Source organism: Vreelandella neptunia, from assembly GCF_022489065.1.
Lineage (GTDB): Bacteria > Pseudomonadota > Gammaproteobacteria > Pseudomonadales > Halomonadaceae > Vreelandella > Vreelandella neptunia_A.
The window spans coordinates 1-113,298 of sequence record NZ_JAKVTW010000005.1 but is presented as its reverse complement, the minus strand read 5'-3'; the positions used below and the strand labels follow the sequence as shown (position 1 = coordinate 113,298).

General features: G+C 54.9%; 112 protein-coding genes (1 of these 112 only partly in view). 58 read left to right on the top strand and 54 right to left on the bottom strand.

Annotated features, from left to right (window positions below):
* Both MLE19_RS09545 and MLE19_RS09540 read left to right on the top strand, forming a co-directional pair.
* On the top strand, positions 1–125 hold the 3' end of the coding sequence (locus MLE19_RS09545) for a DMT family transporter (RefSeq protein ID WP_240717948.1). Its footprint begins 304 nt before the window's first position; only the last 125 of its 429 coding nucleotides appear in the window; the start codon falls outside the window, past its left edge; it ends in the stop codon at positions 123–125.
* Positions 126–151: 26 nt separating this feature from the next.
* Positions 152–628 carry a DMT family transporter gene (locus MLE19_RS09540; protein WP_240717947.1) on the top strand — a complete coding sequence of 159 codons (477 nt, stop codon included), beginning with the start codon at positions 152–154 and terminating at the stop codon, positions 626–628.
* On the opposite strand, the gene MLE19_RS09535 is transcribed toward MLE19_RS09540, so the two are convergent.
* Both MLE19_RS09535 and MLE19_RS09530 read right to left on the bottom strand, forming a co-directional pair.
* Complete coding sequence (locus tag MLE19_RS09535) at positions 564–1,544, bottom strand: diguanylate cyclase (protein WP_240717946.1); 981 nt, start codon at positions 1,542–1,544, stop codon at positions 564–566. The two genes, MLE19_RS09540 and MLE19_RS09535, sit on opposite strands and share 65 nt — an antisense overlap.
* Positions 1,510–1,821, bottom strand: coding sequence for a hypothetical protein (locus MLE19_RS09530; protein ID WP_240717945.1), 312 nt, complete (start codon positions 1,819–1,821; stop codon positions 1,510–1,512). The genes MLE19_RS09535 and MLE19_RS09530 overlap by 35 nt, the downstream gene beginning before the upstream one ends.
* 195 nt (positions 1,822–2,016) lie before the next feature.
* On the opposite strand from MLE19_RS09530, the gene MLE19_RS09525 reads away from it, so the two are divergent.
* On the top strand, positions 2,017–2,301 hold the full coding sequence (locus tag MLE19_RS09525) for a YrhK family protein (RefSeq protein WP_240717944.1): 285 nt from the start codon (positions 2,017–2,019) through the stop codon (positions 2,299–2,301).
* A 46-nt stretch (positions 2,302–2,347) separates the two neighbouring features.
* Here the strand turns inward: MLE19_RS09525 and MLE19_RS09520 are convergent, their stop codons facing one another.
* The 3 genes from MLE19_RS09520 to MLE19_RS09510 all read right to left on the bottom strand — a co-directional run bounded on the left by MLE19_RS09520 (position 2,348) and on the right by MLE19_RS09510 (position 4,103).
* On the bottom strand, positions 2,348–2,614 hold the full coding sequence (locus MLE19_RS09520) for a DksA/TraR family C4-type zinc finger protein (RefSeq protein WP_240717943.1): 267 nt from the start codon (positions 2,612–2,614) through the stop codon (positions 2,348–2,350).
* Positions 2,615–2,713: 99 nt separating this feature from the next.
* A complete protein-coding gene (locus tag MLE19_RS09515; RefSeq protein WP_240717942.1) occupies positions 2,714–3,289 on the bottom strand; it encodes a YgjV family protein in 576 nt (191 codons plus the stop codon).
* Positions 3,290–3,350: 61 nt separating this feature from the next.
* A complete protein-coding gene (locus MLE19_RS09510; protein WP_240717941.1) occupies positions 3,351–4,103 on the bottom strand; it encodes a DeoR/GlpR family DNA-binding transcription regulator in 753 nt (250 codons plus the stop codon).
* A gap of 134 nt (positions 4,104–4,237) precedes the next feature.
* Between MLE19_RS09510 and MLE19_RS09505 the strand changes: the two genes are divergently transcribed.
* The 5 genes from MLE19_RS09505 to MLE19_RS09485 are packed head-to-tail and all read left to right on the top strand — an operon-like array spanning position 4,238 to position 9,558.
* Entirely contained in the window at positions 4,238–5,242 is a 1,005-nt protein-coding gene (locus MLE19_RS09505; RefSeq protein WP_240717940.1) for an ABC transporter substrate-binding protein, read from the top strand.
* Between the two features lie 2 nt (positions 5,243–5,244).
* Positions 5,245–6,957, top strand: coding sequence for an ABC transporter permease (locus tag MLE19_RS09500; RefSeq protein WP_240717939.1), 1,713 nt, complete (start codon positions 5,245–5,247; stop codon positions 6,955–6,957).
* On the top strand, positions 6,945–8,036 hold the full coding sequence (locus MLE19_RS09495; RefSeq protein ID WP_240717938.1) for an ABC transporter ATP-binding protein: 1,092 nt from the start codon (positions 6,945–6,947) through the stop codon (positions 8,034–8,036). The genes MLE19_RS09500 and MLE19_RS09495 overlap by 13 nt, the downstream gene beginning before the upstream one ends.
* Positions 8,033–9,124 (top strand): MBL fold metallo-hydrolase, encoded by a 1,092-nt coding sequence (locus tag MLE19_RS09490; RefSeq protein ID WP_240717937.1) that lies wholly within the window; start codon positions 8,033–8,035, stop codon positions 9,122–9,124. Before MLE19_RS09495 ends, MLE19_RS09490 begins: the two co-directional genes overlap by 4 nt.
* Positions 9,112–9,558 (top strand): HAD family acid phosphatase, encoded by a 447-nt coding sequence (locus MLE19_RS09485; RefSeq protein WP_240717936.1) that lies wholly within the window; start codon positions 9,112–9,114, stop codon positions 9,556–9,558. The genes MLE19_RS09490 and MLE19_RS09485 overlap by 13 nt, the downstream gene beginning before the upstream one ends.
* An 11-nt stretch (positions 9,559–9,569) precedes the next feature.
* Here the strand turns inward: MLE19_RS09485 and MLE19_RS09480 are convergent, their stop codons facing one another.
* The 4 genes from MLE19_RS09480 to MLE19_RS09465 form a co-directional block, all read right to left on the bottom strand.
* Positions 9,570–11,645, bottom strand: a complete 2,076-nt coding sequence (locus MLE19_RS09480) for a cache domain-containing protein (RefSeq protein WP_240717935.1) — start codon at positions 11,643–11,645, stop codon at positions 9,570–9,572.
* Positions 11,646–11,866: 221 nt separating this feature from the next.
* Positions 11,867–13,036 carry an MFS transporter gene (locus MLE19_RS09475; protein WP_240717934.1) on the bottom strand — a complete coding sequence of 390 codons (1,170 nt, stop codon included), beginning with the start codon at positions 13,034–13,036 and terminating at the stop codon, positions 11,867–11,869.
* Complete coding sequence (locus tag MLE19_RS09470; protein ID WP_240717933.1) at positions 13,027–14,031, bottom strand: GlxA family transcriptional regulator; 1,005 nt, start codon at positions 14,029–14,031, stop codon at positions 13,027–13,029. Before MLE19_RS09470 ends, MLE19_RS09475 begins: the two co-directional genes overlap by 10 nt.
* Positions 14,032–14,140: 109 nt before the next feature.
* Complete coding sequence (locus tag MLE19_RS09465) at positions 14,141–14,824, bottom strand: GntR family transcriptional regulator (RefSeq protein WP_240717932.1); 684 nt, start codon at positions 14,822–14,824, stop codon at positions 14,141–14,143.
* A gap of 157 nt (positions 14,825–14,981) precedes the next feature.
* Between MLE19_RS09465 and dctP the strand changes: the two genes are divergently transcribed.
* From dctP to MLE19_RS09410, 11 genes are all read left to right on the top strand, one after another.
* A complete protein-coding gene (gene dctP / locus MLE19_RS09460; protein WP_240717931.1) occupies positions 14,982–15,977 on the top strand; it encodes a TRAP transporter substrate-binding protein DctP in 996 nt (331 codons plus the stop codon).
* Positions 15,978–16,054: 77 nt separating this feature from the next.
* Complete coding sequence (locus MLE19_RS09455) at positions 16,055–16,576, top strand: TRAP transporter small permease subunit (RefSeq protein ID WP_240717930.1); 522 nt, start codon at positions 16,055–16,057, stop codon at positions 16,574–16,576.
* A 2-nt stretch (positions 16,577–16,578) separates the two neighbouring features.
* Positions 16,579–17,913, top strand: coding sequence for a TRAP transporter large permease (locus MLE19_RS09450; protein ID WP_240717929.1), 1,335 nt, complete (start codon positions 16,579–16,581; stop codon positions 17,911–17,913).
* 11 nt (positions 17,914–17,924) lie between these two features.
* Positions 17,925–19,292, top strand: a complete 1,368-nt coding sequence (locus MLE19_RS09445) for a malonyl-CoA decarboxylase (protein WP_240717928.1) — start codon at positions 17,925–17,927, stop codon at positions 19,290–19,292.
* Positions 19,289–20,824 carry a malonate--CoA ligase gene (locus MLE19_RS09440; protein WP_240717927.1) on the top strand — a complete coding sequence of 512 codons (1,536 nt, stop codon included), beginning with the start codon at positions 19,289–19,291 and terminating at the stop codon, positions 20,822–20,824. The genes MLE19_RS09445 and MLE19_RS09440 overlap by 4 nt, the downstream gene beginning before the upstream one ends.
* Before the next feature lie 145 nt (positions 20,825–20,969).
* The gene (locus MLE19_RS09435) at positions 20,970–21,428 is read left to right on the top strand and encodes a DUF2170 family protein (protein ID WP_240717926.1); all 459 of its coding nucleotides are present in this window, start codon (positions 20,970–20,972) and stop codon (positions 21,426–21,428) included.
* An 83-nt stretch (positions 21,429–21,511) separates the two neighbouring features.
* Entirely contained in the window at positions 21,512–22,207 is a 696-nt protein-coding gene (locus MLE19_RS09430) for a PspA/IM30 family protein (RefSeq protein ID WP_240717925.1), read from the top strand.
* 36 nt (positions 22,208–22,243) lie between these two features.
* Entirely contained in the window at positions 22,244–22,966 is a 723-nt protein-coding gene (locus MLE19_RS09425; RefSeq protein WP_240717924.1) for a DUF2491 family protein, read from the top strand.
* Between the two features lie 55 nt (positions 22,967–23,021).
* On the top strand, positions 23,022–23,435 hold the full coding sequence (locus MLE19_RS09420; protein WP_240717923.1) for a DUF350 domain-containing protein: 414 nt from the start codon (positions 23,022–23,024) through the stop codon (positions 23,433–23,435).
* A gap of 28 nt (positions 23,436–23,463) precedes the next feature.
* Positions 23,464–24,072 (top strand): DUF1190 domain-containing protein, encoded by a 609-nt coding sequence (locus tag MLE19_RS09415; RefSeq protein ID WP_008959361.1) that lies wholly within the window; start codon positions 23,464–23,466, stop codon positions 24,070–24,072.
* Positions 24,073–24,090: 18 nt separating this feature from the next.
* Entirely contained in the window at positions 24,091–25,257 is a 1,167-nt protein-coding gene (locus MLE19_RS09410; RefSeq protein WP_240717922.1) for a glutathionylspermidine synthase family protein, read from the top strand.
* 11 nt (positions 25,258–25,268) lie between these two features.
* Here MLE19_RS09410 and glp (MLE19_RS09405) read toward each other — a convergent pair whose 3' ends face one another.
* The 11 genes from glp (MLE19_RS09405) to MLE19_RS09355 all read right to left on the bottom strand — a co-directional run bounded on the left by glp (MLE19_RS09405) (position 25,269) and on the right by MLE19_RS09355 (position 36,031).
* On the bottom strand, positions 25,269–26,474 hold the full coding sequence (gene glp / locus MLE19_RS09405) for a gephyrin-like molybdotransferase Glp (protein WP_240717921.1): 1,206 nt from the start codon (positions 26,472–26,474) through the stop codon (positions 25,269–25,271).
* On the bottom strand, positions 26,467–26,988 hold the full coding sequence (gene moaB / locus MLE19_RS09400; RefSeq protein ID WP_240717920.1) for a molybdenum cofactor biosynthesis protein B: 522 nt from the start codon (positions 26,986–26,988) through the stop codon (positions 26,467–26,469). Before moaB ends, glp (MLE19_RS09405) begins: the two co-directional genes overlap by 8 nt.
* A gap of 5 nt (positions 26,989–26,993) precedes the next feature.
* Positions 26,994–27,326: a DUF1244 domain-containing protein gene (locus tag MLE19_RS09395; RefSeq protein ID WP_176303973.1), complete on the bottom strand. Its 333-nt coding sequence runs from the start codon at positions 27,324–27,326 to the stop codon at positions 26,994–26,996.
* A gap of 104 nt (positions 27,327–27,430) precedes the next feature.
* On the bottom strand, positions 27,431–28,531 hold the full coding sequence (locus tag MLE19_RS09390; protein WP_240717919.1) for a formate dehydrogenase subunit gamma: 1,101 nt from the start codon (positions 28,529–28,531) through the stop codon (positions 27,431–27,433).
* Positions 28,532–28,542: 11 nt separating this feature from the next.
* The gene (fdh3B, locus tag MLE19_RS09385; RefSeq protein ID WP_240717918.1) at positions 28,543–29,157 is read right to left on the bottom strand and encodes a formate dehydrogenase FDH3 subunit beta; all 615 of its coding nucleotides are present in this window, start codon (positions 29,155–29,157) and stop codon (positions 28,543–28,545) included.
* A 63-nt stretch (positions 29,158–29,220) separates the two neighbouring features.
* The gene (locus tag MLE19_RS09380) at positions 29,221–32,073 is read right to left on the bottom strand and encodes a molybdopterin-dependent oxidoreductase (protein WP_240717917.1); all 2,853 of its coding nucleotides are present in this window, start codon (positions 32,071–32,073) and stop codon (positions 29,221–29,223) included.
* Positions 32,074–32,097: 24 nt separating this feature from the next.
* Positions 32,098–32,298, bottom strand: coding sequence for a twin-arginine translocation signal domain-containing protein (locus MLE19_RS09375; protein ID WP_240717916.1), 201 nt, complete (start codon positions 32,296–32,298; stop codon positions 32,098–32,100).
* Between the two features lie 56 nt (positions 32,299–32,354).
* A complete protein-coding gene (locus MLE19_RS09370) occupies positions 32,355–32,984 on the bottom strand; it encodes a TorD/DmsD family molecular chaperone (RefSeq protein WP_240717915.1) in 630 nt (209 codons plus the stop codon).
* Between the two features lie 4 nt (positions 32,985–32,988).
* Positions 32,989–34,716: a 4Fe-4S dicluster domain-containing protein gene (locus MLE19_RS09365; protein ID WP_240717914.1), complete on the bottom strand. Its 1,728-nt coding sequence runs from the start codon at positions 34,714–34,716 to the stop codon at positions 32,989–32,991.
* Positions 34,717–34,946: 230 nt separating this feature from the next.
* Entirely contained in the window at positions 34,947–35,594 is a 648-nt protein-coding gene (locus MLE19_RS09360; protein WP_240717913.1) for a DUF3306 domain-containing protein, read from the bottom strand.
* A complete protein-coding gene (locus MLE19_RS09355; protein ID WP_240717912.1) occupies positions 35,591–36,031 on the bottom strand; it encodes a DUF3305 domain-containing protein in 441 nt (146 codons plus the stop codon). Before MLE19_RS09355 ends, MLE19_RS09360 begins: the two co-directional genes overlap by 4 nt.
* A 147-nt stretch (positions 36,032–36,178) precedes the next feature.
* Here MLE19_RS09355 and MLE19_RS09350 point away from each other — a divergent pair, with 147 nt between their 5' ends.
* The 5 genes from MLE19_RS09350 to MLE19_RS09330 are packed head-to-tail and all read left to right on the top strand — an operon-like array spanning position 36,179 to position 40,993.
* Positions 36,179–37,036 carry a formate dehydrogenase accessory sulfurtransferase FdhD gene (locus MLE19_RS09350; RefSeq protein WP_240717911.1) on the top strand — a complete coding sequence of 286 codons (858 nt, stop codon included), beginning with the start codon at positions 36,179–36,181 and terminating at the stop codon, positions 37,034–37,036.
* A complete protein-coding gene (gene mobA, locus MLE19_RS09345; RefSeq protein ID WP_240717910.1) occupies positions 37,033–37,659 on the top strand; it encodes a molybdenum cofactor guanylyltransferase MobA in 627 nt (208 codons plus the stop codon). Before MLE19_RS09350 ends, mobA begins: the two co-directional genes overlap by 4 nt.
* The gene (gene glp, locus MLE19_RS09340) at positions 37,656–38,927 is read left to right on the top strand and encodes a gephyrin-like molybdotransferase Glp (RefSeq protein WP_240717909.1); all 1,272 of its coding nucleotides are present in this window, start codon (positions 37,656–37,658) and stop codon (positions 38,925–38,927) included. The genes mobA and glp (MLE19_RS09340) overlap by 4 nt, the downstream gene beginning before the upstream one ends.
* On the top strand, positions 38,924–39,958 hold the full coding sequence (moaA, locus tag MLE19_RS09335) for a GTP 3',8-cyclase MoaA (RefSeq protein WP_425356805.1): 1,035 nt from the start codon (positions 38,924–38,926) through the stop codon (positions 39,956–39,958). Before glp (MLE19_RS09340) ends, moaA begins: the two co-directional genes overlap by 4 nt.
* Before the next feature lie 3 nt (positions 39,959–39,961).
* Complete coding sequence (locus tag MLE19_RS09330) at positions 39,962–40,993, top strand: CobW family GTP-binding protein (protein WP_276322403.1); 1,032 nt, start codon at positions 39,962–39,964, stop codon at positions 40,991–40,993.
* On the opposite strand, the gene MLE19_RS09325 is transcribed toward MLE19_RS09330, so the two are convergent.
* Positions 40,990–43,695, bottom strand: coding sequence for a bifunctional diguanylate cyclase/phosphodiesterase (locus MLE19_RS09325; protein WP_240717907.1), 2,706 nt, complete (start codon positions 43,693–43,695; stop codon positions 40,990–40,992). The two genes, MLE19_RS09330 and MLE19_RS09325, sit on opposite strands and share 4 nt — an antisense overlap.
* 203 nt (positions 43,696–43,898) lie before the next feature.
* Here MLE19_RS09325 and MLE19_RS09320 point away from each other — a divergent pair, with 203 nt between their 5' ends.
* Positions 43,899–44,801: a LysR family transcriptional regulator gene (locus tag MLE19_RS09320; protein WP_240717906.1), complete on the top strand. Its 903-nt coding sequence runs from the start codon at positions 43,899–43,901 to the stop codon at positions 44,799–44,801.
* 45 nt (positions 44,802–44,846) lie between these two features.
* Here the strand turns inward: MLE19_RS09320 and MLE19_RS09315 are convergent, their stop codons facing one another.
* The gene (locus MLE19_RS09315; RefSeq protein ID WP_240717905.1) at positions 44,847–46,364 is read right to left on the bottom strand and encodes an NCS1 family nucleobase:cation symporter-1; all 1,518 of its coding nucleotides are present in this window, start codon (positions 46,362–46,364) and stop codon (positions 44,847–44,849) included.
* Positions 46,365–46,925: 561 nt separating this feature from the next.
* On the opposite strand from MLE19_RS09315, the gene MLE19_RS09310 reads away from it, so the two are divergent.
* The 5 genes from MLE19_RS09310 to MLE19_RS09290 all read left to right on the top strand — a co-directional run bounded on the left by MLE19_RS09310 (position 46,926) and on the right by MLE19_RS09290 (position 53,060).
* On the top strand, positions 46,926–47,792 hold the full coding sequence (locus tag MLE19_RS09310; RefSeq protein WP_240717904.1) for a nitrilase-related carbon-nitrogen hydrolase: 867 nt from the start codon (positions 46,926–46,928) through the stop codon (positions 47,790–47,792).
* A 31-nt stretch (positions 47,793–47,823) separates the two neighbouring features.
* Entirely contained in the window at positions 47,824–49,263 is a 1,440-nt protein-coding gene (gene hydA, locus MLE19_RS09305; RefSeq protein ID WP_240717903.1) for a dihydropyrimidinase, read from the top strand.
* A gap of 48 nt (positions 49,264–49,311) precedes the next feature.
* Entirely contained in the window at positions 49,312–50,691 is a 1,380-nt protein-coding gene (locus MLE19_RS09300; protein ID WP_240717902.1) for an NAD(P)-dependent oxidoreductase, read from the top strand.
* Positions 50,688–52,022 carry an NAD-dependent dihydropyrimidine dehydrogenase subunit PreA gene (gene preA / locus MLE19_RS09295; RefSeq protein ID WP_240717901.1) on the top strand — a complete coding sequence of 445 codons (1,335 nt, stop codon included), beginning with the start codon at positions 50,688–50,690 and terminating at the stop codon, positions 52,020–52,022. The genes MLE19_RS09300 and preA overlap by 4 nt, the downstream gene beginning before the upstream one ends.
* 156 nt (positions 52,023–52,178) lie before the next feature.
* The gene (locus MLE19_RS09290; RefSeq protein ID WP_240717900.1) at positions 52,179–53,060 is read left to right on the top strand and encodes an ABC transporter substrate-binding protein; all 882 of its coding nucleotides are present in this window, start codon (positions 52,179–52,181) and stop codon (positions 53,058–53,060) included.
* Between the two features lie 8 nt (positions 53,061–53,068).
* Here MLE19_RS09290 and MLE19_RS09285 read toward each other — a convergent pair whose 3' ends face one another.
* Positions 53,069–56,113 (bottom strand): efflux RND transporter permease subunit, encoded by a 3,045-nt coding sequence (locus MLE19_RS09285; RefSeq protein WP_240717899.1) that lies wholly within the window; start codon positions 56,111–56,113, stop codon positions 53,069–53,071.
* 1 nt (position 56,114) lies between these two features.
* On the bottom strand, positions 56,115–57,212 hold the full coding sequence (locus MLE19_RS09280; RefSeq protein ID WP_240717898.1) for an efflux RND transporter periplasmic adaptor subunit: 1,098 nt from the start codon (positions 57,210–57,212) through the stop codon (positions 56,115–56,117).
* Between the two features lie 195 nt (positions 57,213–57,407).
* Here MLE19_RS09280 and MLE19_RS09275 point away from each other — a divergent pair, with 195 nt between their 5' ends.
* Entirely contained in the window at positions 57,408–58,031 is a 624-nt protein-coding gene (locus MLE19_RS09275; RefSeq protein WP_240717897.1) for a TetR family transcriptional regulator, read from the top strand.
* Here MLE19_RS09275 and MLE19_RS23030 read toward each other — a convergent pair.
* From MLE19_RS23030 to MLE19_RS09250, 5 genes are all read right to left on the bottom strand, one after another.
* Positions 58,028–59,353: a methyl-accepting chemotaxis protein gene (locus tag MLE19_RS23030; RefSeq protein WP_340163101.1), complete on the bottom strand. Its 1,326-nt coding sequence runs from the start codon at positions 59,351–59,353 to the stop codon at positions 58,028–58,030. The genes MLE19_RS09275 and MLE19_RS23030 overlap by 4 nt on opposite strands.
* 23 nt (positions 59,354–59,376) lie before the next feature.
* Positions 59,377–59,709 (bottom strand): Tar ligand binding domain-containing protein, encoded by a 333-nt coding sequence (locus MLE19_RS23140; protein WP_240717896.1) that lies wholly within the window; start codon positions 59,707–59,709, stop codon positions 59,377–59,379.
* 312 nt (positions 59,710–60,021) lie between these two features.
* On the bottom strand, positions 60,022–60,921 hold the full coding sequence (locus tag MLE19_RS09260; protein ID WP_240717895.1) for an amino acid ABC transporter substrate-binding protein: 900 nt from the start codon (positions 60,919–60,921) through the stop codon (positions 60,022–60,024).
* A gap of 12 nt (positions 60,922–60,933) precedes the next feature.
* Positions 60,934–61,719, bottom strand: coding sequence for an amino acid ABC transporter substrate-binding protein (locus tag MLE19_RS09255; protein ID WP_240717894.1), 786 nt, complete (start codon positions 61,717–61,719; stop codon positions 60,934–60,936).
* Between the two features lie 4 nt (positions 61,720–61,723).
* Positions 61,724–63,172 carry a GGDEF domain-containing protein gene (locus tag MLE19_RS09250; protein WP_240717893.1) on the bottom strand — a complete coding sequence of 483 codons (1,449 nt, stop codon included), beginning with the start codon at positions 63,170–63,172 and terminating at the stop codon, positions 61,724–61,726.
* Positions 63,173–63,426: 254 nt separating this feature from the next.
* On the opposite strand from MLE19_RS09250, the gene codB reads away from it, so the two are divergent.
* From codB to MLE19_RS09235, 3 genes are all read left to right on the top strand, one after another.
* Entirely contained in the window at positions 63,427–64,692 is a 1,266-nt protein-coding gene (gene codB / locus MLE19_RS09245; RefSeq protein WP_240717892.1) for a cytosine permease, read from the top strand.
* Between the two features lie 16 nt (positions 64,693–64,708).
* A complete protein-coding gene (gene codA / locus MLE19_RS09240; protein WP_240717891.1) occupies positions 64,709–65,962 on the top strand; it encodes a cytosine deaminase in 1,254 nt (417 codons plus the stop codon).
* A 63-nt stretch (positions 65,963–66,025) separates the two neighbouring features.
* Complete coding sequence (locus MLE19_RS09235; RefSeq protein WP_240717890.1) at positions 66,026–66,502, top strand: YbaK/EbsC family protein; 477 nt, start codon at positions 66,026–66,028, stop codon at positions 66,500–66,502.
* Between the two features lie 22 nt (positions 66,503–66,524).
* Here the strand turns inward: MLE19_RS09235 and MLE19_RS09230 are convergent, their stop codons facing one another.
* Positions 66,525–66,974 carry a GNAT family N-acetyltransferase gene (locus MLE19_RS09230; RefSeq protein WP_240717889.1) on the bottom strand — a complete coding sequence of 150 codons (450 nt, stop codon included), beginning with the start codon at positions 66,972–66,974 and terminating at the stop codon, positions 66,525–66,527.
* A gap of 162 nt (positions 66,975–67,136) precedes the next feature.
* Between MLE19_RS09230 and pcsA the strand changes: the two genes are divergently transcribed.
* Both pcsA and MLE19_RS09220 read left to right on the top strand, forming a co-directional pair.
* Positions 67,137–67,862 carry a phosphatidylcholine synthase gene (pcsA, locus tag MLE19_RS09225; RefSeq protein WP_425356804.1) on the top strand — a complete coding sequence of 242 codons (726 nt, stop codon included), beginning with the start codon at positions 67,137–67,139 and terminating at the stop codon, positions 67,860–67,862.
* Between the two features lie 14 nt (positions 67,863–67,876).
* Positions 67,877–68,479, top strand: a complete 603-nt coding sequence (locus MLE19_RS09220; RefSeq protein WP_240717887.1) for a DNA-3-methyladenine glycosylase I — start codon at positions 67,877–67,879, stop codon at positions 68,477–68,479.
* 402 nt (positions 68,480–68,881) lie between these two features.
* Here MLE19_RS09220 and MLE19_RS09215 read toward each other — a convergent pair whose 3' ends face one another.
* Together MLE19_RS09215 and MLE19_RS09210 are read right to left on the bottom strand one after the other, a co-directional pair.
* Entirely contained in the window at positions 68,882–69,499 is a 618-nt protein-coding gene (locus MLE19_RS09215; RefSeq protein ID WP_240717886.1) for a class I SAM-dependent methyltransferase, read from the bottom strand.
* Between the two features lie 47 nt (positions 69,500–69,546).
* On the bottom strand, positions 69,547–70,989 hold the full coding sequence (locus tag MLE19_RS09210; protein ID WP_240717885.1) for a PLP-dependent aminotransferase family protein: 1,443 nt from the start codon (positions 70,987–70,989) through the stop codon (positions 69,547–69,549).
* A 163-nt stretch (positions 70,990–71,152) separates the two neighbouring features.
* Here MLE19_RS09210 and MLE19_RS09205 point away from each other — a divergent pair, with 163 nt between their 5' ends.
* Together MLE19_RS09205 and MLE19_RS09200 are read left to right on the top strand one after the other, a co-directional pair.
* A complete protein-coding gene (locus MLE19_RS09205; RefSeq protein WP_240717884.1) occupies positions 71,153–71,365 on the top strand; it encodes a DUF1127 domain-containing protein in 213 nt (70 codons plus the stop codon).
* On the top strand, positions 71,352–72,224 hold the full coding sequence (locus MLE19_RS09200; protein WP_240717883.1) for a PhzF family phenazine biosynthesis protein: 873 nt from the start codon (positions 71,352–71,354) through the stop codon (positions 72,222–72,224). Before MLE19_RS09205 ends, MLE19_RS09200 begins: the two co-directional genes overlap by 14 nt.
* Before the next feature lie 63 nt (positions 72,225–72,287).
* Here the strand turns inward: MLE19_RS09200 and MLE19_RS09195 are convergent, their stop codons facing one another.
* The gene (locus MLE19_RS09195) at positions 72,288–73,340 is read right to left on the bottom strand and encodes a class I fructose-bisphosphate aldolase (RefSeq protein ID WP_240717882.1); all 1,053 of its coding nucleotides are present in this window, start codon (positions 73,338–73,340) and stop codon (positions 72,288–72,290) included.
* A gap of 272 nt (positions 73,341–73,612) precedes the next feature.
* Here MLE19_RS09195 and MLE19_RS09190 point away from each other — a divergent pair, with 272 nt between their 5' ends.
* From MLE19_RS09190 to MLE19_RS09175, 4 genes are read left to right on the top strand one after another with little or no spacing between them, the layout of a single operon-like run.
* Positions 73,613–74,671, top strand: a complete 1,059-nt coding sequence (locus MLE19_RS09190; RefSeq protein ID WP_240717881.1) for a FecCD family ABC transporter permease — start codon at positions 73,613–73,615, stop codon at positions 74,669–74,671.
* Positions 74,668–75,459, top strand: a complete 792-nt coding sequence (locus MLE19_RS09185) for an ABC transporter ATP-binding protein (protein ID WP_240717880.1) — start codon at positions 74,668–74,670, stop codon at positions 75,457–75,459. The genes MLE19_RS09190 and MLE19_RS09185 overlap by 4 nt, the downstream gene beginning before the upstream one ends.
* Positions 75,460–75,474: 15 nt before the next feature.
* The gene (locus MLE19_RS09180) at positions 75,475–76,605 is read left to right on the top strand and encodes an ABC transporter substrate-binding protein (RefSeq protein ID WP_240717879.1); all 1,131 of its coding nucleotides are present in this window, start codon (positions 75,475–75,477) and stop codon (positions 76,603–76,605) included.
* Positions 76,606–76,652: 47 nt separating this feature from the next.
* The gene (locus tag MLE19_RS09175; RefSeq protein WP_240717878.1) at positions 76,653–78,773 is read left to right on the top strand and encodes a TonB-dependent siderophore receptor; all 2,121 of its coding nucleotides are present in this window, start codon (positions 76,653–76,655) and stop codon (positions 78,771–78,773) included.
* Here the strand turns inward: MLE19_RS09175 and MLE19_RS09170 are convergent.
* Complete coding sequence (locus tag MLE19_RS09170) at positions 78,745–79,719, bottom strand: LysR family transcriptional regulator (protein WP_240717877.1); 975 nt, start codon at positions 79,717–79,719, stop codon at positions 78,745–78,747. The genes MLE19_RS09175 and MLE19_RS09170 overlap by 29 nt on opposite strands.
* A gap of 158 nt (positions 79,720–79,877) precedes the next feature.
* Between MLE19_RS09170 and MLE19_RS09165 the strand changes: the two genes are divergently transcribed.
* Genes MLE19_RS09165 through speB form a run of 7 tightly spaced genes read left to right on the top strand, consistent with a single transcriptional unit; the run spans position 79,878 to position 86,008 of the window.
* Positions 79,878–80,705, top strand: coding sequence for a transporter substrate-binding domain-containing protein (locus tag MLE19_RS09165; RefSeq protein ID WP_240717876.1), 828 nt, complete (start codon positions 79,878–79,880; stop codon positions 80,703–80,705).
* A gap of 49 nt (positions 80,706–80,754) precedes the next feature.
* Positions 80,755–81,411 (top strand): amino acid ABC transporter permease, encoded by a 657-nt coding sequence (locus tag MLE19_RS09160; RefSeq protein ID WP_240717875.1) that lies wholly within the window; start codon positions 80,755–80,757, stop codon positions 81,409–81,411.
* 13 nt (positions 81,412–81,424) lie between these two features.
* Positions 81,425–82,075: an amino acid ABC transporter permease gene (locus tag MLE19_RS09155; protein WP_240717874.1), complete on the top strand. Its 651-nt coding sequence runs from the start codon at positions 81,425–81,427 to the stop codon at positions 82,073–82,075.
* A gap of 31 nt (positions 82,076–82,106) precedes the next feature.
* A complete protein-coding gene (locus MLE19_RS09150; RefSeq protein WP_276322402.1) occupies positions 82,107–82,925 on the top strand; it encodes an amino acid ABC transporter ATP-binding protein in 819 nt (272 codons plus the stop codon).
* Positions 82,926–82,980: 55 nt separating this feature from the next.
* Positions 82,981–83,700, top strand: coding sequence for a DUF1989 domain-containing protein (locus tag MLE19_RS09145; RefSeq protein WP_240717873.1), 720 nt, complete (start codon positions 82,981–82,983; stop codon positions 83,698–83,700).
* 21 nt (positions 83,701–83,721) lie between these two features.
* A complete protein-coding gene (locus tag MLE19_RS09140; protein WP_240717872.1) occupies positions 83,722–85,011 on the top strand; it encodes a M20 family metallo-hydrolase in 1,290 nt (429 codons plus the stop codon).
* A gap of 10 nt (positions 85,012–85,021) precedes the next feature.
* Complete coding sequence (gene speB / locus MLE19_RS09135) at positions 85,022–86,008, top strand: agmatinase (RefSeq protein WP_240717871.1); 987 nt, start codon at positions 85,022–85,024, stop codon at positions 86,006–86,008.
* Between the two features lie 62 nt (positions 86,009–86,070).
* Here the strand turns inward: speB and MLE19_RS09130 are convergent, their stop codons facing one another.
* The 6 genes from MLE19_RS09130 to MLE19_RS09105 all read right to left on the bottom strand — a co-directional run bounded on the left by MLE19_RS09130 (position 86,071) and on the right by MLE19_RS09105 (position 92,016).
* Positions 86,071–86,736: a histidine phosphatase family protein gene (locus MLE19_RS09130; RefSeq protein ID WP_240717870.1), complete on the bottom strand. Its 666-nt coding sequence runs from the start codon at positions 86,734–86,736 to the stop codon at positions 86,071–86,073.
* 135 nt (positions 86,737–86,871) lie between these two features.
* Positions 86,872–87,756 (bottom strand): nucleotidyl transferase AbiEii/AbiGii toxin family protein, encoded by an 885-nt coding sequence (locus MLE19_RS09125; RefSeq protein WP_240717869.1) that lies wholly within the window; start codon positions 87,754–87,756, stop codon positions 86,872–86,874.
* Positions 87,757–87,790: 34 nt separating this feature from the next.
* The gene (gene abiEi / locus MLE19_RS09120; RefSeq protein ID WP_240717868.1) at positions 87,791–88,330 is read right to left on the bottom strand and encodes a type IV toxin-antitoxin system AbiEi family antitoxin; all 540 of its coding nucleotides are present in this window, start codon (positions 88,328–88,330) and stop codon (positions 87,791–87,793) included.
* 71 nt (positions 88,331–88,401) lie between these two features.
* Entirely contained in the window at positions 88,402–89,022 is a 621-nt protein-coding gene (locus MLE19_RS09115; protein WP_240717867.1) for a TetR/AcrR family transcriptional regulator, read from the bottom strand.
* A 94-nt stretch (positions 89,023–89,116) separates the two neighbouring features.
* Complete coding sequence (locus tag MLE19_RS09110) at positions 89,117–90,613, bottom strand: CoA-acylating methylmalonate-semialdehyde dehydrogenase (protein WP_240717866.1); 1,497 nt, start codon at positions 90,611–90,613, stop codon at positions 89,117–89,119.
* Between the two features lie 29 nt (positions 90,614–90,642).
* Positions 90,643–92,016, bottom strand: coding sequence for an aspartate aminotransferase family protein (locus MLE19_RS09105; RefSeq protein WP_240717865.1), 1,374 nt, complete (start codon positions 92,014–92,016; stop codon positions 90,643–90,645).
* A 194-nt stretch (positions 92,017–92,210) separates the two neighbouring features.
* On the opposite strand from MLE19_RS09105, the gene MLE19_RS09100 reads away from it, so the two are divergent.
* Positions 92,211–93,479, top strand: a complete 1,269-nt coding sequence (locus MLE19_RS09100; RefSeq protein ID WP_240717864.1) for a Zn-dependent hydrolase — start codon at positions 92,211–92,213, stop codon at positions 93,477–93,479.
* 27 nt (positions 93,480–93,506) lie between these two features.
* Here the strand turns inward: MLE19_RS09100 and MLE19_RS09095 are convergent, their stop codons facing one another.
* From MLE19_RS09095 to frdA, 7 genes are read right to left on the bottom strand one after another with little or no spacing between them, the layout of a single operon-like run.
* A complete protein-coding gene (locus MLE19_RS09095; protein ID WP_240717863.1) occupies positions 93,507–94,904 on the bottom strand; it encodes an AMP-binding protein in 1,398 nt (465 codons plus the stop codon).
* The gene (menC, locus tag MLE19_RS09090; protein WP_240717862.1) at positions 94,901–95,851 is read right to left on the bottom strand and encodes an o-succinylbenzoate synthase; all 951 of its coding nucleotides are present in this window, start codon (positions 95,849–95,851) and stop codon (positions 94,901–94,903) included. The genes MLE19_RS09095 and menC overlap by 4 nt, the downstream gene beginning before the upstream one ends.
* Positions 95,851–96,711, bottom strand: a complete 861-nt coding sequence (gene menB, locus MLE19_RS09085; protein WP_240717861.1) for a 1,4-dihydroxy-2-naphthoyl-CoA synthase — start codon at positions 96,709–96,711, stop codon at positions 95,851–95,853. Before menB ends, menC begins: the two co-directional genes overlap by 1 nt.
* A 46-nt stretch (positions 96,712–96,757) precedes the next feature.
* Entirely contained in the window at positions 96,758–97,168 is a 411-nt protein-coding gene (frdD, locus tag MLE19_RS09080) for a fumarate reductase subunit FrdD (RefSeq protein ID WP_240717860.1), read from the bottom strand.
* 2 nt (positions 97,169–97,170) lie between these two features.
* Positions 97,171–97,566, bottom strand: coding sequence for a fumarate reductase subunit C (locus MLE19_RS09075; RefSeq protein WP_240717859.1), 396 nt, complete (start codon positions 97,564–97,566; stop codon positions 97,171–97,173).
* 13 nt (positions 97,567–97,579) lie between these two features.
* Positions 97,580–98,392 carry a succinate dehydrogenase/fumarate reductase iron-sulfur subunit gene (locus MLE19_RS09070; RefSeq protein ID WP_240717858.1) on the bottom strand — a complete coding sequence of 271 codons (813 nt, stop codon included), beginning with the start codon at positions 98,390–98,392 and terminating at the stop codon, positions 97,580–97,582.
* On the bottom strand, positions 98,389–100,176 hold the full coding sequence (frdA, locus tag MLE19_RS09065) for a fumarate reductase (quinol) flavoprotein subunit (protein WP_240717857.1): 1,788 nt from the start codon (positions 100,174–100,176) through the stop codon (positions 98,389–98,391). Before frdA ends, MLE19_RS09070 begins: the two co-directional genes overlap by 4 nt.
* A 298-nt stretch (positions 100,177–100,474) precedes the next feature.
* On the opposite strand from frdA, the gene MLE19_RS09060 reads away from it, so the two are divergent.
* On the top strand, positions 100,475–101,992 hold the full coding sequence (locus MLE19_RS09060) for an anion permease (protein WP_240717856.1): 1,518 nt from the start codon (positions 100,475–100,477) through the stop codon (positions 101,990–101,992).
* Between the two features lie 8 nt (positions 101,993–102,000).
* Here MLE19_RS09060 and menH read toward each other — a convergent pair whose 3' ends face one another.
* The 3 genes from menH to MLE19_RS09045 are packed head-to-tail and all read right to left on the bottom strand — an operon-like array spanning position 102,001 to position 105,819.
* Positions 102,001–102,762: a 2-succinyl-6-hydroxy-2,4-cyclohexadiene-1-carboxylate synthase gene (gene menH, locus MLE19_RS09055; protein WP_240717855.1), complete on the bottom strand. Its 762-nt coding sequence runs from the start codon at positions 102,760–102,762 to the stop codon at positions 102,001–102,003.
* Complete coding sequence (menD, locus tag MLE19_RS09050; protein ID WP_240717854.1) at positions 102,752–104,488, bottom strand: 2-succinyl-5-enolpyruvyl-6-hydroxy-3-cyclohexene-1-carboxylic-acid synthase; 1,737 nt, start codon at positions 104,486–104,488, stop codon at positions 102,752–102,754. Before menD ends, menH begins: the two co-directional genes overlap by 11 nt.
* 5 nt (positions 104,489–104,493) lie before the next feature.
* The gene (locus tag MLE19_RS09045; protein WP_240717853.1) at positions 104,494–105,819 is read right to left on the bottom strand and encodes an isochorismate synthase; all 1,326 of its coding nucleotides are present in this window, start codon (positions 105,817–105,819) and stop codon (positions 104,494–104,496) included.
* Positions 105,820–106,050: 231 nt separating this feature from the next.
* Here MLE19_RS09045 and MLE19_RS09040 point away from each other — a divergent pair, with 231 nt between their 5' ends.
* The 3 genes from MLE19_RS09040 (at position 106,051) to MLE19_RS09030 (ending at position 108,346) form a co-directional block, all read left to right on the top strand.
* A complete protein-coding gene (locus MLE19_RS09040) occupies positions 106,051–106,977 on the top strand; it encodes a 1,4-dihydroxy-2-naphthoate polyprenyltransferase (RefSeq protein WP_240717852.1) in 927 nt (308 codons plus the stop codon).
* 122 nt (positions 106,978–107,099) lie between these two features.
* Positions 107,100–107,552, top strand: a complete 453-nt coding sequence (locus MLE19_RS09035; protein WP_240717851.1) for a DUF2243 domain-containing protein — start codon at positions 107,100–107,102, stop codon at positions 107,550–107,552.
* 2 nt (positions 107,553–107,554) lie between these two features.
* Positions 107,555–108,346, top strand: a complete 792-nt coding sequence (locus MLE19_RS09030; protein WP_240717850.1) for a cytochrome c oxidase assembly protein — start codon at positions 107,555–107,557, stop codon at positions 108,344–108,346.
* 87 nt (positions 108,347–108,433) lie between these two features.
* Here the strand turns inward: MLE19_RS09030 and MLE19_RS09025 are convergent, their stop codons facing one another.
* Positions 108,434–108,736 carry an antibiotic biosynthesis monooxygenase family protein gene (locus tag MLE19_RS09025; protein WP_240717849.1) on the bottom strand — a complete coding sequence of 101 codons (303 nt, stop codon included), beginning with the start codon at positions 108,734–108,736 and terminating at the stop codon, positions 108,434–108,436.
* Positions 108,737–108,848: 112 nt separating this feature from the next.
* On the opposite strand from MLE19_RS09025, the gene MLE19_RS09020 reads away from it, so the two are divergent.
* Together MLE19_RS09020 and MLE19_RS09015 are read left to right on the top strand one after the other, a co-directional pair.
* Positions 108,849–110,429 carry a cryptochrome/deoxyribodipyrimidine photo-lyase family protein gene (locus MLE19_RS09020; protein WP_240717848.1) on the top strand — a complete coding sequence of 527 codons (1,581 nt, stop codon included), beginning with the start codon at positions 108,849–108,851 and terminating at the stop codon, positions 110,427–110,429.
* Between the two features lie 4 nt (positions 110,430–110,433).
* The gene (locus MLE19_RS09015; protein WP_240717847.1) at positions 110,434–110,604 is read left to right on the top strand and encodes a hypothetical protein; all 171 of its coding nucleotides are present in this window, start codon (positions 110,434–110,436) and stop codon (positions 110,602–110,604) included.
* Positions 110,605–110,792: 188 nt separating this feature from the next.
* On the opposite strand, the gene MLE19_RS09010 is transcribed toward MLE19_RS09015, so the two are convergent.
* Together MLE19_RS09010 and MLE19_RS09005 are read right to left on the bottom strand one after the other, a co-directional pair.
* Positions 110,793–111,125 carry a HigA family addiction module antitoxin gene (locus MLE19_RS09010; protein ID WP_240717846.1) on the bottom strand — a complete coding sequence of 111 codons (333 nt, stop codon included), beginning with the start codon at positions 111,123–111,125 and terminating at the stop codon, positions 110,793–110,795.
* A 134-nt stretch (positions 111,126–111,259) separates the two neighbouring features.
* Positions 111,260–111,538, bottom strand: a complete 279-nt coding sequence (locus MLE19_RS09005; protein WP_240717845.1) for a type II toxin-antitoxin system RelE/ParE family toxin — start codon at positions 111,536–111,538, stop codon at positions 111,260–111,262.
* Between the two features lie 164 nt (positions 111,539–111,702).
* Between MLE19_RS09005 and MLE19_RS09000 the strand changes: the two genes are divergently transcribed.
* Entirely contained in the window at positions 111,703–111,975 is a 273-nt protein-coding gene (locus MLE19_RS09000; protein WP_240717844.1) for a hypothetical protein, read from the top strand.
* 124 nt (positions 111,976–112,099) lie between these two features.
* Here MLE19_RS09000 and MLE19_RS08995 read toward each other — a convergent pair whose 3' ends face one another.
* On the bottom strand, positions 112,100–112,978 hold the full coding sequence (locus MLE19_RS08995; RefSeq protein ID WP_240717843.1) for a hypothetical protein: 879 nt from the start codon (positions 112,976–112,978) through the stop codon (positions 112,100–112,102).
* A gap of 61 nt (positions 112,979–113,039) precedes the next feature.
* Between MLE19_RS08995 and MLE19_RS08990 the strand changes: the two genes are divergently transcribed.
* A partial coding sequence (locus tag MLE19_RS08990) for a transposase (protein ID WP_198556074.1) occupies positions 113,040–113,298 on the top strand: 259 nt, incomplete at its 3' end.

Genomic DNA, 113,298 nt, shown 5'->3' with positions numbered 1-113,298 from the left:
GCGGCCAAGTCGCGGCCAGCGTCGCTATCGACCACTTTGGCTGGCTGGGAAGCGAACAGCGTAAAGTCGACGGCTACCGTATTGGCGCCTTGGCGATGATTCTTACCGCCCTGTGGTTAATGTAACGGCTAACGTATTAAGGAGCTAAACCATGCTACTCCCTCTTATCTTTATCTTACTGCTCGTCGGCGGTGCGGTACTGGCAGCTCAGTCCTCCATCAATGGCCGTTTGGGTGCAAAAGCAGGCGTAATCGAGAGTTCTTGGCTGACCTTTGTTATTGGCGCCGTCCTAACCTTTTTATTGATGTTCTTTTTTGAGCCAGCACAGCAAGCGACGCTCTTCAGCGTACCCAAATGGCAGCTAACCGGCGCGCTGTTTGGCGTGGTCTACATGTTGGCAATTGTGTTTGCCGTACCCCGAGTAGGCACCGCGGCTGCCACGGTAGCGGTCATTTCTGGCCAACTGTTGATGAGCCTACTGATTGATCATTTCGGCTGGTTAAGCAATGCAGTCCGCCCGTTAGATGCTTCGCGCTATGTAGCCATGGCGCTGCTCATCGGTGCTATCGGCTTAATCTATCTAAGTCACCAGCAGCGCCATCGTCGGATGACGAGCCAGCCAAGTTAGCCACACGAATGACGTTGCGCCCCTGCCGCTTGGCTTCATAAAGCGCTCGATCAGCCGTCGATAATAAGTCGGTAGGGGTAAGCCCATCGGTTGGGCAAAGTACGGCCACACCAACGCTAACGGTAATATAGGCCTGGTGGGAGACACCGGAATTAGGTATGCGTAAGGCCTCTACACTAGCGCGGATACGTTCTGCGGCTACGTCTGTCGCCTCGATCGAGGCATTCACCATTAGCACCACAAACTCTTCACCGCCAAGGCGCACCACTAAATCGGCGTCGCGGCTATTATCGTGCATGGCCTTGGCCACCTGCTGTAAGCAAATGTCTCCTTGAGGGTGCCCATAAAAGTCGTTGTAAGCTTTAAAATGATCGATATCGATCACCATCAGCCCCATATACGTCCCTTTATCGATGGCCTCATTCCACCGCACAGGTAACACCGTATCGAACTGACGACGATTGGCGAGGTTAGTTAATGGGTCGGTGATCGATAACTGAGATAGCTTTTGGTTATCTTTTAAGTAGTAGCCAGCACGAATTTTCTCTTTCAGTACATGCAAGTAAGAGGTTCGCTCACTGAGCTCGAAACGGTAGTTCGCGACAAGGCTAAAAATCCCCATCGCGATAATCGTAAAGATCGCCAACCGCTTAGCTTCAACGGGCATTGGCTCATAAGGCAACACAAAGGCCAAGATGATGACTATGCTCGCCGCGGAGGATACACAGGCATAGCTGAACCGTAGTGAGTAAACAATGTTACCCACCAACAAAATCAATCCAAACGAAAAAACATCTAAATAGGAGTAGGGCGCTACCGATTTAGTAAAAATAAGACAAGAAACCAGCGTGGCTACGATCACGGTACTCGCCATCATTGTTTCACGCAGCACCGGCGATACACCACGATACACCACGATACACCCACCATAAGATTGGCAAACCAAAGGGAAGCATTACCCCCATGCGCAATTGAACGGCGGTAGCAAAGGCCTCAGGACGAAAGCTATAGTCATTGACTAAAAAGAGGCAATAGATAATCGCTGAGATTACCCCCGCCAACACCATATTACGGCTGCGCTGACGCTGGGTATCTGCTTCGAACCGCGCTTCAACGTCATCAGCAAAGCGTAACCGGCAATGTGCGCCATCCAACTCATCCTCGACAGCTTTCAGCAGTGCATCCTTGACCATTACGCTCCCTCAACTGCTTACTCCATTACTAATAACCTTCACGCAGCATTAATCAATAATAAAAAGCCAGTTTTCCCTTTGCCTGTAAGGATAGTGTGCCACACTAACGTTTAGTTAGAATCAATATTGCTTTAAATATTAAACGATAACTTACCAACACATTTTTCAAACAATAGTTACACAGGGAGGCGGTGAATGCGGCGCGAGCAGAACCCACAAACCCGCGATTGGACGTTTACCGTAGGCCACAAAGAGCTAGTGGTACATCAACGCTATGAGGTGTTGAGCATCCTCAATGATTTTTTATTGGGCCTTTGGTTTACATTCGGCAGTATCTGTTTTTTTTACGAGGGCAGTCTGAAAACTTTAGGTGTTTGGTTATTTTTGATTGGTAGTGGACAGTTGCTTCTACGCCCCACTATTCGCTTACATCGCTATATCTATTTCAAGCGCCTGCCGGATACGGATCACGACGCTTAAACGCAGACAGATCTATGTATTACCCATTCTGTTTAGTGAGATACGCTCAACGCAGCTGGCTGTCTTTGCTGCCCCGGCGGTTATAGCCGCTAAAAGCGGACTGTGTCTTATCTTGCTCTTCCTGACACGCCACACAGAGGCGCACACCGGGAATAGCCTTGCGACGCGCCTCGGGAATGGGGTCGCCACACTCCTCACAAGTCTCAAGACTTTCGCCACGAGGCAGTTGGCTACGCGCACGCCGCACCGCGTCGTCCAGAGTACTTTCCATCTGCTCTTGCTCGGCGCCATCTTTTGCCCATCCACCTGCCATGGTCTCTTACCTCCTTTTTTCAAAATCAGCTGTTTAACATCAGTCTTCCAGCATAGCAGGTACGCTCGCTGTTAACGCAGGATGCAAAGAGCTAATGGGTTAGTCCTGACCGTCTTTGGTGATAGCACCAGGCTCTTCTACCCCCTCAAAAACGTCAGGATATTTTCGTCTGGCTCGCACTAAGCGAATGATTGTGATGATATTGGTGACCACAATCAGACCTTCCGCAAGCGTACCGCCGATCGTGCCAATTAGCAGGTTGTTGAGCATCCAGGCAAAGGCAGCCAGCCCCAGAAAAACCCGCATGGCAATGCCGCGCATTAAAAACATGCCAACGGTTCCCAGCACCATGGCCGCCAGCGGCAGCATATCCACCCAGCTTTGCCATGTGAAGGCGGCGGCGATACCGCTGGCCAGCAAGACACCCGCCATCAAAGCTTTACTTCCCAGGTAACGGCGAGCCAATACAATCCTTACTATCACAAGCACCGTTAGCGCAGCCGCTGTCCAGCTCTCGAAAAAGACAAATTGCAGCGCAAACGCCACATTGGCAGAAATCAGTAACACCAATAGGCGATCATCGTTTTTGCTGGCAAAGGCCACTACGCATATCACCAGAGCCACCAAGCCACAGAGCTGACCAGCCAGGGCACTATGGCTTAGGTTGTCTAGCATTTATATCGCTCCTCTTTTGCACGCCTTCGTTTGCCCCATACTGGCACAGTTAGCGTTCGTCCTAACCCATAAACCGAACGCCTTGAGCAGCCAAGGGGCTGCGTAGTTTGTCTGGCAGCGGCACATCGGTCACCACGGCATCGTAATCACTAAGCCTTCCCGCAGAGCAGCGTAGCGGCAGGTCAAACTTGGTTTTATCCAACACCAGCACACGGTAACTTGAGTGAGCCAACAGCGCTTCACGGGCCATCACTTCGTCGTCGTTGTAGTCATAAAGCTGTCCATGGCTATCCATCCCCCCCACCGATACAATCCCCACATCAGCACGGTAGCGTTGAAAAAAGCGCCAGGCATCGCCGCCAATCACATCCTGGTCACGACGACGCACTCGCCCACCGGCCACCACTAATTCGCACTTCAGCTGGCACAGCTTGATCAACGCATGCAGGTTATTGGTCATGATATGCAGGCCTTGCTTGTCGCTAAGCGCATCTGCCAGTTGCTCAACCGTCGTTCCGGTGCCTAAAAACAGCGCCTGATGGTCTTGCACCAGGGATGCGGCCCGGGCTGCAATTTGTCGTTTACCCGCCACATTAACGATCTGACGCTGGTCATAACCGATGTTCTCCTGCTCGGGAAACGGCAGCACCTCACCTTGGCGGCGCAGTACCAACCCTTTATCGGCTAGGTGACGAATATCCCCACGTAGGGTTTGCACAGAAACACCAAACTCACCTGCCAAGCTGTCTACCGATTGCCGCCCTTGAGAGTGGATTCGCTGCAAAAGCTGTTGTCGACGTTCGAACTGGCGCATAGACCCTCTCAGCACAACGAAAGCAGAAAGTGCGGCAAACGAAAGCCGCATAATGTTAAACGAAAGCGTACTGTCACTTTGTTGTAAGCAGATGACAGTAGCTTAGGTGGGGTTCACTCCTTGGAGATTTACCCATGTTGAAGCGCCCCCTGCTATCTATTCCGGTTTCTGCTCTGACTACAGCCGTTGCGGCAGCCAGTTTTTCCCTTTCTATTCAGGCTGTTGCGAACGAGTCGTTGACGCTCTACACCAGTCAGCCCAACAGCGATGCCCAGCAGACGGTTGATGCCTTTCAAGCGGCCTATCCAGATATCGAAGTTGAGTGGGTGCGCGACGGCACTACGCAGCTAATGACACGCCTGCGCTCGGAGCTTTCTGCTGGGGTGAGTAACCCCGATGTGCTGCTGATTGCCGACAGCATGACCATGGAGTCGCTCAAGCAGGAGGGGCATTTGCAGTCTTATTTAAGCGACGAGCGCAGCGGCTATGACGCCGAGCTATATGACCCGGAAGGCTACTACTACGGCACTAAGCTAATCACCACCGGTATTGTCTATAACACCGGCGCCGAGCATCAGCCGCAAAGCTGGCAAGACCTGCTGGGGCCAGACTACGAAGGCATGGTCACCATGCCGAGCCCGCTCTACTCCGGTGCGGCGCTGATCCACATGGCCGCGATTAGCGCCCACCCTGATCTTGGCATGGCATATTACGAGTCGCTTCAAGAAAACCGCACCGAAGCACAGGGCGGTAATGGCGGTGTATTCAACGCGGTCGCCGCTGGAACCAAGCCTTACGGCATCGTGGTGGATTTTTTGCCTATCCGTGAAGCGGTCAAAGGCTCACCGGTAGCGTTTGTATTTCCCGAAGAGGGCGTAAGCGCGGTTACCGAACCCGTCGCGATTATGCAGGACACCGACAACCTGGATGCGGCACAGAAGTTTGTCGATTTTGTGCTCTCTCAACAAGGCCAGGAATTGGTCAGCCAACAAGGCTACCTGCCCGCCCGTGACGACGTTACCCCGCCAGAAGGCTTCCCTGAGCGGGATAGCATTACCCTGATGCCGGTTGATATTGAGCAGACATTAGCGCAAGAAGCCGAGCTCAAACAGCGCTTTAGCGACCTGTTCGGCGGGTAATCATGACGCCTGCCCTGAGCTATGACAAAACGTACGGCAGCCAGCATCGCTGGCTGCTTTCAAGCCTTTTGATCGGCATTGTGCTACTAAGCTTGGCGCCTAGCTTACGCTTGCTGATAGAAGCATTGAGCGACCTTACCCAGGGGCGTCAATCGCCGCTGTGGCAAGTGCTCAACAGCGCAAGCACTTGGCGAGCACTGTGGCATAGCCTTTATACCTCTGGGCTCGGCATGTTGATCGCCCTGGTACTGGGTAGCCTATTTGCCTTTGCCATCACGCTGACCAATGTGCGTGGCAAAACATGGCTAGTATTCTGCTTCATGCTGCCGATGATGATTCCCCCTCAAGTTACCGCGTTAAGCTGGCTACAGCTGTTCGGGCCTGCCAGCCCGCTCCTTAAAAGTATTGGTATGGCGCCGCCAATGGGTAGCCCGCAACCCCTCTACTCGGCAGAAGGTATCGCCCTACTGTTAGGTATTCAAAGTGCGCCACTGGTGTTTCTAGCCCTGCGCACTAGCCTACTCTCTTTGCCTCGCGAGCTTATTGAAGCCGCCCGCATTAGCGGTGCCAAACAGATCCAGGTGTGGGGACATATTATTCTGCCGGTGACCCGCAGCGGCTTAATCGCCGGGGGCGCAATGGCGTTTATTTCCAGCCTCGGTAACTTCGGCATTCCTGCCATGCTGGGCATTCCAGCGGGTTATTACGTGCTGCCAACGCTGATCTATCAGCGAATGGCCAGTTTTGGTACTGGCGTTCTAGCGGAAATGGCCGCCCTGTCGTTATTGATTGGCTTGCTGGCCTTAGCGGGCGTCGCGCTGCAACAACACTTAATGGGCCGCAGCCGGTTTGGATTGGGTGGTCATAGTGGCCGATCCCATGATTTTACCCTTGGCCGCTGGCGCACCCTGGTAACGGCCACGCTGGTCGGCATCTTATTGATTATCTTAGTCGCGCCGCTGCTGGCGCTCGTTGTTAGCTCGCTAGTACCCGCGGTGGGTGTACCGCTTAACGCCGATACTGCCACGCTTAACGCCTACGCCGAAGTGGTGGGTCGCCAAGGGGCAACATGGCGAGCTGTGCGTAACAGCCTATGGTTGGCGGGCAGCGCGGCGGTGGTGCTGATGTTATTGAGCCTACCGTTAGCTTACCGGCTGCAGCGCTTGCCGGATCGCTGGCGCGGCGTGGTGCTCAGTGCCATTGAGATTCCCTACGCACTTCCCGGCGTGGTGCTGGCGATTGCCTGCATTCTGCTATTTGTGCGCCCTTTGCCGATTATCAATGTCGCGCTTTACGGCACCCTGGGGCTGATTTTTGTCGCTTATCTGGCGCGTTTTTTGGTGGTCTGCGTCAAACCAGTAGCAGCCAGTTTGGCTCAGCTAGACCCTTCCCTTGAAGAGGCCGCTCAACTAGCGGGAGCAGGCCCCTGGCGGCGACTTGGCGGCATTATTTTACCGCTGGTAGCACCCGCACTGTTTGCCGGCGGGCTGCTGGTGTTCTTACTGGCCGTTAACGAACTTACCGTTTCAGCGCTGCTATGGAGCGCCGGTAACGAAACCCTCGGCGTGCTGATTTTCAACTTAGATCAAGGCGGCGAAAGTGTGTTGGCCGCTGCGGTTTCGGTGCTGGTAGTGATCATGGTCGCCTCGCTGATGCTGGCCCTCAGCCTATTGGCACCGCGGCTACCTAAAGGAGTCATTCCATGGCAGGGCTAAACACAGAAGAGCGAAACACATCAGGTTTAAGCGCAGCAGGGCTAAGCATTGACCGTGTCACCAAACGCTTTGGCGAACACGTTGCCGTAGATGAGCTGTCGCTGGAGATTAAACCGGGCGAGTTTGTTGCCCTGCTTGGCCCTAGCGGCTGCGGCAAAACCACCATGCTGCGGATGCTGGCGGGCTTTGAAAGCGTGAATGGGGGCAGGATTCAATTGGGCAGTCGCACCCTGGCAAGCCCCGAGACCCATGTGCCGCCAGAGCAGCGCGACATGGCAATGGTCTTTCAATCCTATGCGCTGTGGCCACATATGAGCGTTGCCGATAACGTCGGCTATCCGATCAAACTGCGCGGCTTGCGTGGCACCGAGTATCAACAGCGCGTTCAGCAAGCGTTAGCGTTAGTAGAGCTTGAAGCCTACGCCGAGCGTATGCCCCAGGCGCTTAGCGGTGGCCAGCGCCAGCGCGTTGCTTTGGCACGCTGCTTAGTGAGCGACCCTTCCGTTGTACTGCTGGATGAGCCACTGGCCAACCTTGACCGTCACCTGCGCGCCACCATGGAGCACAGCTTCCGCGACTTTCACCAGCGCACAGGAGCCACGCTGGTCTATGTGACTCATGACCAAACCGAAGCCATGGCACTGGCAGATAAAATCGCCGTGATGAAAGCGGGCAAACTGGTGCAGTGGGGCACACCGCAAACGCTTTACCACGAACCCCGCACTGCTTGGGTGGCGGGCTTTATCGGCCAGGGCAGCCAGCTAAAGGTTGCTGCCGGTAGCCCAGGAAAGCTTCTTGAGCACGCCACCCTTATGCGCGGGCTAAACGCCACAGAATCTGAACGTACCCAGGCGGTACTGGTGCGCCCCGAGCATATCCAGATTGCCACTCAACTGCCCTCCGCACATCAACTCACCGCCCAGGTAGAGAACGTGATTTTTCGTGGCGAGCGATATGAGCTCAGCCTGCGCCTGCCCAGCAGCGAAACCCTGCTGGCTTACCATCGCACCGCTCCTAAAGTAGGCAGCCAGGTCGCCGTTAGTCTGGATCAGGGTTGGTGCATGGAGCCCGATCAATGAGTGTACATATTAATGTTCTCAGTGGGTTAGGCGACAAGGGGCCCGCCGCAGTAGTAGTGGAAACCCAGGGTAAGCGTCTGCTGCTGGATGCAGGCGGTGCGCTGCACCCCGGCGACCCAATCACCTGGGCGAACGATTTGGATGTGGATGCCGTTTTGATTAGCCACGACCATATTGATCATATTGGTGGTGTCGCGCAGTTGCCCGCTGAGCTACCGCTTTACTGCACACCACTGGTGGCCAAGGCACTGCCAAAGAACAGGCAGTGGCGGCCCTTGCCAGAGCGCGGCACCATAGAGGTGGAAGGTATCACCGTCACCACCGGCCAGGCGGGGCACTCCCTGGGGGGCGTTTGGCTGCATTTAGCGGTGGCAGAAGGTGTTTTTTACAGCGGCGATGCCTGTTTCGAATCAAGGCTCTTTCCCTTCGACACACCACCACCCGCCGGGATTGCCTTGTTGGATGCCTCGTACGGTGTTTACGACCAATCACAGCAAGGGTGTATTCACGCTATTAGCGAACACTTAATGCAGCCCCTCGTATTTCCCGTGCCCGCCACCGGGCGCGCATTGGAGATGGCATTATGGCTAACAGAAGAGGCTAAAGCGTGGGGGCTAACGCTAGCGATAGATGCCGTCATTCGCGCTAATCTGGCCGCCCTGCTGGCCCTACCTGACACGCTGCGCCGCCCCGGCACTGAGGCAGCGATTGCTAGCGTTCTTGCACGCCCGGATGATACCAACGCGGCGCTAATGCTGGTCAGTGATCGCGACGACGCTCCCGCCCAGTGGCCCGATCATCGGTTGCTGCATACTGGCTACTTAACCCCCGAGCGCTGTGCCCAGCTGGCCGCAGGCGACGTGCTTTGGCAGCGCTGGAACGTTCACCTACGCGCCTCGCATTTGATGGCACTTGCCGATCAGTTGGGCGCCTCTCACGTAGTGCCGCTATTTACTCACCTCACTGATCAACCGTTGAGCGAGTGGCGCAAGCGACTAGGAAAACGTCTCTGCACCACGCCTCATTTCAGCACCGATGCTCGTTCTACCACCTTTTCCACTTTAGGGAGTTTTGCATGTCCGCAGTAATTGTTGATGTCGACGGCACCTTGGCCGAGTTCCACCCTCACCATGTCAGCGAGTGGGTGTTGGGTAGTCAAAAACAGTGGGACCCCTTCTTCGCCCATATGGCCGAAGCACCGGTGATTGAAGCGGTCGCCAAGCTGGTCAAAATCCTTAAGGCCCAAGGCCAACAGATCGTCATTTGCAGCGGTCGCCCAGACAGCCATCGCGATCATACCCAGCGCTGGTTAGAGCGACATACCATTCCTTTTGATGCTATATATCTACGCCCGGAAGGCGATGACCATGTGGATGATGAAACGGTGAAAGCGGCGCTGTTATCGCGCATGCGCAGCGATGGTTTTGCACCCTGGCTAGTATTGGATGATAGAGATGCGGTGGTTGCTCAATGGCGTGCCCTGGGGCTTACCTGCTTGCAGTGCGCGCCGGGTGATTTTTAATTAAGCAGCGGTCAGTCGATAGGAAGACAGGCGATTGAGATGACATCATTGCGGTAATTATCCTGACGTTTGAACTCTCGATAGCCTATTGATGCGACCATCGCACATAAGTAGCTGTTGCCCTCGTACTCGAGCCGTTGGAACAAGCGCTGGCCATCTCGTAACGCCAGCACCTCCTCATAGCAGCCATCTAGCAGTAAAGGCAAGGAGATGCCGGGCACCGTAGCAGAGATCACCAGACCTTCAGCATTGATGAACAGCGCAAAAGGAGGCAGTGATTCCGCACTTCTGACGGGAAGGTTATCCGCCAGTATCTGCTGAAACTCTGGCGTCGCATCAAACACGGTGGCAATACCGCCGACAATCGTATGGCTGTTAAAGTCGATCACGGGGGCGCAGTAAAGATAAGTGGGTTGATTGGCGTACAGTTCACTCTCAGCAAACGATGAAACCACATACCCCTGTTCAGAGGAGATGGTTAAGCACGCTGCCAAAGGCAGTGACTCAGGCACCCGGGTGCCAACAATATCTGAGGATGCCTGATCAGAAACCGCGACGATAATGCCCTCTCGATCAAACACTAAAATCTTGGTGTAAACGGTGTAAAGGCGGTTAATAGAGCGGATAACCGCGGATATTTCACTGCGCGCCTGCTCACTGCCATCAGCCGCCGCACTTAACTGCCTACGAATACGCTCATCCAGCACCCACCAGCGGACATCATTGGCCCGCTCATACAGGTTGCGATCCAGAATACTGACCATGCTAAAGGCGCGCATGGAGGCATCGGCAATGGCTGTCTGGCTCATTCCTTCGCTTAAGGTTGAGATAGAGACGCCGAATAGCCGTTCCGTCAAATTGCCAATCTCACGAATCTGGTGCAGCACCGGCACTAACTCAACTGCCTTGTGGCGCACAGAGATGATATGACCATTGATCACCGCAAGATTAAGCTGCTGCGCAATGATGGATGCCTGCTGGCGGATGTCGCTGAGCTGCCCTTTCACTAAATCAGCGGCTACCGATGATGCGCTCGTTTCGTGCGACTGCGGCTTGGCACTTCCCACTAGCTCCGTCAGTGCAATACAGCGCCAGCCTAGCCCCGCATACCCTTGATAGGGGGTGCCTGAGATTTGCCGACATGCATAGGCTTTACCTTCGAGCATAAGGACTTCAACGCATGCGACGCCCACCTGCTGCATCGACTCACCCAGCCTTAGCTGGGGTAAGCTAGATGCGACTACGCGGCCATCTTTGTCTAGCAAGGCAAGTTCATATTGGCTGTCAGCCACCTCTTCGAAAATGCCCTGCATCTCTTCATCAAGGTTAAAGCTCAAGGCGAGATAGCCCAGGCATGCCGACGGCGTTGTTTCCGGTTGATAAATAGGCGCAACAAACAACAGCGCCCGATGCCTCTGGGTCATTAAAGGGGTGGCTGCAAAGTATTCAAGGTAATCGGCATGCCCTAGAGAAAGAGATTGAGAAAGGGATGCAGACAGCGCGTCATCACGAGGAACATCAGCATCTGCACATGTTAGCCGGGTACGCAGGTTGCCCTCTGCATCCAGCAGCATTACATCGTCATAAACGGAGTATTTAGCAACATAGCGCTGCAAATGCTGGTTAATAGTTACCGCACTGGTCTCGTCGCCACTCTCCATGTAGGCACGAAGGAGATTGTCGGTCGCAAGAAAAACAATATCGGCAGATCGCTCGAAGAGGTTACGCACCAGCATATCAACCGCAATCGCCGCTCTGCCCCCCAATACCATCTCATATTCGCGGGCGTACTCCTCCGTCAATGCGGTGGCAAGCTGAACCCGTAAAAGACGAAAACGATCCTGGACTTCCGATACACGATCCAACACTCCATTAGCCCCACTGCGACTTGCTACCTTTCCTACCAAGGCAATGATGGCTAACCAGTTATCCAAATGGGACAGCTGACTGTCATAGTGTTTAACGTATGCGGGCGGCTCCAACAATTGCGCAGAGTGCACTCGGGTAGAGGTACCCAGTGACCTTGCGGAGGAAGAGCAAGAGCTAACTCGGCTGGACAAGCCCGGAGATAAAGAGAGGGTAGTCATAGTGCCACCTTGCTATCAAAGCGTCTGCCAAGACGTTAAATCCAGCCTAGTGACTTACTATAACCTTTCGTCCATGAATTCAGGCACTAAGTAATTAAGTGCTAGATATTGAAGCACTAAATATCTAGCACTATATATTAAAATACCAAATACTCTATTACCCAGCGTTTTATTACTAGCTGTTATTGAAAAGAGTATCGACCCGGCGGTCAAACGCTTCATCAAAAAGTCTTCTGTGCCAGTGCTCTTTGGCGTTGCCATACCAGCACTGCCACAGGGATCAGCGAAACAGGGATCAACAGTAGATTAAGCGTTGCCCAGCCCAAAGAACTCACCAGTGGCCCCGCCAATAATGCCGACATAGCGACGGTACCAAATAATAAGAACTCATTGGCGGCCTGGGTGCGCGCTTTATCCTCCGGCCGGTAGCATTCGGTAAGCAGGCCAGTGGCAGGCAGAAAGGTAAAGTTCCAACCCAAGCCGAGCAAGATCAGCGCAACGTTAAACCCTGCTAAGCCAGCATCAAACTGCGCCACCAGCGCGCTCGCTACCAGCAGCAGGCAGCCCATGACGATGATCCTTTTTGCGCCGAACCGCGCGGTTAAATGGCCGGTAAAAAAGGAGGGCAAAAACATCGCCACCACGTGCCACTGAATGGTCATTGAGACATGATTAAAGTGATGCCCAGCTCCTGACATCGCCAACGGCGTAGCGGTCATGGCTATGTTCATCACGCCGTAGCCTACTGTTGCTGCGGTAACGGCAGCAATAAATGCGGGTTGGCTGAGTATTTTACTTAAAGGAAGGCCGACGCCCTCCCCGTGGGTGCGTGAAGCCGGGGGTAGTCGTGTCATCATTAATACTATCAGGGCCAATGCGTAGAGCGCGGCTAAACCAACAAAGCTGCCCAGAAATGGCACATCGCCCAACTCACGGCTCACTCTTGCCAGCCAAGGCCCGGCAAACGCCGCCAGTACCCCACCGCCCATTACCAAACCAATCGCCCGGTCGCGCATCGGCGCAGGGGCGGCCTCCACAGCGGCAAAGCGATACAGTTGACCAAAACCAATGCCGATACCGATCAGCCACGTGGCTAACAGGAATAACCCAAATCGCTCACTCATCAACGCCTGAACCGCCACCAATGCCCCTACCAATCCAACGATATTGCCCAGCATAAAACCACGTTTACGACCCAGCTTGGCCATGATGAGCGAGGCGGGAATCGTGGCGCACATCAGCCCCAACCACTGAGTGGCGACAGGTGCAGTAGACCAAGACGCACTGGGTGCTAAAGAAGCGCCTATTAGCGGTGAAACGGCAATCAGCAGGACATTACCAGTAACCAACAGCGCTTGGCAGAGTGATAGCAGGGTGACGGTTAACCGCATGAGAGATTCTCCTGAAGGGAATCAGCGTGGGAGGAAGCAAAGCGCTGACGATAAACCGAGGGCGACACGCCGTAATAGCGCTGAAACTGGCGACGCAACTGCTCCGCCCCGCCCAACCGCCAGCGTTGTGCCAGTCGCTCAAGGGATAGCTGTTCGCGCTCGTTGAGCAGCGCTAGCCGCGCTTGCTCCAGGCGCAGTTGGGTCAGGTACGCCCCAGGTGAAACCTGCAAGTGACGCTTAAACAGACGCGTTAGATGCCGCGGTGTCACCGCCATCACATCAGCCATCCGCTCAAGGGAGTGATCGGAAGCGGGATCCGCGTGAAGCTGATCGAGTAGCCGCCGTAGCGGGCCGGCATCCTGCTGGTGGCGCAGTGCTTCGCTAAACTGGGACTGGCCACCGGGGCGGTGTAGAAACACCACCAGCTCATGGGCCACTCGCCCGGCTAACGCCGCGCCGTGATCCGCCTCCACTAAAGAGAGTGCTAAATCAATCCCTGCGGTTACCCCAGCGCTGGTGTAGCGGGCATTGCTTTCGATATACAGCGCATCGGGCTCGACGCTTAGCGCGGGGTACTCATCAGCTAATTGCTGAGCATGACGCCAATGAGTGGTCACACGACAACCATCCAACAGCCCTGCAGCGGCTAATAAAAATGCCCCGGAGCAGATAGACCCAAGGCGTCTCACTTGAGGGGCAACCGCGCGCAGCGCTTCTTTCACAGTGACGATTTCACGCTGCTGGATGACGCCACTGCCCCCCGCCACCAAGAGCGTATCCAGCGGCAGTAAACGATTAAGTTGGTGGTAGCTATGGGTGGCGTGAATCGCTAAACCGCCGTTGGTAGCCACTGGGCCAACGGCATCGGCCACCAGCGTCAACTGATAGAGCGGTTGGGGGCTTAGCGCATTGGCACTGGCAAACACTTGCCAGGGCCCGCTGACATCCAGCAGTTGGCAGTCGGGGTAGGCAAGCAGGGCAACGTGGCGAGTCACGGTCTCTCTCCGCTAATGGACTATCGAAGCATTAGAGAGAGTGTCTGCCCTGCGCTCAATGTCGGCAAGGACTATTACCCCACCGATAGGGACTTAGCTATAGACTTAGCTAGCCGGTTTGTTCTAACGGCGCTTCCATGCGTCGGACGCTGGAAACGAAATCGCTAAAGCGCTCACCTTGAATCAACACATGGTCGCTCAGCGCTCGTTGGGCCGCCAGAGGGTCGCCCTGCTCAATGGCCTCGACGATGATTTGGTGCTCGCTGAGTGAATTATTCACCCGCTGGCGCACCTGTAGCTGCAGGCGCCGATAAGGCTTCAAGCGCTGTTTAAGCTGGCGCGCTTCGCTGGCCAAAAAGGCGTTGTGGCTCGCGGTGTAGATACAGTCGTGAAACCCTTCGTTTTCGTAGTAGTACTCATCGCTGTCACCGGCCAGGGCCGCCGCTTCACAGCGCTGGTGGGCTTCGCGCAGTGCCGTAAGTTCCTGCTCGGTAATCCGACGTGCCGCCAAGCGGCCACACATGCCCTCAAGTTCCGCCATCACCTCGAACATCTCGATCAGTTGATCAATCCCCACTTTCGCCACGAAAGTGCCCTTCTTCGGCGAAACCGTGACCAAGCCACTGGCCACCAACTGCTGAAAAGCTTCCCGCACAGGGGTGCGCGAGACCTCAAACTCACGACCTAAGGCTTCTGGATCCAGGCGCTCCCCAGGTAAACGGCGGCCATTGATGATGTCATCTTCAAGTGAATCCCTTAATCGCTGAGCGTTGGATCGCTTGGTGCCCGTCATGTTTTACCTCCTTGGATCGCGACTCATCGTAGCCGTTTTAATGCTGTCATATAGTTGACATTAGCATACGTAGCGCCTATTGATATATATATCAGCTTGCCTGATAAACATATAAAAGCTCATCCAAACACACAACAACAACTGTTGGAGACGCCACATGCAACGCTATTTGATCTCAACTGCCGCCGCCCTAGGCCTCGCCATTGCAGCGTCACACGCCTCTGCCGACACCGTACTACGCGCATCGCATCAATTCCCCGGTGGCCAAGGCGATGTCCGCGACGAAATGGTGCAAATGATGGCCCGTCACGTGGCCGAGGCGGATGTGGGCCTAACCATTGAAGTCTACCCTGGCCAATCGCTGTTCAAAGCACGCGAACAGTGGGGTGCTTTGGCCCGAGGCCGCTTGGATATCACCTCACTGCCGCTGGATTACGCCAGCGGTCGGCACCCAGAGTTCTCTGCCACGCTGATGCCCGGCCTGGTGCGCAACCAAGCACATGCGCAGCGTCTAAATGACTCCGAATATATGGAGATGATCAAGGCGGTGATCCAGGAAGGCGGTGGTCGGGTGCTCTCCGATGCGTGGCTCTCAGGCGGTTTTGCCTCTAGCGAGCAGTGCATTACCTCACCTGACACCGTCGAGGGTCAGAACCTGCGTGCTGCCGGGCCCGCCTTTGAAGAGATGCTGGAAGCCGCTGGCGCCTCGATCGCCTCAATGCCGTCTTCCGAGGTTTACACCGCGATGCAAACCGGCGTATTGGACGCCGCCAACACCTCGTCAATGTCGTTTATATCTTTCCGTCTTTACGAGCAGGTTGAGTGCCTGACCGAACCCGGCGACTTCGCGCTGTGGTTTATGTACGAGCCGATTCTCATTTCCGAGCAGGTGTGGCAGGGCCTTAATGAAGAGCAGCAAGCAGCGCTAATGGAAGCGGGTGAAGCCGCCGAGGAATTCTTCGCTGAAGAGGCTGCGGCGATTGATCAGGAGATGGTCGATCTTTACGAGGAGAACGGTGTTGAAGTGGTCAGTATGAGCGAAGAGGACTACAACGCTTGGCTAGAAATCGCCCGCGAAACCTCCTACAAAAACTTCGCCGAGAACGTTCCCAATGGCCAAGCCATTATCGATGCAGCGCTGGCCGTCGAGTAAGCAACGCCTAACGGCGCGACCATTCCTTTAGGAGTGGTCGCTTAACACTGATGCTTACTGCGCTGGATGAGGGAACTATGGCAACCACAACCACTCACGAATCCCCCGTGCGAGGGGGCATCATTGGCGGCTACATTCGCGTCATGGATAAGCTCTCGCGGCTTTCCGCCTATTTGGCCTGCGCCATGTTTATTGCGGGCGTACTGGTCATCTGCCAGATGGTGTTTATTCGCTATCTCCTGGGCATGAGCACCAGCTGGCAGACCGAATTCACCATCTTCTCCGTCACGGGAGCAATGCTGCTGGGCAGCCCCTACGTGTTAATGACCGGCGGCCATGTCGCCATTACGATCGTTCCCGATGCGCTAGGCGGCATGACACGCACCATTATGCGTTTGATCGCATCACTGTTTGGGTTAGGTTTTTGTGCCGCGTTGGCGTATGCCAGCTGGATTTACGTCTTCGAGGCGCTCCACGGTGAGTGGACCACCGGCTCGGTGTGGAACCCGCCGTTGTGGCCAGCGCTGCTGCCCATGGCGGTGGGCGCTACCCTTCTGTCGCTGCAGTATGTGGCTGAAATATTGCGTGGGGAGAGCTGAACATGGATCCTATTACGTTAGGCATCATTGTCGGCATCGCATTGATTGTGCTGATGGCTATCGGTACCCCTATCGCCTTTGCCCTGGGCGGTGTTTCGCTGCTGGCGCTGCTCTATGATCGGGGTCTCTCAGAGCTCACCTATTTCGGGGAAACTTTTTTTGACCGCATTGCCGAGTTTGGCTTTGTCGCCATCCCGATGTTTATTCTGATGGGCGCTGCGGTGGCCTCCTCCCCCACCGGGCGTGACCTTTATCGCTCGCTGGATCTGTGGATGGGAAAACTGCCCGGCGGCTTGGCGGTTTCCAATATCGGTGCTTGCTCGATTTTTGCCGCGCTTTCTGGATCATCCCCCGCCACCTGTGCGGCGATTGGTAAAATGGGTATTCCTGAAATGCGCAAGCGCGGCTACCCGGATGGCGTGGCAGCGGGTTGTATTGCGGCGGGCGGCACACTGGGCATTCTGATTCCGCCTTCGGTCACCATGATCATCTACGGCATCTCCACCGAAACCTCTATTGGTCGGCTGTTTATTGCTGGGGTAGTGCCGGGCTTTATGCTCGCAGGCCTGTTTATGATCTGGACAATGTTCGCCTGTAAAATGGCCGGTGGTTATAGCAACCCCATGGCCGAATCCGTCGAACGGCTAAAACAGAACGTTAAGCAGAATGTTGATACCAATCTGAAAGCATTGGTGCGCGTACTGCCTTTCCTGGGCGTGGTCGCGGGCATCCTGTTTGCCTTGTACGGCGGGGTGGCAACACCTTCCGAGGCGGCGGGTGTCGGCGCGTTTCTGTGCTTGGCGCTTGCGATCCTTATCTATCGCATGTGGCAGTTGGGGCCGATCAAGCTGATCATGCGCGACTCGCTGCGGGAAAGCGTGATGATCATGCTGGTGATCGCCACCGCCGAAGTATTCGCATACGCGCTCTCCTCCATGTTTATCACCCAAACCGTAGCGGCTGCGATTGCCGGTCTGGAGATCAATCGCTGGGCGCTGATGGGGGTAATTAACCTCTTCCTGCTGGTAGCGGGTTTCTTCCTGCCGCCGGTGGCCGTGATCGTCATGACCGCGCCCATCCTGCTGCCCATTATCCTGGCCGCCAACTTCGATCCTTACTGGTTTGCAGTGATCTTGACCATCAATCTAGAGATCGGCCTGATCACCCCTCCGGTGGGGCTCAACCTGTTCATTATCAAAGGCATCGCGCCGGATATCTCGCTGCGTGACATTTTGATGGGAAGCTTGCCCTACGCGCTTTGCATGGTGCTGGGTATCTTGCTGCTGTGTCTCTTCCCGGGCATCGCGCTTTGGCTACCTAACTTGATCATGGGGTAAGGAGTTCGATCATGAATATGATGTTTTTGCAGGAGCTGTTCAACAACATCACCCAGCGTGATGCTTTGTTGCGCCGGCGCCATCCCGAGACAGTGACGCCAGACCATCAGCAGTTGGTCAAGGCCTGCCACAAGCTGCTGGAAAGCGATGGTGAAGCCTCCAGCATCGCGCTGGCAAGCCGTGCTCTGGCCATTTATCAGCGCCTATCGGCGGATGAAAAAAGCAGCTTTTTTACCCGCCTAACGGCTGATTTTGCGGCCGAACCCGGCCCCATTGATGCAGCCTACCTGGCCTACCAAGAGGTTCGCGACAACCAATCGCTACAGCGCCTGTTTGAAGCCTGCGAGCCCCGGCGCCAGGAGCTTTTCCGGCGTTTAAACCTGGCCAGCGACGGTACCTATGAGCTGGTTAAAATGCGTGAGGATCTGCTGGCGTTGCTGCGCGAACAGCCAGAGCTGGCGGCCATCGACGACGACTTTGCTCACCTGTTCGGCTCCTGGTTCAACCGCGGCTTTTTGATGCTCAAGCGCATTGACTGGAACACGCCTGCGTCGATTCTCGAGAAGATTATCCGCTACGAAGCGGTACACGAAATTCAGGATTGGGACGATCTGCGTCGGCGGCTGGATGCTCGTGATCGGCGCTGCTTCGCCTTCTTCCACCCGGCGATTGGCGACGAGCCGCTAATCTTTGTGGAAGTGGCCCTCCACAAGGGTTTGCCTAGCCGTATTCAGCCCATCCTCTCCGGCGAAAGCAGCTATAGCAAAAAAGGTATCGACGACCCCGAAGATGCCGATACCGCAGCTTTCTTTGGCATCAGCAACTGCCAGACCGGCCTGCGCGGCATCTCCTTCGGTAATTTTTTGATCAAGCAGGTGGTGCAAGAGCTCTCCCAGGAGCTGCCGCAGCTGAAATATTTCGTCACCCTCTCGCCGGTGCCCGGCTTCGCCCAGTGGTTACAGGAGCAGCGTGACGATGAGCAGCTTCCCGAGTCACTGCGTAAGTCGCTCAAAGGGCTTGAAACGCCGGGATGGCATCAAGATAAAACCCGCGAAGAGCAGCTCAAAGCCGCCATTCGCCCGCTGGCCGCCCGCTATCTGGTCGAAGAGAAGAACCGCCACGGCCTGCCGCTCAACCCGGTGGCCCGCTTTCACCTCGGCAACGGCGCCGAGCTCCACCGCATTAACTGGTTGGGCGATATCTCCGATAAGGGCTTTAAACAAGCCGCCGGCCTGATGGTCAACTACCTCTACGTGCTGGACGATATCGAGCGCAACCACGAAAACTATACCGCCAAGGCGACCGTTGCTTGCTCAAATGAGGTGCGCGACCTCGCTCGTCGCGCCCGCAAGCTGGCCAAGGGAGAGACCACCAAATGAGCCACAATCTATTTGAAACCTTTGCTGCCAAAATGCGTGAGCGCGCAGAGGCCGATTTTATTACCACCCGTGATGGCCGCCGCTATCGCTACACCGATGCGCTAACCATCAGTGCGCAGCTTGCTGGCGCGCTAACCGAGTTAGGCGTTAAGCAAGGTGACCGCGTTGCCGTACAAGTGGATAAAAGCCCTGAAGCGATACTGCTCTATTTGGCCTGCCTACGCATCGGTGGCGTCTATTTGCCTCTCAATACCGGCTATACCGGCGATGAGATACGCTACTTCTTAAACGACGCCGAGCCCGCGCTGTTTGTTTGCCGCCCTAAATTGCTAGATGAGGCGCAGGCGCTTGCCGCTGAAACGGGCTGTCCTGCGGTGGCAACCCTAGGCAGCGCCGTCGACGGCAGCCTAATGGAAACCGCCCGAACGGCAGCGCCGCGGGAGGATATCGTGGCACTTGGCGAGCGCGATCTGGCCGCTATTCTTTACACATCCGGCACCACCGGGCGCTCGAAAGGCGCCATGCTGACCCACAAGAACCTCGCCTCAAACGCTGAAACCTTGGTCACAGCCTGGCACTTCAGCGCCGATGATCGGCTGATCCATGCGCTGCCGATCTTCCACACCCACGGTTTGTTCGTTGCTTGCAACGTCACTCTGATGGCGGGTGCCAGCATGCTGTTTCTGCCCAAATTCGATGCTGATGTGATTTTTGACGAGCTGCCACGAGGCAGCGTGATGATGGGCGTGCCCACCTTCTATACACGCTTGGTTCAGGATGAGCGCCTAACGCCTGACGCTACCGCCAACATGCGGCTGTTCGTCTCCGGCTCTGCCCCGCTCACCGCCGAGACCCACGAGGCGTTTGAAGCCAAAACGGGCCATGCGATTCTTGAACGTTACGGTATGACCGAAACCAATATGAACCTCTCCAACCCCTATGAAGGTGCCCGCCGAGCAGGCACCGTGGGTATGCCGCTCCCCGGCGTGGAGATGCGCATTACCAATCGCGAAAGCGGCGATGAGGTGCCGCTTGGCGAGATTGGCATGCTGCAGATACGCGGCCCGAATGTGTTTATTGGCTACTGGCGGATGCCTGAAAAAACCCGCGAGGAGCTGTTAGACGACGGCTTTTTCATTACCGGCGATCTCGCCATGGTCGACGAGCAGGGCTATGTGCATATTGTGGGCCGCGACAAAGACCTGGTGATTTCCGGCGGCTACAACGTCTATCCCAAAGAGGTAGAGCAGGTAATCGACGAGCTTGATCAAGTCGCTGAATCTGCGGTTATCGGCCTGCCGCATCCCGACTTTGGTGAAGGGGTAACCGCCGTGGTGGTGCGCCAGCAAGGTGCCCTTGAAGAAAATCAGCTTAATGAAGATAAGGTAATCAGCCATCTAGACGGTCGGCTAGCCAAGTATAAGCAGCCCAAACGGGTCTTTTTTGTCGATGAACTACCCCGCAACACCATGGGCAAAGTGCAGAAAAATGAACTGCGTAAACAGTTCAATGACACTTACAGGGCTCCTTAAACGACTCCCCTTACCCGCATACGCCTCCCCAGCCTTTTGCCCCGTCGCGTGCGGGGCTTTTGTTAGGGCTTTTCTGGCAAAAGGAACCATTTGCTCTACTAAGTGTTAAGGTGAAACTACTTAACGAACGATGGAGCAAATCACCTTGAATACGCCTACCGTCACGAGCGGCATTACTGCCAGCGAGTTATATAAGTTAGTCAGCCAACCAGCGCCCCAAACTTATGAACATGCGGCTATTGAGTGGCCCGAAGCGACCATTAGCTTAGATGAGACCAACCAGACGCTAATCTGGGAGCTCAACGACTATGGCAACTTGCCGATTACCCTCTCGCGCAGCGAAAATGAGTGGATCGCCATGGCACCCATTGTTGCCGTTGCCAGCGTCAAAAACAGCGCTGAATTAAACGAAGTGCTGTTACGCCAGGGCATCTCGTTACCGCTAGCTTCCGTGGGGATTGTCGAAATCGACGGGCACGACGTTTATGTGGCTTACGGCCAGTTGTTTGGCGACTCCAAACTCGAGTCAATTTGCGCGGAGCTGCACGCCACCGCTGGCGCCGCTATGGAAGTTGCCGAACTGATTCAAACGCACTTCGCCTAACATTTACCCATTGTTCGTCTATTCTCTCAATCATCGTTATCAATTAGTGTCACCGCCACGGTGACGTATAAGTGAGATTACCTATGTTAAGCAAAATCATGACCGCCCTGCGCGGTAAAGCGAATGAATCCGGACAAGCCGTCGTGGATTCTCAAGCCCTGCGAATTTTAGACCAGGAGATTCGCGACTCAGAAAATCACCTTAGCCAGTCTAAAACCGAACTGACCCGCCTGATGGGTCAGCGTCAGTTGAACAGCAATAAAGCCGACACGCTGGAAAGCAAAATTGCCGAGCTTGAAAAAAGTGCTGAGGCCGCACTGGATAAAGGCGAAGAAGCACTGGCGGTGGAAGTGGCTGAGCGCATGGTAGCGTTACAGGATGACCTGGAAGCAGAGCGCGCGATTGTTAGCGAGTACGATGCCAGCATCGAAAAACTGCGCGGCGCCATTCGCGGCACCGACAACCAGCTTCGCCAGCTGAAGCAGCAGGTGAGCGTGGTGAAAGCCACAGAGTCGGCGCAAAAAGCCCAATCCGCCGTGGCATCTCGCCACTCAGGCCAGAATAGCGCCATGAGTAGCGCCATGGAGTCACTGGAGCGTATTAAAGAGCGCCAGCAGCTTAACTCGGCGCAGATGCACGCAGCCGACGAGATGGCCGCGGAAGAGAGCGGTAGCTCGCTGGAAGCACGCCTGAAATCAGCAGGTATCGGCGGTACCCAGCGCAAAGCCGACGATGTGTTAGCCCGCCTGAAAGCCAAGAAAAACGCTCCACAAGAGTAAGTTACTTCTTAAACAAGCTTATTAGCGAGGCAGGCCATGCTTAACAACCTGAAAGCACTTTTTCGCGCTACCACGCAGAAGCAGCCCGAGCAGACAACGGGCCGCCCGGTAGCTGCAGGCCTGCCCATGGGCATCAGCCAGGAACAGCTTGAAGGCTTGCGGCTGGATGGTCGCGTCAACATTAAGCTGATTGGCCTGCGCGCCCACGCCGATGCGCTGTTTAGCTGGGACGACGATGCCTACCATCACATTGCTGCCGTCGGGCATGTCGATCTAGGCCAGGGGGCGCACCTGGTGCGCTTCTATCTGGATAACGATACGTGGCTGCAGGCGAACATCGAACATGGTCAGGTGCTTGAATATAAGCTGTTCGACTTTTACCGTGTTGCCCACCTTTCGGATGCCGAATTTGACGGTGTGATTAACGGTGAAGATAAGCAGCCCGACAGCATCGGCGCTCAAACCGTCGCGCTCACCTCCACCACCGAGGAACCACGCATCTGTACTTATCAGCGGCTGTGGGGAGATAGCGACAGCCTCTGGTCGCCACCGGTGGTTTTCGAAGAGCAAGTGATGACCACCGAGAGTATTGCTGCACGCCACGTTACCCATCACGCGATGCTTTATGAACGCACCATACAAGGCACTGAGCGCATGGAGTACCTGCTGATAAGCGCTGAAAATGATGGCGAAGGCAGCTTTATGGTGGTGCACAACGTTGGGGTGGATGTGGCCTCCGTCGATATCGACGCTATGTAATCTCTAACCGCCTATTTAATAAACGTTTTACCTACGACATAAGGAAACCGCCACCATGGTGAACTATCTCTACGGCTTGCCGTCATTTATCGCCTACTTAGTGACCGCGATAGTGCTGCTAGCTGCCTTTATGTACTGCTACAGCCGCATTACGCCACACCATGAGTGGACGTTGATTCGCGAAGGCAACGCGGCGGCCGCTTCGGCTTACGGCGGCTCAATTCTTGGTTTTACTATTCCGCTGTATAGCGCGATGGCACACTCGATTAACTTTATCGATTTTGTGCTTTGGGGTGTCGTTGCTTTTGTTGTTCAACTGGCTACGTTCTTTGGCGTTAAGCTGTTTCTGCGCAAACAGGGTGAAAGCCTCTCTCAGCATATTACGGAAGGCCATCAGGCCTACGGTATTTTAATGGCCAGCGTGGCTGTGGCAGTCGGCTTACTCAATGCCGCTTCGATGACTTGGTAACGACGACGTGGTAAAGGAGAGAGTCGGCATGTCTAAACAGGATCACACCCCCCATTTGCCCCGCCGCAAGCGCAGCGGGCGCTTAACCCTGGCGATGATGGGCGCCAGCGCCTTTGGTCTCACTGCCTGTGGCCAACCGCCCCAGGAAGAGCAAATCACCGAAATCGAGTTTGACGAGCCACGTAGCTTTGAAAGCGTTGAAGCCTGTGTCGCTGAGAATGTTTATACCCGTAGCGCCTGTGAAGATGCCTACGAAGCGTCCCTGGAAGCTGTGCCGCGCTATAGCACCCTGGAAGAGTGCGAAGCTGAAAATGGTGAAGGAGCATGTACCGCGCCTACCGAAGAGCAGTCTCAAGCGGCGACGGGCAGCACCGGCGGCAGTTGGTTCATGCCCGCCATGATGGGTTATATGGTTGGCAGCATGATGTCGAACACCAACCGTGGCCGCTCCTTCGAGCGGGTTTACCAGGAGCCGGTGTACCGTAATCGTCAAAACCAGGGTAACTGGAATACGGCGACCAATCAGGCGACCCAGCGCGTAAGTCAGCGTAATGACGCCATGCGTAACTCGGTGGCGACCTCTCAACGTCGGGGCTTTGGCTCACGCTCCTCGGCAAGAGGCGGCTGGGGCTCTTAGCCGCCAGCAACCATCACCATGCTGCGAATCGATATCCCTGAACGGAAAGAGTGGAAAGCCCTGGCCCATGAGCTGGGCTTTCATTTTCATACCATCGACGGGGAGCCTTACTGGAAAGAGGACGCCTACTACCAGTTCTCCATGGAGCAGGTAGAGCAGGATATTGAAGCGCCGACCGAGGCGGTACATGAGATGTGCATGGAGCTGGTGGATAAAGTCTGCCACTCCAATGCATTAATGCAGCGTTTGGCACTCCCTGAACACATGTGGGACAGCATCCATAACTCCTGGAAATCAGGGCAACCGCACCTCTACGGGCGGATGGATTTTGCCTACTCTGGCGATGGCCCAGCGAAGCTGCTGGAACTCAATTACGACACGCCCACCTCGCTTTACGAAGCGGGCTTTTTTCAGTGGGTGTGGCTTGAGCAGGCTATCGCGCAAGGTATCCTGCCGCGCCATGCGGATCAGTACAATTCGATCCAAGAGCACCTCCTCAATGCCATGGCCCACCTTGGCGATCGCATTGAAGCGCGCACGCTCTACTTCTCCTGCATCAAAGATAACGCCGAAGAGCGTGCTACCGTGCACTACTTGCAGGATGTGGCGGTGCAGGCAGGCCTCAAGGCGCCGTTTATCTATATGGAAGATATTGGCATCAATCCTGGCGCTGAACACTTTGTCGACGTGGATAACCAGCCCATCCAAGCCCTGTTCAAGCTCTACCCCTGGGAGGAGATGGCTGATGACGACTTCGGCGAGGTTATCCCGCAGCTAAACACCCACTGGTTTGAGCCGCCCTGGAAAGCGATTCTCTCCAACAAGGGTATTCTGCCCCTGCTATGGGAGCATTTTGAGGGCCACCCCAACTTATTACCGGCGTTTTTCGAAACGGCCAACAGTCCTCCGCTACCGGCAGGCTGGGTGCGCAAGCCGTTCTTCTCTCGGGAAGGCAGCAACATTGAGCTGATCACGCCAGCAGGTCAGCGCGAAGCCGTAGACGGCCCCTACACCGACAGCCCCTGGATTCGCCAGGCCTATCACCCCATGCCTCGCTTTGGTAACAACCACGCGTTAATTGGCAGTTGGGTCGTGGGCGACCGCGCTTGTGGCATGGGCATTCGCGAAGACGTTGGCCGCATTACCAAAGACTCCTCCTGCTTTGTGCCTCACGCTATTGTATAAACCGGCTGGCGTTAAAACGTCAGCCATAAGCAGCTAATCAAATCGCCTTCTGCTATGTCGCTATTGGGGGGTATCACGGCGAAGGCATCCGCGTTGATACACGATGACAGCACACCGGAGTTCTGATCTTCAAAGGCCGTCGCAGTTATGCCACGGGGCGTAAATTTCAGCGTCACACGCATATAGTGTTCACGTGGGCCGGTGGTCGTAGAAAATCCTGCGCTGGCGGTAATGTTCGGCAGCGTTGTAAGCGCAGGACAGCCCAGCATCGCGCCCAGTAGAGGCCGCAAAAAGAGCCAGGCGCCCACAAACCCAGAGACGGGATTACCCGGCAAGCCAACAAACCGAGCCTGGCTGCCATCATCGCGAGGCAAACGACCCAGTGCTAGCGGCTTACCCGGACGAATCGCCAGCTTCCACATATCGAGTTGGCCAATCGCTTCCAGCGCTGCTTTAACATGATCCTCTTCGCCCACGCTCACGCCGCCGGTGGTGACCACTAAATCTACTTCAGCAGCGGCAGCCGTTAACAGTGCCACGGTGCGAGCATAGTCATCCGGTACGCTAACGGTACTCACCACCTCGGCACCAAAGTTCTCCAGCAGCCGTTTAAGCATTGGCCGATTGGAGTTGTAGAGCTGACCCGGCTTAAGCGGCGTGCCGGGGTCGATGATCTCGTCACCGGTCGAAAGCAGCGCCACACGGGGCCGTCGACGCACGCTGACTTGGGTAACCCCTTGCCCCGCCAAGTGGCCCAGTGCCGCCGCCTCGAGCCGCTCACCGGCCTCTAATAGCACGCTGCCCTGACGCACGTCACGCCCTTGGCGGCGTACATTATCACCCGCTGGAATATCCGCCGGTATCAGCGCACGCTCACCATCAACCTCCACGCGCTCTTGCATCACCACGCATTCGGCACCGGAAGGAATCTCACCGCCGGTAAAAATACGCGCGCAGCTGCCTGGGGCAAGCGGTTTAGCCTGGGTGCCGGCGGCAATGCGTTGACTCACCGGCAGCCACTGCCCTGCATCGGCGGCGCGCAAGGCGTAGCCGTCCATCGCGCTGTTATCAAACGGCGGTACATCCAGCTGCGCTGTCACTGCCTCGGCTAGCACACGTCCACCGGCGGCTTCCAGTGAAACGCTCTCGGCACTTAGCGCGCTGACGTCTGCCAGTAACGCCTCAAGTGCGGCTGAAATCGGCTGTAAATCAGCCATGTTGCCCCCGGCCTGGGATGACCAGGTTGGCGAAGTTGCAGGGTTTGTGACGGCTATCCAACTGCTCAGCCAAAATGCCGTCCCAGCCAGTGCGGCAAGCGCCCGTTGAGCCCGGCAGGCAGAACACCACCGTGGCGTTGGATAGGCCGCCGAGGCAACGGCTTTGAATAGTGGAACTGCCGATCTCATCACCGCTTAGCTGGCGAAAGCGCTCACCAAAGCCTTCGATATGCTTATCCAGCAGCACAGAGATAGCTTCAGGCGTAGAGTCGCGGCCGGTAAAGCCGGTGCCGCCGGTGGTGATCACCACCTGCACGGCTGAGTCGGCTATCCAGTTCGCTACTACCGCACGAATGCGGTAAACGTCATCAGGTACAATGCGCTTTTCAGCCAGCGTGTGGCCCCCCTTGGTTAAGCGCTCCACAAGGGCTTGGCCACTGCGATCCGTCTCTTCATTACGCGTGTCAGAGACCGTCAGTACGGCTATGTTGAGAGGCACCATTGGCTCGCTCATTGACGTCACCCCTGTTTGGCTGCTTTCTTCTTCGCGTGGTGTGCTTCCCAAGCCGCCATTTGCTCTGGCGTGGCTTCCGGTTGATAAAGCTCTTTCCACTCGCTATAAGGCATGCCGTAAACATACTCACGGGCCTCATCGTAGTTGAGGCTTTCATCCCGTGCTTCAGCGGCGCTCACCAGCCACTTGGATAAGCAGTTGCGGCAAAAGTCCGCCAGGATCATTAGATCGATATTCTGGACATCCTTGTTATCGTCCAGATGTTGAAGCAAGCGACGAAAGGCGGCGGCTTCCAGCTCAGTGCGCGTAGCGGGGTCTAACTCATCAAATGCTGACATAACCGTTGCTCTCCTAAAATGACGTTTGGCTATTTAAGAACTAAGGTGAAGCATAACAAAAGACACCGCCAAAAGGCGGTGTCTTCGCTACCATCAAGCACGTATCAACTGGTTCGCGTTGCCGACGGTTCACTGCTGCCGCCAGATGACTTACGCGCCGCCACCTCTTCTTCCGATAGCGTTTGGTCTTTGACCTCGTCGTACCATAGGTTGTGGTGCTCTTTGGCCCAGGTTTCATCCACGTATCCCGTGGTCATACCCTCTAGCGCGCCTTCAGTACCCAGCGTGCCGATATAGATATGGCCTAAGGAAATAGCGGTGAGGCCTAGCGCACCCACGGCGTGGATAATGTTAGCCCACTGCATGGTGTCACGGCTCTGGTTGAAGTTGGGGAAGTCGAGCACAAAGCCACTAGCGATAACAAGAATACCGACCGTCGCCAATATCCAGTACCAGGCCTTCTCCCCGCCGTTGGCAAAGCCCGCGTCGACATGTTTTTTACCGATCATGCCGCCGCCCTTCTTAAACCACACCCAGTCGTGCTTTTTAGGAATATTCTCTTTGATCAAGCTGACGAGCAGTATCACCAACAGAATGCCGAATATCGGGCCCAGATAGTTGTGCAGCACTTTCGTGGCCGCAATCATCCATGCCCAAATCCCATCGCCAAATAGCGGGCGGAACACGAACTTGCCGAACAGCAGCGTCATGCCGGTCAGCGCCAGAATGATAAACAGCGTCGCGACCGTCCAGTGCAGTGCGCGTTTCATTAGCGTCCAGCGCAAGAGCAGGCGACCCGTGCGCGGCGCTTCAAGCTCTTTACGTCCTACAATGAAGTAGAACAGAGCAATCAGCGCCGCCATGCCAAATACCGCGATCAATCCAAACGGTGAGACCCAGCGGTTACGAATCTCCCGCCAGGTTTCACCACTTGAATTGATCAGGCTGTAGTTGCTATCAAAGCGCGAGTCGCGGTAATTAGGCCCAGTTTCTCCACTACGCACCTGGCGCCACTGCTCGGCGGTGATACCAGGAGCAGCGGTGGTCATTTCGCGGTCAGGATCCGCTTGGGCCACCGCCACTTGCGTAAAACCGATGCTTAGCGCCAGAACAAGCGCCACCAACATAAAACGCCAAATGCCCAGGGCGAGCCCTTTACCTGAGCGCGGCACCCTACCGGGCGCCTGTGCAGTCAACAGGTTCATGACACGCCTCCTTACCCTTTATGGGCAGCATCATAGGCTAGGTTGTCGGCACTGGCCTGGGGGTTATTGGACCAGGCACCATCTTTATGGCCGCGGTGTACGACCCGCTGACGGAAGATGTCGGCAACGTCTTGTGCATCACCGGCCAGTAGCGCTTTGGTAGAGCACATTTCGGCACATAGCGGCAGCTTGCCTTCGGCAATGCGGTTAGAGCCGTACTTCTCGTACTCCTCTTCTTTGCTTTCGGCTGGGCCGCCCGCGCAGAATGTACATTTGTCCATTTTGCCGCGCTCGCCAAAGGCATCCTGCTGGGGAAACTGCGGAGCGCCAAACGGGCAGGCGTAGAGGCAGTAGCCACAGCCGATGCAGAGGTCTTTATCGTGCAGCACGATGCCGTCATCGGTCTTGTAGAAGCAGTCAGTCGGGCAAACGGCCATGCAGGGCGCATCGTCACAATGCATACAAGCGACAGAAATGGACATTTCATTCGCTTCGCCATCATTCAGTGTCACCACGCGGCGACGCTGAATGCCCCACTCGACATCGTTGGCATTTTTACAGGCGGTGACGCAGCCGTTGCACTCAATGCAGCGTTCGGCGTCACACATAAATTTCATTTGAGCCATGGTGTTCTCCTCATGCCGGTGCGGGATGGCTCCCGCACCGTCGTCATGCTGTCAGGTCTGGGCTTAAGCGCGCTCAATGCGGCAAATGGTGCACTTGGTCTCTTGCATCAGTGTCACCGGGTCATAGCCGTAAGTGGTGGCGGTGTTAGCCGCCTCACCGATGACGTAGGGAACTGTCCCCTCCGGATAACGGTCGTGCAAGCTTTCGCCCTGGAACATGCCGCCAAAGTGGAATGGCATGAACGCGACGTTACGGTCGACGCGAGGCGTGACCAGCGCTTTAACTTTCACGCGGCCCCCTTCAGCCCCTTCAACCCAGACATCGTCGCCATCTTTGATGCTGAGATCGTTGGCATCCGCCGGGTTGATCTCGACAAACATCTCCTGCTGAAGCTCGGCAAGCCATGACATGGAGCGCGTCTCTTCACCACCACCTTCATACTCAACCAGTCGCCCAGAGGTGAGAATCATCGGGTAATCCCCGGTGTTGTCACGATCCTGGATGGTTTTGTACATGGTCGGTAGACGCATGATGGAGTCGAAGTCGTCCCACGTGGGGAAGCGTTCAACTAGATCACGGCGCGTGGTGTAAAGCGGCTCGCGGTGCTTCGGCACTTGGTCCGGGAAGGTCCACACCACGGCGCGTGCCTTGGCGTTACCGTAAGGCGCACAGCCATGTTCGATAACCACACGCTGAATACCGCCGGAGAAGTCGGTTTTCCAGTTCTTGCCTTCCGCCGCCTGCTTCTCTTCGTCGGTAAGGTCGTCCCACCAACCCAGATCTTTAAGCAGCTGGTCGTTGAACTCAGGGTAGCCGTCGTCGATATCGCCGCCGACAGGAGCAGAACCTTCCGCCAGCAGGTTGACGCCATCACGCTCAATACCAAAGCGCGCACGGAAGCCCATACCACCTTCCATCACTGGAATACTGGTGTCGTAAAGGTTGGGCGAACCTGGGTGTCCAAACTCTGGGGTACCCCAGCATGGCCACGGCAAGCCGTAGTAGTCCCCGTCTGCCGGGCCACCCTCTGCACGCAGGTTCTCGAAACTGAAGGTATGCCAGTTTTGCTGGTGCGCTTTAAGACGCTCAGGGCTTTGGCCGGTGTAACCTACCGTCCACATGCCGCGGTTGATTTCGCGCAGAATATCGTCGATGAACGGCTCATCACCGTTCATCTGATAGTTCTTCACCAGCTCATTACCAATTCCCAGCTTGCGGGCAAACAGGTACATGATTTCGTGGTCTGGCTTGGATTCAAACAGCGGCTCAATGACTCGGTCACGCCACTGAATCGAGCGATTCGTCGCAGTGACACTACCGGTGGTTTCAAACTGGGTGGCCGCTGGCAGTAGATAAACGCCGTCGGTACGGTCGTGCATAACGGCGGCAACGGTGGGATAAGGGTCAACGATGACCATCATCTCAAGCTTCTGCATCGCCTTTTGCATTTCAATGCCGCGGGTCTGGGAGTTGACTGCGTGGCCCCAGTAGAACATCGCTTTTAGCGCGGTACGCTGGGAGATATTCTCGTCGTCTTCCAATACGCCATCTACCCAGCGAGAAACCGTAATGCCGCTGGTATACATGGGCTGGCCATCGGCGTATTCGGTATCGTCAAAGCGGCCTTTGATCCACTCGTAGTCGACATCCCACACCTGCGCCCAGTGCTGCCAAGCGCCTTCCGCCAAGCCGTAGTAGCCCGGCAGAGAGTCGGAGCCCAGCCCCAGGTCGGTCGCACCCTGCACGTTATCGTGGCCGCGGAGAATATTGGCACCGCCGCCGGATACGCCAATGTTACCTAGCGCCAGCTCTAGAATGCAGTAAGCGCGGGTATTGTTGTTGCCAGTGGTATGCTGCGTACCGCCCATACACCATACGACACAACCAGGACGGTTGTCGGAGAGGCGTTTGGCAACATCGTACATATCCTCTTCAGATACACCGGTGACTTCTTCTACGACGCTGGGCGGGAAGTTGGCGACTTCGGCACGCACTTCATCCATGCCGTAAACGCGCTGGTTGATATATTCGTTATCTTCCCAGCCGTTTTCAAAAATATGCCACAACAGGCCCCAAATATAGGCAACGTCCGAACCGGGACGCAGGCGCACGTATTTGTTGGCTTTGGCAGCAGTACGGGTAAAGCGCGGATCAGCAACGATAATGTCGCAATTATTGCGCTCTTTAGCGATCAAGATGTGTTGCATCGCTACCGGGTGGGCTTCACTGGGGTTAGAGCCTATGAACAGAATCGCCTTGCTGTTATGCATGTCATTGAGCGAGTTGGTCATCGCTCCATAACCCCAGGTATTCGCTACGCCTGCCACGGTGGTGGAGTGGCAGATACGCGCCTGGTGGTCGGTATTGTTGGTGCCCCACAGCGAGGCAAGCTTGCGCATTAAATACGCCTGCTCGTTGCTGAACTTCGCCGAGCCCAGCCAGTAAACGCTGTCAGGGCCGTGCTCTTCACGTAGTTCGAGCAGCTTGTCGCCAATTTCGTTAATGGCGTCATCCCAGCTCATGCGCTCCCACTCGCCGGCCACCAGCTTCATCGGATACTTAAGACGTCGCGTGGAGTGACCGTGCTGGCGCAATGAAGCGCCTTTCGCGCAGTGTGCGCCGCGGTTGATGGGGTGATCAAACGCCGGTTCTTGCTTGGTCCAAATACCCTCTTGAACTTCGGCATAAACGCCACAACCCACTGAACAGTGAGAGCAGATGGTGCGTTTGGTTTCGACCGGCGAGTCCAGCACGGGTGTTTTGTCCGCTGCTTCCGAGCGCTTCATCATCGGCGCGCCCATGAAACCAACAGCGGCTACACCACCGGTGGCGGCACCACTGCGCTTGAGGAATTGGCGGCGGGAAATACCCAGCCCGGAGGCCTTGGGGGTGTCTGTTTTGCGAGTTAAGCGCATGGCAAATCTCCTGGCATTCCGCCGTCAGTCACGCAGCGAGGCGTAGTAAGCACGGACGTGGTCGGTCTCACGGTAGTTAACCGTTTGTTTTTCGTTTTTTGCCGGGGCAGTGTCAGCCTGTACCAAAGTGACATGACCTACTGCCGCAGCAGCGCCAGCAGCGGCGGTTCCCAACCCTACGGTTTTCATAAACCGGCGGCGCTCAGAATTGTGTGACTGGTGCATGGGTTTCTCCTCTTGCATGCTTTTTTTATGCTGGGCCATGGGCCTTTTATATCCGGTTAATGCTCAACAATACGAACCGGTGTGTGGCCCACATCTATGCTTAAGCGAGCCTCCTCACTCTCCATAAAAGCGCTACCCAACTGCCCCAGCGCTGCATAGAAAGCGGTGTCTACCTGCCCCAGATCGGCAAAACAGCTGGCCGCCCAAGGCGCTAAATGTTGGCTAAAGAAATAGGCCTGTTCGTGACTGGCTGAGTCAATCAGCATCGCCATGACTTCACATAGAGCAGCCAAGTGATCTTCCGGATCATGGGTATGCTCACTGCGCTCAAAACCGAGAGCTCTTAAGTCTTGACGCAGCGCCACCAACGCTGCTTCCATTAATTCGCCATTGCGGTACCAGGAGGCATAAGGCACTACCTCACCTTGAATCACGCCGACCAAGTGGCGAAAGTGAGCGCGCTGGAGACGCTCGGGATCCGCGACGCTCGCTTCAGTACCGGCGGCGGCTTCCGCGAGAGCCTGCCAGCACTCGGCTAAACGGCTACCATCTTGTTCAATATCCAGCTCAGCCAACCAATTCAGCAGGTCGATATCGGGTGCCTGGCGCAGTAGTGTGGCAAAAAGCCTGTAGATATCGGCGCGTAGTGCATCCGCTTCTTTCAGCGTGGGCAGTGCATCCGTCATCGGCTTATACCTTCAGTTGCGCGTCGGGATCGCGAATCATGGTTTTCCAGACGTCTTTAACACGGCAGTCTTCGCACATTTCAAGACGAATCATCGCCTCACCCGCGAAGTAGGGATGGTTGACCAGCTTCTCTTTAATAGTAGCTACCGTGCTGACTGTGGCAAACGGCTTGCCACAGTTAATGCATTCAAAAGCCGCCTCTTCGTGACAGATATGCCGCGTTTCACGCGCTTCCGTGGCCAAAAAGCCGGGCATCAGGGTAATGGCATTTTCCGGGCAGGCCTGCTCACACAAACCGCACTGCACACAGTCGGCTTCGAGGAAGCTCAGCGCGGGCGTTTTGCCACCCGACTTCAGTGCTGGTGTTGGGCAGTTGCTGACGCAGGCGTGGCACAGTGTGCAGGCATCGCTATCGACCTGAATCGCACCGTAAGCAGCCCCATTTGGTACCGCTTGGCGTTCGCCGCTGGGAGCCCCCAGTTCGGCCAGCCGCGCCAGCACACGGTTCAGGCGTGCGCGCTTTTCTGGCTCTGGCAGGTTTAACGGCGCCTGCGTCAGAGGCGTGAGCGCTGGCAAAGCATCCCGAGCGGCTTCATCGGCTATTTCAATCAGCTTTACGCGAGCGCGATCATGGCCCAAGGCTTCTAACAGCGCGTGAGCCTGGGCGACCTGATCGGTCAAAAAGGCGCTCAAGCGGGCAGGCATATTGGGGTGAAGCTGGATACGCACTTCGGCGGCGCCCGCCGCCAGGGCCGTTAGCCACTGGTCGTGGCCCGCCGCGCCCAGTTCCTCTAAGGGAGCATCAATCACGTGGCCAGCAGGCGCTGCACCAGCAGCACGCTCAGCATCTTGAGAATCGTGAGTAATAAAGCGCAACACCGGCACTTGGCCACCGGCTTCACGGTAAGACCCGAGCCAAGCAGAGAGAGTGTCCTGCTGACGGCGTGTTTCCGGCAAGCGAAATTCAATTGCCCCGGTGGGGCAGGCGCTGGTGCAACTCCCAACGCCATGACAGAGGTAAGGGTCAATCTCAATATGAGACTCAATCCGCCCTTTCACACTGGAGATGGCATCCGCCGGGCATACATCCAGGCAGCGGGTACAGCCAACATTACCGCTGGTGGAGTGTGCACACAGATCGCTATTGACCTGAAAATAGCGCGGCTTGTCGAATTCGCCTATCAGCCCTGCAAAGTTATCGAGCGTTTCGCTGCGCTGATCAGCGTCCCGCCACTGCATCACCACATAGCCTGGCGGTGGCAGTTCCCAGCGCTGTGCGTGGGTCGTCGCGGCAAGGTCAAGGATAAGGTCAAAGCTATCGCGCTCAATCAGTGCACGGGCAATATCCAACGGCACATCACCGTCATCAAGCTTAACGCTAAAGGCGCCCAGATAGCCGTTGATGCGTAGCTTGCTGAGCTGCTCGCTCGTTAGCGTTTGGCTAACCAACGGCTCATTGGCACCCAGTGGAGCGGCTGTATCGCTGCCTAGACTATCTGCTCCAGGCTCAGCAATCAGTAGCGTAAGGGATGCCAAACCGCGTCCTTGAAGCGCGCGAGCGGCTGGGTGAACGTCAGCTTTGGTACCTATTAACAGCGCATGACCACGGCTGTGATAAGTCACATTGGCAGGCGTTAAATTAGCGGGCCACGAGATACGTCGACGTACCGTTTCTCGAGCCTCGGCATTGCGCTGGTCGTCTACCGACGCCAGTTGGATTCGTTGGTTCATGCGTTCTCACGGTCAGTGAATAATTCTTATTATAATTTTGAGTAATAATTATTAACTATTGTGGCATAACAATGCGTTGAAGCTAAGTTCAGACTATGTGTAATACGCTATTTTGCCAACCTAATTACCATCAACGCTGCCAACGCTGACCGTTTAAAGCATATTCAACATATTGATTATTAAAGTCTAAACAGTGACATCATGTTTTCGTCTGAGTGTCAGATAAAAAATCAGACTGGTCGTCTAGTGGAGCACTTTTTTACAACGTTGTCATCCGCTGTGCAAGGCGTGGAGAATTCTTGCTCTAATGCCTTCTTCTGCCCAGCACCTTTTTCGCTTACAGACGCCTCTGCACGCTCATTTGAGTCTTCGTCGGCGGCCACCTCTTTTTGCGGCTCGGTTTGGCTGTCATCTAAATGCTTATCGACCACCTCTTCCACCTTATGCGTCCAGCGGCGCAGCTTACCAGCGAGCTCTGACGTCATGGGCTTCAACAGTTTGTTGTAGTCAGCATCGTAGTCATCAAGGCCATCCCGGACGTTGTAGTTGCCGGTGGCCCACAGCCGCTTCAACGCCTGCCGCCGCAAAGGGCCGCTGACCCCTGGCACCATGTAAGCACTAAAGTCACTGCCCGCCTCCAGCGTCTCAGGGTCTGGCAAGGTATGGTCAAGGCTGCCGGGCTCGGGCTCCTGGGCTGGCGTTGCCGAAGATTGGTCACTCTCAGCGTGCAGCGGATCGGTATCACTATGAAGCGCTGCATCCTGATCAGCGGACGCCTCATCGATGGGTGAAGAGTCCGTTGGTAAAGAGCTCGCCGAGGCGTCCTCTTCATTTGGCACATTGCGCTTTAGTCGCGACCAACGCTCTAAGCGGCTCATTGCGGCTGCTCCTTGCTAGGCGTGTCTTTAGCGCGACCGGCTCCTTTACGTTTTTTCTTGCGCATTTCTACCGGCGCTTCACCGTGGCGAGCTAAATAGCTTTCAATCCATACTTGAATAGCCATCGGCATCGGCGCTTCCAGCACTTGCTGTTCGCCATCCATCCACCCAGCCGCCACATCTTGGCTGGCGGTGATCGCATCCGGCTTGGGGGCTTGCCCGGTAAAACCCGCCCGCACAAAGAGGCGTGGGGTAGCCGACGTCAAATTAAAACGGTAAGCGGCACGTTCGGTCATCGACAGCTGAAGGTTAAGAACATTGTCACCATGATCGCCAAGCGTTAGCTCGGCAATACGCCACTGCGTCAGCGTAAAACGCTTAACCTGTTTGGGCTCGGCCACCAAGGTAATACTGATTGGGCGTAGGTTTTCACTCATATATTTATCAACCCTGAACCTTAAATGGATGACATTTGAAAGAACGGTACTTAAGGATAGCGCTTGAATGGGTAGACAAGTAAGCATCCCCAGCGCCATCATCGTCAACCCTGTCGTTTTGCGAGAACTATTTAGTGAGGTTCATGGATGCCCGCCCTTCAGTTAAGCCGAGCCCGCTTACCGCCTACCACCGAGATCAGTATCGTTGATGAGTATGGCGATACGCGACAGCAAGCGATCGCCGCTGAACGGGCGCTAACCGTCTATCTCAATAAGCGTGAGATAGTCACTTTGATGACGCTAGGGGACGACCCTGAAGCGTTAGTCGTTGGTTATCTGCGCAACCAAGGGCTACTCAATGCCGCCTCTGATCTAGAAGCCGTGCAAGTCGATTGGGATGTGGAAGCCGCAGTGGTGATTACGCGCCATCTACCCGACGACCTAGAAATGCGCTTAAGCACTCGCACGGTGACCACCGGGTGCGGTCAGGGCACGGTATTCGGAAAGTTGTTGGATCAAACCGCACTTACAGCGCTACCCGATACCCAGCTGGCACAATCATCGCTCTATCAACTGCTGCAAAACCTCAACGCCTACAACGAGACTTATCGTAGCGCGGGCGCTGTTCACGGTTGTGCACTTTGCTGCCAAACGGCGGTACTCGATTTTGTCGAGGATGTAGGGCGACATAACGCGGTGGACACACTGGCAGGACGACAATGGCTGCAACAAGCCGACAGCGACAGTGCCGATATTTTCTACACCACTGGGCGGCTTACCTCTGAAATGGTGCTGAAAGTGGCGCAAATGGGTATTAGCGTATTGGTATCACGGTCGGGCGTTACCCAAAAAGGCGTTGAGCTAGCCGAACGCTTTGGCGTGATGCTGATCGCCCGCGCCAAGGGCCGCCATTTCCAGGCCATTAATGCCCAGAACCGCTTAACCCTAGATGCTATTCCGCCGCGCCCTTCCCACGCCCGCTCATCCAAAGAGGCAAGCTCATGATACCCACTCAAGAACTCACCGGCATGATTCTCGCCGGAGGCGAAGGGCGTCGAATGGGAGGCCGCGACAAAGGGCTCGAGCCATTCGCAGGTTTACCACTCGTTGCCCATGTGGTGAAACGTTTAGAAGGGCAAGTCGCCGAGCTGCTGATTAACGCCAATCGCAATGCTGATGCCTACCGTTTTTTCGCCGATCGTGTCATAGCGGATCTTGTAATGGACGGTGCCGAAGGCGGCTTTAAAGGCCCGCTGATGGGGATCTATAGCGGCCTACGGGCAGCAAAAACGCCGTGGTTGCTGGTCGCTCCCTGCGACTCCCCCGCTCTGCCTGACGACTTAGTGGCACGCATGGTCAACGGTATAGGCCACCATGATATCGCCGTAGCCTATGACGGTGATCGGCTGCACCCGGTCGTTGCCCTCCTGCGTACATCGCTAGCGGATGATTTGGCCGCCACTCTTGCCGAAGGCGAGCGTAAAATTGACCGCTGGTACGCACGCCATGCCTGGTGCAAGGTTGATATGTCGGACTGCCCTGATGCGTTTGCTAACCTTAATACTGAGGAAGAGAAGCTGCACCTGGAAAAAGTACTAATGAATTCTTCGAGCAAGGAGGTGAAATGACCCTCTCCTGCTTTGATCTTGGCGAGCAGATGCTCAGCGTCGATGAAGCGCGCCAAGCACTCGCCACTTTGATCGAACGCCCGCTGGGCAACGAAAAGATTCCCCTGGCGCAGGCCTATGGCCGACGTTTGGCCCAAGCCGTTCAGGCCTCCATTAACGTACCGCAACATACCAATGCGGCCATGGACGGCGTGGCGCTAGCCTTGGCTAAAGAAGGTATTGGGGCCAAGCAAAAACTTTGGCCACTGGCCGGTGAGGTCCTGGCAGGGCAGTATCGCAGTGAATTAGTCCCGGCTGGACACTGCGTGCGCATCACCACTGGCGCCCCATTGCCGCCGGGCACCGATACCGTGGTGATGAGTGAACAGTTGCGCGAACCGTTAGATGACAAGCCTGCCCATGTGATCATTGAGACGCCAGAGCTTCTCAAACACGGCCAACATGTTCGCCAGGCCGGTGAAGATATTGCCATGGGTGACACAGCACTGCCTGAAGGAGCACGGCTCGATGCTGCCTCGTTAGGGCTATTGGCATCATTGGGTTATGCGGAGGTAGCGGTCTGCCGGCGCCCCAGAGTAGCGATTTTTTCCACCGGCAATGAAGTCACGGCGCCTGGGGAACCGCTGCCCAAGGCAGGTATTTATGACGCCAATCGCTTCACCCTGATGGGCTTGCTGGGCGAACACGGCGCCGACATTATTGATCTGGGAATTCTGCCAGACGATTTAAACGCCATTAAAACGGCCCTTGAAGACGCTGAAGAGCAGAGCGACTTGGTGATCACTAGCGGCGGCGTTTCCGTCGGCCAGGCTGACTTTACCCGCGAGGCACTGGAACAGTTAGGTCGCCTAGCCTTCTGGCGGGTAGCACTGCGACCTGGCCGTCCCATGGCCTGCGGCTGGCTGGGTGAAAATCGCACGCCGTTTGTTGGCTTGCCCGGCAATCCAGTGGCGGTCATGGTAACCTTTCTACAGTTTGTCACGCCGCTACTGGATCGGCTTCATGGGCGGCCGGTTGCGCCACCGCTCCGCCGCCATGCGATTGCCGCTGACGTATTAAAAAGCCGCCTTAAGCGTACTGATTTTATTCGCGGTATTTACCATACTGATGAACGTGGGCAGTTACACGTGCGGAGCACTGGCGCCCAGGGGTCGGGTATTTTAACCTCGATGGTGGCTGCTAACTGCTTGATTGAGCTTGCCGATGACCAAGACGGCGCCCAACCAGGCGAGGTAGTCAGCATACAACCACTAACGGGATGGTTATGAGCGAGCAACGAACCGTGCAACAACAGTCTCAGTCGCTGGCTAACCAGCAACTGATCGACGACTTTGGTCGACGTATTAGCTACGTGCGCATCTCCGTTACCGATCGCTGCGATTTCCGCTGTGTGTACTGCATGAGCGAGGAGATGACGTTTTTGCCCCGTGCTCAGGTACTCACGCTGGAAGAGATTGCCATGGTCGCCCGCGCCTTCACCGAACTGGGGGTTGAGAAGATTCGCCTGACCGGGGGCGAACCGCTGGTGCGCCGTGGCATTGAGCAACTGGTCGATGAGATCGGCGCCATGCCAGGCCTTAATGACTTCACCATGACCACCAATGGTGCCAGCCTGCGCAAGCACGCCAAGCAGCTTTACGCCAGCGGTTTGCGCAGGCTGAATATTAGCCTGGATTCACTGGATGCGGAGCGCTTTAAGCAGCTCACCCGCACCGGGGATTTGGCCAAAGTCATCGACGGCATTCATGCCGCCCAGGAAGCGGGCTTTAAGCGTATTAAGCTCAACGCGGTGATTTTGAAGGGCCGCAATGACGACGAAGTCATCGACCTTGTCACCTTTGCCCGCCAGGAAAACCTCGACATTAGTTTTATCGAAGAGATGCCGCTGGGCGATGTCTCCGACCACTCACGGGCGGAAACCTTTTATTCCAGCGATGACGTACAGACGCTGATTGAGTCCCGCTACCCGTTGATCCCCACGACCGAAACCACACCAGGCCCCTCGCGTTACTTCAAAATGGCCGATAGCGACAGCCGGGTTGGGTTTATCTCGCCCCATAGTCATAACTTTTGCGACACCTGCAACCGGGTTCGAGTGACCGTGGAAGGCCGTTTGCTGCTCTGCTTAGGCAACGAGCACTCGGTGGATTTGCGCGCCGTACTGCGCCGTCACCCCGGCAATATGCAGGCGCTGAAAGAGGCCATTATCAACGCCCTGCCGCTCAAGCCGGAGCGCCACCACTTCACCACCGATGGCGATGTGCAGGTCGTACGCTTTATGAATATGACGGGGGGGTAGTCGTTGGCAGTGTCAGCAGGCGCAGCAACATTTAAAGTACCGGTACATATCGTTACCGGTTTTCTTGGTAGCGGCAAAACCACGCTTATCCACAGCCTCATTGCGCAGAAGCCTGTGGATGAAAAGTGGGCCATTCTGGTGAACGAGTTTGGTCAAATCGGTATCGACCAAGCCATGTTTGACGCACGCGATGATGTGGTTATCAAGGGCCTTCCAGGCGGCTGCCTGTGTTGCCAGCTCGCCTTTGTGCTGCAAGCGGCGTTAGTAAACCTGCTGGCCCGCAGCAAGCCTGACCGGGTCATCATCGAACCCTCCGGCCTTGGCCACCCGGCAGGCCTGCTGGATCTACTGCGTGGCGAAGCTTTCCATGAAGTAGTTGAGGTGCGCGATATTATTGCCACCCTCGACCCCAGACGATTAGATGACACCCGGGCGCGCCAACACGACACCTTTCGAGACCAGCTCGATATGGCCGACGCCGTTGCCCTCACTATGCTCGACCAGAGCACGCCAGCACAGCTTAACGCTGCGCACGCCTTTGTGGCGCAGCGCTGGCCACCGCGTAAATGGTTACATGAAGCCGTACATGGCGAGCTACCCATAGCGCTGCTGGTACGCAGCGGAACCGCCGAAGCAAGCGATATCAGCGTGCCTGCCAGCCATCTACAGCTGGCTGCAACGCCCAGTTTAGCAGGGTCATTTTTTGATTTTCCGCCCCCGCCCGGTAAGCCCCAGCGTGAAACCGGCACTTCGCTGGGTTACACCAGCAAAGGGCTGCGTTGGCATCCAAGCGAGCGCTTCGACCTGGATCGGCTCGCCGCAATCTTGGGAGAACTGCCTCGCGAAGCGCGGATTAAAGGAGTGTTTCATACTAACAGTGGCTGGAAGCGCCTTAACCGCGCCGATGGCACGCTCAGCGTTGAAAGCAGCGCTTGGCGTCAGGACTCGCGTTTAGAAGTCATTGTCCCCGAAACACTGACCACGCTCTGCAGCGGGCTCGAAGCGAGCCTAACCCCCTGCGAATTAACTAACTAAGCCAACATCATCGCCTCAAACGCTTTAGCCTCTACTGGGCGACCAAATAGATAACCTTGATAAGCTTGGCAGTCGTGGTCTAGTAGCCATGACTGCTGTGCTTCGGTTTCTACACCTTCGGCGATGACTTCCAGGCTAAGACTCTCCGCCAAGACAATCGTACTCTCCACAATCGCCGCGTTGGCCTCACTTTCAAGCACCTGCTGAACAAAGGATTGATCAATTTTTAACTGATCAAGCGGCAGTTGAGCCAAATATGCCAGTGAAGAGTAGCCAGTGCCAAAATCGTCCAACGAGAAGCGCACTCCTTGTGCCTTTAAGGCAAGCATTTTATCGCGAGCATCGTCTCGTGCTTCCAAAAAAAGCGACTCAGTCACTTCCAGTTTTAAACGATGAAGCGGCGCCCGGGTACGTTCAAACACATCGTTTACACGGCGCAAAAAGTGATCATCGCGAAACTGCAATGGGCTAATATTAACGGATATCGTCAACTCACAAAGCCTAGGATGCTCGCTCCAGCGGACTAACTGCTTACAGGCATCTTCCAATACCCATTCGCCAACATCGTTGATCAGCCCAGTACTTTCCAGCAGCGGAATAAACTCGCCTGGCGACACCAGACCGCGCTCAGGATGCTGCCAGCGCAGCAGCACTTCCACGCCTGTAATCGTGCCGTGGTGATTAACTTGAGGCTGGTAATAGAGTTGCCACTGCTGGTTGGCCAATGCAAGATGCAAATCTGCCTCTAGCCTTACGTGGGCTAGTAACGCTGCCTGCATAGCGGGATCAAAAAAGCACACCGTATGGCGGCCACTATTTTTAGCTTGGAAGAGCGCCATATCCACTTGTTGTAAATAATCATCAACGTTGTGTTCGCCACTCGACATCAATGTAATACCAATACAGCCGGTAATCGTAATACTCTCCTCGGCTAGTTCAATTGGCTCACTGAGTATCGCCAGTAATTTATTCGCTATACGTTCAGCAAGCTGAGTGGTTTGCGCGGAACTACCATCAATGCCTTCAATTAAAACAGCGAACTCATCCCCCCCCAATCTCGCTAACGTATCCGTATCACGCAGCATTTGACCCATACGCCGCGCTATTCCTTGTAATAACTGGTCTCCCGCATAATGTCCTAGGGTGTCATTAATTTGTTTGAAGTTATCAATATCAACAAATAACAGTGCTCCACAACGCTGATGACGATGAAGCTCTTTGAGAGCAGTGCCCATGCGATCCATAAACAGCCGTCGGTTCGCGAGTCCTGTTAGCGGATCATAAAAGGCCAGTTGATGAATCTCCTGCTCAGCAGCTTTGCGCTCACTGATATCGCTCATAGTCGCTACGTAGTGGGTCAGCGTTCCCTCTACACTGTACACAGCACTAATGGTCAGCCACTCAGGAAACAGCTCGCCATTTTTGCGCTGGCTCCATATTTCACCTTCCCAATTACCGGCCTTGATAACGCCCTTCCATAGCCGACGATAAAAGGCTGCGTTTTGTAAACCAGTGCTGAACATACGCGGATTTTTACCGACTATCTCCGCTTCGCTATAGCCAGTAATGCGCGTAAACGTCTCATTAACTTTGAGAATACAGCCTCGTGCATCAGTGATTAAAATTCCTAAATGCGTTTGGAAGGCCGCTGCGGCAATTTGTGCTTCAGCGCGCGCCTGCTCACGCTCTTCAATTCGCTGGCGCAGTTGATATGTCAACGCTAAACGGCTCAGGTAATGACGCGCTCCCCAAGCGCCAAGTAGCGCAATGACGAGCATCACCAGGCTTAAAATCAAGGCGCGCTGGCGCCAAGCCTTCAGTAGCTCGTGCAAATCAATCCCCACCACAGCTAGCATTGGATACTCACCTACCCACTGGATACGGAATAGCCGCTCACGACCATCAATAGGTGACTTAGCGCTTAACGAGAAGGTAGCATCGCCACTCACTAGCCGCTGGGCTGTTTCAGAGCTTTCAATTTGCTTGCCAACCGGAAATTGATCGCCGGGTATTGGGTAGCGAGCGATAAACTTTAAACCGGAGTCGACCAGAGAAATGCTTTCTCCGTCAAAAACACTCATTTGCTCAAGCGATTCAGAAAAGACTTCCGGAACAATATTGGAGACCGCCACACCAGCGAAATCACCGGTAGGCGTATCAACGCGTCGGCCATGGTACAAGTAGTAGCGCTGATCACTTTTTGACCAGTAGAGCGGCGTAATCAGCTCTCGCTGCTGGCTATGCTGAAATACTTTAAAAAATCGCGTTTCGCTGATATCAATATCGGCATCCCTACCTGCTCTGCTACTCGCTAGCAAGCGTCCTTCTGAATCAAATACGCCTACCTCATCGATCATAGGCAAATATGAGGTTAGGTTTTCTAGCGAGCGCTGTAACAGCTGAGTATTGTCGCTATCAGGTATTTCTTGTGTCGCCAGTATTTCGGTCAGCCCAAAAAGAGCCTGTCCACTTTGCGCAAAGACCCCTTTTGCCCACTCGGTCACGACATTGGCCCGCGCGGTGATACGCGATTCAGCGGCCTCAATTTCTTGCTGATACTGCTCATGCAGCAACCAACCAAAAAGCACTGTCATAACGAGAAGCGCCAGCAGATATAGCGCCACCACATTTCGTCGCTGTTGGCGGTATGAGTCTGTCGCTTTTAGAACATCATCATTTTCATCAATGGAAATAACGGACATCGCGCAGAGGCCTTATCCAGGTATCCCTTTAGGACACCTGATACAGTGTAAAAATAACGAGAAACGATACACCACATCCGCTGAAAGGTGGCTTACCTTGATAGTGACGTGGTGCTCTTATGTTGTATATCAGTTTTTATTGCAGGTAATACGTTAAAAAGCGTGACGTTATACACTGATTGTCTACGTACCAAGGAATTGTTATGGCATCGCTGGGCCAAATGAGCGATTACGAGATACGTCTCATCCGTATTTTTAAAACGGTCGTCGAATGCGGCGGCTTTACAGCGGCGGAAACGACCCTTGGCATCAGTCGCTCTGCGATTAGCCAGCACATGAATGACCTAGAAGGGAGGCTGGGCTTTTCACTCTGCCAACGAGGACGCGGCGGGTTTAGCTTAACAGAGGAAGGTAAAGAGATTTATCAGGCGGGACTAACGTTGCTTACTGCGCTTGAAACCTTCAAAAGTGATGTAAATGCTCTGCACCAGACGATTAAAGGTGAGCTGAATATTGGCATTACCGACAACCTGGTGACCCTACCCGCCATGCACGTTACCAACGCGCTGGCTGAGCTTAGCGCGCCAGAGCATGAGGTAATGCTGCATATCCATATGGAGCCTTCCGATGCCGTCATTCGAGGCGTAATGGACGGCCACCTGCATGTCGGCGTAGTACCCGCAGTGAACCTGCCGACCAGTTTAGAAACCCGCCACCTTTATGATGAGCCTTCGTATCTTTACTGTGCAGCAGGCCATCCGCTGTTTGTTGAGCACGATGATACGAACAATTTTGCTGACATCGCCCGCTATCCAGCTATTTCACCCCGCTACCCGCTGCCTATTGAAGCGCGCCAAGCCCACGATTCACTTAGCCTACGTGCGTCGGCATCAGATCGCGAAGGTGCGGCCTTTTTAATTCTTACCGGGCGGTTTATCGGCTTTTTACCTGAACACGTAGCCGCCCAGTGGGTGGCGGCGGGCAAGATGCGAGCACTGCATGCCACTACTCAGCACTATCGCATTCCGTTTGTACTGATTACCCGCCACGACCGCCGACCCAACCGCGTCGTTGATGCTTTCCTACGTTTGATCAAAAGTAATTAACGTAAAAACCCGGCACGAAGCCGGGTTTAAAACGAACATCATTTTTTAACGCGGCTCGGTTGCCTCACTGGCCATGATTGGCGCAGGGCCAGCCTGTGGGGATGACGCCAGTACTTGGCTTGCGACAAAATAAACAATTGCCCCCAGCGCAGAGCCAGTAAACCAGCCGTAGTCGTAGAACCAGTTCATCGTGCCTGTGACCAGCGAAATCAATGTCAGCAGCACTGGTACGCCAAAGGCAATGAAACCGGCAATATTCACCGCAGGATAAGCGTGGCTGTCCATATACAGGCTGGGCACATCCAAACGCTGCTTTTTAATCAAGAAGTAGTCCACTGCCATAATACCGGCAATCGGCCCCAGCAGGCTGGAATAGCCCAACAGCCAGTTGGAGTACATCTGTTCAAGTGATACGCCGGGAGGAATCACACCTGCTTTTTGTAGCAGATCATAGCCCATAAGCAGTACACCCACCGCACCGGTCATCAGCACACCGCGGGTCTGGTTAATCAATTTAGGGGCAATGTTCTGGAAGTCGTTGGTCGGCGAAACAATATTCGACGCGGTGTTGGTTGAGATTGTGGCAATGATGATCAACAACATTGCCATCACTACCCAGAAAGGACTGTCGATGTAGCCAATCAACCGCACAGGGTCTGCAACGGTTTGACCCACCAGTGTCTCAGAGGCTGCCGTTAACACTACGCCGAGAGCGGCAAAGAAGAACATTGTCAGCGGTAGCCCGATGATTTGGCCGGCTATTTGATCTTTTTGGCTTTTCGCAAAACGGCTGAAATCAGGAATGTTAAGCGATAGCGTGGCCCAAAACCCGACCATGGCGGTTAAGCCCGCAAAGAAGTAGCCATAAACAGATGCCCCTTCAGGGCGCGATGGCGGCTGAGCGAGAAGCTCGGTCATCGACATATTCGGCCACGCCCACACCATCAGCCCGATACCAACGGCCAGCAGCAGTGGCGCCGCCAAAGTTTCCAACCATTTAATCGACTCTGCACCGCGAATCACCACGTATAGATTCATCGCGCCGAAGACAAAAAAGCCGATGACCTCGCCAATACCACCCAGCGCAGCCCAGGCAGGAATCAGCTCAGACAACAGCAGGTGAATAGCCAAACCACCAAACATGGTTTGAATACCAAACCAGCCGCAACCTACCAATGCACGCACCAAGCAGGGAACGTTGGAGCCTAAAATACCGAATGAGGAGCGTAAAACAACAGGAAATGGGATACCAAATTTAGTACCAGGGAAAGCATTCAGAGTCAATGGAATCAGTACGATAATGTTAGCCAAAAGAATGGCAAACAGCGCTTCACCCACGCTTAAACCGAAGTAAGCGGTTAACACCCCGCCCAGGGTATAAGTGGGTACACAGATCGACATGCCAACCCACAGCGCCGCAATATTCCACTTACTCCAGGTGCGCTCGCTGGCCTGGGTAGGCGCGATATCCTCATTAAATCGTGAACTACTGCGTACATCGTCCCCTACATCAAGCTCTATCAGTCCGCCTCGATCTACCATTTGAGAGGTCGTTCCCGTCATATTAAGTCTCCTCAGCAATGCGTTGCCCAGCCACACTTTTATTCGAACCTGCCCGGTAGTGGAGCTCTTAAGTACAGTCCTTAAACACCTAAGCAATAAGCATGCCTATTCAATTGAATAATACATTTAACTCATTGATTAAAAAGCTGCCTTACAAGACAACAATATTATTGTTAGCTTGTTACCTTTAAATATTGGCTTTCCCAATCCAAAACTCACTAAACAAAGCTAGGCCAAAAAAAATATTTGCACCAATTTAAAACAACGCAACGCTAAAAACATGCGACAAAATAACAACAAGCTACTGATTAAAAACAACTAAAAATATTTACCAAAACGGTGCATGTGTTCACCAAAAAAGGGAAGATTCAGTAGATTAATAATAAAAACAAACAAACTCAAAGAGTTAAAACCGCTATTACTCTCCACCACTATAAACTTGCTAAAACCATCAACACAGCGATACTTTCAACAAAAGCTGTCTTATCTGTCAGTTTTTTAAGACTAATTCTCAACATCTAATAACTCTTCGCTTTACACCAACAATTAGAGGGGCGTCCCATGCAGAAGACGAAAATCGGGCTGATTCAAATGGGCCTGAAAACCAGCACTGATTTAGAACCTGAAGCCATCCGCGATGCCATGAACGAGGCACACCTGCCGATGATTCAGCAAGCAGCCGACCAAGGCGTGCAGGTTCTCTGTTTTCAAGAAGTGTTTAACCAGCCCTATTTTTGCCCCAGCCAGGATGGCAAATGGTACGCCGCCGCCGAGCGCGTGCCGGAAGGACCCACCTGCCAGATGATGCAAAAGCTCGCCGCTGAGCATCGCATGGTCATTATCGTACCGGTGTATGAAGAGACCGAGACCGGCGTTTACTACAACACGGCGGCCGTATTCGACGCTGACGGCAGCTACCTGGGTAAATACCACAAAACCCATATTCCTCAAGTGGCTGGTTTCTGGGAGAAATTCTTCTTCAAACCGGGCAACTCCAACTGGCCGGTATTCGATACTGCTTACGGCAAAATTGGCGTGTATATCTGCTACGACCGCCACTTCCCCGAAGGCTGGCGTGCTCTAGCACTCAACGGTGCCGAGGTGATTTTCAACCCCTCTGCCACCGTGGCCGGGCTTTCCCAATACCTTTGGGAACTGGAACAGCCCGCCTCGGCCGCCGCCAATGGCTGCTTTATCGCCGCCATCAACCGGGTGGGCACCGAGGCACCATGGAATATCGGCGATTTCTACGGCTCCAGTTACATCGTTAACCCGCGCGGCAAAATCGAAGCCCAGGCAAGCGCAACCGAAGACGAGCTGCTGGTGCATGAGATCGATTTGGATATGGTGCGCGAGGTACGCAACAACTGGCAGTTCTTCCGTGACCGCCGCCCGGAAACCTATACCCGCTTAACCGACGGCGAGTAGTCCTGTTAATAAATCCCTAAAGGAGCTAACAATGAGTTTATTAATCAAGGGCGGCACCGTGGTCACCCATGCCGATACCTACCGTGCCGATGTACTGTGCATAGACGGTAAAATCCATGCTATCGGCACCGACTTAGACGTCCCCGCTGATTGTGAAATTGTCGATGCCAACAAGCAGTTGGTGATGCCCGGCGGTATCGACCCTCATACCCATATGCAGATGCCGTTTATGGGCGCAGTGGCAAGCGAGGATTTCTACACCGGCACCGCCGCCGCCATGGCAGGTGGCACGACGACGATTATCGATTTTGTGATTCCTAGCCCAGGTCAATCGCTACTGGAAGCCTTTGAAACCTGGCAAGGCTGGGCGGAAAAAGCCGCCACCGACTTCGCTTTTCACGTGGCTATTACCTGGTGGGATGAGAGCGTTAAAGAGGAAATGGGCACCCTAGTGCGGGAGCATGGCGTTAACAGCTTCAAGCACTTTATGGCCTATAAAGGCGCAATCATGGCCACCGACGACATCCTGGTGGAGAGCTTTTCGCGCTGCCTGGAGCTGGGGGCTATCCCTACTGTTCACGCGGAAAACGGCGAGCTGGTCTACCACATGCAGCAGAAGCTGCTCGCCCAGGGCATCACCGGGCCGGAAGCCCACCCGCTCTCCCGCCCGCCTCAGGTCGAAGGCGAAGCGGCAAGCCGCGCTATTCGTATTGCTTCCACCTTGGGCGCGCCTGTGTACTTAGTACACGTCTCCACCAAGGACGCAGTGGATGAAATCGCCTACGCCCGCCAGCAGGGCCACCCGGTATTTGGCGAATGCTTAGCGGGGCATCTGGTGATTGATGACAGCGTTTATCAGAACCCTGATTGGGCAACGGCGGCGGCCCACGTGATGAGCCCGCCCTTTCGCCCCAAAGGCCACCAAGAAGCACTCTGGCATGGCCTGCAATCCGGCAATTTGCAAACCACCGCCACCGACCACTGCTGCTTTTGTGAGGAGCAGAAAGCCGCTGGGAAAGATGACTTCACCAAAATTCCCAACGGCACCGCCGGGGTGGAAGACCGCCTTGCGGTCATTTGGGACGAAGGCGTCAACACCGGCAAGCTCTCACCTCAGGAGTTTGTTGCCATCACATCTACCAACACCGCCAAGATTTTTAATCTTTACCCACGCAAAGGCGCCATTCAGGTGGGTTCAGATGCCGATATCGTGGTATGGGATCCTAACGGCACGCGTACGATTTCCGCTAAAACTCACCATCAAAACGTCGACTTCAATATTTTTGAGGGCAAAACGGTGCGCGGCATTGCCCGCCATACGATTAGCCAGGGCAAATGGACGTGGCGCGACGGCGAACTCCATGCCGAGCGTGGCGCAGGCCGCTATTTAGAGCGCCCCGCCTACCCCGGCGTATTCGAGCTGCTCGCCAAGCGTGCCGAGCTTAACGCCCCAGTCGCCGTTAAAAGATAAGCGACGCTTAAATAACTGTTGTTTCTATAAAACAGCGGAGGCTCTACTGTGACTAGCCCACTGAACCATCTACCCAGCGCAAAAGAGGTCGGTACTTACGACCCAGCTACGCTTACAAGCAACTTTAGCGATCTACACCCACCGCTAACCCATCGCCAAGCGATCATCGAAAGCCAACGCTGCCTGTACTGTTATGACGCACCCTGCGTCGAGGCCTGTCCGTCCGATATTGATATTCCTAGCTTTATTCGCCAAATCAGTGAGAACAATATTAACGGTGCGGCGGAAACCATTCTGGAAGCCAATATTTTAGGCGGCAGCTGCGCCCGAGTATGCCCCACCGAAATCCTCTGTGAACGCAGCTGCGTGCGCAACCACGATGCCGAGTGCCAGCCGGTGCTGATCGGCCTACTCCAGCGCCATGCTACCGACCATATGCAGTTTGAAGGCCATCCCTTTAAACGCGCCGCCAGCACTGGCCGCCATATTGCTGTGGTCGGCGCTGGCCCTGCGGGGCTCTCTTGTGCCCACCGCCTCGCCATGTTGGGCTATCAGGTAACCATTTTTGAAGCCGAACAAAAGCCCGGCGGGCTCAACGAATACGGCATCGCCCGTTACAAAATGACCGATGATTTCGCCCATAAAGAGGTGGAGTTTCTACTGGAGATCGGTGGCATCGACATTCAGTACGGTCATCGCCTCGGCTATAACCTCGAACTTGCTACCCTGCATCAGCAGTATGACAGCGTGTTTCTGGGCTTGGGGCTAGGCGCCAGCCGCATTTTGGGCCTCACTGGGGAAGACGCACCAGGCCTGATGCCTGCCGTGGATTACATCAAAACCCTGCGTCAGTCCGACGATCTGAGTAGTTTAACTGTGGCCAAACGCTGCATCGTAATTGGTGCGGGCAATACAGCGATCGATATGGCCACCCAAATGGCCCGCCTGGGCGCTACCGAAGTCACATTGGTCTACCGCCGCGGCGTTGAGGCAATGTCCGCCACTGACCACGAACAGGAGATTGCCAAGGCCAACGGCGTGCGCATGATCACCTGGGCGCAGCCTGACGAGATTCTGCTGGATGAACAGGGCCGAGTGGCGGGTATGCGTTTTGCCAAGACCTCGGATCAAGCAGACCGATTGACGCCCACTGGCGAAACCTTTGAGATCGCCGCTGATGCCATTTTCACCGCTATCGGCCAGGGTTTCGAAGGCGAAAGCCTACGCGACGCCACCGCCGCTGAGCTAGCTCGCGACGGCGAACGTATTCACGTTAATGAGATGTTCCAAACGTCACTGCCCAGTGTTTACGCCGGTGGCGACTGCGTAAAACCTGGCCAGGATCTCACCGTACAAGCCGTTCAGCACGGCAAGCTGGCGGCTCACGCCATTCATCAAGCGCTCGCCGCCAAGCAGGAGGCCGCATGAGTACCACACCTCTCTCTTTCCCAGGTAAGAAAAACAGCGGCGACAGCGTTGTTAACGGCGTTGACCTGTCGGTGAACTTTGCTGGCATCAAAGCGCCCAATCCATTTTGGCTGGCCTCCGCCCCGCCCACCGATAAAGCCTACAATGTGGTACGCGCCTATGAGGCGGGCTGGGGCGGCGTGGTATGGAAAACCCTTGGCGAAGAACCACCGGCGGTGAACGTCTCTTCCCGTTACTCCGCTCACTACGGTAAAAACCGCGAAGTCATCGGCTTTAACAATATCGAGCTGATTACTGACCGCTCGCTGGAGATCAATCTTAAAGAGATCACCCAGGTGAAGAAGGATTGGCCCGACCGCGCGCTAATCGTCTCCATCATGGTGCCCTGTATTGAAGAAGCCTGGGCGCATATTCTGCCGCTGGTAGAAGCCACCGGGGCAGATGGCATCGAGCTCAACCTGGGCTGCCCCCACGGTATGCCGGAGCGCGGCATGGGCGCGGCGGTGGGCCAAAACCCCGACCTGATTGAGAAAGTTACTTACTGGTGTAAGAAGCACTACTCAAAGCCGGTGATCGTCAAACTCACCCCCAACATCACCGATATTCGCGTGGGCGCCCAAGCGGCGCTGCGGGGTGGCGCCGATGCGGTGTCGTTGATAAACACCATCAACTCAATCACCAGTATCGACCTGGACAACATGGTTGCCAAGCCCACTGTGGGCCATCAGAGCACCCACGGTGGTTATTGCGGCAGCGCCGTGAAGCCCATTGCCATGAATATGGTGGCAGAGATTGCCCGCGACCCGGCAACGCCGACGCTACCGATTTCAGGCATTGGCGGCATCTCCACCTGGCGGGATGCAGCGGAATTTATCGCCCTGGGCTCCGGCAGCGTGCAGGTATGTACGGCGGCGATGCTCAACGGTTTTCGCATTGTGGAAGAGATGAAGGACGGCCTTTCTCGTTGGATGGCGGAAAAAGGCTACGACTCCATTGAGGCGTTTTCCCGCAAGGCGATACCACAAACCACCGACTGGAAAAACCTGGACATCAACTTCAAAACCATCGCCAAGATTGATCAGGACCTGTGCATCGAGTGCGGGCGCTGCTATATCGCCTGCGAGGATACCTCCCACCAGTCGATTGCCAAGCTCACTGAGCAGGACGGCGCGCGGCGTTACGAGATAATTGAAGAGGAGTGCGTGGGCTGCAATCTGTGCCAGATCACCTGCCCAGTAGAAAACTGCATCACCATGGTGCCCCAAGAGACCGGCCAGCCTTTCCTGGCCTGGGATAACGATCCGCGCAACCCTTTCCGGGTCGCGTCGTGATTTAAGCGCTCCTTTGCATACGCCGCCCTCCTAGTTCGAGGGCGGTAGCGTTTATCGCAACATGCTGTTCCTTCATCGAGAGGCGACAAATTACGGCTTTCTTGAGAATATGAGAAACTATCGCATATAGAATTTTTTCTCATAAAAGGAATTGCCATGATGCCTAAGCTTCTCGCCGCTACGCTCTCAACTAATCTAACAAGTACGCTCGCCGCTACTCTGTTATTTTCAGCCGCCAGCGCTGCTGCCGATCAACGTATCGCCACCTTTGATTTGGGCAGCCTGGACACTCTGGATGCGCTTGGTTTGAGCGAGCAGGTGGTAGGCGTGCCCAAAGCCAGCTTACCGAACTACCTTGAGCAGTACGCAGCGGAAACCTACACCGATATTGGCGGCCTGCGCTCACCGGATATGGAAGCCCTTAGCGGAAGCGAGCCTACTTTGATTCTCTATACCGGCCGCCAAGGTGATTGGGAAGAGGAGCTTGGCGATATTGCGCCGCTGCTCAACACCAGCCTCCGTGGTGACGACTACTTGGCTGCTTTTAACGCCAATGTACGCGAACTAGCTAATCGTCTAGAAGCGGAAAGCGAAGCGGAAGACGCCCTTGAAATCCTGCACAACGAGATAGAGACTCAGCGTGAAGCCTTGAGCAATGCCCCAAGCACCCTGGTGGTAACGCATAACGGCGGCAACCTGATATTAAACCGGCACCCCGTGGTTCACGACGTTCTGGGCGTAGCAGCACTTGAAATGCCAGATAGCGTTACCTCTGAAAAGCGTGGCACCCGCACTTTCACGCCACTCTCTGCTGACGCCATTGCCGAGATCAATCCAGACATGGTGCTAGTGATTGACCGTAGCGCCGCCATTGGTGATGAGCCAGCAGACTCAGATGCATTAACACAAACGCTTTCAGACGCCGGTGCGGAAAATGCGCAGGTCGTTATGCTAACGCCTGCGATTTGGTACCTCTCCGGCGGTGGCCTGCAGAGTCTGGCGCTGCAGATCGACGAAGTCGCCGCAGCGCTTAATTAATCCCTTAGCTAGTCCGCATGAATCCGTATCCTGTAGAGCACACAGTAGACTACCGGCAGCACCACGAGGGTGAGCAAGGTGGCAATGCCGAGGCCACCAATCAGCGCAACCGCCATGCTGGCAAAGAAGGCATCGCTAATCAGCGGTATCATCCCCAGCATGGTGGTAAGTGCCGCCATCGCCACAGGCCGAACGCGGCTCACCGCCGCACGTACAACGGCGTGGTAACGATCTTCGTGTAACGGCAGTTGCACGTTGATCTCTTCCACCAGCACGATGGCATTTTTAATCACCATGCCAACCAAGCTGAGCGTGCCGAGTAGTGCCATAAACGAGAAGGGCAACCCAGTCAGCAGCAGCGCGCCGACGACACCAATAATGGTCAGCGGCACCAGCGACCAAATAGCCAACGGCTGACGGAAGTTATTGAACAGCACCACGGTGATAATAAACATCATCACCAGTCCTAATGGCAGCGAGGCAAACAACCCGCTTTGGGCCTCACCGGCCGTTTCATACTCGCCGCCCCACTCCAACCGATACCCGGACGGTAGTTCTAACGCTTCTACTTGAGGGCGAATCTCTGCCAATACGCTGGCGGCGGTTACCCCACTCAATGGATCCGGTTCACCGTACACTGCCAACATCCGCTCACGGTTGCGGCGCATGATCAGCGGGTCTGCTACCCGGGTGGAGATATCGCTAATTACCTGGTCAGCAGTGATATAACGCCCCTGCTCTTCGCTCCATACGTTCAGTGAGCCAAGGTTATCCACGTCATGGCGCTGTCCCGGTATCGCCCGCGCCACCATAGGAATCAGATCGCTGCCATCGCGATAAATCCCCACCTGACTACCGCTGGTACTTAAGGCAAGCGTACTCGCCAAATCCTCACGAGTAACCCCTAGCCGCCGTGCGGTATCTTCAAGAAACACCGGTTCGATCGCCTGAACGCGATTGCGCCAACTGGTGCGCACACTGGTCATATGCGGCGTGTCACCGAACATCGCTTCGACCTGATCACCTAACTGGCGCAGCACGGCTGGATCGCTACCGTAAAAGCGCGCCTCTAGTTTGGCTTTAGGCGCGGGGCCGACTTCCAGCGGGGCAATCTTATAATCGATATCGCTATGCTCACGCTCTAGCACCTCTTCAACGTCCGCCATACGTGCGCGCTGGATAGCTTTGTTATCAGTCTCGACTATCAGCTGCGCATAGCTCGCGTAGCGGTCTTCCGGCGAATAGGTCAGAGTAAACCGCTGCGCCCCACCGCCGACCGTGGTGGTCAGATGGCTAACGCCCTCCATATCCATGACCGCATTTTCCAACGCGCTAACGCGGCGCTGGGTTTCAAGAATATCGGTGCCTTCCGGGGTGCGGTAATCGACAAAGAAGATGGGCGTATTAGAGGCCGGGAAGAAGGCATTTTTAACCGAGCCAAAGCCGAAGCCGGCGGCGATCAAAATGGCCAGAACCATGATCAAAGTAACCCAGCGAAAGCGAATCCCCGCAATAATCACACGACCAAAAACACGATAAACCACGCCTTTATAGGGATCTTCCTGACCATCCCCTGGCGCCACGTTACGGAAAAACAATTTAAAGTAGAACGGCGTTAACGTCAGTGCCGTTATCCAGCTCAGCAGCAGTGAGTAGAGCAGCACGAAAAACAGCGAGCCGATAAACTCACCGGTGGTATCCGGCGACAAGCCGATGGGGGCAAAAGCAGCAATAGCGATCAGCGTGGCGGCCAACAAGGGCCAGGCGTTTTGGCGAATGACCTGGTGGGCCGAATCACGGATGGAACTGCCGCGCTTTAAGCCCACCAGCATCCCTTCGGTGACGACAATGGCGTTATCAACCAGCATACCCAAAGCGATAATCAGCGCGCCCAGGGATATTTTTTCCAGCTGCAGGCCGTGGAAGCGCATCATCATAAAGGTGCCGATAATAGTGATCAGCAGGATGAACCCCATCAATAGCCCGCTGCGCCAGCCCATAAACAGCATCAGCACCACAATCACTATGGCGACCGCCTGGATCAAGCTCATCAGGAAGCCAGATACCGCCTCATCAACCACCTGGGGCTGGTTGTAAACGATATTCAGCTCCATCCCTAAGGGCGTCCGCGCCTGAAGTTCATCCAAACGCTGTTGCAGGCGTTCGCCTACCTCAACTACATTAACGCCGCTTTCAAACGAAATGCCGATAGAGATCGCAGGGCGGCCCATATCGCGATAAAGCTGCTGAGGCTGCTCCGCCAGCCCACGAGTAACATCAGCAATATCGCTTAGTCGCACCAGTTCACCGTCGCCTTCGCTGACGATTAACGCACGTAGGTCATCAATATTCGCTGCGCTGCCGGAAGGCGTAATACGAAACCGCCGCCCATCCTGCTTAAGGTGACCTGAATCGGCCACCGCGTTTTGGGTATCGAGCAGTTGCTGTAGGCGAGTGAGCGGAATATTAAGCGCCCGTAAGCGCTCACGGTCGACTTCAATATAAATACGCTCTTCATGTTCGCCACCCAGCGACACCTTCTCAACACCCTTTACCAGCGCAAGTTCGCGCTTGAGAAAATCCGCATGGTCGGCAAGGTCAGGCATGCTGTAACCTTCGCCTGTCAAATTCACCATAAAGCCAAATACATCGCCAAAATCGTCGTTGACGCGCGACTGGCTGGCGCCTGGCGGCAGTGCGGCCTGGGCATCCTGAACCTTACGACGTAGCGAATCCCACAGCTGCTCCAGTTCCTCGTTCTGAACCGTACTCTCCAGCTCAACGGTAATTTGCGAGAGGCCATCAGAGCTCACCGAGCTAACCCGCTTAATCGACGACATCTCTTGTATAGATTGCTCCAGCGTTGAGGTAACTTCCTGCTCAACTTCCTCAGGTGTCGCGCCTGGGTATTGCGTAGTAATAAGCGCATTCCGAATGGTGAACTCGGGGAATTCCAGCTGGCCCATGCCTAAAAACGACAGTGCGCCGCCCGCCAGCAGCACCACTGTCATTAAGTAACTGGCTGCCCGGTGGCGTAAAAAGTAGTCGACCATATTAAAGCCCCTGCTCTTTTTCCCACGGTGTCACCGTGGTTTCCGCCGTTAAACGATGAGCCCCAGCAGCCACAATCCGGTCACCGGCTTCGAGCGCGCCGCTAACCTCAAGCCCGTTTGCGGCTAATCGACCGACATCCACCGGCACCGCTTCAACGCTTTTAGGCGCTACAAATCGCCATACCTGGGCTTGGTCAGGGTCATTACCGGCATAACTCACGGCATCAGCAGGCAAGTGCCAGAGCGGAGAATCTCCCTGGGTTTGTAACGTGCTCAAATCCAGCCTCACATTGGCACTCATTCCATCCAATAACGTGATGTCGTAGGGCTGGGGAAGTGTCAGGGTGATTTCATAGGCCAAACTCTGCGCGCTGGCCTGGGTGGTATAAGACGCTAACTGGGCAAGATAGGGCTTATCGCTGTTACCAAAGCGCACTTCATAGGCTAAATCGTCGCCAAGCGGTCTTCCCGATTCACTTCTAGGCAGGCGCTGAACAATCTGCTCAGGTAGATGAAAAACGACGTCTAGCTGCCCCGGCTGCTGGATCACCGCAACGGTTTCCTGCACCTGGACAATCTGGCGATTATCCACCGGCACCTGGGCGATAACGCCGTCATAAGGGGCGCGAAGCTGGGTATGCGAAACCTGTTCTTGTGCCTGTTCAAAGGTGGCGCGAGCGGCCCGCCATTCGCTTTGGGACTCATCAAACTGAGATTGGCTGACCGCCCCACGCTCCAGGGTATAACGCATGCGTTCGAGCATTGCCTGAGCTAACTCTAAACGCGAGCGGGCGCTATCCAACTCACTCTGCGCGTTACGGTCATCAATACGCGCGATGATTTCACCCTCGCTCACTCTTTGCCCGGGACTTACGTTTAGTTCCAGCAACTCACCCGCCATGCGAAATGACAAATTGCTGCGAGTGGATGCCTCCACCCGGGCGGGAAACTGCCGCAAAGAAGCTCCATTGGCCGCTTCCAACGTCATCAATTTGACCGGACGGGCCGACACCTCTTGCTGCGCCTGAGGTTGTTCGCAACCCATCAGCACAAGTAGAGCCATAACAATAGGCAGTGAGCGAATAAAAGTGGCGGGCACGGTGGGCTCCTTGATGAGGGCAAAGGTCGCTGTTAAACAAGGTCGCTATTAAACCAAGCTTTACAAAACAGTGACGAAAACGTGTACACTTCACTGACATTCATGAATGTCAGTGAAGTGTATGATAATCATCACTCAGCGACTTTGCTATTCATCAATGCGAAAATACTCAAAATTTTATTAATAGGAGCAGCCATGTCCCGTCGTAAGGCCGACGCTGAGCGTACTCGTGAGGCGATTCTGGACGCTGCGGAAACCACCTTTCTTGCTCAAGGCGTTTCGCGCACTACGCTGGCGCATATTGCCGAGGCAGCAGGCGTTACTCGTGGGGCAATCTATTGGCACTTTGAAGATAAAGCAGCAGTGTTCGATGCACTGCTGGAACGGGTACGAATCCCTTTAGATGAAATTGTCGATGAGACTATCGAGCGAATTGGCACAACACCTGCCCTTTGTTTGCGCGATATCGCGCAGCGCTTACTGTCCGCTATATGTCATGATTTACCTCTACAGCGGGCAATTACCATCGTACTGCACCGCTGTGAAAAATTGGAAGATGAGCACCCGCGAATCTGCATGATTACTCAGCTCCCCAAGCACGCTGAAGCTCAGGTGGAACAGTTATTTGAACAAGCCCAGGTAGCCGGTAACTTACGCGCTGACCTCACCCCGGCCAGCGCCCGCCGCCAATTTCATGGCTTTTTGATTGGCGTATGCTTTGATTGGCTGCAGGATCCGCAGCAGTACGCTTTAGCGAACGAGCGTGATGCTATTGTCGAAACGTTAATGCGCGGGCTGCTGAATCAACCGAATCCTTAAAACTCCTCCCACTCCTGGTCTGCACTGTTACTGGCTTGAGCAGCCCGTGGGGCGGGCCGTTTAAGCGCGGGCTGATGTCTAGGTGGGGCCAGTGAAGTATGAGTCGCTAGCGTCTCTCCTTCAGCTAAGCGAAACGAAGACACCACGCTTTCAAGCCGCGCCGCCTGCTCTTCCAGTGAACTTGCCGCCGAAGAGGCTTCTTGCACCAGTGCTGCGTTCTGCTGGGTCACCTCATCCATCTGGGATACCGCTTGGTTGACCTGCTCAATACCGGAGCTCTGCTCCTGCGATGCAGCGGATATTTCATCCATAATGTCCGTGACACGGCGCACAGAAGAGACAACTTCACGCATGGTGGCACCAGCGCTTTCCACTAACGCAGAGCCTTCGTCCACTTGCGTTGATGAAGCATCAATCAATGCTTTGATCTCTTTGGCCGCATCCGCACTGCGGCTGGCCAAGTTGCGTACTTCGCTGGCCACCACCGCAAAGCCACGCCCTTGCTCACCTGCGCGCGCTGCCTCTACTGAGGCGTTGAGTGCCAAAATATTGGTTTGAAAGGCGATGGAATCAATAACATTAATAATATCAGCTACTTTCTGTGAGCTGCCTGAAATACCGTGCATGGTAGTGATCACTTGCTCCACCACCTCGCCGCCCTGAACGGCAGTACTAGAAGCATCGTTCGCAAGCGTGCTGGCTTGGCGAGCGTTATCAGCATTCTGTCTCACAGTGGCGGTTAATTGCTCCTTGCTTGCTGCGGTTTCTTGTAGTGAAGCGGCCTGCTGCTCGGTGCGAGAAGATAGATCCGCATTACCACTCGCAATTTCACGAGCGCCAATATGAATGGAGCCACTACTGTCGCGTACTTCAGAGACGGTTTTGGCTAAACCACTCTGCATATGCTGCATGGCGGTGAATAGTTTGCCAATCTCATTACGGCCTCGATCACTGACCCGTGCGGATAAATCCCCCTGAGCAATACGTTCAAAGTGGACAACAGCTTCGTCCAGCGGCTTCACAATGGCGCCCACCATGGCGATACGCACAAACAGCACCATCAATGCTGCCAGCACTAGAACGATCAATTCGATAAGGCCAAAAACCCGCATTTCACTTTCATAATCAGCCGTGAGTTGATCGCCAAACGCTACTGTTGAGGCATTATAGCGCTGGCTGGCTGCCAATAATTCCTCGCTTATTGCCGCCTCAGCCTCTTTCGCGCTTAAAAAAGCATTCTCATTTCCCTGCTGCAATGCTTCTTCCTGAGGAATAAGTACTTGCGCCACCATTGAGTTGAAGGCTTCAACCAGCGGCTCCACAAGCTCACGCTGTGCCTCGCCCTTTACGGCGTCAGTAAAGTAGAGAACTCTTCGACTGACGCCACATGAAACTGTTGTGCTTGCGCTAAATAGCGACTCGCCATCTCAGCATCGCCAGACTGTTCAGCGTAAAAACTATTCGTGTAATAGAGTTTGGCATTGGCAAGGTTAACGCGACTTAAATTAAGGGGTAGCATTTCGTGCATTGCTGCATAATCAAGCGCCTGCAACGCGGTATCTCCCCTTTTACCTGCTTGGTAACCGAGCGCGGCAATGGTGATTATCAGCAATGAAAAAACTGTTAAAACAGCGGTCAAACTCGTTTTGACTGAGGTATTACTAAGCATACGATTCATAACGTGCTGGGTGCCTCCATGTAAGGCATATACGTGTCATCAGCGATGACTGGCGAATAAAATTTAGGCGCTTCGTACTCATAAGTAAGAGAATACTTTAATTACGTTTACGAAATCACTTATCTAAGAGGGACATTTATCGGCGCTTAACCGACAAACTTGAGTTATTTATTTTAATTACACAGCCAAGTTAACTGATCATTAAACACTAAATAAGAACCATTGCATTTCCGCCACTTAAAAAAGCAGCAGAGTCATTAGCTAGTTAACTTTAAAGTTAAGCGCGCAATCAAATCGATGACGAGACAGCTGTCATTGTTCAGTGTGTGGTAATGCCATGAAGTGCTCCGCTAACGCGTCGCTCATTGGTACGTTCAGGGTAATACCTTTATCCAGCAGCGGCTGTTGAAACCAGCGCTCATAAAGCAGTAGCATTTCGGGATCAATATAAATATGTGCGAGGGCTTTATTCACCTCTGCTGCGAAAGCGTCATCCCCCAGCCGCATCATAAAACCTAACGGCTCAATAGCGCTGATAGCTTCTTCAGACAGGGCGTAAGCATCAGGATTAGCGGTTTCCGCAATCATTGTGCTGAGGAGTACATCGTCCATTGCGAACGCGGCTACACGCCCCTCGGCGACTAAATCGAATGCAGCTTGTAACGTTTCTACAGGCACAACGGAAAGATTCAGTTGGCGCTCTCGATTCGCCTGATTGATTTGGCTGACATTAACTGTTCCTCGCGCTACGCTTACGCTTCGTCCGGATAAATCTTCCAGCGTCGTAAAGCCACTCGATTGCAAGGCGACATAGCGCACCGAAACAAAATAGTGGCTAAGCGCAAATTGCGCGCTACGCCGCCGTTCTTCATTGTTAGTACTGGCATTGCACTCGATATCGATATCGCCGCTATTGAGCACCTGTATCCGATTACTGGGCGTTCGAGGTACATAGACGATATCAAGTGATGTCAGATCCAACTGCCTTTGCAGGCGTTTCGCTAAGCGTTGGCAAATATCGATCGAGTAGCCCACCACATTGCCCTGACTATCCTCATAAGAGAATGGTGCAGTATCACCATAACCAACACGTAAGAGCCCTGTCTCTTCTATTCGCTCCAGCGTATTAATAGGTGTTGTTGCATATGCACTTCCACCGCTCAACACCAGGGCCAATAAGCTACTCCATCCAACCAGAAAACGCTTGCGCATGACATACCTCCTTTACTCTATGGAGTGCTCAGGGTTGGCGAAAATTGCGGCAAGCTCTGGTGCCAAGGGTAAGTTCAGTACACGGTTATCCGGCGGCATCATCAAACCGTAAGGCTCCGCGCTGCTCAACCTTGCCTGAGATATCTTAAAGGCAGCAGGGTCAGTGGCTGAGGAAATCAAGCCAGCTAGTAATATATCGTCCATGACAAAGGCAGATGCTTGCCCTGAAGCCACCATGGAAAAAGCTTCTTCGTGGTTACGGCTCAGCATTACCGATATATTCAGCCCTTGGGTTCGATTAAGCTCGTTGAGCTGGGCAATATTGACGGTGCCGGTGGTTGAAACAACGCTGCGGCCAGCTAGATCTTGCACGCTTTCCATGTGCTGCTCAGCCAGGGATACGTAGCGCGTGGCGGTGAGAAAATGAGGGTATGAAAATGCTGCCTGGCGACGACGCTCGGGGGTATTGGTGGTCACGCCACACTCGATATCGACCTCGCCATTGCGCACTAATATAAATCGATTTGCCGGCGTTACCGGCACATAGGATACCTTTAGCTCGCTCAATCCCAGCGTTTCACTCAACCCGTTTATAATGCTTAGACATAGATCAATGGCATAGCCCATCGGCTTCCCATCCACCACATAGGAAAAGGGGATTTCGCTGGAGCGGTGCCCTATCGTAATTTCACCGGCGGAGGCAATTCGCGTCAAGGTGGGCGAGGAAGCTATCTGTTCACTTGCGTGAGCCCCCTGCCACAAGGTCGTGGTGAGAAATACAGCTGCTAGCCATTTCATAGACTTACCTCTTTTCAATGATACCGGCGTCCATGGTCATCCCTGCGGTATACAGCATGTAGCGATCACGTCCTTTCGCCTTGGCCGCATAAAGGGCCAAATCGGCGTGACGCAGAAGATCGTGGCTGTTACGTCCATCCGCAGGCGCGGTGGCCACACCAACGCTAACACCCACCTGTACGTCTTGATTATCAATCTGATAAGGCTCGCGCAAAGCAGCAACAATAGCGCCTGCCAGCGCTTCAGCCTCTGTCTTTGCACTACGCGATACGGGTTGAATTATTGCGAATTCATCACCGCCTAACCTTGCCACTAAATCGTTGTCTGTCAGCAACCCCTGCACCCGCTGGCTAGCCTCTATTAACAGCGCATCACCCGCCGCATGGCCCAGGCTATCGTTCACTTCTTTAAAGTGATCAAGGTCAAACAACATGACGTTAAATACGTCGCCTTGAAGCAGTGAGTGCACTGCGGCCTTAAGGGCGTCATTCAGCTGTATACGGTTGGGCAGTTTGGTCAACTCATCATGATGTGCAAGATGCTGAAAGCGCAGTGCTTCGTCTTTTACTTCTAATAAGTGCTCCCGCTCTATTACCTTCTTGCGCAGGGCATCAATGGCCTTCGCCATCCGGCCAATTTCATCATTCCGATCGGTGAAAGGCGTGGCATTAGCCGTCTGGTTTTTAGCAATGTCAGTTAGCGACCTAACTAATGCGGGCACAGGTTTAAACAACTGCCGCATTAATAGAGTGACGAGCAAAGCAGTCGCAATCAGGACTCCCAGCAGTGCCCAAAATGCTTTGCTGATCAGATCATTGCGCATCTGATATAGCCCCTCTTTCTGGCCTATTGTGGATACTATAACGCCCAACAATTGACCATTAGGGGTAACAATAGGCAGCGAACTAATAAAATGCTCTTCGTTACCAATGCGGGCAAACCCCACAAAAAAATCAGCCGCTGCTGCTTTTGTTTGCCAAACGTTTACTCTCAAGCTGAGAGGAGAGTCTGAAGGCGTATTAAGTGCATCTGCTACAACGGTGAGGGAACCTTGTGGTGTTTTAGTCATTAACCAAACATTATTTCGCGTTTGTGCACTAGCCAGCGCTAGCACATCAACTGGACTAAAACCTGTTTCCAGCACCGACTCTTCATCGCCAATGGGGCGCTGGGAAATAATATGTGTGACTTGACCGGTGCCATCTGTTTTCACTGCAACAGAGGTATAAATACGCCGAATAGTAGCGCTCACTATCTGAGCGTTGACTTCAGCTTCGCGCCACCACTGTTCTCTAGCCCCGCGCTCAACCATCAAAAAACCCGAAAATGCACCCGACAAATACGCAAAAAGCACACCCAATAGCATAAACATGACCACTTTACCCACCAGCGTACGGTGCCAGGGCAATTTAACCCCAGGCAGCAAAGTGTTCTTATGTTTGGGTTCTTGCATAGATTCTGCTTCCTCAATTGCAGCACCGTAACCATCTAACCGTAAAGACGATGAACAATCTTGTGTGTCTACTAATGACGCCGACTAACAAACAAAAACTATTGAGCTTTAATTACTAAACTATCATTAAAAAGTGTAGGAATGTTTTAAAAATCACACGCCATAATCATTATTGCCGACTTTTAACTTTTGGCACATCTCTTGCTAAGTAAGTAGTTGGCTTATCGATGAATTACTTATGTTAGGAGACCGTGATGCACCAGTCTGATTATCCGCTTAGCGAAGTCCCTACCGGTGCCCGTAAGGGGCTACTTTCCACCTCAGCAGTACTGCTTGGTTTCACCTTTTTTACCGCTACCATGTGGGCTGGTGGCACGCTAGGCCAAGCTTTTCCGATTGGTCAGCTGTTATGGATCATTTTAATAGGCAATTTGTTGCTGGGGTCTTACGCGGCGGTACTGGCTTACATCGCCTGCAAAAGCGGGCTTAATTCGGTGCTCATGGGGCGCTTCTGCTTTGGCGAGAAGGGCAGCAAGCTCTCCGATTTCATCCTCGGCTTTACCCAAATTGGCTGGTACGCCTGGGGGACAGCGACCATCGCGTTGGTATTAGTACGCACCACGGGGATGCCTGAATGGCTGAAAATCCCCTTAATGGTGCTTTTTGGGTTTGGTTTTTGTGTGACTGCCATGATCGGTTACAAAGGCATGGACTGGCTTTCGCGCTTTGCTGTTCCAGCAATGATGCTGTTTATATTGATAAGCCTATTCACCGGCCTGGTGGATGTACGCGGCTTTGCCGGGCTAAGCCAGCAGACACCTACGGAGAGCATGAGTGTGGCGGCTGCGATTACCGTGATTATTGGTACCTTTATTAGCGGCGGTACCCAAGCGACTAATTGGAGCCGCTTTGCCAAGACGCCGAAAATTGCCGTGATCGCGACCCTGGCAGCATTTTTTGTGGGTAACGGACTAATGGTGCTGACCGGGGCGCTAGGCACCATGATTTACCAGCAGGCGGACATTGTCGATGTATTGATCGCCCAAGGCTTTGTCACCATTGCCGTGCTGATGTTGTTTCTAAATATTTGGACCACCCAAGACAACACCATTTACAACTTCGCCGTGGCAGGCTGCAATTTGCTGCGCACCGAAAAACGCCGCTTGGTAACAGTAGGCGGCGCGGCCATTGGCACCGTGCTGGCGGTTGGCGGTATGTACAACCTGCTAATCCCTTTTTTGGTATTGCTGGGCACCTTTATCCCGCCCATGGGTGGGGTGATCATGGCGGACTTCTGGCTGAAGCATAAAGGCCGCTACCCCGCGTTAGATACCGCTCAACTTCCCGACTTCAACCGCCGAGGTCTAGCCGCCTATGCCCTTGGCGCTGGGGCCGCCTACTTTTCGCCCTTGCTGCCGCCGCTGGTAGGTGTAGCAGTCGCAGCGGGCAGCTATGCAGTGCTGCTTCGCGTAAACCACGCTACGCTGAGCGATAGCCTCCCTTCCATCGCCAAACAATAAGTGAGCCCTTTTTTATATGCGCATGCAGATTATTAACGCCCGTTTACGCCAGCGCCCCGAGCTTTACCGAGTCGAGATTGAGAACGGCCTTTTCGCATCTATTACCGCCCAAGATGCACCGCAAACCGGAAGCGAAGGGCAGATAGATGCGGGTGCCAAACTGATTTGCGCTCCCTTTATCGAGCCACATATTCATTTAGACGCAGCCCTTACCGCCGGTGAACCCAACTGGAACCAGAGTGGTACGCTATTTGAAGGCATTGAGCGCTGGGGCGAGCGTAAGCCAATGCTCACGGAAGCTGATATTCGCGAACGGGTACTAAAAACGCTTAATTTGCTGATTGGAAATGGTGTTCAATTCGTGCGCACCCACGCCGACACCAGCGACCCCAGCCTAGTTGGTTTGAAAACCCTATGCGCGCTGCGGGATGAACTGAAGGATAAGATTGATATTCAGGTGGTGGCCTTCCCTCAAGATGGCCTGCTCTCCTACCCCGCCGGCGATAGGCTCATGGAAGAAGCGCTGGAAATTGGCGCCGATGTCGTTGGCGGCATCCCTCATTTTGAATACACCCGCGAGCTAGGCGTGGCCTCCATGAAGCGGGTAATTGAGCTTGCGATCAAATACGATCGTTTGGTGGACGTACACTGTGATGAGATCGATGACCCCAATTCGCGCTTTCTCGAAGTGTTGGCCTGCGAAGCACTGTTTAACGATTTAGGCAGCCGCGTCACCGCTAGCCACACCACGGCGATGCACTCCTACGATAACGCCTACTGCTCCAAGCTATTCCTGCTGCTCAAACGCTCGGGCATCAACTTTGTCTCCTGCCCCACCGAAAGCATTCACCTGCAAGGGCGTTTCGACACTTACCCGAAACGCCGCGGCGTAACACGTGTAAAAGAACTCAACGCTGCGGGCATTAACGTCTGCTTTGCCGAGGACTCCATATTCGACCCTTGGTATTCACTGGGTAACGGCAAACTATTAAGAACGCTGGATTTTGGCCTGCATATTTGCCAAATGATGGGCTATCAAGACTTCAGCAGCGCGCTTTCGCTAATTACCGATAACAGCGCCCGCACAATGAATATTGAGGAGCGTTACGGCATCGAGGTCGGCAAACCCGCTAGCTTCAACCTGCTGGAAGGCGAGGATGACTACAGCGTGCTACGCAATCAAGGCGAGGTGCTGCTTTCGGTGCGCCACGGCGAGATCATCATGCAGCGCGAACCTGCCAAGATCACTACCCCGGCGTGGCTTGGCTAAATCATCGAACGCGCGTTAGATTAGTCTCTTAACCGACTAATTTTACCGACCAAGGAGTTCATGATGGGTATTGAGACCGTTCGCCAGTTCCTTGCCGAGCACGCGCCGGATGTAAAAATCGAAGTGCTCGAAACCAGTACCGCCACCGTGCAACTCGCCGCTGATGCCCACGGCGTGGCCCCGGGCCAAATTGCCAAAACCCTGGCGTTCAAAGTCGATGAAAAACCACTGCTTATTGTTGCGAGTGGCGATGCGCGAATCGATAACCGCAAGATTCGCGATACCTTCGGCGGCAAAGCCAAAATGCTCGACGCCGAGACGGTAATGGAGCTAACCAGCCACCCGGTCGGCGGCGTTTGCCCCTTTGGGCTAGCCACCAACCTGCCGGTGTACTGCGATGAGTCACTCCACGCTTATGATGAAGTGCTTCCCGCCGCTGGCTCGCCCACTAGCGCCGTACGCCTGAGCCCCAAGCGACTAGCCGAGCTTGTCAACGCCGAGTGGGTGGATGTGTGCAAGTTGCCGGAGAGTGCCACTTAAGCACAACACCTATGACGCCGTGTTATTTAACATCCAGCAAATAGCCGTAAAAAGCTGTGTTGCGCTGCCAGCCCAATGATTCATAAAGATGTTGGGCACGTTCATTCTCTACCTGCGTCATTAATATCAAACGTGCCACGCCATGCTCATGGGCAAGTTGCGTGGCTGCTTCCATTAACGCCCTACCTGTCCCTTTATCACGGCACTCCGGCAGAACAAACAGATCATTTAAGGTCCAGCGCGCATTCAATCCCACCGTGGAAACGCCAGGATAAAGCTGTACAAAACCGGTGAGTGCGCCTTCACCGTTTTCACTAACCAGTATGTACGAATCACCTAGCCCCAAGCGCTGGCGCAGAAAATCACGTGCCGCCCCAACATCGCCCGGCTGCTTATAAAATTGACGATAACCATCGAGCAGATTGGTTAAAGCATCAAGGTCTTTAATGGTTGCGGTACGCACAGTCGTCATTAGCAATCTCCTTGGGTTAATTGTCATTTTACTAGGTCGATATGGCACGGAATGGTATGCCAACGTATTTTCTGGATTCATTCTTGTAGTAGTGTATCGTTCTTTATACACCTATCTATCAACCAAACAGCAAGGGGACAGCACGTTCCCAATGGGGTCAACGTGGTTCAATCTCTTTCTTCGCATACAGAATCCCGCGCCTCACGATGTAAGGCATGGAGCGTGCACATATTTACCGCCAGCGGCGTGCTGCTCGGCACCATGGCACTGCTGGCACTGGTCGACAATAACCCTGTCGCCTGCCTCCTCTGGCTAGGCGCAGCGATGATGATTGATGGCATCGACGGCACTTTGGCGCGCAAATATGAAGTAAAGGCCATACTGCCCCATTTTGATGGTTCAACGCTCGATATGGTCATCGATTACCTGACCTGGGCCTTTATTCCCGCGCTATTCATTTACTACTTCATTGAATTGCCACCCTATTTAGGGCTGCTATCAGTATTTATCATTTTGTTGTCATCGATGTTCTGTTTCTGCAATGTCGATATGAAAAGCCAGGATAATTACTTCGTTGGCTTTCCTGCCGCCTGGAATATCGCCGCCGCCTACTTCTATATTCTCGACTTCCCGCCGTTCATCACCTTTGCCTCTATCGTGCTACTGGCGATTCTCACCGTGACCCGAATGAAGTTTCTACACCCCTTTCGGGTGCGCCTGTTCATGCCGCTCAATATCGCCGTTACGCTGGCGTGGTGCGTATGTGCTACGTCACTGGTGCTCTCAAGCCCAGTACACGCCGCCTGGGCGCTATGGGGATGGGGCATAACATCGGCTTATTTCATCGGTATGTGTCTGTGGCGTACGGCTCAAGAGTGGTTTGAGTGATAGGTGAGTAACTGATGGCTAACGATTTTATTGCTCCTGATGGACACCCCCGCTGCCAATGGTGTGGTGGTGCGGCGGAGTTTCTGCCCTATCACGATAGTGAGTGGGGGTTTCCGGTAGATGATGATCAGCGGTTGTTCGAAAAGCTCTGCCTTGAGAGCTTTCAGTCGGGCTTAAGCTGGCGCACGATTCTGAATAAGCGCGAAAACTTTCGTGCGGCTTTTCACCACTTCAATTTCCATCAAGTCGCCCACTTTGGCGAAGACGATGTGCAGCGTTTACTTCAAGACGCAGGCATTATTCGCCATCGTGGAAAAATCGAAGCGACCATCAATAATGCCCAGCGTGCCAAGGAGATGGTCGAGCAAGAAGGCTCGCTGGCAGCATTCTTCTGGCGCTATGAGCCAGCCGAGTTGGCAACGCCAAAAACTCAGACCACCTCGCTAGAATCCGTCGCCCTTGCCAAGGAGTTAAAAAAACGTGGCTGGAAGTTTTTCGGCCCCACCACCGCCTTTGCGTTTATGCAGGCCATGGGGCTGCTCAACGACCACTCACTAAACTGCGTTACCCGCGAACGCGTAGAGCAGGCACGGCAACATTTTAAGCCTCCCAGCTAGATCTCGGGGTGTTTATTCCGGCTACTTCCGCGACCCCGAAGGCCACTACTGGGAAGTCGCCTATAATCCGTTTATGGATTTGACGTAAGGCAACCCTCATTGCCCAATAGTGGAGAAGTTCAGAAGCACCTTCTGACCGCTAGGGCAAAGCGCCCTCTCGACAGCTTGTCGCCACTTTTGACCAGGAAGCACTTGATAGTCAGGCATCGCTGACTGGCCTAACAGTTTCCAGATAGCCAAGAATTTGTGCTGCCAAGTTTCTGCCAACATCCCGGCCAAACTATCGCGCAAATGAAACTTTCTATAGTGAGCGCCAGGTTTGGAACCCAAATGAATAGCCTGTCCCGTCACGCTCCAGAAGGAACCGAAACAATTTCAAGGGCCAGTCAAATGATGCCGTGGTTACACCGTTTTCTTACAAAGACAGTATATAAATTTTTGTTCACTGCCATCCGGCGTGTGGTGTGTCTCTTTTTCGTGACCGATAAGTTCGAACGGTTCACCAAACTCTGAATGCAACGCGCCAGCACTGTAGCGCATCACGGGAAGCCCGCTGCATTGAGTTGGGCCATCTACGGCAAAGGTCGCCACCATCACAAGACCGCCCGGTTTAACAGCCCCCATCACTTTTTGGACATAACGATGACGCTCTTCTTCACTCATGAGGAAATGAAAAACGGCGCGATCATGCCAAACGTCATAGCCATGCTCAGGAAGCTCAGCCTCCAGAACATTTTCTTCACGCCATATGACGTGTGATGCACGCTTGCCAATGCGCTCTTTTGCTGTGGCAAGAGCGGAGGACGACAAATCCAGCACGGTAACTTTTTCATAATCAAGCGATAACATGTCATCTACCAACGTTGATGCCCCGCCACCAACATCAATAATTGACGCTGAGGTGGGAATGCCTGCCTTGCGAATTAGCGTTACAGAAAGTGCTGCATGCTCCTGAAACCAGCTCACCTCTGTGGGTGCTTTCTTGGTGTATACCCTTTCCCAGTGTTCTTTGGATTGCATATTGGCTCCCTCATGGTATTAAACGCCTACGGCCAATGTTACTACCTTCACTCTACCTCCACCTCGTGCGCCTGCGCCTCTTCCACCATCTCGGTGGCAAACTCCCCCACGGTGCGCACAGCCGCTTCAATGATAGGAGTGAGGGTAAAAGCGTAGTTCAAGCGCAGGCACTGGCGGAACTTGCCTGAGGCTGAAAACAGCGAGCCCGGTGCCACGTGGATAGCACGCTGCGCCAAGCGTTCGTTAAGGCGCACGCAGTCCACGGCGGCGGGTAGCTCTACCCATAGCAAAAAACTGCCTTGGGGGTAGCTGATACCTGCGCCCTTAGGGAAGTAACGCAGCACCCAGCTGATCATGATATCGCGCTGGCGCTGATATTGTCGGGTGGCGTAACGGACGTGGCGCTCGTAGTGCCCTTTGGCGACGAACTCCGCCACTGCAAGCTGCGGCAGCGTAGCCGATGCCCCGGTGGAGACATACTTCATATGCAGCGCCTGATCACGGTAGCGGCCCGGCGCCAGCCAGCCCACCCGCAACCCCGGCCCCACGGTTTTAGAAAAACCGCTACACAGCATCACTCGACCATCGTCGTCGAAGGATTTCACGGTGCGCGGCCTGGGTAGGGAGAATGACAAATCACCGTAGATATCGTCTTCGATAATCGCCACGTCGAAACGCTGAGCGAGCTGAAACAGCGCCCGCTTGCGCGCCTCACTCATGGTGTAGCCGAGCGGGTTATTGTAGGTCGGCGTGACCTGTATCGCGCGAATCGGCCACTGTTCCAGCGCCAGCTCTAACGCTTCCAGGCTGATACCCGTTTGCGGATCAGTGGGGATTTCCAGCGCTTTTAAGCCGTTGGCTTTCAATATCTGCATTGTGCCGTAAAAGCTCGGCGAGTCTACGGCCACCACATCGCCGGGCTGGGTTAGCGTGCGCAGAGAGATGGCCAATGCCTCCTGGCAGCCGGTAGTGATCATAATGTCGTCTGGGTGAAGCAGACAGCCAGAAGTAATGGCCAGTCGTGCTACCTGTTGACGCAACTCGGGGCTACCGCTCAGCTTGTCGTAGTTGAACCCGTGTAGGTCACTGCTGCGATGCAGCCCGGCAAGGATTTTCGACAACGGCCGCAGCGTTTCATACTCAAAATTCGGCACACCACGCCCCAGCAGTAGCCGCACGTCATCCCGCTGAGTGGCGACGAGCTCAAGCACTTGATCCCATTGGGAAACATCGAGCGGGCGCTGGGCAGGGCGGGAGACTGAGGGCAACACCGATGGCGCCCTACTTGGCAGCACGAAGTAGCCTGATTTAGGCCTCGACTCGATCAATGCTGCATCCATCAGTTGCCGGTAGGCTTCCTGAGAAGTGGAAATGCTGACCTCGAATTCCTGGCAAACCGCACGAATAGACGGTAAGCGATCACCCACACGGTAAATACCGTGCTCGATACGCTCCCGCAAAATGGTAGCCACCTCTTCATAGCGCGTCATCACACCCTCCTGCCCGCAGCCTCATAACAATACAGATGATCTACTTAGCTACCATACAGAGGTATAACACGCCCTTCTGTATCCTAAAAATAAAAAAACCTATATCTGTATTCAAATAGTAGCACTGAGTAATCTGGGTGAACACATCAACGGAGGATTAGCCATGCAACGCTTCAGCCTCACTCAGTTTCGCTATCAGCTAAGTTATCAGTTGCGCCAGTACCGCCACTACCGTCGTAGCCGCCGCCAGTTAATGACACTTGATGATCGGCTACTTGAGGATATTGGCCTTGACCGCACACAGGCGTTAAAAGAGGGCCGTAAAGCCTTTTGGAAGCAGACCACCTTTAAAAGAGGACCTTATGAAAACCGCTGAGTATTACTTACTCGATGTTTTTACCGACCAGCCATTTACCGGTAATCCACTGGCCGTGTTTCTAGACGCTGATGACCTATCAACTAACACCATGCAGGCGGTGGCCAATGAACTTAACCTCGCTGAAACGGTGTTTTTAAGCGCCGCTACAGGGCCGAATCACTACCCGATGCGGATTTTCACGCCTACCCGTGAGCTACCTTTTGCAGGCCACCCCACGGTAGGCACCGCACAGTTGCTGGCGGCGCTGAACCTAGTAAACCCTGAGCAGACATTGATTCTTCAGCCACCCATTGGCGAGCTAGCGGTTAGCTATAACCAAGGAAGGGCAACGTTTACGACTGCCCAGCCTGCCAACATCAGGGATAGCACACTTGATCACGCCACCGCTGCAACGTTGTTGGGGCTTGAAAAGCATCAGCTAATTGGCGAGCCCGTATTTTCCTCTTTCGGACTCCCTTTTCATCTGATCGAGCTCGCCGATCGTAACGCTTTGGAAAGCGTAAGCATCTCCACCGCCACATGGGCAAGTGCGGTGATGACGAGCAACGCGGAACAGATATACCTGTACGTAAAGGCGCCATCAGGCAACGCAGAAATCGAGATCAGAAGCCGTATGTTCTGTATGCACGCCAGTATTTGTGAAGATCCCGCTACCGGAAGTGCAGCGGCTGCATTGACTGGCTATCTGGCCTCTACCCAGAAAATCGCCATCCACTGCAATATTCATCAAGGTATTGAGATAGGCCGACCCAGCGTTATACATACCGCCGCCAATGGCGAGATTAAGCCCGGTTTCGTCACGGTGGGTGGGGATGCCGTTGTGGTGGGCCAGGGCGTGTTTAATGTGCATAAATAAGTGCACAGCACGCCCTGGCTTGCGGGTTGATCAATGCGCTCCCCACTGCTCGCAACTGGAAGGTCAGGCCACTGTCACGTCAGCTGAGAGATAAACATCCTGAATGGCATGCAACAGGTCGACGCCTTCCTGCATCGGCTTCTGGAAGGCCTTGCGCCCAGAAATCAGGCCCATTCCCCCTGCGCGTTTGTTGATCACTGCCGTGCGGACGGCTTCACCCAAGTCAGAGTGCCCCTTGGAGCCACCGCCGGAGTTGATCAACCCAGCGCGCCCCATAAAGCAGTTGGCTACCTGGTAGCGAGCCAGGTCGATCGGGTGGTCAGTGGTCAACTTGCTGTAGACATCATCGTGGGTATGACCAAACCCAACCGCTTTGTAGCCGCCGTTATTCTCAGGCAGTTTCTGCTTGACGATATCCGCTTTGAGGGTGGCGGCCATATGGTTGGCTTGGCTGGTTAGATCGGCAGAGGCGTGATAATCGGTGCCACCCTGTTTGAAATCAGGGTTACGCAGATATGCCCACAATACAGTCACCATACCCAATTGGTGAGCACGCTCGAAGGCTTCGCTAATCTCCATGATTTGCCGACGGCTCTCGTGGGAGCCAAAGTAAATCGTCGCCCCCACCGCCACGCAGCCCATATCGTGGGCCTGTTCGACATCGGCAAATAGCGTCTGGTCGTATATCGCCGGGTAGCTCAGAGTCTCGTTGTGGTTTAGCTTCATCATCATCGGGATCTTGTGGGCGTAGCGCCGCGCGACCGACGACAGCACGCCAAGCGTGGAGGCCACGCCGTTGCAGCCACCTTCAATAGCCAACTCGACAATGTTGGCCGGATCAAAGTAACGCGGGTTAGGCGCAAAGGAGGCTCCTGCGGAGTGCTCAATGCCCTGGTCTACCGGCAGAAGACTGAGGTAGCCGGTGCCCGCCAGGCGGCCATGATCAAAAAACGCCTGCATGTTGCGCAGCACCGCAGGACTGCGATCGCTATCGGCCATCACACGATCAATAAAATCGGGGCCAGGGAGATGCAAGTCCTCACGACGAACCCCTTGGCAAGTGTGGTTAAGCAAACTATCGGCGTCACTGCCTAGTAGAGCGGCTATATCGGTCATGGTGAACTCCTTGATCCTTGTCTGTAACAACAGGTAAGTGTAGGCCAAATACTGCGTCAATAGCGTCTATATGTTCAATAAAGCCTACTTCTTCAATAGAACTAGCTCTTTAATAGAACATAGGGGAAGCAGCACAGCAATCAGGTGATGACAGGTTACCAGCAGTTGACAAAGCCACGACTAAAGGATGAAAATAAAAATACGAATGAGTTTTAGTCGCAAATAAGACTAAGCCTATTAACTTTTTGTTCTCACCTGGAAACACCTTCACGATGCCCGCCTCTACGCCGCTTGCTGCTCCGTTGGCATCCACCTATCGGCGCTTTATTGTTACCCGGTTGCTGATTGTCGCGGGGTTAGCTATAGCGTTAGCAATATCGCTGCTAGCTGACATCGCCAGTGGCCCTGCGCATATTCCCCTTAGCAATCTGGTCGCTCTTGTTATTGACGCCCAGGCCCAAGAGCCGGTTCAGCAGGCCATTGTCTGGGAGATCCGTATCCCGGTAGCACTCATGGCAGTGCTGGTAGGCGCCACACTGGGCCTGGCGGGGGCAGAGATGCAAACAGTGCTGAACAACCCGCTAGCCAGCCCGTTTACCCTGGGCGTGGGTGCGGCAGCCACCCTGGGTGCTTCGCTGGTGATTGTCTTTAATCTCACCCTTTTTGGTTTAAATGCCCACTACGCCACCGCCTTGATGGCGTTCGTATTTGCTGCGGCGTCGATTTTGACCATCAATGCGCTTTCGCGCCTCTATGGCGCCAGCCGTGAAATCATCGTGCTGTTTGGTATTGCGCTAGTCTTTGTACTCAACGCACTGGTCGCACTTTTACAGTTGATTGCCAGCCCCGATGCGTTACAGCAGTTAGTGTTTTGGACGATGGGCAGCCTGTCCCGTGCCTCCTGGGAGACGGTAGCCATTGTGGCGGCGGTCTTGGCCGTTTGCCTGCCCTTCTCGCTGCGCAGCGCCTGGGCGATGACGGCGTTGCGCTCGGGCGATGAGCACGCGCGTAGTTTTGGTATCCCGGTTGAGCGTTTGCGGCTTATCTCGCTGCTTAGAGTGAGCCTACTCGCCGCCGCCGCGGTTGCCTTTGTGGGCACCATTGGCTTTATTGGGTTGGTCGGTCCGCATATGGCTCGACTGGCACTGGGTGAAGAACACCGTTTTTACCTGCCGGGCAGCGCTCTGGCCGGGGCGCTGGTGCTTTCGCTTGCTTCTATCGCCAGTAAAACGCTGGTCGATGGGCTGGTACTGCCGGTGGGGTTAGTGACATCACTAGTGGGCATACCCTTCTTTATGGCCTTGATCATGCTGCAGGGGCGAACGCGATGAGTGCAGGCTTTACCCTCAACCATTTCTCTACCGGCTATCGCAAACGGCGCATCTTTGAGCAACTAAGTTTGCCCACGCTGCCACCTGGATCGCTGGTCGCGGTGCTGGGGCCCAATGCAGTGGGTAAATCGACCCTGTTAAAAGCTATCGCTGGCTTACAACCGTTCAGCGGGCGAATGCAGCTTAACGATATCGACCTCGCCACCCTCAGCGGTGCAGCGCGAATGCGCCATGTGGGCTACTTACCGCAAACGCTCCCACAGGCCACCACCTTGGTCGCTTATGAAGCGGTGCTTAGCGCCTGCCGTGCCGTACGCCCGGACCTAAGCCGTACAGAAATTGACGCATTAATCGAACGTGTGTTCGATGCGTTGGCCATTCGGTCACTAGCCCTACGCCCGCTAAGCGAGCTCTCCGGCGGCCAGCGCCAGATGGTTGGCCTAGCCCAGGCGATTGCCCGCCAGCCCGCGCTATTCCTGCTGGACGAACCCACCAGCGCGCTGGATCTGCGCTGGCAGTTGGCGTTGATTGACACCGTACGCGCCGTCATCGCGGAGCGTCAGGCGGTCTGTCTAATGGCGATTCACGACATCAATCTGGCGCTGCGTTTCTGCGACCAGGTGCTGCTGTTTGGTAACGGCGGACTGCTTGCCGCTGGCGACCCACAGGACGTGATCACACCCGACGTGCTACGCGCCGCCTACGGTGTAGAGGCCCGCGTAGAGCACTGCTCGCTGGGGCGGCCGGTGGTGCTAAGCGATCGCGTCAGCGACCTCTCTGCGAATTAACCCCAGGATACCGAAATGCGCCGCTTGGCTATGAACCTGCTGTATTGGATGAGTTTGTTAAGCGCTGTCGCATGCTGGGCGGGTGAGTCTCAAGAGGGCTTCCCTAAACAAGTTACCGATTTAGCAGGCCGTCAGGTAATGCTCTCAGCGCCCCCAACTCGCCTGTTCCTTACCCAGCCGCGGCAGCTTTATGCGCTGGCAACGCTACTGGATGACCCTACCCCGCACTTGGCGGGCTGGGCTTATCCGCTGGCCGTGTTTGACCCCGCCATGGCGCAACGCTTCGCCTCCCAGTGGCCTGCGCTAGACCGACTGCCCACGCTTTCCAGCGCGCCAATACCCCAGCTCGATAGTGAAGCGCTGCTGAACTTGGCCCCAGATCTGGTGCTTTTCGATTTCTCCAGAGCGAGCAGTGTGGAAGGTTCCCCGTTGGCAAGGCTACTGGACGAGCTGGGCATTGCCTACCTGTTTATCGACTTTAACCGTCACCCGTTGGAAAACACGCCTACAAGCCTGACGCTGCTAGGCGAAGTGTTGGATGCAACCCCGCGAGCTAACCACGTTATTGACCTGATTGAGCAGCGTATGGCGCTTATCGACCAGCGCTTGGCAGAGCGGCCCGCCGACGCCCCCACCGTGCTGATCAATGTCGCCCCTGGGGTCAAAGTTGACTGTTGCCGCACAAATCTACGTAACGGGCTTGCCGACTTAGTGGCGCGGGCGGGCGGCGATAATATTGCCGAGGCGTTAACCCCAGGCGCATCGGCGACGTTAAGCAACGAGTGGGTTCTGAGCCACCCGCCTGAGGTCGTTATCAATACCGCGGGGCAGTGGGCAGCAGGCGGTGGCATCAGCGTAGGGATTGGGATTAGCGATGCAGAGATTGCCCAAGACCTGCGCTCGCTTAGCCAAGAACTACCCGGCTGGCAGCATCTCGACGCCGTTCAGCAAGGGCAGTTCTACGCACTTTGGCATGGCTTCCACCAAGGGCCCTTCGCCATTGTTGCGCTGGAGCGTATTGCCCAGTGGCTGCACCCCACGCTGTTTAGCGATCTCGACCCGGCCGCCACTTTCGAAACGCTGCTGCCTACCCCGCCATCGATAAGTCGCGCGGGACATTTTTGGGGCGCACTCAACGCTCAATAACGCCTGCTCATTCCACCCACTGACGATAAAAAGGATCTGTACCACCCATGCTCCGCTCCCGAACCATTGCGATGTTTTCGCCGTTGCTACTGCTGAACCCGCTGCCCTATGCCTACTCGCAACAAGCCAACGAGGCCGCTTCAGAAACAGTTTCAGAAACAGTGATAGTCACCTCAGACCGCCTCACTGACGTGGCCCCGCAGAGCTATCGCGCCCAGCGCTCCAGTTTGGCCAGCAAACAGCCGGTGTCGTTTCTGGAAGAAGCCCGCACCGTAGAGACAGTCACTGCCCAGGTAATGGCCGATCATAATATCGACAGCCTCACTGAGGCGATGGCGATGGTCGCGGGGGTGACCGAAGGTAACAATATGGGTGGCACCGAAGACGGCTTTATAAAGCGTGGTTTTGGCAGCAACAGCGATGGCTCGACGCTGATCGACGGCATTCGCCAACCCCGCGGCACCTTCTCCATGGCGACGGTGGATCATGTCGAAGTACTCAAGGGGCCAGCGTCGCTCTTTCAAGGCCAGCAGGATCCTGGCGGGGTGATCAACCTGGTCACCAAACGCCCTGAGTACGAGTGGCAGCGCGAGATCAGCGCCGAAGCCACCTCCCTTGGCGGCGGCAATGCCAGCGTGGATGTCACCGGCCCACTGGCCGATACCGGGCTGGCATTCAGGTTTATCGTCCATCATGAAGACGAAGACTCCTTTCGCGCCTTCGGTAATAACCGACGCACTATCGTTGCCCCTTCACTGCGCTGGAAGGGCAGCAATAGCCGTGCTCAGATCTCCTATGAGTATCGCGACTACGACTTGAATCTAGATCGCGGCACGGTGATTGTCGACGGAGAGCCCGCCAAGGTGCCCAATGACCGCCGTTTCGACGAACCCTGGTCACGGGTATTCGGTCACGACGAAGCCGTCACCGCCTGGTGGGAACAGGATATCAACGACGACTGGTCAACAAGATTGACCTACGGCTGGAACCGCCGCCAGTACAGCGATGGCCAGCCGCGGGTGCTGCGTGTCAATGAAGGCACCGGCGCGCTCACCCGCCGTGCCGATGCCAACTACGGCTTTGATCGCCGCGTACAGTACACCGCTTGGGACACCACAGGCATCGCCACTCTGGCAGGTATGCGCCACGACCTCACTATCGGTGTAGATCATGAGCGCCAACGGGATTATCTGGCCGAGGTGTATCGCGGCACGGCGGTCATCGATCAGAATATATATGACATTAGCTACGGCGGCCTAAACCTGGATAGCGATAGCCTCAGGAGCTCGCTTAGCCAGCGTTTGGATGAGATTAATACCACCGGCGTTTACCTGAATGACCGCTGGCACTTAAGCGAGGCCTGGATACTCGGATTAGGTGGGCGTTACACCCACTACGAGCAGTTTGGTGGACGTGGTCAGAATTTCATTACTGACACAGATATCAGCGACGATATTTTTCTGCCTTTGATCAGTCTGCTGCACCGCCTGACTCCAGATACATCGATTTATGCCAGCTACAGCGAAGCCTTCGTACCAAATGGCGCCGACAGTGACACCGGCCAAACGCTGGACCCTGAGCACAGTATGGGCATTGAAATTGGCGTGAAGCACTTATGGAACGACCAGTTCTCGTTGGCCGCTGCGCTATTTGATATCCGTAAAGAGAATGTGGCCGTTTCCGACAACGGCGTGACCCGCACGGTAGGTGAAGCGGGCTCCAAGGGTTTGGAGCTCACAATTTCCGGCCAGTTGACCGATCAGCTTTCACTGCTAGGCGCTTACGCTTATACCGACACCGAAGTGCTCAAAGATACCGAAGGCACCCAGGGCAACCGGCTGACCAACGCCGCACGGCATACCGCAAGCCTCTACTTGGCGCACGACTTAACCACCGCACCTGGGTTGGGTGGCTGGCGGCTGGGCGGCGGGGTGCGTTATGTGGGTGAGCGCGAAGGCGACGCGGACAATAACTTCCAGTTAGACGCCTACACCGTCGCCGATGCCTTTATCGGCTGGGATACGCCTTGGCTGGGGGACAACCTGCACCTACAGCTTAATGCCAAGGACCTATTCGACACTACTTACTACCCATCAAGCGGCGGCAGCACGCGGGTAGTGGTCGGCGACCCACTGGAAGTTAGTCTGCAGGCGGCGGTGAGGTTTTAAGCGAGGTTTTGAACAGCTCATCCCCTTTATACGCTTCAACCAAATGCGACTGCTGCCACAACCGGGCTACCAGCTCTTGAATGAAAGTACGCACAATTAGCGAGGGCCGTCGACCTGACCGGGTAACCACACAGAACGGCGAGGCGATTTCGACCTGATCCGGCAGCAGCGCTTTGAGTTCGCCTCGCTCGACCCAGTGGTTGGCGTAATAGTGAGGCAAGTTGCCGATAAAGTGGCCACTCAGTATCAGCAGCGCCTGAGCCTCCATATTCGAAGCATGGGCGCCCACCTGGGCGTTAGGAAAGCTTTTAAGCTCTTGCAGGTTGGCATAAGGACGCACCACAAAGGGGTGGTTGATCACCTCATTGACCGTTAACAGGGTGCTGTCGCGGGTAAATAGCGGATGTTTTTTTGCGCAATAAATACCGTGTACTTCGGTATAGACCTGGCGGTGCTGCAAGCCTGCCATTTGCGCGGTTTCCGGCAGGATACCGAGCTGTACTTCACCGTTAGCGATCTCGCCTATTAAGCGGTCAGGACTACCTACCGTAATATTGAGCCGCGCTTTGGGGTTTTTGCGTAGAAACTCGCCAATCACCCCCTGTAGGTCAAGGTCCACATCCATAATGGTGTTATCGACCACGCCTAAACGCAGCGTGCCGTAAACCGAGCTGCGCAGCTCGCTCATCTCGCTATCAAAATCGTCTACCGAAGCAAGCAGCAATTTAGCGCGCTCATACACAATGGCGCCCCGCTCGGTCAGTTCAAACCCCTGCCGCCCCCGGTTGCATACGGTGAACCCCACCCTCTCCTCAAGCGCACGGATATGAAAACTGATGGCGGACTGGCTCATGTGTAGCGCCGTTTGCGCACCGGCGAAACCGCGGTGCTCGGTCACCGCAAGGAATACCGAGAGGCTTTTAAGGTCAGCAGCTGAGAGTTTCATTAGAGTGCTCTACGTTAGTGCAAATCACATCAATAAAATGGGTATGAACATCGAAAACTAGCAGTTTTATTGTTGCATAACGCCTGCTTTACTCAAGGGGTTCTTGCTCAGCAGGCCTTTGCCGCTGATTCGAGTATCACCACCCGAGGAGCATCCCCATGCAACGCATCCACACGATTACCGCAGGCCTCCTACTTGGCGTTAGCTTCGCCACTACTGCTCATAGCGACTTGTTAGACGACATTCGCTCAGATGGCACCTTTACTGTCGGCACTGAAGCGCGCTTCGCCCCTTTTGAATACATTGAAGATGGCGAAATTGTCGGCTACTCCGCCGACATAATGGAACACATCATGGAAGAGCTTGAGGGTGTTGAGCTGATCCGTATGGATCTGCCCTGGCAAGGAATTCTGCCGGGCCTGGAGCGCGAGCGTTTTGACTACGTGATCACCTCGGTCACCGCCACCCCAGAGCGCATGGAGCGTTACCACTTAAGCGCGCCGATTGCCGATGCCACCATGGCGATTCTCAAACGCGCTGGCGAGGATGACATCAGCTCACCTGAAGATATCGCCGGCAAAGTCGCCGCCGCTCAAGCGGGTTCCGCTCAACTGGAAGCACTAGAAGCCTTGGCCGCCGAGCTTGAGGAAGCGGGCACGCCCGTGGAAGATATCCGCACCTACACGGGCGTTGACGAAGCCTACGCCGAGCTGGGCACTGGCCGTGTCGATGTGGTGATCAATAGTCTTCCTAACCTGCTCGAAGCCGAGCGCACCCGCCCAGATGTATTTGAAGTGGTAGGCACCTTCGGTGATCCGGTCTATTTCAGTTGGGCAGGGCGTAATGACGAAGAAAGCGCATCGCTTAACGCCTTCATGGATGAGCAGATCCAACGCCTCAATGAAGACGGCACCCTGGAAGAATTACAAGAGAAGTGGTTCGGCGGCCCAATGGAGCTGCCACTAGAGCTGCCTGCTCCCGAGTAAATCGGCACGAAGTTCGCTAAGCCGATTCTCTTTTTTCTAAGGGTGCATCATGTTTGAGATATTACTCAACCACTACCCTGTGCTGCTTAAAGGCTTGACCACCACTTTGGTGGTCTCGCTTTCCGCCATCGCATTGGGCTTGGTATTAGGCGTTTTGCTGGCCTTTGGTTTGACCAGCCGGTACCGCCTGGTGCGCTGGCCCTGTGGGCTTTACCGCAGCTTTTGGCGTGGCACCCCTATTTTGCTGCAACTGCTGTTGGTCTATTACTTACTCCCAGAAATCGGCATTGAGATAGCGCCTATTCACGCGGCTATTTTGACCTTAACGCTGAATACTACTGCTTTTCAGGCGGAAATTTTCCGCAGTGGTATCAGCCATATTCCCGCAGGGCAAATAGAAGCGGCGCGCATGGCGGGCATCTCCGCTTGGCAAACCCGCAGGCGGATTATTATGCCCCAGGTATTTCGACTGACGCTGCCGCCGTTAACCAACGAGATCATCACTATTCTCAAAAACTCTTCTTTGATCTCAGTAATTGCGGTCACCGAACTCATGCGCGTCAGCGAACAAATTGCTTCGCGCACCTTTCAGCCGCTGGAAACATATTTGGCTGCCGCGCTGCTTTATCTCGCGGTCAATTTGGTGCTGGCACGCATCAGCGCTTACTTAGAACGCCGCATGGTCGGCGGCCTGGCCACAGAATAAGGGAGTGTCCGCTATGTTAGATATTGCCCTGCTCTGGGAAGCGCGAGGCCTGATTCTGCAAGGGTTATGGAACACCCTGTGGATCTGCTTATTAGGCTGCCTAGTAGCGCTTTCATTGGGATTGGTACTGGCAGCGCTGCGGCTGGCCAATCCACGGTTGTTCAGCTACCCGGTGGCCTGCTATGTGGAGATATGCCGCGGCGTGCCGCTGCTGATTCTGCTGTTCCTGCTCTATTACGGCGGCCCCAGCATCGGTTTGACGTTGAGCGCTAGCATCGCTGGCGTTGTTGGAATAGGCCTCTATGGCGCGGGTTACTTTGCGGAAATTTATCGTGGCGGCTTCAAGTCGATTCCGAAAGGGCAGCTTGAAGCGGCACGGATGATCGGCATCTCCCCCTGGCACGCGCTAATACGCATTCAAATTCCTCAAATGGCGCGCTTGATCGTACCGCCCAGCACTAACCAACTCATCATTTTGGTGAAAGAGTCCGCCCTGATTTCAATTATCTCGGTGGACGATCTGACTAAAAATGCGACCACGATCGTTAACCAGACCTTCCAGGTCATTGAACCCTACCTAGCAGTGGCGCTGCTCTACTGGCTAATGATTGAACTGGTTGCCCGGGGCGGCTATGCACTGGAAAAACGCTTAGCTAATCGTTAACCGCGCCAAGTCGCTCAAAAGGATAACTCCCATGCCAACGGCTGACACGCTCTCAGCGCCTACACCTACCCGCCAAAAAGCCATTGTTGAGGCACATGGCATTAGTAAGCAGTTTGGCGAGCTGGAAGTATTGACCAACATCGACTTTAGCCTCGCCCCTTCCGAGGTGGTCTGTGTGATTGGCCCCTCCGGCTCGGGTAAATCGACGCTGCTGCGCTGTTTGGCGTTTTTGGAGCCTTATGATCACGGCAGCGTCTATATCGATGGCCAGTTGTTGGGCTATGAGGACCGCAGCGGTAAACGTGTGCGCACCAGCGAAAAGCGCGTCGATGAAGTGCGCGCCCCGGTCGGCATGGTGTTCCAGCACTTTCATCTCTGGCCCCACCGTACTGCGCTTGAGAACGTGACCGAGGCGCTGCGCTTGGTTAACGGTCTGTCTCGCCGTGATGCCGATGTAGACGGCATGGCGATGCTCGAACAAGTCGGCCTGGCTGATCGTGCTGGCCATTTCCCCGAGAGCCTTTCCGGTGGCCAGAAACAGCGCGTGGCCATTGCCCGGGCGCTCGCCATGAAGCCCAGGGTGATGTTCTTCGATGAACCTACCTCAGCGCTTGATCCTGAGCTGGTCGGTGAAGTGCTGGACGTGATGAAGAAGCTGGCCGCCGATGGCATGACCATGGTGATCGTCACCCACGAGATGGGCTTCGCCGCCAAAGTCGCTGACCGGGTGATCTTTATGGATCAAGGCCGCGTGGTAGAAAGTGGCCCGCCCTCCACGTTATTCCGCCAACCCAAAAGCGAGCGCCTGCAACAGTTTCTGAATACTTGGCGCGAGCGCCATATCGACTGATTCGACAGACAAGCACCGATTAGCTAAAACCATTACGACACACCTGGAGCATCCTATGAGTACTGACACACGCTTTGACCACGCGCGCATTGACCAATTGCCCCACAGCAATAGTGAGCCCTGTGGTCACAATCACACCCTGGACAACCCCATTTCCCCCGATGGCACGCCAGTGCTCGGCGAACGTTACGAAGTCGCCGCCCGCGGCGGCAAGGCAGTTCGCCTAAAGGCCGGGCAAACTATCCGTATTATCAATACTCATGGCACTCAGGTGTGCGATACCTGGGCGTTCAGCACCGCTAACCCCAATGAGTTTATGTCCTGGGAGCATGGCCGCGCCTGGTTGAGTGGGCTGATTCCTCAGGTAGGCGACCCACTGATGAGTAACCGTCGCCGCCCCATTATGACCCTCACCGCCGACACCTCGCCGGGCATTCACGATACGTTGATGGCCGCCTGTGACCTGTTCCGCTATATGACGCTGGGCGTAGAGGGCTATCATGATAGCTGTGCCGACAACCTGCGCTTAGCCATGCAAGCCATTGGCACAGAGGCACCCGAAGTGCCCCAGCCATTCAACCTGTGGATGAATATTCCGGTTAACGCCCAGATGAAAGTCGACTGGTGCCCGCCGGTTTCAAAAGCGGGCGACTATGTTGAGCTACGCGCTGAAATGGACTGTATTGTGGCAATGTCCGCCTGCCCTCAAGACATCATCCCAATCAACGGCGCAGACTGCGTACCCGTCGAGGTGCATTTCGAAGTTTACGAATAACAAACAACCCTGGAGAGCCTAATGTACAGCCACATCAATCATCCAACTGACAGCTCTTTGTTAGATATCAAGGCGATAGCGAGAGCGGTTAACCCAGAGCGTTTAGCCAATGATTTGGCAACGGTGGCCAAATTTGGTGCTCGTTCAGATGGTGGTGTGGCGCGCCTTGCGCTTGACGACAACGATACCCGGGCGCGGCTGTGGCTGATTGAGCAGGCCAGTGCGCTGGGGGCAACGGCAAGCGTAGACGTCATCGGCAATGTGTTTCTTGATATTCCCGGCAGCGACCCTGAGCTTGCTCCCGTGGTTACCGGCAGTCACTTGGATAGCCAACCGGCAGGTGGTAAGTACGATGGCGCACTCGGCGTGCTTGCTGGCCTTGAAGCACTTCGCGCACTTAAACAGGCTGGCTTTGCCCCGCGCCGCCCGCTATCGCTGGTGAGTTGGACCAACGAAGAGGGCGCGCGCTTCTCCCCCGGCACCTCGGGTTCAGCGGTATTTTGCGGCGTGCGCAGCCTCGATGAAACGCGCCAGGTTGAAGACAGCGACGGCGTCAGCCTGGGAAGTGCTTTAGATACTTGCTTGACGGAGCTTGACGCCGCAGGTGTGCCACGCCGCCCATTGGCGTCGCCCATGCACACCTTCCTGGAACTGCATATTGAGCAAGGCCCAATATTGGAGCGCACCGGTGCTTCCGCAGGTGTTGTGGAAGGAATTCAGGGCGTTAGTTGGTTCGAAGTAACCGTAGCAGGAAGTGCCAACCATGCGGGCACTACCCCGCGAGCTATGCGCCGCGATGCGTTAGAGGGCGCCTGTGCACTGGCAACTGCGTTACGGGAAGCCGCGAAAGACAACGAAGACCGGGTGCGCTTTACCATCGGCAAGTTCGCCGTTAGTCCTGGCTCGGTAAACACCATTCCTGACTACGTTTCCTTCAGCATTGATTTACGCCACCCCGAAGCGCTAACGCTCAAAGCGCTGGAAGCCAAATTTAATCAGCTTGCGCAGCAGACCTGGGCGGGCTGCCAAGCAACCCTGACACCGCTATCTCGGGTTGAGCCAGTCGCGTTTCCCGCAACACTGACTGCGTTACTTGATGACACAGCCAATGAACTGGGAATAACCGCACCGAGATTGGTGTCAGGTGCTTTTCATGACGCCATCCACCTCGCCAACCACTGCCCAACGGCAATGCTGTTTGTGCCCTGCCGCGATGGCCTTAGCCACCACCCGGACGAGCATACTGAACTCGATGATGCAGTTGCAGGCACTCAACTACTGGCCGCCAGCTTAGCGAGCCTAACCCGATAAGGAGAGCAAAATGGCCAAGGGCACCGACGGTAATCGCCGCAATGCCGCCACTGGCGAAAGTTACCTACCGCACCAAGAACCACGCTATCGCGAAATAGCCAGCTTCTTGCGTGCACCGCTCGCCGACTCATTGGAGGAGCTTGATATTGCCCTGGTCGGCATTCCGTTTGATGGCGGCGTCAGCAATCGCCCAGGCACCCGCCACGGCCCTCGTGAGATTCGCAACCAGTCGAGCATGATGCGCAGCCTGCATCATGTTACCCGGCTAGACCCGTTTGCTCAGGCACGTATTGCCGACATTGGGGATGTGCGCTTTTCGTCGATCTACGATCTTGAGCAAGTCTCCAATGATATTGCCGCTTATTACAGTGCCATTCGCCGGGCAGGCGTTATCCCGCTAAGTGCCGGTGGCGACCACTCGATTACCTATCCGATTCTGCGTGGTTTAGCGTCCGATGGTCCAGTGGGCCTCATCCATATCGATGCCCACACCGACACGTGGGATGAGTTTCAGGGCTCAAAATTTCACCACGGCGGCCCCTTCCGGCTCGCCTGCGAACATGGCCTGATTGATCCTAAACGCACGGTGCAGATTGGTATTCGCGGCGCACAAAACACCACCCAAGGCTGGGATTATTCTGACGCTAGCGGCATGCGGGTGATGTTTATGGAGGAAGTTGATGCACTTGGGATTGAAGCGGTCATCGCCGAAGCCCGCCGCGTAGTGGGTGAGGGCTCGGTTTATCTCTCGTTCGATATCGATAGCATCGACCCCGCCTTTGCCCCGGGCACCGGCACCCCAGAAGTAGGTGGCCTCACCAGCCTGCAAGCGCTTAAGTTGGTGCGCGGTTTTCGCGGCCTACCAATCATCGGCGCCGATGTGGTGGAAGTCTCTCCACCTTTTGACCAAAGCGGCAATACCGCACTGCTGGGCGCGACCATTATGTATGAGCTGCTGTGCTTGATTGCTGAGCAGGCGGCTACTGATAAAGACTAAGCCCTATGAAGTTTTAGACTTAGACAACATAGGCAACATATCGAACGGTCATCGCGTCAACCCTACGAACAGGGTGGATTACCACCATCAATAGCCGGGACAATTTCCAGAACACCCAGCAGTTTGCTGTCTTCAGACACGCGAGGCTCCAGCACTAGAACGCCAGCTTCCGGCAAACCTGTGCCGGAAACGATGCTTCCGAAAATCATTTGAGCAGGAGTGCGGTGACCAACTAGAACGCGATTTTCTCCTTTCGCCACAGGCTCACTGAACAGACGTCGATGCTCTGACAACACCCAGTCGAGACGCCCACGGGCATAATCATCCGCGAGCAGGCTATCGGTTACGCTGACTCTATCGACGCCGAAAGCCAGTTCAGCGGTATCACGCGCACGGTACACCGGGCCAGACAGGATCGGTTCCGCGATAGGTATTTCGAGTTCCTCAATCCGTTCACCGAGCTGAACCGCTTGTTCGCGTCCTGTTGGTGAGATGTTGCGTTGTCCTGCTCGCCCAGCGCTATAGTTATAGGTGTCGCATTGCTGCCCGGCTGTATCGGCATGGCGAATAAACATCACCAGCCCACCTTCACGCAGGCGACCTAATAGCGCTGCGCCCTCTTCAGATTCGATGTCTAACGTTTGAACTGTTGATTGGGCATAAGCACTTTGAGCACATAAAAGGGCTGTAATAAGCAGAGGGAGAAAACCAACAAGATTTCGTATCATCAGAACATGCCCTCTTTTGTTAACAGTAACTGAAAAACAGGGGTCGTCGTAAAAGGGATTTCGAGTGCTCCTTCAACGCCTCGCCTGATAGCAGACTGAACGACTTTTAAAATCGTTGAGCAGGTAAATTAGTTTTCAAAGCTTAAATTCAGGAGGTCGTGTGTTTGGATCAGGCCCGTCTAGCGCTGCGACAACCGAACTAAGCAACGCTGTGAGTTCTCTCGAAAGAAAGCTAGCAAATAGCGGATTATCCAGCGTTCGCGCCAGCGTGTCAGTGGGTAGAAATCTCGTCATTTCGGAGTGAAAGTCTGTGCCTGAAATGATGTTTGGCAAACGCTCAATCATGCCGCGCGCCTTGGCTGAGTAACCTTCAACGCTATAATCCGAGAGTTTGCGCTGAAGCAAATCAAGATTGAGTGTTGCGCCTTGCTGTTTTAACCACTGCAGATCCCAAATATCCCGGTGGCGTACATACCTTTTCGTATTTACCAACGAGACAAGTTTATCTGCCATGATCTCATCGTCACTCTCAGTGACTACCAAAAGATCGCTATAACCATCCGGCAGAAAAGGATAATTAATCTGTATGGCATGTGCCTCACGAGTGTAGGCAGGAATATTGGCGATCTCCAATTTGATTCGCTGCTTAGGAATGTCTGGGCGCATCGGCGCTGTCACAACAGCAACCTGCCACTTGTCGACACGCACATCGGCGTAGCGAGGATAGTCTCTTAGCTCTTTGGGGGCTTTGAACGTCACCACTAGGCGATAGCGGCGACTGACATACTCTTCAATACATTCTTTTATTTGCAGAAAATCTTGGCGTTTAAAGTCTCGGTCTCCCGCAAAACCCAGGTCTTCACTGAATCGCGGAGATCCCCGGCAAAGCCGCAAGCAAGTCCCACCCTGGAACGTCAGCGTATCTAACAACCCCTCCCGATCAAGAGCATACAAAATATCAAAGTGCAGCAGCTCCTTTTCAATCACCGGACGCATCGCTTTACGCGCTGGATCCTCCATTGCCCTCGCCACTAGCTGTTCATAATCACCAGGCTCAATCCGGCTCATTTAGCACCTCGACATCCACTAAGTGGTTATTTCTCCCTACACGTTTTAGATCAGCCCAAGCGGCTTCTGGCGTCGCAATCTTGAGAGGGCGGCCAATATCCTTCATGCGGCCCATAAGTTCGGTGATTGGGCGCCGCGTGTGGGTAAACTCGATGGTGCCATAAGGTGTCCGGTAGGTTCCCTTTCGGCCGGTCGTCATAATCGTCAGTCGATCAACCGGAATCTGTGAGATAGCGCCATATTCAGATAAGGCAGACTCTAAAGAAACATAGCTGTATTCGCCCCGGCGCATGGCTCGAGCGATACGCTCCAGCCGATAAGCGTCTGGGGTTCGAGATAGCACATAGTGATAGATACCCCGCGCAACACCCTCAAGTACCCCATGACGACGGAGGCGGTTCACGCCCTCTTGCAGCGTTTTCGGGCTATCTTCATGGAACAGTTTGGCGAGATCTCGCAGCGTGAAGACAGTGCGCCCCTGATGATCCCAAGCATCCAAGCGTTGGCGAGCGATCATTTGATCCATAAGTAGACACCTAAACTATATAACCATAGTCTAGGTGTCTACTTATAAGCTTTCAAGCCATCTTTTCTCAGCTATGCCGTCAGCCCAATGCCCTTCAAAATCACCGAAGTCACCGACTGAACGGCTTTTTCAAACTGCAGGTCGTCCAGCGGTTGGTTATCGTTGAGCAGGTAGATTTGGTAATCAAAATCGGCGTAGTGCTGGGTGGAGGCCCAGATCATATAGAGCAGATAGGAAGGCTCGACGGGATTGATCTGCCCGGACTCCACCCATTCACGAATTTTCGACTCTTTGAGCTTGGCCCATTCGTAGAGGTTATCGCGCAGGCGCTCCTTAAGGATCGGGGCGCCCTGCATCACTTCGGCCGCCCATACTTTTGAGCCGTGGGCGCGATTGCGGGAGTGGGTCATCTTGGCGCGGATATAGCTGGAAAGTACCACGCGGGGGTCATCGAAGAGCTCAAAGCAGAGCGCGTCCTGCTTCCATACCTCTAAAAGCTCTAGCAATACATCTTGGTAGAGTGCTTTTTTGGTGGAGAAGTAGTAGTGAACGTTAGACTTGGGAATATCGGCCAGATTGGCGATTTCACCCATGGAGGCACCGGCGTAGCCTTTTTCGGCGAATAGCTGCTCCGCTGCCAAAAGTATCTTTTTAACGTTGGTTTGCCGAATTTCGTCCTGAGTTCGCGCCACGGTGCCTTTATTCCTTACAGCTAAAGTAAACGACCAAAAAAAGCACCACCGCAGTGCGGTGGTGCTGAGAAGATGTCCTAGTTACCCCAAGACGTCAACTTTGATTGGCGGGGAACGAGAACTCCGCCGTTGTCGCTTCGCTAACCGACGGCCAGCGTTGGGAAACCGCTTTGCGCCGGGTATAGAAACGCACTGAATCCGGGCCGTAGGCGTGAAGATCACCAAACAGCGAGCGCTTCCAACCACCAAAGCTGTGGTAGGCCACCGGTACTGGCAGCGGCACGTTTACCCCGACCATGCCCACTTCTACACCATCGGTAAAGCGCCGAGCGGCTTCGCCATCGCGGGTGAACAGGCAGGTGCCATTGCCGTACTCATGGTCGTTAATCAGTTGCATGGCATCATCCAGGCTGCCAACTCGAACCACACAAAGTACCGGGCCAAAGATCTCTTCCTGGTAGATGCGCATCTCGGCGGTGACGTTATCGAACAGGCAGCCACCCACGAAGTAGCCCTCCTCGTAACCAGCGACTTGCAGATCACGACCATCGGCGACCAACGTTGCCCCGGCTTTCACTCCATCTTCGATAAAACTTAGCACTTTATCCCGGTGCTCTGCCGTTACAAGCGGTCCCATATCCAGATCTTTTTTAGTGCCGGGGCCGACTTTTAACTGAGCAATTTTAGGCAGCATGGTTTCGACTAAGCGATTGGCCGTTTTATCACCGACACATACCGCCACCGAAATTGCCATGCAGCGCTCGCCGCAGCTACCAAATGCTGCGCCCATTAGCGTATTGGCGGCGTTTTCCAGGTCGGCATCCGGCAGCACGACGGCGTGGTTTTTCGCCCCGCCCAAGGCCTGAACGCGTTTACCAGCAGCGGAGCCACGCGAGTAAATCGCTTCCGCTACGGGCGTTGAGCCAACAAAGGAAATGGCTTTAACCGCTTTGGAGTCCAGCAGCGTTTCTACCGCTTCGCGACCGCCGTGAATCACATTCATCACGCCTTTAGGAAGCCCCGCCTCTTGAAGTAGTTCAGCTACCGCCATGGCTGATGAAGGGTCTTTTTCTGAAGGCTTAAGGATGAAGGTGTTACCGCAGGCGATCGCCATGGGATACATCCATAGCGGCACCATGGCGGGAAAGTTAAACGGCGTAATGCCCGCCACCACGCCTAAGGGCTGGAAGTTAGACCAGGCATCAATGCCCGGCCCTACGTTGTGGGAGTATTCACCTTTAAGCAGTTCTGGCACGCCGCAGGCATACTCGACGTTTTCGATGCCACGCTTAAGCTCGCCCATGGCGTCTTCAGGGGTTTTACCATGCTCTTCGCTGACCAGTTGTACTAAACGGTTAGCGTTATCTTCAAGCAACTGTTTAAAGCGATACATTACCTGGGCGCGCTTAGCAGGCGGGGTATCGCGCCAAGCGGGAAATGCCGCCTGGGCGGCAGAAATGGCACGCTCTACGTCGGCAGCATTGGCATCCGCCACTTGGCGAATCACTTTGCCCGTTGAGGGATTAGTCACATCCAGCGTGCGCTGGCTTCGAACTAATTCACCGTTAATCAGGTGGGAAACATCACTCATTTTTAAACTCTCTGAAGTTGATCAGTAGATTATGCTAACGAATCCAAGGTGGTCGCCACGGCGTCGAACAGGCGCTCAAGCTCGGCTTCGTTGGTGCCAAACGGAGGGCCAAACTGCAGCGTGTCGCCGCCGTAGCGCACATAGAACCCCGCTTCCCAGAGCGCCATGTGCGCATCCCGTGGCCGAATAATGGGGTCGCCGTCTCGCGGCGTTAGCTGAATCGCCCCTGCCAAACCATAATTACGAATATCAACGACGTGATTGCGACCTTGCAGGGCGTGAAGTTTCTGCTCAAAGGCGGGCGCGATGGCGCTAACCTGAGCGGGGAAGTTTTCACGCTCCATCATTTCAAGCGCCGCTAGACCCGCCGCGCAAGCCACCGGGTGGGCGCTATACGTATAACCATGGGAGAACTCGACGGCATGCTGGGGGCCACCAGCGTGCATAAAGGTGTCGAAAATCTCGCTGGAAGCTATTACCGCACCCATAGGAATGGCGCCGTTTGTAATCTGCTTGGCCACGTTCATGATATCCGGCGTCACGCCAAAGGCTTCCGCGCCTGTGGTCGCGCCACTGCGCCCAAAGGCAGTGATCACTTCATCGAAAATGAGCAGAATATCGTGAGCGGTACAGATTTCGCGCAGCCGATCCAGATAGCCTTTAGGTGGCACAATGACGCCCGCCGAGCCAGACATCGGCTCAACAATCACCGCTGCAATAGTAGAGGCATCGTGAAGGGCAATTTGGTCAAGCAGCGCATCGGCAAGTTCGGCACCGGTTTCCGCTTGGCCACGGGTGTAAGCGTGGCCCGCTTGGAGAGTGTGCGGTAGGTGCGATACATCCAGCAACTGACCGTAGTGTTTACGGTTGCCACCGATACCGCCCAGGCTGGTACCACCGATATTCACCCCGTGATAGCCCTTGGCACGGCCAATCATGCGGGTTTTCTCAGGCTTACCTTTTAACCGCCAGTAGGCCTTGGCCATTTTGACAGAGGTATCAGCGGCTTCTGAACCCGAATTGGTGAAAAACACATGGTCAAGCCCAGCAGGTGTGAGGCTAGCGACTTTTTCCGCAAGCTTGAACGCCAGCGGATGGCCAAGCTGAAAACCTGGCGCAAAATCGAGGCTGCCTAACTGCGCTGACACGGCCTTTTGGATCTCTTCGCGGTTATGCCCCGCGCCGCAAGTCCATAGCCCGGAAAGCGAATCAAATAGCTTACGGCCCTGGTCATCAATGTAGTAACGCCCTTCCGCCCCAGCGATCACACGCGGATTGGCATGGAAATCGCGGTTGGCGCTGAACGGCATCCAGTAGTGCTGGTTGAGTGCTGTTTTAGACGACGTATCTGCTGATGAGGTACGCGAGGCTTTAGGTGTCGTTTTGCTTTTAATTCCAAACATGGTGTCTAGCTCCATCGCTATGAGACATGGTCTCAGCATGCGCCACCACACACGTTTATAAAATTACGCTTTTCTTTTGTTCACGTTAGAGAATGTATACGTATCACTGGCTTTTTTGTCTCTACTCTAGCAATGAGCCAAATAATAAATCGGGGAGTCGCCAGCTTCTTCCGTGCTCAATAAAAGGAATTGATATGAACTCGCTTATTGAACCGAAAATCGCCATCGCTGACTTACGCACTGACAGCGATCGACTTTGGGAATCGCTTATGGAGTTGGCCAAGCTAGGTGCCACAGCCAAAGGCGGCGTTAACCGTCAGGCGCTCACCGATTTAGAACGCCAGGGGCGGGATCTGTTTATTCAATGGTGCCGCGCTGAAGGCTGCACGATTCGCATCGATAATATCGGCAATATTTTTGCTCGTCGAGAAGGCAGCGACCCTAACGCCAAAACCGTGATGGCGGGCAGTCACCTGGATAGCCAGCCTACCGGCGGCAAGTACGACGGCTGCTTTGGTGTACTCTCCGGCTTAGAAGTGATTCGCACCCTTAACCAGCACAAAATCACTACTCAGTCTCCTATTGAAGTTGTCGCCTGGACCAATGAAGAAGGCTGCCGCTTCCCACCCTGCATGATGGGTTCCGGTGTGTTCAGCGGCGTGCTCGAATTTGACGCCATGATGACGCGCACCGACGCCGATGGCGTGACGGTAAGCGATGCTCTAGACGCCATCCATTACCGCGGTAGCGATAGCGTTTCGCCAAGCGAGATAAAAGCCTACTTTGAGCCGCACATTGAGCAGGGGCCAATTCTTGAGGATACAGACACCACGATTGGCGTAGTGATCGGCGGGCTTGGTCAGAAGTGGTTTGATTTAACCCTGACCGGACTTGAAGCCCACGCGGGTCCTACTCCCATGAACCTACGCCGCGACGCCATGATGGGCGCAGCAGAGGTTACCCAAGCGCTTAACCGTATTGCCCATGACTATCAGCCCCACGGGCGCGGCACGGTCGGCTGTATGACCCTGCACCCAGGTTCACGTAACGTGATTCCCGGCCAAGTCAAAATGACCTTGGATATGCGCCACTGGGAGCCTGAAGCGCTTATCGCGATGGGCCAGGAGGTGACCGCTGCAGTGGAGGAAATTTGCCAACGTCATGGGCTGGAGTATGAATTAACCCCCACGGCTGACTTTGCCCCGGAACACTTCAATAAGGAATGTGTTGATGCGGTGCGTGAAGGAGCGGAGAAGCTCAACCTATCGCACATGGATATCATCAGCGGCGCAGGCCACGATGCGATGTTTATTGGCCGCGTAGCACCGGCCGCGATGATCTTTATTCCCTGCAAAGATGGCATAAGCCATAACGAGATCGAAAGCGCCACGCCGGAGCACGTCCATGCAGGGTGTAACGTTCTGCTCCACGCGATGCTGGAAGCTGCTGGCCTAGCGGAATAAATCTTAGGTCACCAATAGATCGCGTCGTTAAACGGCAGAATTCACGTGTGCCCGCGCAAGCTCAGCAAAATGCTTGCGGGAAGGTTTAAAGCCTACCCCAGGCGGCCAAGCTAACCAGGCATCGGGCACCATAAAGCCGGGCAGTGCCTCACGCACCCAGGCGCTTAGCGTCTGCCCGGTTGCGGCCTCCCCGTGCCAATCAATAAACGCCACCGGGCGCTCGCCCCACTCGGGGTGGGGTACGGCTACCACCAGCGCCTGGGCAATGCCGGGGTGGTCAACCAAGCGCTGTTCTATACTTTCCGGTTGGATATTTTCGCCCCCGGAAATAAAACCGTTATCGAGCCGCCCTTCCACCACCAGCGCCCCGTCCACATTGAAATGGCCCTTATCCCGGGTGGCAAACCAGCCTTCGTCGTTGAGGGCTGGATCAACCTCGCCATTGCTCAAATAGCCGCAGAATAGAGTTTCGCCGCGCAGCTGAATTTCCCCATCGACCACCCTGACCTCACGGCCCGGCAATGGCCTGCCAACGACGCCCGGTGCAGTAGGAATGCCAGTGCAGACTTGGCTGGCCATCTCGGATAGCCCATAGCTAACTTTCGGTGTTAGTCCCAGCGCGACCATCCGCGCCACCAATGGCGCTGGAATCGCCGCGCCGCCCAGCAGCAGTTCCCGCAACTGAGTGCGCTGGGGCGAAAAGCCCGCTTGCAGCAACCGCCAGAGCTGGGTGGGCACCAATGAAAGATGACTAATCGCCTGCTGCTCAAGGCGCTCTGCAAATGACTGGGGAGCATCGTCGAGGATCACACGCCCACCGGCAAGAAAGACACGAAACGGGATCGCGTAGCCGCCAATATGAAACAGCGGCAGTGATAGCAGCCAGCCACTTTTTTGGTCAACGGGAATAAACGACGCCGACCCACTGGCAGAGGCCAAATGATTCCCCACGCGGTGCAGCACTGCCTTGGGCGTACTGCTGGAACCGGAGGTGAAAATCGTGTTGCACAGCTGGCTGCCACCCAGCACCGAAGTCTCACCCACATCAGCTTCCGCCAGGAAATCGAGGGTAATCGGCGTTAGCTCGGCAGGGTAATGATGGTCACTCTCCGTTTGGCAAACCCGCTCAGCCTGCAAACGTTTGGCCAGAGTGAGCTGCTGGGAAATAGGGGACGCAGGATTCAGCGGACAAAAAATAACCCCTGCTCGCAAGCAGGCCCACGCCAACAGTAGGGATTTAAGCGAGCCTTTGGCGGGCACCACTAAGCGATCACCGGGCACAAAACCTACACGCGCAAGCTGCTGCGCTAAAGACGCCACCCGGCGATTGAGCGTTCGGTAGCTAAGGCGCACAGAGCCAGCCTCTATCGCAATATGCTCGGGGGTCTCTTTCGCCCAGTAGTGGATAGGGCAGGTATCTATCACGCTGAATTTTCCATTTTAAAGAGACAGTGCATGTTTTCTGTCATCACTTCGCCTGCGGCAGAGGTAACTCGCTCAGCTAACCAATGCCCCGTATCCAGTCCCGGCGGCTCATTGGGCGTCCACTCGCTTGCTAGGCGGGCAAGCTGCCCAAGGCCTAGATCAGACTCAAAGCTGGAAGAGATAACTACACGCAGATTATCCGCTCGAGCTCGTTGCACGAGTGCTTGGCAGGCATTTAGCGAGCCAATCAAGGTGGGTTTGATCACCAGGGCTTTAAGCTGTGGGTGATAATACCAAGCGTCTTGGCGAGATAGCGTTTCGTCCAGAGCAATGGATACTCCCGTTGCCTCGGCCACGGCGATGCTGTCCGCAAAAGCGGCGCAGGGCTCTTCCAGGTAGTCGATATGGTCAAGGGGAAGACACGTGCAGAAACGCTGAGCCTCTTCCCGCGTCCAGCCGCCATTGGCATCCAGAATCAGTTGGGCGGAGGGTAGCCGAGTAGCCAGCTGGTTAATCAGCGCCAGCTCCTCCTCCATAGCATAGCGCGCCACTTTTAGTTTGAGCCGAGTCGGCGGTAAATCCCCCCATCCGGCTACGATATTATCAAGATTGCCTAACAGCGCCGCAGGCGCCCCTTGGAGCAGTGGATAGGGGCGCAAAAGTGGGGAAAGAATTGCAGGCCATTGGCGCTGGGCGCAGTCGAACCCAAACTGCACTGAAGGTAGCGTTGGTGTGGCTTTATCACCGCGCTTTATAGCAGCAAGGCAGGCCAGGCTTTCAGCTTCCGCCTCGGCGAGGGTTTCTGTGGAGAAGCCAGGCAGCGGGGCTATCTCGCCCCACTGGCCGTTGATCGTTACTAGCAGCCCTTCTCTCCTGGCCAGCCGTATACCTTTAAACATCAGCGGCTGGCGAAACGGTAGAGTGTAGCGGTAAAGCGCCAGCTGCATTACGGGTTGCGCGGGTAGCGGGAGAAATCCGGGCGGCGCTTTTCGTTAAAGGCGTTACGCCCCTCCTGCCCCTCTTCGGTCATATAGAAGAGCATAGTAGCGTTGCCCGCCAGCTCCTGAAGCCCGGCTTGCCCGTCGCAGTCGGCATTGAGTGCGGCTTTCAGGCAGCGCAGTGCCATAGGGCTATTCTGCAGCATTTCACGGCACCAGCGTACGCTCTCTTTTTCAAGCGCTACCAGGGGTACCACATGGTTGACCAGCCCCATTTCAAGCGCTTGGGCGGCATCGTACTGGCGGCACAGAAACCAGATTTCCCGGGCCTTTTTCTGGCCCACAATGCGCGCCATATAAGAGGCGCCGTAGCCGCCATCGAAGGAGCCGACTTTAGGGCCGGTCTGGCCAAAAATGGCGTTATCGGCGGCGATGGTCAGGTCGCACATCATATGCAGCACATGGCCGCCGCCAATGGCATAACCGGCCACCATGGCGATAATCGGCTTAGGGCAGGTGCGAATATCGCGCTGGAAGTCCAACACGTTAAGGTGGTGGGCGCCCTCTTCGTCCTGGTAACCGCCGTAGTCGCCACGAATACGCTGGTCGCCACCGGAGCAGAACGCTTTGTCGCCTGCACCGGTGATAATAATCGCGCCAATGGCGCTATCGTAACGTGCCCGACTTAGTGCCTGTATCATCTCGCTAACCGTTAGCGGACGAAAGGCGTTGCGCACCTCTGGCCGGTTGATGGTAATACGTGCAATGCCATCGGCGGTGGTGTGGTACAAAATATCCTGATAGCCATCGGAGTGATCCTGCCACTCTACCGGTGCATAGAGTTCTGTTTCAGTGAGTCCGTTGATCATGCCACTCTCTTTTATCTGTTGGGACGAAATGCTGACAGCGAACCGTTTAGCTCAGCATGCCCGCCACGACTACGCCCAGCGCCAACAAGCTCAGTAGCGCAGCACTACCGTACATCAGCTTTTTATTGAGTGCGTCATTGCCCACGCTGATATCAAACATCCCATGGCGCAGGCGGTGGGCGGCATGGAATAGCGGTAGACAAACCACCGCCCCAACAAATAGAAAGCCCGGCACGCTAAACAGCAGCGAAGATGCCCGCTCATAGCTCAGCTCCTCAGCGGGTAGCAGGCCCAGGGGCAGTAGAACGGCGATAAACAGAATCACGGCGGGCAGTAAAATGGCGAAACAGACGCCGCCCGCGCTAAACAGTCCCCACCAAAGCGGCTCATCAAAGGCTTGTTTATGCTGAGCACTATTTTGGCCCATGCTTGGCTTATTCATGGCTATTTTGTTCATGTTCAGCCCCTCCCCAATAGCCAGAAAAATAGCAGCGCGACCACTACAACTCCCGCCCACTGCCCGGCAACAATGACTTGATCGGGCAGGCTATGCCCAGCGATGCGAATCGGCATCACCCTCGGGAACAGCACAAAGAAAGTGGCGGCGTGGTATAGGCTGGCAGCCAAGGCCAAAAGATTCAGTAGCAGCACGATGGGGGAACCCATAAAGGCAATCCACCCCTGCCAGCTCTCCGCCCCTTGCAGCAGGGCAACCATACCGGCGAGTAAACAGAGCGTGAAAAACACCAGCGGTAGCACCGTGGCTTCACGCAGCATATAGAGCTTAAAAAAACGGTGCTTTAGCCACCAGTTACGTTTCAGCGGTGGCAGGCGTTGCGATGATGATTTATCCATGATGTTCCTCCTCCTACCCTTTAAACAACGCAATAAGCGTATGTTTAGCAGCCTCGACCTTGCCTTGATTTACCGCAGCGGCAGGGTCAACGTTTTTGGGGCACACCTTCGAGCAGAAGCCCACAAAGGTACAGCTCCATACGCCGTCGTGGCGGTTAAGCTCGGCCATGCGCTCTTTTTTGCCACTGTCGCGGCTGTCCAGGTTGTAACGGTGAGCCAGCGTTAGCGCTGCCGGGCCGAGGAACTCTTGATTAAGCCCAAACTGCGGGCAGGCGGAGTAGCAAAGCCCACAGTTGATGCAGTTAGCGAACTGCTTGTAGCGCTCCAGTTGCTCCGGCGTCTGGCGGTAGGTTTCCGGCGCATTGGGGTCGTAGGGTTTTACCGGGTTATCGTCAATCAGATAGGGCTTCACCGCCGCCAAGTGCTCAAGGAAGATCGCCATATCTACCACCAAATCCCGCTGTACCGGAAAGTGGGCCAGCGGCTCGATACGAATATCGCCCTCGTAATCGCGCAGGAAGGTTTTGCAGCCCAGTTTAGGGATGCCGTTAACCATGACCCCGCAGGAGCCACAAATCGCCATACGGCACGACCAGCGATAGCTCAGCGTGCTATCAAGCTGCTCTTTGATATGGTTGAGGGCATCCAGCAGCGAGGTGCTGTCATCCACCGGTAGGTCATACTCTTGCCAGAACGTCTCAGTTGAGGAGTCCGGTAGGTAGCGTTTGACGCTGATGTGCTTGGTTTTGGTGTGATTAGTACTGATGTTATTCGCGCTGGTGTTATCAGTGCTAACACGCTTGGCAGTGATTTGATCGGTGCTCATGCCTTACTCCCTTTACCCGCATCGCCATAAGCCCGCTCAGCCGGGGCAGAAAACCGCACATCAACGTCCTGCCAGCGCAGCTCGGCATGAGCATCGCCTTGGTAGAACACCTGGCTGTGCTTGAGGTAGTTAACGTCATCGCGTTTTTGCATACCCTCGTCCAAGCGCTGGTGGGCGCCGCGGGATTCACGGCGCTCAAGCGCGCCCAAACAGGAGGCTTCGGCAATATCCAGGCCGCACTCCAGCTCCAAACACTCCAGTAGCTCGGTATTAAAAATCTTGCTGGTATCGTTAACGCGAACTTTATTAAAGCGCGCACGCAGCTCGCGCATGGTATCCAGAGAGTGGCGCATGCCCTCTTCGGTACGGTAAATCCCGCAGCCGCTCTCCATGGCCTGCACCATAGCGTGCTTGAGCTCTACCCAGTTCTCGGCACTGCCGGTGCCATCACATAGACGCAGCAGCTTGGCTTGCTGGCGATCCCCCTGGGCTTCCAGCAGGCGTTCATCGGCCCACTCGGTTTGCGCCGCGCGCTGACTGGCCTGTTCACCGGCCAGGCGGCCAAATACCAATAGCTCACTTAACGAGTTTGAGCCCAGGCGGTTGGCACCGTGAAGGCCCACCGAAGCGCACTCCCCGGCGGCATAGAGCCCGGCGATGGTGGTTTCACACTGTGGGTTGGTTTCAATGCCGCCCATGGTGTAGTGCACCGCCGGACGAATAGGAATCGGCTCTTTCACCGGGTCGACATTGACATAGGACTTGGCCAGCTCGCAGATAAACGGCAGGCGCTCCAGAATGGTTTTTTCGCCCAAGTGGCGCAGATCAAGATAAACCACATCGCTGTCACCATACTTGCCGGTGCGGCCTGCCTGCTGCTCCTGCCAGAAGGCCTGGGAGAGCTTGTCCCTCGGGCCCAGTTCCATGTACTTGTTTTCCGGTTTGCCAAGCGGGGTTTCCGGGCCAAGGCCGTAATCCTGTAGATAGCGATAGCCATCTTTATTGAGCAAAATGCCACCTTCGCCCCGGCACGCTTCAGTAATCAAAATGCCTGAACCAGGTAAGCCAGTGGGGTGATACTGAACAAACTCCATATCCCGCAGCGCCACGCCGTGACGGTAGGCCATTGCCATCCCATCGCCGGTGACAATGCCCGCATTGGTATTAAAGCGGAACAAACGCCCCGCGCCGCCGGTGGCGAGCACTACCGCTTTGGTACGCAGCAGAATCAGCTCACCGGTGGCAATTTCCAGGGCAATCACACCAATCACAGCGCCTTCGTGGACGGCCAGGTCGAGCACAAAGTACTCATCGAAGCGCTCGATCTCGGGGTATTTGAGGGAAGTTTGAAACAGGGTGTGGAGCATATGAAAGCCGGTCTTATCGGCGGCAAACCAGGTGCGGGCGGTTTTCATGCCCCCAAAGCGGCGTACCTGCACTTCGCCGTCATCCTTGCGACTCCATGGGCAGCCCCAGCGCTCCATCTGCACCAGCTCTTGATAGGCGTGGTGGACAAAGTAGTCGACGACGCCCTGCTCAACCAGCCAGTCACCGCCGGATACCGTGTCGTCAAAGTGCGCTTGGTGGGAATCTTCTGGGCTGGTAACCGCAGCCGCCCCGCCTTCAGCAGCCACAGTATGGGAGCGCATGGGATACACCTTGGAGAGCAGCGCAATACGTTGAGGCGTTTTGTGTTCCTTGGCGTGCTCAGCAGCCGCGATAGCAGCACGCAAGCCTGCACCTCCCCCACCCACAATCACGATATCGAAATCTCGCTGCTGCATGACAATCCCTTCCCTTTGCTAGGTTCAAAGGTCGCAGGTGCGACGCTCTTCGATGCCTATCACTGGATGGAAACTACCATACCCTTCGTCAGCGAAGTGTTTATTGCGCATTGGTCTAAAGAACTATTGACGCACATCAAGTAAAGCCCCGTTGAGGGTGGTGCTAAGGCCATATTAGGGCCATAACAGCTGGGCGCTAATCTACTTCGCTCTCTACCGCTGCGCTTCTATTAAGCGATGCGTTTAGCGAGCCCCTCCCTGTAAGACTTTTGCTACTAACATAGAAGAGAGCAGCCGCATGAACAGCAGTGCGCAATCCTCATCAGGATCTCCAGCAACACCTCCGGCGCCTTCTACAAAACCCTCTACGCCATTATGGAAACTGCTAGCCCCGCTAGCCGTTGCCATTGTGGTTGCATTTATCCCCACGCCCGAGGGGCTAGCGCCTCATGCGTGGTATTTTTTCGCCATATTCCTCGGCTGCGTGGTGGGCTTGATTCTCGAACCCTTACCAGGGGCGGTGGTGGGGTTGATCGGCGTTACCTTAGTGGCGCTGCTCTCCCCCTGGGTACTGTTCTCACCAGCACAGCTAGCGGCTGATGGGTTTAACGCTGCCAACCAAGCATTTTCGTGGGCAGTGTCGGGCTTTACCAACTCCACGGTATGGCTGATTTTTGGTGCCTTTATGTTTGCTCTGGGGTACGAAAAAACCGGGCTGGGCAGGCGAATTTCCCTCTGGCTGGTCAAAACCATGGGTAAACGTACCTTGACCCTTGGCTACGCGGTAATGATTGCCGATGGCATTCTTGCCCCCTTTACGCCTTCCAACACCGCCCGCAGCGGGGGCACGATCTATCCCGTCATTCGCAACCTGCCGCCGCTTTACGATTCACTGCCTAACGACCCCAGCATGAAGCGTATGGGCAGCTTTTTGATGTGGACGGCGCTCGCCTCTACCTGTGTTACCAGCTCACTATTTTTGACCGCCCTGGCCCCTAACCTATTGGCTATTGCGCTCACCGAAAGCGCCACCGGTATCCAGATTAACTGGGGGCAGTGGTTCATGGCGGTGGCCCCAGTGGGCATTCTGCTACTGCTGCTAGTGCCGCTATTAAGCTACTGGCTGTGTGCCCCAGAAGTGAAGGCGGGTCACGAAATTTCCGACTGGGCGGGTGAGGAGTTAACCAAGCTAGGCGCACTGACACGCAACGAAATAGTGCTCATCATCATGGTCGTTTCTGCCCTGCTGCTGTGGATTTTTGCCAGCGATATTATCTCAGCATCATTGGTGGGATTAATCGTCATCTGCGGCATGCTGCTAACGGGCATCGTCTCGTGGAGCGATATCCTTGATAACCGCGCCGCCTGGAACACCTTTGTATGGTTTGCCACCCTGGTGGCACTAGCAGGCGGACTAAGTCAGGTGGGGTTCGTTACTTGGTTTGGCAATGTGGTGGGTGGGCAGATAAGCCACTTTGACCCGCTGATGGCGATGGTGGCGCTGGTGGTCATCTTCTATCTATTGCACTACTTCTTTGCCAGCGTGACAGCCCATGTCACCGCTTTATTGCCGGTGATTCTGGCGGCGGCATCGGGTATTGCCGGGCTGGATATGGAGATGTTTATCCTGCTGCTACTGCCTACACTTGGCTTTATGGGCATTCTCACCCCTTACGGCACTGGCCCAAGCCCGGTTTACTACGGCAGCGGCTACCTCCCCAGTGCGATGTTCTGGAAGCTAGGGGCGATCTTCGGGCTACTGTTCCTGGTGGTATGGCTAGCGGTAGGCCTACCTTGGCTACTGCTGATCCACTGAACGCCGGTTTAACCGGTGACTCCATGCGTGCGATACCACAAGCTGAGCTGTTCTAAAACTTTCTCCGGCTGCTCAGCATGAAGATTATGGCCCCCCTCCAGCGTGATATGGCGCAGGCGCGGGGCCATCGTTGCTAAGTGAGTGGCAAGAGCGTGAAACTTGGTGTCCCGCTGGCCTGAAAAATAGCTGACCGGTAGCGAGGTATTTTCCAGCCACGGCCATAGCAAGGGCTGATGAGCCAAGGACGTTGACCGCAGCATATTGGCGACGGCTGGCCCACGGTTTGATAGGCGACGTTGAATTTGCCGACTGCGCTGGCGCTCAGTGAGATCGGCAAACACCGGCTGCTGATACCAATCGGCCAGTACGTCTTTCAGCGGCTCTTGCTCAAAACGGCTTGCCCACTGTTCGTCATGGGCAAGGCGTGCAGTGCGATCACTGGCAGGCAGCCCTGGGTGGGCACTCTCCAGCCAGAGTGCTTCCAGCCCCACCGGTTGACGGCTGGCATGGTAAAGCGCCAAACGCCCGCCCAGGGAGTAGCCCAGCAGGCAGTAACGATGAATACCGTGGGTTAGCAGCGTATCGCCAAGCCAATGGTTAAACGCCTCAAAAGAGACTACATGCACGTGGTGATTCTGGCCGTGACCGGGCAAATCCAGCGCGAGGCAGTTGATGCCTTCCAAGCCAGCGATGACTTCACTCCAGTCCTGTCGATTACCCAGCAGGCCGTGTAGCAGCACCAGGGTAGGCGCCTGAGATTTACTGCTCACGCGCGCCGCCTCGAATTGCTAAACCAAGCGCCTTAAGATCATCGGCGACCTGTTGATGCGGCACGTTCACCTCGATCAACGTAACGCCCACCTCTAACGCCTGGGTATAAGCCGCCGCGAAGGCCTCCAATGAGTCGGGCGCTGAATAACCAAGCCCAAACATCTTGGCCGCGTACTCAAAATTCAGCCCATGGGGCTGGCGATAATAGCGCTCCAGCAACTCCCCCTGTTTAGGCACCGGCAGCATATGAAAAATACTGCCGCCATCATTATTGAGAATAACCACCACCAGGGGCTGATTGGCCTGCTTTAACAGCGCCAAACTGTTGAGATCATGCAGCGCGCTGGTATCTCCCAGCACAATGGTCGTGGGTGCCGAACATGTGCAGCTGACGCCATAAGCCGTGGCGATCAAACCATCGATACCGGAAGCGCCGCGATTGGCCAATACTCGAAGCAGCTTTTTACGATGTTTTCCCAGCATATTCATTAGCCGTGCAGGCAGGCTGTTACCGATAAAAAGCTGCCCTTCAGCCAGCTGCGCTAGCTGGTGGCAAACACCCAGCTCTGAGAATGCCGCGCACTGCTCTTCTACAAGCTGGCTTCTGCGGCATTGCAGGCTTTCCAATTGATGCCAAGGCGCTTGTTCGGGAATTTCCGGCAAGCCAGCTATGAAATTCGCGGGCGAGCTAATCAACCGGCGCTTAACGCAGTAGTCAGGGTCCAGCCGTTGGGGCAGTGGCTCAACCAACCAGACATCCTGCCAGGGCTGTTGGGCAATAAACTGAGTGAGCCGCTTGGAGATTAACCGACCGCCAAACTGCAACAGCACCTCGGCCTTAGCCAGTTCCGCGCTAAAGCGTTCGTCATGGAGCGCCAGATCAAAATGGATCAGGTTATTAGGATCAAAGCGAAGCTGGCTCTGCACATCCGCCAGCAGTGGCCAGCCCAGCTGCTCGGCTAGTGCAACTACTTGCTGCGCTTGTTGGAGGTCATCAACGCTGCCGACAACCATAATCCCCCTATGCTGGGCAAACGCCTCCCAATCGTCCTTGAAGGCTGGCATCGTAGTGCTGGTCGCCCAATCACTCCACGGCTTTGAAGCCGTCAGCCAGCGCCCCAGCGGGGCGAGATAGTCACTGGCATCCACCAAGGCGTCACCTGGGTAGAGAGGCTCGCGGTAACGGCAGTTGATATGGATGGGGCCAGGGGTGCGGCGCTGGTGATCAACGGATTGATCAATCGTGCTAAGCAGAAATGCTGCTTTTATCTCCGCATCGGGCGGTGGCAGGTCGTGATGAAAAATGGTGTGGCGGGAGAAGATATCCCGCTGGTCGATCGCCTGATTGCTGCCGTTATCCAGCAGCTCAATGGGTCGGTCAGCGGAGAGCACAATCAGCGGCACGCCAAGCAAATTGGCTTCCACCACTGACGGGTAGAGGTTGGCCACGGCGGTGCCTGAGGTCGTGATCACCACCACCGGCCGATGGCTTCCCCGGGCAATGCCCAGCGCCATAAACCCTAGCCCCCGCTCGTCAAAATGGCAGTGGCAGCGCAGCCCGGCATGCTCGCTGGCGGCCATGGTCAGCGGCGACGAGCGCGAACCCGGTGCCACCACTACATCACGCACGCCTAAACGGTAGAGCTCTTCCAGCATCAGCGCCGCCCAAACGTGATTAAAGGTGGCGTGCGCTTGCGCAAAACTGCTCGTTGTAAGTGCCGTCATGTGCGTTATCCCATCCCTAGCAGCGACATAATGTCAGCGATTTTACTGTCCAACTCCCGCCACTCTTCGTCCGGCTGGGAGCCTGCCACGATGCCGGCACCGGCATAGAGCCGAATCGTCTCTGAGTCGATATGGGCGCAACGAATGGTTACCGCCAAATCGCTACTCGCGTGGCTGACTCTGCCGAACACGCCCGCGTACCAACCCCGTTGATGGCGTTCATGCTGGCGAATAAACGCCAGTGCCGACTCACGGGGGACGCCGCCCACCGCTGGCGTTGGGGGCAGTGCTGAAAGCAGTTGCTGGTCGGTGACGTTGCGGTGCAGCTCAGCCTTAATCAGTCTGCGGATATGCTGCACCGAGCGCAGCTTTACAATATGCGAATCGCCCAAATGAACGTGATGAGAAAGGGGCTCAAGTTGGCTGAGTATCTGCTGATAAACGCACTGGTTTTCCAGCGTGTTTTTTCTATCCCCCAGCAGCTCAGCGGCAAGCTTTGCATCTTGCTGAACATCCCTTGCTCTATGCGTAGTACCCGCCAGTGCTTCGGTGATCAAATGTTTGCCTTCACGCTTATACAGCCGCTCCGGCGGGCAGCCAATAAATGCCTCGTCGGGTGTCAATTGGATGCCAAAATTGAAACAACCTGCAGCCCCCGCCTGCCAGCGTGACAGAAGTGCCCATGGGTTGGGGGTTTCCGATGTTGTCAGGCACGTCTCCCGTGAGAGCACCACTTTGGGCGTGTGGCGCAGGTGCTCTTGGTGCGTCACTTGGTCTACCCATCCCGTCCACTCTTTTTGGGAAGGGCTGTCTTCACGCTGATAAGCCTTGGGTAGCGGAGGCGATAGCGGCCGCTCTGCTACCAGCGCGTCTAAACAGGCGTGAGCCTGGGTGATTTCGGTAGAGGGGCAGCGGTCATCGAAACGTAGATTAAGTGATAGCGTTGCCTCGCCTTGACAACGCTTAAGCTCTATACGCGGCAGCACAAAGTGGCAGGCGGGAAAGTGAGCCCACCCTGGCGTGCCAGGGTCGAAAGCCATGCCGCCAAAAAAGTCCGGCTGCTCGCCGCCAATATCGCCCAGCGCAGCAAGGTCAGCCTGAAGTGAGGCTAGCGAACCAAACACGTTAACAACCCCCAGCACGGCATACTCAACAGCGCCCTCATCTCGCGCTCTCCAGTAAATGCGGGGTAATACGCGTTGCACGCTTAACCACCCCATCAAGCTATCTACTTGGCACGGGGTATTAAGGCGAACAAATCCCTTTTTAGCGGATTCACCAAGCGTATCAAGCTGACGCCTCAGTGCTTCAATAGGGTTTGTAGGGTACATAAATAGCCTTCTAGGCAAGCATTGCTAGCGCCGCATATTTGTATTATCTAAATAACTCGCCACTTATCACGTAGACTAAGGGTGTAGGGATTGTTCGCAGTGTGGCGTAAAGCGATGCTGTTTTTTTGACTTAGATCTGCTTTTTAGCAATTAATCATACATACTTGCATGTTTCACGCTGCTGCGCTTTACCCGTTTTTACCCGCGAATAGTTAACAGGATATCGATGTAATGGAATCAAACCCTAAGCAGCGCCAACGTCAGGCCTGGCTACTTGCGGCTCGCCCACGCACTTTGCCACTGGCATGTGCCTCTATTCTGCTTGGCAGCGGCCTTGCGGCCAGTGCCCAGGCCTTCCATCCCGCTGTATTGGTGCTTGCCCTGTTAACGGCCATTGCGCTGCAAGTCCTCTCAAACCTAGCTAACGACTATGGCGATGCGGCTTCCGGCGCTGATGATCAGTCCCGTATTGGGCCGATCAGGGCGGTCTCTTCTGGCTTGCTAACGCCAAAGGCAATGCGCAGGGGAATGGTTATAACGGCAATGATGGCAGCGCTGTTAGGGCTGTTATTACTGCTTACCGCTTTTGGTAACCAGTGGGCCGAGATTGCCACCTTCCTACTGCTAGGGGCTGCCTCTTTGTTAGCCGCCGTGACCTACACTGTGGGGCTAGGTGGCACGCCTTATGGCTATCGAGGGTTGGGGGATATTGCTGTCTTTATATTTTTTGGCTTATTAGGCGTACTCGGCACCTACTACCTTCATGTACAACAGCTAAGCTGGCTGCCGTTGCTACCTGCCGCCGCTTGCGGGCTGCTGGCGACCGCCGTGCTCAATGTGAATAACGTGCGCGATATTGAAAGCGATACACGTAACGGGAAAAATACTTTAGCGGTTCGCCTGGGTCGAGAAAAGGCCATTAACTACCATTGGGCGCTGTTGGGGTTGGCGCTACTGCTGACCCTTACTTACCTAGTGGTGCTGCCTGTGCCGCTGATAGGTTGGAGCTGCCTGCTGGTCGCCAAGCCGCTGATAGATGCCGCCAGAACATTAAGCCATACCCGTGATGGTGAGATTCTGACCGGCAAATTGAAAAAAACAGCCATATCGACGCTTATTTACAGCGTGCTGCTGTCTGTTGGCTTGGCGCTGTTTTAGTTGGTCAACAGCAGGGCAACCGCTCCATCGTTATAGATCACGTTAGGCCAACATTTCCCAGTTGCTATAAGAGTGTGCAGTGCCTAACTTAAGGGAGCACATTCAGGAGTAAGGATACTTCTATGTCTTCTTCAGCTTTTGCCAACAAGCGCTCTTTATGGGCGACAGTGCTGATTGGGATCGGCGTAATGGCCGCTGTTGATGAAATCGTCTTTCATCAATTGCTTCAGTGGCACCACTTTTTTGACTTTTCGACGCCGACATTCGGAATTATCTCAGACGGCTTACTACATGCAGGGGAACTGCTCGCCGTTGTGATCGGTGTATTTATGCTACTTGATCTTTTCCAGCGCAAGCGCTTGGCGATCCCTTGGGCCAAAGCGGGCTTCTTTTTGGGCTTGGGTGGTTTTCAGTTTTTCGATGGTTTAATCAATCATAAAGTGCTGCGCCTGCACCAGATTCGCTACGGTGTCGATCCGCTCCTTTATGACGTGATCTGGAATGGTATTGCGATAGTGCTGTTGCTGATAGGCATCTGGTTTTATCGCCGTGCCAAGCGCCTGGAACATCGTTAAGAATGAATCTCCACGACCAGCCCACTTATGGGTCGATGATTGATTGGCTACCGCTGGCGCTGATCATTTTATTGACGGTGGCGTATCTCGCTGCGGCCTATGCCCAGCGCCATAAAGCGGCGCATTGGAGCGGTTGGCGTAGTGTCTTTTTCATCCTCGGCAGCTTGCTACTTGCCGTAGCCGTTGCGCCGCCGCTGATGGCGTGGGCGCATCACGATCTAGTGGGGCACATGACCCTACACCTTGTTATAGGCATGTTGGCACCGCTTGCCTGGGTATTGGCCGCGCCCATCACCTTACTGCTACGTACGCTGCCTCAGGCGGGTGGAAGGCGAGTAGCCGCCTTGCTGCAAAGTGGATTCGTGCGCGTCGTTTCCCACCCCATCAGCGCTCTAGTGCTCAATATTGGTGGGATGTATGTGCTGTATCTCACGCCGCTTTATGCCGCGTCTCTGCACAATCAGGCGCTGCACTATGGGGTTCACCTGCACTTTCTGGTAGCGGGTTATCTGTTCTGCTGGGCGATTCTGGCCGAGCCCGATGTGTCGCCCCACCGGCTGAGCCTGCGCTTTAGACTAGGCGTGCTGTTTGCCGCCATCGCCACCCATAGTCTTTTGGGCAAACTGATGTACGGGTACGGTTGGCCTCGTAATACCGGCCATTCTCTTGAAGAGATTCAAGCCGCCGCCCAGTTGATGTATTACGGCGGCGATCTAGCCGAAGTGCTGCTCGCAGTGGTGCTTTTAACGCTTTGGCTACAAAGGCCAGTCGCACAGCGTCACGCCCTGATTTAATAACGGTGTATTCAGTCGATGAACGATGCCCTGTCGCTTAGATGGCAACCAGCACTACCGCACGATGCTCGTGCGGTAGCCGATGACTTACAACACCACTTCATAGCCTTCAAATTTAGGCGGCCCTAAATAGATACCTTCCGGCGCTTTAGCATTGGCATGCGCTTTGCGGAACGCGTCTGACTTGGTCCAATCGCGGAAGGCCTCTTCTGACTCCCATACGCTGTGGGAGATAAACACCGTGTGATCTTCCTGACTTTCGCCCTGCAGCATTTTAAATTGCTTGAAGCCTGGCACTTCGTCTAAGTGAGAATCACGGTTGCGCCACACCTCTAAAAAGTCCTCTTCGCGGTCTGGGGCAATTCGAAAACGGTTCATGGCGATATACATTATGACGCTCCTGTTAGAAGGGTTCTGCTGAATGGATTACGTAAATGCTGGCTTGATGGTAACGTCATCGGTTCATGACGAATAGTTTGATGACGAATAGGCTTCACGGTTAATGGCTAAGGCACCTATCCAGGTCGTTTGGTTCAAACGCGATTTACGCATTCATGATCACGCGCCGCTTTCTAACGCTGCCGCGGCTGGCCCCGTGCTGCCCATATTCGCCATTGAGCCAGAGCAGTGGCAAGCGTCAGACAGCGCGCTGCGCCACTGGCAATTTGCTGCCGACTCGCTGGCTGATCTCTCTCAAGCGCTGGGAACGCTGGGTTTGCCGCTGTGCCTATGGCAGGGCAGCATGCTTGATCTGCTGGCCGCACTTAAAGCGCACTATGGCGAGCTTGTCCTTCACTCCCACGAGGAGACCGGCAACGCCTGGAGCTTTGCCCGCGACCTTGACGTCAAAGCGTGGTGCCAGCAACACGAAACGCCCTGGCATGAAGCGCGCCAGCACGGCGTAGTGCGTGGCTTAAAATCCAGAGTGGCCGACCGCAACGCATGGGAAAAACACTGGGAAGCGTTAATGACGGCGCCCACCGCCACTGCCCCACAAAACGCCCTGGCGGCTGAGGGCTGGCAAGCCTTTCACCAAATTGACGTTAAACACCTTCACGACCTGACGCTAGGGTTTGATACCACGCCCTGCCCCGAGCGCCAGCCTGGGGGGCGAAGCGAAGGCCGCGCAGTCTGGCGCAGCTTTGTAAGCCAGCGCGGGCGGCGTTATCGCGGCTCGCTTTCCAAACCGCTGCTGGCCTGGGAATTTGGCTCACGGCTTTCGCCCCACTTAGCCTGGGGCACGCTTTCCATGCGCGAAGTGGTGCAGTCACTGCGCCGTCAGCGGCAAAAGCATGCAGAAGACACACCCTGGTCACGCTCGCTGCGCGCCTTCGCTTCCAGGCTCCACTGGCACTGCCACTTTATTCAAAAGCTCGAAAGTGAGCCGAGCATCGAGTCACAAACGCTGCACCCAGCGCTGCGCGACCTGCGGGAGCGCGACCCCGAACACCCCAACCTGATCGCCTGGAAGCAAGGCCAAACCGGCGTACCGCTAGTCGATGCCTGTATGCGCAGCCTGATCGCCACCGGTTGGATCAACTTCCGTATGCGCGCCATGCTGATCTCCCACGCCACCTTTGGCCTTGGGCTGCACTGGTACGAACCAGCCTTGCACTTGGCACGGCTGTTTACCGATTTTGAACCCGGCATTCACTACCCCCAGGTGCAGATGCAGGCAGGCGCCACGGGCACCAATGCGCTGCGGGTTTATAACCCCATCAAACAGGCGGAGGATAATGACCCAGATGGTGAGTTTGTCGCCCGCTGGGTGCCGGAGTTAACGGTTCTGCCATTAGAGTGGCGCGCCAAGCCGTGGGCACTACCCGAAAGCCTACGCCAACGGTTCGGCTTTCAGCCCGCCGAGCACTACCCGCTGCCCAACGACTTTGAATGTGAGGCGCGTCACTGGAAGAAGATACTGTATGAGCTTCGCCGCACCCCAGATGCCAGAGAAGCCAGCCAAGCCATTGTGGATAAGCTCGCCAGCCAGCGAAGACCGCCCGCTCGGCGGGCTAAAAAAGCAAAACCCGCCGATCGGCAGCAGCTTTCGCTGTTTGACAATGGCGGGTTGGGGGATGGGTAGCATCATGATTTTTTGCGAAGGCCATGAAGACGACGGTTCTGCTTGTGAGCGAAAGGCAGTACATGACATGCTCATTGAAGCGTTTGACGAGGAACGCGAGGTAATGCTTTGCGACCGCTGTGCTGAAAGGCTGTCGCGAGAGCGTGAAAGCGAAGAAGAAGAGAACGACTACTAACCTACGTGGTCGTCCAAAAGACCCAGCACATGCTGGTTTTTTGTCGGAATCAATCAGGTTAATAACCTGACTGTTTTCCGAAACACATTGACTATGGCATATTATTTTAAACATAAAAAAACCCAGCGCTGCGGTACGCCGGGTTTTCTTTATCTCTTATTTAGCTATTTATTTAGTTTCTTATTAATTTAAACAGCATAAATTTTTTCAATATGATTTTGCTCTTTATGTTCAGCTTGCCATAGATCGTAGTTTGCCTGCATGGTCATCCAGTGCCTAGCATTGCCAATACCACCATGCTCAAGCCTAACAGCAAAATCAGGAGAGATACTGGCGTGTTCATGCAGCACACGGGAAACCGCAGCGCGCGACATGCCCAGCTTTTTAGAAAATTCAGTGACGTTCAGTCCCAGCGCAGGCACAATCCGACGGCGCAATAAGCTACCTGGGTGCGGCGGGTTCATCATAGTCATAGTTTCATATTCTCCATATACAACGCATGTTAGTAACACACTTTGCATGTTTAAAAGACTCTTATTTAAAAGCCTTTAACTTATACAAGTTAATAAAATTAATATCTTATTAACTTAATAAATATTTATTACTCGGTGGCCCTTGATAACCGTACCGCATCGGTTATCAAGGAGCGCCGCCATCAGTGGTAGTCTAAATAGTCGACAAGGTGTGCATCTTCCCCGTCAAACGTAAATATCACTACCCAATTACCATTCACATGCACCGAAAAAAAGCCCTTCTTATCACCTTTCAGCTCGTGAAAGTCCATGCCTGGGACATTCATATCGCTTGGTTTGGTGGCCGCGTCCAGTGCAGCAAGTATGTCTCTTAAGTCGTCTACATGGTTTGGTTGTACTCCCTGGGGTTGCCCCCGCTCATAGAGCCGTTTCAGCCCTTTGTGCTTGATCTTTTTGATCATCGCATTGCCTTGCCTCCCATTTTGTGAAATGCCTTTTGAGTGTAGCGCGTCACGCGTCACGAGTCAAGGTGAGTGAAGGCAGGCGCCACGGGCACTAACGCACTGCGGGTGTATAACCCCAGGCGGAGGATACCTACCCTAGCGGTGAGTTTGTCGCCCGCTGGGTGCCGGAATTAACGGTTCTGCCGTTAGAGTGGCGCGCCAAGCCGTGGGCACTACCCAAAAGCCTACGCCAGCGGTTCGGCTTTCAGCCCGGCGAGCACTACCCACTGCCCAACGACTTTGAATGTGAGGCGCGCCATTGGAAGAAGATGCTGTATGAGCTTCGCCGCACCCCAGACGCCAGAGAAGCCAGCCAAGCCATTGTGGATAAGCTCGCCAGCCAGCGAAGACCGCCCGCTCGGCGGGCTAAAAAAGCAAAACCCGCCAATCGTTAGCAGCTTTCACTGTTTGATGAGGGTGGGTTGGAAGGATAGGTGGCGGGTACGCTTGGCTATAGCTAACTAGCTTATCACCAGAAGGATTGGCCGCATCGGAGAACAATACGGCATGGTATATGCGTTATTCCTCTTTACGAAAATGCAAATTTCCAACGGGAAGATCATCTTCCAACCAATAGACGCCGCTATAGACCAAGCGACCAAAGAACTCGCTCGATCCCAAATCCGAAGAAAAAAGTTGTTTTTCTCCTCCAATGAGCCATAGAATTCTCAAATTATTCTTTGTCATCCATTCGTTCAGTGCATCTGTTTTCATCAAGGCGTAGCTTGGTCCGTATTCTTCAACGCTGGGGTCCGTGAAAACAATATCTTCTCCCACCCTCCAATTTCCGAACTCATTTGGCATCCTTTCCATTCCAAGCTCATTAACCAATTCCTTGGCCGGCAGGTAAATCGACAACGTTTCATCTATGGAATGATCGAAGTTTCCCCGTTCCCATAAATATTCCGATACAGGGACTATGTGTTTTGCGAGAATAAGACCATGAAAGTCAGTATCTAAGTCCTGCCAATTAGATAGCTGGTCGTAAACTGAATGCCAAGGATATTCACCGATAAATCCCTCGCTAATTTTGGGAATCGACACAGTATGGGGATCAATCAAACTTTCTTTTGAGATCTTCCGTTTTACTTTATTAAAATCGCTTTCATTTACTATGACGGAATTTATCCTGAACCAGCAATCAAGTCGCGGGCCCTTTTTATTTTTTTTCGAGTTCCCTTGTTCTTGCGACCAAAATCCCCTTAAAACATACCATTCTTGATTTTTAGCCGATTTACTTGCGGTCAGAAGTTGAGAAAAATCCGGTAGATTCTCCCGATCCCATAGATAGGATTTCTGATCCTCTAGTTCTTCCAATTGATCGATAGGAAAGCGGTAGGGTTGCCACCAAGTCGTCTTTTCATTGTGGAACGTCCGGTACTCTCCATGTAGTGGCATAGTGAATTTGGCCACCTAATTAGAGGTGCTAATATGCACCAAGACATCACTAGGTGGCAGCATGGCAACAAGACCAAAACGTAACTTTAGCCCTGAATTCCGACTCGAAGCAGCACAGCTAGTCGTCGATCAACACTACACGGTTCGTGAAGCGGCTGAAGCCATGAATGTGGGGTATTCGAGCATGGATAAATGGGTTCGTCAGTTACGCCAAGAGCGTGATGGCCAAAGCCCTAAAGCAACGCCCATGACACCCGATCAGCTCAGGATTCGCGAGCTTGAAAAGCGCATCCGTGACATTGAGATGGAAAAAGACATCC

What these genes read in the sequence shown, in the direction of transcription:
- MLE19_RS09180 (WP_240717879.1), top strand. Translation starts at nt 75,475, where the DNA reads ATGCGCCGCTTGGCTATGAACCTGCTGTATTGGATGAGTTTGTTAAGC.
- MLE19_RS09155 (WP_240717874.1), top strand. Translation starts at nt 81,425, where the DNA reads ATGTTAGATATTGCCCTGCTCTGGGAAGCGCGAGGCCTGATTCTGCAA.
- mobA (WP_240717910.1), top strand. Translation starts at nt 37,033, where the DNA reads ATGATACCCACTCAAGAACTCACCGGCATGATTCTCGCCGGAGGCGAA.
- MLE19_RS09505 (WP_240717940.1), top strand. Translation starts at nt 4,238, where the DNA reads ATGTTGAAGCGCCCCCTGCTATCTATTCCGGTTTCTGCTCTGACTACA.
- MLE19_RS09290 (WP_240717900.1), top strand. Translation starts at nt 52,179, where the DNA reads ATGATGCCTAAGCTTCTCGCCGCTACGCTCTCAACTAATCTAACAAGT.
- MLE19_RS23140 (WP_240717896.1), bottom strand. Translation starts at nt 59,709, where the DNA reads ATGAATCGTATGCTTAGTAATACCTCAGTCAAAACGAGTTTGACCGCT.
- MLE19_RS09005 (WP_240717845.1), bottom strand. Translation starts at nt 111,538, where the DNA reads ATGATCAAAAAGATCAAGCACAAAGGGCTGAAACGGCTCTATGAGCGG.
- MLE19_RS09235 (WP_240717890.1), top strand. Translation starts at nt 66,026, where the DNA reads ATGGGTATTGAGACCGTTCGCCAGTTCCTTGCCGAGCACGCGCCGGAT.
- MLE19_RS09260 (WP_240717895.1), bottom strand. Translation starts at nt 60,921, where the DNA reads ATGCGCAAGCGTTTTCTGGTTGGATGGAGTAGCTTATTGGCCCTGGTG.
- MLE19_RS09275 (WP_240717897.1), top strand. Translation starts at nt 57,408, where the DNA reads ATGTCCCGTCGTAAGGCCGACGCTGAGCGTACTCGTGAGGCGATTCTG.
- dctP (WP_240717931.1), top strand. Translation starts at nt 14,982, where the DNA reads ATGCAACGCTATTTGATCTCAACTGCCGCCGCCCTAGGCCTCGCCATT.
- MLE19_RS09465 (WP_240717932.1), bottom strand. Translation starts at nt 14,824, where the DNA reads ATGACGGGCACCAAGCGATCCAACGCTCAGCGATTAAGGGATTCACTT.
- MLE19_RS09480 (WP_240717935.1), bottom strand. Translation starts at nt 11,645, where the DNA reads ATGACTACCCTCTCTTTATCTCCGGGCTTGTCCAGCCGAGTTAGCTCT.
- MLE19_RS09350 (WP_240717911.1), top strand. Translation starts at nt 36,179, where the DNA reads ATGCCCGCCCTTCAGTTAAGCCGAGCCCGCTTACCGCCTACCACCGAG.
- MLE19_RS09445 (WP_240717928.1), top strand. Translation starts at nt 17,925, where the DNA reads ATGAATATGATGTTTTTGCAGGAGCTGTTCAACAACATCACCCAGCGT.
- MLE19_RS09030 (WP_240717850.1), top strand. Translation starts at nt 107,555, where the DNA reads ATGAATCTCCACGACCAGCCCACTTATGGGTCGATGATTGATTGGCTA.
- MLE19_RS09455 (WP_240717930.1), top strand. Translation starts at nt 16,055, where the DNA reads ATGGCAACCACAACCACTCACGAATCCCCCGTGCGAGGGGGCATCATT.
- speB (WP_240717871.1), top strand. Translation starts at nt 85,022, where the DNA reads ATGGCCAAGGGCACCGACGGTAATCGCCGCAATGCCGCCACTGGCGAA.
- MLE19_RS09160 (WP_240717875.1), top strand. Translation starts at nt 80,755, where the DNA reads ATGTTTGAGATATTACTCAACCACTACCCTGTGCTGCTTAAAGGCTTG.
- frdD (WP_240717860.1), bottom strand. Translation starts at nt 97,168, where the DNA reads ATGAACAAAATAGCCATGAATAAGCCAAGCATGGGCCAAAATAGTGCT.
- MLE19_RS09045 (WP_240717853.1), bottom strand. Translation starts at nt 105,819, where the DNA reads ATGTACCCTACAAACCCTATTGAAGCACTGAGGCGTCAGCTTGATACG.
- MLE19_RS09220 (WP_240717887.1), top strand. Translation starts at nt 67,877, where the DNA reads ATGGCTAACGATTTTATTGCTCCTGATGGACACCCCCGCTGCCAATGG.
- MLE19_RS09255 (WP_240717894.1), bottom strand. Translation starts at nt 61,719, where the DNA reads ATGAAATGGCTAGCAGCTGTATTTCTCACCACGACCTTGTGGCAGGGG.
- MLE19_RS09035 (WP_240717851.1), top strand. Translation starts at nt 107,100, where the DNA reads ATGTCTTCTTCAGCTTTTGCCAACAAGCGCTCTTTATGGGCGACAGTG.
- MLE19_RS09450 (WP_240717929.1), top strand. Translation starts at nt 16,579, where the DNA reads ATGGATCCTATTACGTTAGGCATCATTGTCGGCATCGCATTGATTGTG.
- MLE19_RS09395 (WP_176303973.1), bottom strand. Translation starts at nt 27,326, where the DNA reads ATGTCAGCATTTGATGAGTTAGACCCCGCTACGCGCACTGAGCTGGAA.
- MLE19_RS09205 (WP_240717884.1), top strand. Translation starts at nt 71,153, where the DNA reads ATGCAACGCTTCAGCCTCACTCAGTTTCGCTATCAGCTAAGTTATCAG.
- MLE19_RS09490 (WP_240717937.1), top strand. Translation starts at nt 8,033, where the DNA reads ATGAGTGTACATATTAATGTTCTCAGTGGGTTAGGCGACAAGGGGCCC.
- MLE19_RS09025 (WP_240717849.1), bottom strand. Translation starts at nt 108,736, where the DNA reads ATGTATATCGCCATGAACCGTTTTCGAATTGCCCCAGACCGCGAAGAG.
- MLE19_RS09500 (WP_240717939.1), top strand. Translation starts at nt 5,245, where the DNA reads ATGACGCCTGCCCTGAGCTATGACAAAACGTACGGCAGCCAGCATCGC.
- MLE19_RS09370 (WP_240717915.1), bottom strand. Translation starts at nt 32,984, where the DNA reads ATGACGGATGCACTGCCCACGCTGAAAGAAGCGGATGCACTACGCGCC.
- MLE19_RS09390 (WP_240717919.1), bottom strand. Translation starts at nt 28,531, where the DNA reads ATGAACCTGTTGACTGCACAGGCGCCCGGTAGGGTGCCGCGCTCAGGT.
- MLE19_RS09040 (WP_240717852.1), top strand. Translation starts at nt 106,051, where the DNA reads ATGGAATCAAACCCTAAGCAGCGCCAACGTCAGGCCTGGCTACTTGCG.
- MLE19_RS09525 (WP_240717944.1), top strand. Translation starts at nt 2,017, where the DNA reads ATGCGGCGCGAGCAGAACCCACAAACCCGCGATTGGACGTTTACCGTA.
- MLE19_RS09310 (WP_240717904.1), top strand. Translation starts at nt 46,926, where the DNA reads ATGCAGAAGACGAAAATCGGGCTGATTCAAATGGGCCTGAAAACCAGC.
- MLE19_RS09230 (WP_240717889.1), bottom strand. Translation starts at nt 66,974, where the DNA reads ATGACGACTGTGCGTACCGCAACCATTAAAGACCTTGATGCTTTAACC.
- frdA (WP_240717857.1), bottom strand. Translation starts at nt 100,176, where the DNA reads ATGCAGCAGCGAGATTTCGATATCGTGATTGTGGGTGGGGGAGGTGCA.
- MLE19_RS09110 (WP_240717866.1), bottom strand. Translation starts at nt 90,613, where the DNA reads ATGAGTGATGTTTCCCACCTGATTAACGGTGAATTAGTTCGAAGCCAG.
- MLE19_RS09015 (WP_240717847.1), top strand. Translation starts at nt 110,434, where the DNA reads ATGATTTTTTGCGAAGGCCATGAAGACGACGGTTCTGCTTGTGAGCGA.
- abiEi (WP_240717868.1), bottom strand. Translation starts at nt 88,330, where the DNA reads ATGGATCAAATGATCGCTCGCCAACGCTTGGATGCTTGGGATCATCAG.
- MLE19_RS09285 (WP_240717899.1), bottom strand. Translation starts at nt 56,113, where the DNA reads ATGGTCGACTACTTTTTACGCCACCGGGCAGCCAGTTACTTAATGACA.
- MLE19_RS09210 (WP_240717885.1), bottom strand. Translation starts at nt 70,989, where the DNA reads ATGACGCGCTATGAAGAGGTGGCTACCATTTTGCGGGAGCGTATCGAG.
- MLE19_RS09515 (WP_240717942.1), bottom strand. Translation starts at nt 3,289, where the DNA reads ATGCTAGACAACCTAAGCCATAGTGCCCTGGCTGGTCAGCTCTGTGGC.
- moaA (WP_425356805.1), top strand. Translation starts at nt 38,924, where the DNA reads ATGAGCGAGCAACGAACCGTGCAACAACAGTCTCAGTCGCTGGCTAAC.
- MLE19_RS09215 (WP_240717886.1), bottom strand. Translation starts at nt 69,499, where the DNA reads ATGCAATCCAAAGAACACTGGGAAAGGGTATACACCAAGAAAGCACCC.
- MLE19_RS09520 (WP_240717943.1), bottom strand. Translation starts at nt 2,614, where the DNA reads ATGGCAGGTGGATGGGCAAAAGATGGCGCCGAGCAAGAGCAGATGGAA.
- MLE19_RS09145 (WP_240717873.1), top strand. Translation starts at nt 82,981, where the DNA reads ATGAGTACTGACACACGCTTTGACCACGCGCGCATTGACCAATTGCCC.
- MLE19_RS09125 (WP_240717869.1), bottom strand. Translation starts at nt 87,756, where the DNA reads ATGGAGGATCCAGCGCGTAAAGCGATGCGTCCGGTGATTGAAAAGGAG.
- MLE19_RS09375 (WP_240717916.1), bottom strand. Translation starts at nt 32,298, where the DNA reads ATGCACCAGTCACACAATTCTGAGCGCCGCCGGTTTATGAAAACCGTA.
- MLE19_RS09075 (WP_240717859.1), bottom strand. Translation starts at nt 97,566, where the DNA reads ATGGATAAATCATCATCGCAACGCCTGCCACCGCTGAAACGTAACTGG.
- fdh3B (WP_240717918.1), bottom strand. Translation starts at nt 29,157, where the DNA reads ATGGCTCAAATGAAATTTATGTGTGACGCCGAACGCTGCATTGAGTGC.
- MLE19_RS09380 (WP_240717917.1), bottom strand. Translation starts at nt 32,073, where the DNA reads ATGCGCTTAACTCGCAAAACAGACACCCCCAAGGCCTCCGGGCTGGGT.
- glp (WP_240717909.1), top strand. Translation starts at nt 37,656, where the DNA reads ATGACCCTCTCCTGCTTTGATCTTGGCGAGCAGATGCTCAGCGTCGAT.
- menB (WP_240717861.1), bottom strand. Translation starts at nt 96,711, where the DNA reads ATGATCAACGGACTCACTGAAACAGAACTCTATGCACCGGTAGAGTGG.
- MLE19_RS09355 (WP_240717912.1), bottom strand. Translation starts at nt 36,031, where the DNA reads ATGAGTGAAAACCTACGCCCAATCAGTATTACCTTGGTGGCCGAGCCC.
- MLE19_RS09150 (WP_276322402.1), top strand. Translation starts at nt 82,107, where the DNA reads ATGCCAACGGCTGACACGCTCTCAGCGCCTACACCTACCCGCCAAAAA.
- MLE19_RS09190 (WP_240717881.1), top strand. Translation starts at nt 73,613, where the DNA reads ATGCCCGCCTCTACGCCGCTTGCTGCTCCGTTGGCATCCACCTATCGG.
- MLE19_RS09195 (WP_240717882.1), bottom strand. Translation starts at nt 73,340, where the DNA reads ATGACCGATATAGCCGCTCTACTAGGCAGTGACGCCGATAGTTTGCTT.
- moaB (WP_240717920.1), bottom strand. Translation starts at nt 26,988, where the DNA reads ATGAGCGAGCCAATGGTGCCTCTCAACATAGCCGTACTGACGGTCTCT.
- MLE19_RS09365 (WP_240717914.1), bottom strand. Translation starts at nt 34,716, where the DNA reads ATGAACCAACGAATCCAACTGGCGTCGGTAGACGACCAGCGCAATGCC.
- MLE19_RS09200 (WP_240717883.1), top strand. Translation starts at nt 71,352, where the DNA reads ATGAAAACCGCTGAGTATTACTTACTCGATGTTTTTACCGACCAGCCA.
- MLE19_RS09510 (WP_240717941.1), bottom strand. Translation starts at nt 4,103, where the DNA reads ATGCGCCAGTTCGAACGTCGACAACAGCTTTTGCAGCGAATCCACTCT.
- MLE19_RS09410 (WP_240717922.1), top strand. Translation starts at nt 24,091, where the DNA reads ATGCTGCGAATCGATATCCCTGAACGGAAAGAGTGGAAAGCCCTGGCC.
- MLE19_RS09130 (WP_240717870.1), bottom strand. Translation starts at nt 86,736, where the DNA reads ATGATACGAAATCTTGTTGGTTTTCTCCCTCTGCTTATTACAGCCCTT.
- codA (WP_240717891.1), top strand. Translation starts at nt 64,709, where the DNA reads ATGCGCATGCAGATTATTAACGCCCGTTTACGCCAGCGCCCCGAGCTT.
- MLE19_RS09425 (WP_240717924.1), top strand. Translation starts at nt 22,244, where the DNA reads ATGCTTAACAACCTGAAAGCACTTTTTCGCGCTACCACGCAGAAGCAG.
- MLE19_RS09475 (WP_240717934.1), bottom strand. Translation starts at nt 13,036, where the DNA reads ATGCGGTTAACCGTCACCCTGCTATCACTCTGCCAAGCGCTGTTGGTT.
- MLE19_RS09250 (WP_240717893.1), bottom strand. Translation starts at nt 63,172, where the DNA reads ATGCAAGAACCCAAACATAAGAACACTTTGCTGCCTGGGGTTAAATTG.
- MLE19_RS08995 (WP_240717843.1), bottom strand. Translation starts at nt 112,978, where the DNA reads ATGCCACTACATGGAGAGTACCGGACGTTCCACAATGAAAAGACGACT.
- MLE19_RS09070 (WP_240717858.1), bottom strand. Translation starts at nt 98,392, where the DNA reads ATGAGCACCGATCAAATCACTGCCAAGCGTGTTAGCACTGATAACACC.
- MLE19_RS09105 (WP_240717865.1), bottom strand. Translation starts at nt 92,016, where the DNA reads ATGTTTGGAATTAAAAGCAAAACGACACCTAAAGCCTCGCGTACCTCA.
- MLE19_RS09415 (WP_008959361.1), top strand. Translation starts at nt 23,464, where the DNA reads ATGTCTAAACAGGATCACACCCCCCATTTGCCCCGCCGCAAGCGCAGC.
- MLE19_RS09540 (WP_240717947.1), top strand. Translation starts at nt 152, where the DNA reads ATGCTACTCCCTCTTATCTTTATCTTACTGCTCGTCGGCGGTGCGGTA.
- MLE19_RS09360 (WP_240717913.1), bottom strand. Translation starts at nt 35,594, where the DNA reads ATGAGCCGCTTAGAGCGTTGGTCGCGACTAAAGCGCAATGTGCCAAAT.
- MLE19_RS09010 (WP_240717846.1), bottom strand. Translation starts at nt 111,125, where the DNA reads ATGCAAAGTGTGTTACTAACATGCGTTGTATATGGAGAATATGAAACT.
- MLE19_RS09320 (WP_240717906.1), top strand. Translation starts at nt 43,899, where the DNA reads ATGGCATCGCTGGGCCAAATGAGCGATTACGAGATACGTCTCATCCGT.
- MLE19_RS09495 (WP_240717938.1), top strand. Translation starts at nt 6,945, where the DNA reads ATGGCAGGGCTAAACACAGAAGAGCGAAACACATCAGGTTTAAGCGCA.
- MLE19_RS09440 (WP_240717927.1), top strand. Translation starts at nt 19,289, where the DNA reads ATGAGCCACAATCTATTTGAAACCTTTGCTGCCAAAATGCGTGAGCGC.
- MLE19_RS09420 (WP_240717923.1), top strand. Translation starts at nt 23,022, where the DNA reads ATGGTGAACTATCTCTACGGCTTGCCGTCATTTATCGCCTACTTAGTG.
- MLE19_RS09530 (WP_240717945.1), bottom strand. Translation starts at nt 1,821, where the DNA reads ATGGTCAAGGATGCACTGCTGAAAGCTGTCGAGGATGAGTTGGATGGC.
- MLE19_RS09485 (WP_240717936.1), top strand. Translation starts at nt 9,112, where the DNA reads ATGTCCGCAGTAATTGTTGATGTCGACGGCACCTTGGCCGAGTTCCAC.
- preA (WP_240717901.1), top strand. Translation starts at nt 50,688, where the DNA reads ATGAGTACCACACCTCTCTCTTTCCCAGGTAAGAAAAACAGCGGCGAC.
- MLE19_RS09100 (WP_240717864.1), top strand. Translation starts at nt 92,211, where the DNA reads ATGAACTCGCTTATTGAACCGAAAATCGCCATCGCTGACTTACGCACT.
- MLE19_RS09165 (WP_240717876.1), top strand. Translation starts at nt 79,878, where the DNA reads ATGCAACGCATCCACACGATTACCGCAGGCCTCCTACTTGGCGTTAGC.
- MLE19_RS09175 (WP_240717878.1), top strand. Translation starts at nt 76,653, where the DNA reads ATGCTCCGCTCCCGAACCATTGCGATGTTTTCGCCGTTGCTACTGCTG.
- codB (WP_240717892.1), top strand. Translation starts at nt 63,427, where the DNA reads ATGCACCAGTCTGATTATCCGCTTAGCGAAGTCCCTACCGGTGCCCGT.
- menD (WP_240717854.1), bottom strand. Translation starts at nt 104,488, where the DNA reads ATGACGGCACTTACAACGAGCAGTTTTGCGCAAGCGCACGCCACCTTT.
- MLE19_RS09315 (WP_240717905.1), bottom strand. Translation starts at nt 46,364, where the DNA reads ATGACGGGAACGACCTCTCAAATGGTAGATCGAGGCGGACTGATAGAG.
- MLE19_RS09020 (WP_240717848.1), top strand. Translation starts at nt 108,849, where the DNA reads ATGGCTAAGGCACCTATCCAGGTCGTTTGGTTCAAACGCGATTTACGC.
- MLE19_RS09140 (WP_240717872.1), top strand. Translation starts at nt 83,722, where the DNA reads ATGTACAGCCACATCAATCATCCAACTGACAGCTCTTTGTTAGATATC.
- MLE19_RS09170 (WP_240717877.1), bottom strand. Translation starts at nt 79,719, where the DNA reads ATGAAACTCTCAGCTGCTGACCTTAAAAGCCTCTCGGTATTCCTTGCG.
- hydA (WP_240717903.1), top strand. Translation starts at nt 47,824, where the DNA reads ATGAGTTTATTAATCAAGGGCGGCACCGTGGTCACCCATGCCGATACC.
- MLE19_RS09060 (WP_240717856.1), top strand. Translation starts at nt 100,475, where the DNA reads ATGAACAGCAGTGCGCAATCCTCATCAGGATCTCCAGCAACACCTCCG.
- glp (WP_240717921.1), bottom strand. Translation starts at nt 26,474, where the DNA reads ATGGCTGATTTACAGCCGATTTCAGCCGCACTTGAGGCGTTACTGGCA.
- menC (WP_240717862.1), bottom strand. Translation starts at nt 95,851, where the DNA reads ATGCAGCTGGCGCTTTACCGCTACACTCTACCGTTTCGCCAGCCGCTG.
- MLE19_RS09430 (WP_240717925.1), top strand. Translation starts at nt 21,512, where the DNA reads ATGTTAAGCAAAATCATGACCGCCCTGCGCGGTAAAGCGAATGAATCC.
- MLE19_RS09325 (WP_240717907.1), bottom strand. Translation starts at nt 43,695, where the DNA reads ATGTCCGTTATTTCCATTGATGAAAATGATGATGTTCTAAAAGCGACA.
- MLE19_RS09185 (WP_240717880.1), top strand. Translation starts at nt 74,668, where the DNA reads ATGAGTGCAGGCTTTACCCTCAACCATTTCTCTACCGGCTATCGCAAA.